Source organism: Pseudomonas sp. JV449 (genome assembly GCF_032424295.1).
GTDB classification, from domain to species: Bacteria; Pseudomonadota; Gammaproteobacteria; order Pseudomonadales; family Pseudomonadaceae; genus Aquipseudomonas; species Aquipseudomonas marginalis.
Map to the genome: position 1 here is coordinate 56697 of NZ_VYKD01000021.1, position 111419 is coordinate 168115.

The following is a 111419-nucleotide window of genomic DNA, read 5'->3' on the forward strand; positions in this document are numbered from 1 at the left end:
CCCAGCACGATCACTGCGCCCAAGGCGGCACTGAGTGGGATCAGCCAGCGGTAGTCATTACCGAGAAACTGGCGAAGGATATTCGGCGCGATCAACCCGACAAAGCCGATGGGCCCGACCGCGCAGACACTCGCCCCCACCAGCAACAGGCTGGCGACGAACACCTGCAAACGCAGGCTGGCAATGCCCACGCCCAACGAGCGCGCGGCGTCTTCGCCGAGGTTGATCAGGTTCAAGCGCGGCGCACACCACAGCGCCCACAGGCCGCCGATCAAGGTGCACGGCCAGAGCAATTGCACCTGGGCCGCACCGACGTTGGCCAGGGAACCGGCCAGCCAATTGAGCACGCTTTGCGCCTGGGCCTCGACCAGGATCACCGTGAGCCGGGTCAAGGCAGCACACAACGCGGCGACGGCCACCCCGGCCAACACCAGGCGACCTTGGGCCGTGGCCGGCGACCAGGCGCCACCGAGGCTGAACACTGTGATCCAGGCCAGTGCGCCGCCCAGGCAGGTCATCAGCAAGGCAGCGCCGGCAAACGGCGGTGCGACCAACCCGGTGGAAAACAACGCGAGCCCCAACGCCGCGCCTGCCGTCACGCCGAACAGCGACGGCGATGCCAGACGGTTGCGGGTGATGCCCTGCATCAGCGCCCCGGCCAGGCCCAGGCAGGCGCCCACCAATGCCGCGCACACCGCACGCGGCACGCGCAACTGGGCGACGATATAGGCCATATTGCCGCCCACGCTGCCCTGATGCACCAGCCCATTCCAGGCGTCGGCCGCCGTGAGAGTGAACGGCGACCAGCTGTACAACGACAGCCAGAACAACACGGCACCCAGCACCACGATGCCGGCTGCGGCCAAACCACGGCCCATGCTTATTGGCTCAGTACGGCTTTGCCGCCCTTGAGGATCGCCAGGGCGTCCTCGGCGATCTGCTCCGAGGCCAACACACCACGGTTGCGCGCCCAGCTGTCACCGTCCACTTCGGCCACCTGCTGGTTGCGCACCGCGCCCAACACTTGCCACAGCGGCTGCTTGCTCCAGCTGTCGACGATGCTCGGGCGGCGGTAATGGCCGACCAGCAGCCAACCCGGATCGAGGGCGAGCAGTTGTTCCAGGCTAACGAATTCGGTCGGCGCGGCGTTGGCGCGCACCGACGGCACTTTCAGGCCGATGGCTTGCAGCACGCTGCCGGCGTAGGAGTCCGGGCCGTGCACGGAGAAGCTGTCTTCACGGGCGACACCGAACAACACGCTGGCACCGGCGGGGATCTGCTGGGCGATTTTCTTCAGGTTTTCGCGGTTTTGTGCGATGCGGGCTTCCATCTGCGGGCTTTTGCCCAAGGCCTTGCCGATCAGCTCAGCGGACTTGAGGCTGCCCTCATAATCCTCACCGCGCGACGGCAGCAACAGGGTTGGCGCAATACTCGCCAAGTCGCTGTACAGCGCCTGGTGGCGGTTGAGGTCGGCCACGATCAGGTCCGGCTTGAGCCGCGCGATTTCCTCGATGCTCGGTTGCGAGCGCAGGCCCACGGACTTCCACTGGCCGATGGCCTGACGCACACGCGGCAGCACGCGATTGGCGTCGCCATCATCGGCGGCGCCGACGGGGGTGACGTCCACGGCGGCGAGGCTGTCGAGAAAAGAGAACTCCAACACCACCACACGCTTGGGCGCATCGGGCAGATGCACCGCGTGCTGGCCGTCATTGAGGTCGATGGGGGCAGCGCTCAGCAGGCTGGAAGAGAACGCCAGCAGGCAGGCGGCAAGGGTGGGGATGGAGCGCAGCAATCGCATGGAGGTACCTCGGCGTTAAAACACCCCAACTGGACGGGCTGGGGAAAACGGCGGGTACTATTCCATATCGGGGCGACGTGATCAAAAAACATTCTCATTTGTGGGAGGGGGCAAGCCCTAATGCCAGTCAGTTAAGGCTTTTTGTAGGAGCGAGCTTGCTCGCGAAAAACTCACAGGCGCCGCGTTCATTCAGGAAGCACGCGTTATCGTTGACGTTTTTCGCGAGCAAGCTCGCTCCTACAGGAGGCGATGTACGCTTAACTGACTGGCATTAGGGCAAGCCCCCTCCCACATTTTTAATCCGCGTCTAAAAGTCGACCGTGGCAGACAGCAGATAGGTACGCGGGGTCGACAGGGTCAGCCCCGGCTCGCTGTCATCCGACGCGCCGGCCGAACTCCAGTAGCGCTTGTCGGCGACATTCTCCACATTCGCCCGCAGGGTGATGTGCTTGTCATCGACCTTGAAGGCGTAGCGGGCGCCGACGTCGATACGGTTCCAGGCGTCGATTTCCTTGACGTTGGACTGGTCCAGGTATTGGGAACTGGAGTGGATGCCCCGGCTGGTCAGGGTCAGGCCTTCGAGGGTCGGTACGTCCCACTCGGCACCGAGGTTGACGTTGTACTTGGGCGTGGCCGGCGCGCGGTTGCCGTCCCAGGCGCCATTGGTGGTGTCCTTCAATTTGCTGTCGATGTACATCACGCCGCCGAGCAGGCGCACGCCCTTGAGGGGTTCGCCGAACACGCTCAGCTCCGCACCGGTGTTCTGGCGTTTGCCATTGGGACCGAACAGCCGCGACGTGGCGTTGGTCTCGTAGGCCGGTTGCTTGATGCGGAACACCGCGGCGGTCACGGCGAAGGCGCCAGCGTCGTACTTGGCGCCCACTTCCACCTGGCGGCTGATAAACGGCGGGAAGATCTGGTCTTCGTTGCGCGACGTGGACGGTGCGATCTTGCCCTGGCTCAACCCTTCCATGTAGTTGGCGTACAGCGACAGTTTGTCGGTGGCTTTGAACAGCAGGCCACCCGAAGGCGAGATCTTTTCTTCGTCGTAGTTGGTCTTGCCTTTGATGCCGTCGCTCCAATCGTCCACGATCACGCGCTGCCAGCGCGCACCGAGGGTGAGCAACAGGCGGTCATCGAAGAAACCCAGGGTGTCGGACAAGGCCACGCCACTGAACGTGTTCTCGGTATAAACCTTCGCATCCTGGCGCGTGGCCACCGACGGCGTCGGGGTTTGCACGGGGTTGTAGAGATTGCTCGATGCGTTGGCATAACGCGCACCGCCGTTGGTGAAGTCCATATAGAAGTAGCTGGCGGCCAGGTTGACCTCATGGCTCACCGGCCCGGTGTGGAACCAGTTACGCACGCCGGCCGTGGCGGTACGGACGTTTTCATCGCGGGTGAAGTCCCGAGGCTGCACGGTGAAATCACCGGCCGCATTGGTCACCGAAACAGCATGGCGCAGGAACTCATGGTTACTTTTACGCGCGCCCACACCGCCGTAGAGCATCACCGAATCGCTGAGGTCATATTCGGCATTCAGCGTACCGAAGGTGTCCTTGGTGCGGGCCTTGCTCCAGGACTGCGCATAGTTGCGGCGCACATCGTTGGCGCTGGGCACCGGCGCGGCAGCCGCGACTTGCACACGCTCCTGCGGCGCATCGGTGTCGCGCTCGGTGCGGCCGATATCGCTGGAAAGGCGCAGACGCTCGCCACGAAAATCCAGGCCCAGCACGGCCATCTCACGGTCGACGCTCTGGTGGTCCCATTCGGTATCGCCGGACTGCTTCACGCCGTTGAAGCGCAGGCCGAATTTGTTGTCTTCGCCGAAACGCCGGCCCACGTCCACCGCACCACCGGCCTGGCTGTCGGAGGCCCAGGTGCCGGTGAACGAGGTGATGTCCTTGTCGGTGGCGCGCTTGGGCACCACGTTGATCCCGCCGCCCACGCTGCCGCGCGGCGAGATGCCGTTGATCAACTGGGTGGGGCCTTTGAAGATGTCGACGCGGTCGGCCATTTCCATGTCGATGGTGTAGGTCGGCAGCACGCCGTACAGGCCGTTGTACGACACATCACTGTTGAACAGGCTGAAACCGCGAATAGTGAACTGCTCATAACGCCCACCGGCCGGGTTGGTGGCGCGTACCGACGGGTCGCTGGCGATGAGGTCGCCGAGGGTGCGCGCCTGTTGGTTTTTCACCGCGTCCTGGGTGTAGGTGGTCATGCTGAACGGGGTTTCCATAAAGTCCCGGGTGCCCAGCAGGCCTTGCGAGCCACGCCGCGCCACTTGGCCACCGGCGTAGGTGTCGCCGTCGTACAGGCCGGTGGTACCGAGAATCGACGTGGGCGCCAGCTCCAGGCTGCCGCCCTCCGGCACCGGCACCAGCATGTAGGCCTGCTCCCCCATGGGCTGCAATTGCAGGCCGGAGCCTTGCAGCAAGCGGGCAAAACCCTCTTCCACGCCGTATTCGCCGGATAAACCGCTGCTGCTGCGCCCGCTGACCAGCGCCGGGTCCACCGACAGGTTGACCCCCGACAGCCCGGCAAAACGGGTCAACGCCGCACTCAGGCTGCCGGCCGGCACCTGGTAGCTGCGGCGCGCGGCGCTGTCTTCGGCATAGCTGACGGGGACGAACAAGGGGCTGGCGCTGAGGCTCAGCATCAGGCTCAGTTTGAGCAACGGGCGCAAGCGCAAGGGTTGGACTGCGGGCATTGGAAGAAGCTCTCGATTTTGTTCACTTGCCTGGAATGACAGGCGAGGTGAAAAAAGGGGACAGGCTTCGACCAACTTTTTTCAAAATGGCAGGGCAATGGCGGCGCCATGCCCTGCTTTGGCTACCATACCGCGATATGGGAATCCGCACGCGGTTCGGTACCGCCGCACAGCACGCCGCTGACCGGGTCGCGCAGGATGATCTGCCCACGGCCGTAGTCGGTGAGGTCGCTGGCGATCTGCACCTGGTGACCACGCCGGGCCAGGGCATTGGCCAGGTCGCGGGAGGCGCCCTGCTCGATGCCGACCTTCATGTCGCCCAGCCATTGCCAGCGCGGCGCATCCAGTGCGGCCTGGGGGTTGAGGCCGAAGTCCACCAGGTTCATCACCATCTGTACGTGACCCTGGGGCTGCATGTAGCCGCCCATCACGCCGAACGGGCCAAGGGCCTGGCCGTCCTTGGTGAGGAAACCGGGGATGATGGTGTGGAAGGTCTTCTTGCCTGCTGCCAGGCAGTTGGCGTGGGCCGGGTCGAGGCTGAATTCCTGCCCACGGTTCTGCAACGCAATGCCGCTGTCGGGCAGTACCACGCCGGAGCCGAAGCCGTGGTAGTTGCTCTGGATGAACGAGACCATATTGCCTTCGGCGTCCGCCGTGGCCAGGTACACCGTGCCGCTGGCGTGCGGGTCACCGGGCTTGGGCGCCTGTGCCTGCTCGCCGATCTGGCTGCGACGGCGGGCGCTGTAGTCCTCGCTGAGCAGGTCGGCCACTGCCACGCGCATGTGCAGCGGGTCGGTGATGTAGTGCAGGCCGTCGCTGTAGGCGAGCTTCATGGCCTCGAGCTGGCGGTGCCAGGTCTGTTGGCTGTCGCGGTGATCGAAGGTGAAGCCTTCGAGGATGTTCAGCGCCATCAGCGCCACCAGGCCCTGGCCGCTCGGCGGGATTTCCCAGACGTCGACACCGCGATAATTGATGTGGATCGGGTCCACCCACTGTGCGCGGTAGTCCTTGAGATCACTGGCGCGCAGGTAACCCCCGGTGGCCCGTGAGTGGGCGTCCAGGCGTGCGGCCAGGGCACCGCGATACAGGCTTTCGCAACGGCTGGCGGCCAGTTCTTCCAGGGTCCGCGCCTGGGCCGGGTTGCGGAAAATCTCGCCCGCTTGGGGTGCGCGCCCATCGATGAGGAACGTGTCGAACCAGGCTTGCAGCACTTCATCGCGGTGCGGGCTGAATTCGTTCAAGGAGATCTGCCATTGGTGGGCAACCACCGGTGACAGCGGGAAACCCTCGCGGGCCAGGCGGATGGCCGGTTGCAGCAGCTCGTCAAACGCCAGCTTGCCGAAGCGTTGCGACAGCTCCGCCCAGGCCGATGGGCAGCCGGGCACGGTCACCGGGGTCCAGCCGTACAGCGGCATCCGATCGTGCCCGGCAGCCTTGACCGCCTCGACACTCAAGGCGCCCGGCGCGTGGCCATTGCCGTTCAGGCCATGCAACTGGCCCTTGCACCACACCAGGGCAAACGCATCGCCGCCCAGGCCGCAGCCGGTGGGCTCCACCACCGTGAGCGCGGCCGCCGTGGCGATGGCCGCGTCGATGGCGTTGCCGCCCTTTTGCATGATCTCGATACCGGCCTGGGCGGCCAGGGGTTGGGACGCAGCGACCATGCCACGACGGGCAAATACGCTCTGGCGCTGCGACGGATAGGGGTACTCGTGGGCAGAAAATTTCAACATGGCAAAGGCTCTTCAAAAAAAGTCATAACACACGGCTGAGAAACGCCCGGGTACGGGGATGGCTGGGGTGGCTGAAGATCTGTTCCGGCGGCCCTTGTTCGATGAGTTCGCCCTGATCGAGTACCACCACGCGGTCTGCCACTTCCCGGGCAAAGCCCATTTCATGGGTGACCACCACCATGGTCATGCCCTCCTCGGCCAGCTCTTTCATCACCTGCAGCACTTCGCCGACGGTTTCCGGGTCGAGGGCGCTGGTGGGTTCGTCGAACAGCATGGCCTGGGGTTTCATCGCCAGGGCGCGGGCGATGGCGACCCGTTGCTGCTGGCCGCCGGAGAGCATCGACGGGTAATGGCTGGCCTTGTCCGCCAGGCCGACCCGCGCCAGCAGGCCACGGGCCTGTTCCAGCGCTTCGGCACGTGGTGTGCCGAGGACCTGGATCGGCGCTTCAATGATGTTTTCCAGCGCCGTCATATGGGGGAACAGGTTGAAGCGCTGGAACACCATGCCAATGTCGCGGCGCTGGCGGGCGATGTTGCGCTCCGAATCGCGCACCAGGCTGCCGTCGCTGCGCTCGCGATAGCCCATGGCGCGGCCGTTGACGCGGATGCGCCCGCCCTGGATGTCTTCCAGCAGGTTGATGCAGCGGATAAAGGTGGTCTTGCCCGAGCCCGAGGCGCCGATCAGCACCACCACTTCGCCGCGCCGTACTTGCAGCGAGATACCCTTGAGGATCTGCAACTCGCCGAACGACTTCTGAATATCCAGTGCCTCAATGATCAGCTCTTCACTTTGGTGCGCCATGGTTATCGTCCCCTCAGCAGTTTCAGGGTGCTGCGCCCGAACATGCGGCTGGCTGCCGGTGGTGGCGCGGAAGGCCGGTCGGACTGGCTGAAACGGGCTTCGAGCCAGCGCTGGAAAAAGCCCCAGAGGGTGGTCAGCGTCAGGAAATACAGGGCGACCACCAGGTACAGCTCAAACACGCGGAAGGTCGCCGAGGTGATCATCTGGGTGCTGAGCAGCAGCTCCTGCACACCGATCACGCTGACCAGGGTGGTGTTCTTGAGCATCACGTTGAACTCATTGCCCAGCGGCGGCACGATCACCCGGAACGCCTGGGGCAGCACGATGCGCCGCATCAACTTGGCGAAGCCCATGCCCAGGGAGCGCCCGGCTTCATATTGGCCCTTGTCCACCGCGCCGATGCCGGCACGGATGATCTCGGCCATATAGGCACCTTCGTTGAGGCCCAGGGCAATGATCGCCGCCTGGATATTGCCGGGGACGATCAGGCCGAACAGTTCAATATCTTCGAAGCGGAAAATCCCGCCCGCCGCCAGTGCCGTGTACAGAAACACGATCTGTACCAGCAGCGGCGTGCCGCGCATCAGCCACACGTAAAAACGCACCGGCAGATGCAACAGCGGGTTCTTCGACAAGCGCAACAACGCCGCCGCCAGCCCCAGCGCGCAGCCCAACAGCATCGCCAGCACACTGATCAGGCACGTCAGCCACAGCCCCGTGAGGTAGACCCCGCTGGGCTGCAGCAGGTACTGCCAGAACACATCCCAATTGAAATTCATCGCAGGTACGCCTCAGTCGAGTGTGTCGCTGCTGACATGCCATTTGTCCAGCAACTGCACATAGCTGCCATCGCTGCGCATATCGCTGATCACCTGTTGCACGGCGGCGGTCAGTTGCGGGTCGTCCTTGCGTATGCCCAGGCCGGTGAGGATGCGGCTGAACGCCGGCACGCCTTCCTGGAACAGGTCCGGGGCCATTGCTGCGTAGTAACCGGCGGTTTCCACGGTGGTGCCGTAGGCGTCGACCTGGCTGATACGCAGGGCCTGGAAGGCATCGGTGTCGGTGTTGTAGACCACCAGTTTCATCGGGGGCTTGCCGGCCTTGGCGAGGCTTTCATTGTGGGCATCGAGCAGGGTCTTGATGGTGGAGCCGTTGAGCACCGCGACCTTGTGCGCGGACAGGTCATCCAGCGCCTTGATGCCCTTGGGGTTGCCCTTGGGCACCACCACCGACTGGCTGGAATACATGTAGTTGACGATGTCGATCACCTGGCGCCGCTCGGGTTTGTCGAACAACTGGTCGACGATCATGTCGCACTGCTGGGCGAGCAACGCCGGCACCAGCCCAGAGAACGGAATCACCCGCCATTGCACTTGCTTGTCGCCCAGGCGCCTGGCGATTTCCAGGCCCAGGTCGACGGTGAGCCCGCGCGGTTTCTGGGCTTCGTCGAAGGACACCAGGGGCGGGGAATCCATCCCCGAGCAATAGACAAGTTTGTCGACTTTTTGCAGACGATCCGGCACTTGAGGCGCAGCAAAGGCCCCCTGTGCGCAGAGACCGAAGGAGACAGCCACCAGCAAGGCGCGGCATTTATGCATGACCAGACACTCCAGTTCGTTGAATAACGGGGCAGGACTAAAGTCAAAACACAGCGGGTGTTTCTTATTGTTCGGTTTGCAGGAACTGGATCAGTGCCGGCACGGTGCCTTCGATGTGTTCGCGCACCACGGCTTCGGCGCGGGCGGCATCGCCGGCGCGGATCGCATCAAGGATCACTGCGTGTTCCTGGCGGGCGCTGAGGGGTTTTTCGCCGTGCTGCAGCCACAAGCGCATAGGTGCCTCGACCAGCGAGTACAGCGCCGAAATCTGCTTCATCAGGCGCGGGCGGCCGCTGAGGCTGCACAGGTATTCATGGAACGCGCGGTGCCGACTGACCCACGCGGCGCCTTCGTCACGGTAGTCGTCCATCTCATCGAGCATGCGCTCCAGGGCCGCCAGTTGACGCTCGCCGATCCGCCCGACGGCAACGCGTACCGCCAGGCCTTCAAGGGCGCTGCGCATCTCAAACACTTCGTGCAGTTCATCAATATCCAAACCGCTGACGACTGCGCCACGGTTGGGCCGCAGGGTCACCAGGCCCTGGGCGTCCAGGCGGCGAAAGGCCTCGCGCACCGGCATGCGGCTCATGCCGATCTCGCTGGCGATGTCTTCGGCGATCAGCCGGTCACCCTTGCGGTAGCGGCCGCCGCAAATGGCATCGAGCAGAAAGTTGTAGGCCTCCTCCTCGGCGGTGAGGGGCTGGCGGTCAACGTAAGCGGGAGCGAATTGCATCGGCAGCACCTTTTGAATTTTTGTATCCAATTATCCACGAATACAAAAAAGCAGGATGCGTGCCAACGGCTTGGGACAGGAGCCAAGTGATTGATTCAGATCGGATAGAAGGGAAAAAGCTGGGGCTGGCGTTGAAAAGTCGCGTGGGATTTTGCTACCCAATGGCGCAGAAGACGCCCCATTGGTGGGCGGAAGTAACAAGCGGACCGTGGGCGAGATGCTTTTTGCTTGAGGCGAATCCAGCCCACCGCTGGCGTTATGGCTCGACCGAATAGATGACGGTTTGCGCGCTGTTTTCGCCGACCGCCCGGCGGGTGAAATAGGTGTCGCCTTCGTCGGTGAGGATCTCGTAGTCGGCCTTGCGGGCCGGACTGGCGTGCTTGATGATTTTCAGCACGCGCTGGAACTTCACGCTTTGCGTGCCGTTCTGGTTGGGTCCGGTGAGCACATTGACGCTTTGAAACCAGCCGGCGTGCCGCTGGTTGCTCACCAGCGCGTGGCTCATCGCCTCGAAACGTTCCAACCGCGTGAAGCCCCATAGGGTCTGTTCTTCGACGGTGGCGCCCGGCGTAGCGGCGCCGGTAAACACAAACAGATTGATCGCCGGGCTGTCTTCGCAAAAGAAGTCGTAAGGGACCAGGCCGTCGACCATTTTCCTGCCGGGCACAAAGCCCTTTTTATGCACCTGAAACATCGCCACCTCCACTCAATCAAGGGTGACAAGTCTAATCAGGCGCGACGTACAGGGCGGTCAAGCCAGTGTAATGTCGTGTAAAGATCGCGCGCTGTGCAGGGTGATCTCCACTGCCAGCCCACCGCCTGGCTCGTTGCGCGCGAGGATGTGGCCGCCGTGCATCTGGACGGCCCTCGCAGCAATGGCCAGCCCCAGGCCAAACCCCACGCTGGCATCGCCCACCCCACGCTCGAACGGCTGGAAAATGCTGTGCAGCCGGTCATTGTCGACGCCCGGCCCTTGGTCGGTGATCTGTACCGTGAGGCGGTTCGCATCGTGGTTGACCTGCGCCGACACGCACACGGTGGTGTCCGGCCGGGTGTAGCGCACGGCATTGCGAATCACGTTCTCGAAGCAGCGGTACAACAACTCACCGCTGACGCAGGCGATAAACGGCGGGCACACCTGCAGGTGCACGCGACAGCCTTTGATGCCGGCCTCAAACTGCGCATCTTCAACGATCATCGCCAGCAATTCGACAATATCCACGGGCTCGCGCTCGATACTTTCCGGACGGCCTTGCAGGCGCGCCAGGGTCAGCAACGCCTCGATCAGGGTGTCCATGCGCTCGGATTCGCGCTCGATGCGTTCGAGCATTTCCAGGCGGGCGGCGTCCTGGCGCAACAGGCCGATGGCCGCCTGCATGCGCGTCAGCGGGGAGCGCAGTTCATGGGAGATGTCGTGCAGCAGCTGTTGCTGGGCCTCCACCAGCACCTTCAACTGGTTGGCCATGCGGTCGCAGTCTTCCGCCAGGTCGACGATCTCGTCGCGACGCTTGCCCATGGCCGGCTTGACCCGGGTTTCGAAGCGTCCCTGGGCCGCGTCGCTCATGGCGCGCTTCAGGTACGCCAGGGGCCAGGCCAGGTAATAGGCCATGTAGCCGCTGAACAGCGCACTCATCAACGTGCCGATGATCAGCGGAATCTGGTGCCAGGGCCGGCCCGGCGGGTTACCGGGCGCGTGGGTCGACCTGATCGACAGCGTCAGGCCTTCCTTGCTGACGACCGCTCGCTCATAGACCGGCTGCGTCACGGGCCCACCTACCAGCAATTGACCGGCACTGTTGTAGACGCCGATGGCCTCATCCGCCGGGCGCTCCCACACCGCCAGGAGCTGGCCGCCCGCCTCGACACCGAACGTTTGCAGCAGCTTGTCTTCGGCCGCCAGCATGGCTTCCACATGCGGGTCATTCGGCTGGAAACGGCCCAGTTCAAGCACGCCGACGCCCACCAGGAAGGTCAAGGTGGTCGCCAACCAGAAGGCCAGGAACAGTTTCCAGAACAGCAGGCTGGGCTTGGTCATTCGGCAATCAACAAATAGCCGAGGCCGCGTACGCTCTGGATCCAGGCCTTGGCGTCCGGGCGCGGCCCGAGTTTTTGCCGGATGCTGCTGATATGCACGTCGATGCGCCGGTCGTAGCGGGTCAGCGGGCAACCGAGGGCATTGAGTGACAGATCCTTTTTACTCACTACCTGGCCGGCACTGCGGGCCAGCTCTTCCAGCAGGCTGAACTCGGTGCTGGTCACGCCCAGCTCGAGGCCGTTCCACAGGGCCTGGCGCCTGCCGGGCCACAACACCAGCGCGCCGGTCGTGATCACTTCGGTGGTCGGCTGGCCCACCGGCTGCACCCTGCGCATGATGGCGCGCAGGCGCGCGACCAGTTCGCCGGGGGAGCTGGGCTTGGGCACGTAATCATCGGCGCCGAGTTCCAGGCCGGTGATGCGGTCGATGTTGTCGCCACGGGCGGTGAGCAGCACTACGGGTACCTGGCTGACGACGCGGATGCGCCGGAGTACCTCGATGCCCGAGCGCTGGGGCAGCATGACGTCCAGCACCACAATGCTGTAGCGCCCCGACAGCGCCTCCTCCTCGCCCTCCTCCCCCGTGTGCACGGCCGTGGCCTCAAAGCCTTCGCGCGCGAGGTATTGGCTCAGCATGTCAGTCAGTTCCTGGTCGTCGTCGACCAACAGTACGCGGATCATCTCGGGCTCGTCAGTGGGGGGTTGCGCATTATCGACCCGGCATTGGCATCCCAGACCAAACTTTACCTAACTTGACATTCGGTTAACCGCACCAAACGCCCCTCGCTCTTATGCTGGATGTTCACCAGTCCGGCCGCGCGGCGAGTTGTCCATGCGTGCCGGCGCTGCTTGTCGATGTGTTCTGGAAAAGATCTTGATGAATTTTTCGCGCCTGCTCTGCTCGGTTGCGCTGCTGCTCAATACCTCACTGGCACTCGCCCAAGGCTTCAAAATCTCGGATATTCGAATCAACGGCCTGCAACGGGTCTCTGCGGGCAGCGTGTTCGGGGCATTACCCCTGAACGTCGGCGACGAAGCGGATGACCGGCGCCTGGTGGACTCGACCCGCGCGCTGTTCAAGACCGGTTACTTCCAGGACATCCAACTGAGCCGCGAAGGCGATGTGTTGATCATCAATGTAGTCGAGCGTCCTTCGGTTGCCAGTATCGAATTCGAGGGCAACAAGGCGATTGCCACCGATGACCTGATGAAAGGCATGAAGCAATCGGGCCTTGCCGAGGGCGAGATTTTCCAGCGCGCCACCCTGGAAGGGATACGCAACGAGTTGCAGCGCCAGTACGTTGCCCAGGGCCGGTACTCGGCGTCGGTCGACGCGCAGGTGGTGGCTCAGCCGCGTAACCGCGTGGGCTTGAAAATCAAGATCGACGAAGGTGAAGTGGCGTCGATCCAGCACATCAACGTGGTGGGCAACACGGTGTTCGCCGACGACGCCCTGATCGACCAGTTCACCCTCAAGACCAGCAACTGGCTGTCGTTTTTCAAGAACGACGACAAATACGCACGGGAGAAGCTGTCGGGCGACCTTGAACGCTTGCGCTCCTATTACCTGGACCGTGGCTATATCAACATGGATATCACCTCGACCCAGGTCTCGATGACCCCGGACAAAAAGCACGTCTACATCACCGTGAACATCCACGAAGGCCAGAAATACACGGTACGCGAGGTGAAGCTCAGTGGTGAGCTGAAAGTCCCGCAGGACCAGGTCCAGTCCTTGCTGCTGGTGCAGAAGGGCCAGGTGTTCTCACGCAAACTGATGACCACCACCTCGGAGCTGATTACCCGTCGCCTGGGCAACGAAGGCTACACGTTCGCCAACGTCAACGGCGTGCCGCAGGCCCACGATGAAGACCACACGGTTGACGTCACGTTCTCCGTCGACCCAGGTAAGCGGGCCTACGTCAACCGTATCAACTTCCGTGGCAATACCAAGACCGACGACAAGGTGCTGCGGCGGGAAATGCGCCAGATGGAAGGTGGCTGGGCGTCGACGTACCTGATCGACCAGTCCAAGGTGCGCCTGGAGCGCCTGGGGTTCTTCAAAGAGGTGAACGTCGAGACGCCTGCGGTGGCCGGCCTCGACGACCAACTGGATGTGAACTACGCCGTGGAAGAACAAGCGTCCGGTTCGATTACCGCCAGCGTCGGCTTTGCCCAGAGTTCGGGCCTGATCCTCGGCGGCTCGATCACCCAGAACAACTTCCTCGGCACCGGCAACTACGCCAGCCTGGGGCTGACCCGCTCGTCCTACCAGAGCAAGTACAACATCGGTTTCACCGATCCCTACTTCACCACCGACGGGGTGAGCCTGGGTTACAACGCGTTCTACAGCAAGACCGACTACAACAAGTACTACGATGACGGGGTGTCCTATTACGCCATCAATAGTTTTGGCCTGGGCGCCACCCTCGGTTACCCGATCAATGAAACCTCGCGTTTGAGCTTTGGCCTGACGGCGCAACACGACAGTATCGAACCGGGCACCTACAGCGCCGACGAGATCTACGACTTTATCGAGCGCGAAGGCAAGGAATTCACCAACTTCAAGGCCAACCTCGGCTGGTCGGAATCGACCTTGAACAAAGGCGTGCTGGCGACTCGCGGGCATTCGCAAAACCTCAACCTGATGGTGACGGTGCCCGGCAGCGACCTGAGTTTCTACAAAATCGACTACACGGGGCAGACGTTCCTGCCTGTCAGCAACAACACATCACTGCGCTTTCACACCAAGCTCGGCTACGGCAGCGGCTACGGCTCCACGGACGGGCTGCCCTTCTATGAAACCTACACCGCCGGCGGCGAAGGCACGGTGCGCGGCTTTGAAAGCGGCACCCTCGGCCCGCGCAACACCCCGGCAACCGGTGCCTACGCCAGTGCCGGGCAGGCGTACTACTCGGACCGGGACACCGAATCGCTGGGCGGCAATATCCTGATAACAGGCGGCGCGGAGTACTTATTCCCGGTGCCGTTCATCAAAGACAACAAATCCGTGCGAACCTCGTTGTTCTGGGACGTGGGCACGGTGTATTCGGACAAGTGCTACCTCAGTACCACCCAAGGCTGCGGCAGCGTGGACCTGGGCCAGATGGCCAGTTCGGTGGGGGTTGGGGTGACGTGGTACAGCCCGCTGGGGCCGCTGAGTGTGAATTTGGCATACCCGATTCGCACGCCGGAGAACGCGGACAAGCAGGTGTTTCAGTTCTCCATGGGGCAGACGTTTTAAAGGTTGCGGCGTGTTGATGCGTTTCCCCCTTCTGGGAAAGGCCCTACACAAATACCGGACGTCTGGCGAAGCCGCGTTTATGTATTGTTTTTTATAAGGGAACTCTGCTGTCAAGCCTTGGTCGGCTGATGTGTGGATTTTCCTTTCACTACGCGGATAGATCGGATGAAACAGATGCCCTTCGTCGAGGCCAAGCCTGTTGCCGACAAAAAGCTGGCTTTGTTTGCACCCGTGTCAGCGCCATGGCGTTCAAGCGCAAGCCCGCTGCACCTGCACGATTTTGCTGCCTGTCGGAATGTCGAATCAGGCGCGGTTTTTATTATCGCTTCCGGCCTGTCAGCCAAATCATTCCCCCTCGAAAAGTTTGCGCACGTGCCCATGATCACCATGAATGGCGCCATTTCGATGTTTATGAACACCGATATCAAGCCGAGTTTTTACGCTTGCACGGACAGAAGCTTTTCCAAACAGCAGCCGGATTTATTCAATTACGCCATGGCTGTCAGCCAAAGGGTCGCGCTATGGGAAGACCACGCGCAATCCTCCCATGCTCGTCCAACCGGGCAGCTCTACCCGCTGTCCAAGGCTCCAAAACCGTCGTGGATCGATGTGGCGCTCGGAAGATCAAAAGAGCTGGTTACTGATCACTCCTTGATCGCCTTTCGGAAACGGTCCATCGGGTTCAGCAAGGACATGAGCCAGGGCTTTTTTGATGCCCGAACCGTGGCCTACCTGGCCATCCAGCTGGCATTCCACGTCGGGTTCTCCAAGGTTTTCCTGGTGGGCGTCGACCTGGACGAAAAGTCGGGGAGGTTTTACGAAACGAAAAACTCCACAAACTCCCCCTGCGGGCTCGACCAACACTATTACACCCGCATACTGCCGTCGTTCGAGTTGATGTCCAAAAAGGTCATGGGGGATGACTTCATGGTTTACAACTTATCCGATATTTCGAAGATCCCGGCGAGTGTGATTCCGCGTATCAGCGTCGCTCAAGTGGAAGCGATGCTCCACCAGTAGACACACAGTCGGCCTGGAGGCCTTCGCCAACTCCCTGCACTACACACATTGGGTGTCGGCAGTTGAGGGCCCTTCTCAAAAAATCCGAATATCAGCCCGGATACTTCAGTCTTTTTTAGCAGGAGATTGAAGGAGTTATCTGGATTGGGTTCCACGGCCAGCGAGAAGAATGGCGGGGGCCTTCTGTTGCATAGTGAGCACTATGCCCTGGGCCATTTGGGGCTTACGCTGAAGCGTATGCGCTGATCGTACTTCAGATCTGCCTATGCTCAATGAACCTGTGTGGGTTTAAAAAGAATTTTCAGAATCAGCAGACGCAACTCATCCAGGACCTTGATGGCCTGAAGCTTTCAGTGCATTGGCTGGATCCAAGCGTGGGGCGGTGACGATCTTGAGGAGGAAGTTGGGATGATCCCCCGCAAAAGTCCCTATGCGTAAAAAAGCCGAACTGGCTGGAGTTCGGCTAAGTCACTGAAAAATATGGTCGGGACGGAGTGATTCGAACACTCGACCCCTAGCACCCCATGCTAGTGCGCTACCGGACTGCGCTACGCCCCGACTAGGCGTGTTACTGGGTTCGCTTCGCAACGAAGCGATCAGGAATATACCGCAAGCTTTTGAAATGTGGAAGTATTTTAAAAGCCTGAATCATTTTTTCAAAACCACCAGCACATCTTCCAGTTCGGAGATCATCTGGCGGATCAGTTGCTTGTACTGGGTGGTGTCGTCTTTGGCTTCATCACCGGACATACGCTGGCGCGCGCCGCTGATGGTGAACCCCTGGTCATACAGCAACGCACGGATCTGTCGGATCATCAGCACATCCTGGCGCTGATAATACCGACGGTTCCCAGTGCGTTTGACGGGGTTGAGTTGAGGAAACTCCTGCTCCCAATAGCGCAGCACGTGCGGTTTTACCGCACAGAGCTCGCTGACTTCACCAATGGTGAAGTAGCGTTTGCCTGGGATGACGGGTAGCTCGTCGTTATGACTTGGTTCCAGCATAAGCCTCAACTCGGGCCTTCAACTTCTGCCCTGGACGAAAGGTGACCACACGGCGAGCCGTGATCGGGATTTCTTCTCCCGTTTTTGGATTGCGGCCAGGCCGCTGGCGTTTGTCCCGCAGATCAAAATTGCCGAAACCGGACAATTTGACCTGTTCGTTGTCTTCCAGAGCGTGTCTGATCTCTTCAAAAAACAGCTCGACCAATTCCTTGGCCTCGCGCTTGTTCAGACCCAACTCTTCGTACAGACGTTCCGCCATCTCAGCTTTCGTCAAAGCCCCCATACGTCACTTCCTTAACGTGGCGTTTAACCTTTGTTCGAGCGAGGTGAGGATATTTTGTGTCGTGGTATTCACCTCATCGTCATTAAGAGTGCGCGATGGATGCTGCCAGGTCAAGCCAACTGCAAGGCTTTTTCTATGCGGATCAATGCCTTTACCCTGATAGACGTCAAATAGCCTGAGGTCTGTCAGCCATTCCCCTGCATTTTCACGGATTACATCCAGAACCGCAGTGGCGGCGACTTCACGGTCGGCGATCAGGGCCAGGTCGCGACGCACTTCAGGGAAGCGCGACAACTCGCTGAATTTAGGCATCTTGCCCGAGGCCACTTCGGCCAGGACCAGCTCGAAGACGAAGACCGGGCGGTCGAGCCCAAGGGTTTTCGACAGTTCCGGGTGGATGGCCCCGATGAAGCCCACCAGACGACCTTCGCGCTCGATACGCGCAGTCTGACCAGGGTGCAACGCCGGGTGGTTGCCTGGCACAAATGTGAAGTCGTCCAGTGCACCGGCAAAGCCCAGTACCGCTTCCACGTCCGCTTTAACGTCGAAGAAGTCCACGGCATCCCGGCCTTGCGCCCAGCCTTCCGGCAAGCGACTGCCGCAAACAACGCCGGCCAGCATTGGCTCTTGCTTCAGGCCGTCGAGTTGCCCGACAAACCGCAGGCCGCTTTCGAACATGCGCACGCGGTCTTGCTGACGGTTCAGGTTATGGGAAAGGGCTTTCACCAGGCCCGGCCACAGGGATGAACGCATGGCGGCCATGTCGTTGGAGATCGGATTGGCCAGCAGCAGCGGCTCGACGCCCGGGTTGAACAGTTCGAACTGCTTCGGGTCGATGAAGCTGTAGGTCACCGCTTCCTGATAGCCACGGGCAACCAGCAGACGGCGCAGCTCAGGCAGGTGCGCACGCGCTTCTGCCTTGGGTTGCGGTGCCAGGCGCGCTTGCGGGTAACGAACCGGCAGGCGGTTGTAACCGTACAGGCGAGCCAATTCTTCGATCAGATCGACTTCCAGGCTGATATCGAAGCGATGGCTTGGCACGTCAACATGCCACTGCGCTTCCCCACCCGCAGAAATGTTCAACCCGAGGGCCGACAACAATTGCTCGATTTCAGCCGGAGCGATGACCAGGCCAAGCATTTGCTCGACACTTTTGGCGCGCAGGGTGATCGGCGCAACGGACGGCAGATACTGTTCACTGACAGTCTCAGTGATCGGGCCGGCTTCGCCACCGGTGATTTCCAGCAGCAGGCCAGTGGCGCGCTCCATGGCTTCACGGGCGAGCTTCCAGTCCACCCCGCGCTCATAGCGATGTGAGGCATCGGTGTGCAGGCCGTAGGAGCGGGCCTTGCCAGCGATGGCAATCTGGTCGAAGAACGCGCTTTCAAGGAATACATCGCGCGTGGTCGCGGACACACCGCTGTGCTCGCCCCCCATCACACCGGCAATCGCCAGGGCGCGGGAATGGTCAGCGATCACCAGGGTGTCGGCGCGCAGGCTGACTTCCTGGCCGTCGAGCAATACAAGCTTCTCGCCTTCTTCGGCCATGCGCACACGGATGCCGCCATTGATTTCGGCGAGATCGAAAGCGTGCAGCGGCTGGCCCAGCTCAAGCATCACGTAGTTGGTGATGTCAACGGCAGCGTCGATGCTACGCACGTCGGCGCGGCGCAGACGCTCAACCATCCACAACGGGGTTGGCTTGGACAGGTCAACGTTGCGGATCACGCGCCCCAGGTAACGTGGGCAGGCGTTTGGTGCCAGTACTTCGATCGGACGCACTTCATCGTGGACCGCAGCCACTGCGGCAACCACTGGACGAGTGACTGGCGCGTTGTACAACGCGCCCACTTCACGTGCCAGGCCGGCCAGGGACAGGCAGTCGCCACGGTTCGGGGTCAGGTCGACCTCGATACTGGCGTCTTCCAGCTCCAGGTAGACACGAATGTCCTGGCCCACAGGTGCATCGGCCGGCAGCTCCATCAGGCCATCATTGCCCTCGCCTACTTGCAGCTCCGCCTGGGAGCACAGCATGCCGTTGGACTCGACGCCACGCAGCTTGGCTTTCTTGATCTTGAAGTCGCCCGGCAGTTCGGCACCGATCATGGCGAACGGGATCTTCAGGCCCGGGCGCACGTTAGGCGCTCCGCACACGACCTGGAACGTTTGTGCGCCATTGCTGACCTGGCACACACGCAATTTGTCAGCATCGGGGTGTTGCTCGGTGCTCAGCACCTCGCCCACCACCACACCACTGAAAACACCGGCGGCCGGCGTAACGCTATCGACCTCAAGACCGGCCATCGACAGACGCGCAACCAGCGCATCGCGATCTACCTGCGGGCTTACCCAGCCGCGCAGCCATTGTTCACTGAATTTCATCCTGCTCTCCTAAAGATTCGTTACGACTAGCGAAATTGCGCGAGGAACCGCAAGTCGTTGTCGAAGAACAGACGCAAGTCGTTCACGCCGTAACGCAGCATGGCCAGACGCTCAACGCCCATGCCGAAGGCAAAGCCCGAGAACTCTTCCGGATCGATCCCGGACATGCGCAGCACATTGGGGTGAACCATGCCGCAGCCCATCACTTCCAGCCAGCCAGTCTGCTTGCAGACGCGGCAGCCTTTACCGCTGCACATCACGCATTCCATGTCGACTTCTGCGGATGGCTCGGTGAACGGGAAGAATGATGGACGGAAACGCACCGCCAGCTCTTTCTCGAAGAACACTCGCAGGAACTCTTCGATGGTGCCCTTGAGGTCGGCGAAGTTGATGTCGCGATCAACCAGCAGGCCTTCGACCTGGTGGAACATCGGCGAGTGGGTGATATCGGAGTCGCTGCGGTACACACGGCCTGGGCAGACAATGCGGATCGGCGGCTTGTTCGCTTCCATGGTGCGGACCTGTACCGGGGAGGTATGGGTGCGCAACAGCATGTTTGCATTGAAATAGAAGGTGTCGTGCATCGACCGGGCCGGGTGATGGCCTGGGATGTTGAGCGCCTCGAAGTTGTGATAGTCGTCTTCGACCTCAGGGCCTTCGGCAATGCCGTAGCCGATATGGGTGAAGAACTGCTCGATACGTTCCAGAGTCCGGGTGATCGGATGCAGACCGCCCGAGGCCTGGCCACGACCAGGCAGGGTTACATCAATGGACTCGGCGGCGAGTTTGGCTGCGAGATCGGCCTCCTCCATGGTCGCCTTGCGCGCATTGAGCACCTCTGTGACACGCTCCTTGGCAACGTTGATCAGCGCGCCGAATTGCGGGCGCTCTTCAGCCGGCAAATTTCCCAGGGTCTTCATCACCTGAGTCAATTCACCTTTTTTGCCAAGGTAGTGAACCCGGATTTGCTCCAGGGCATTGATATCTTCAGCGCTTTGCACAGCCTCAAGAGCTTGAGCGACGAGCGCGTCCAGGTTTTCCATGTACAGACTCCAGATACAAAATAGGGGAAGAGCTTGAAGGCTCTTCCCCTATTTATGACGTTTACCACCTTGGGCTACAGGCGCAGCCCAGGGTGACTGTCGGGGGTACTTAAGCCAAGGTGGCTTTAGCTTTCTCGACAATCGCAGCAAACACCGCTTTTTCGTTCACGGCCAGTTCAGCCAGAACCTTACGGTCGATTTCGATGGACGCTTTTTTCAGGCCAGCGATGAAACGGCTGTAAGACAGACCGTTAACACGTGCACCAGCGTTGATACGAGCGATCCACAGAGCGCGGAACTGACGTTTTTTCTGACGACGGTCGCGGTAGGCGTATTGGCCTGCCTTGATTACCGCTTGCTTGGCAACACGGAATACGCGTGAACGCGCGCCGTAGTAGCCTTTAGCGAGTTTCAGAATTTTTTTGTGACGTTTACGGGCAATGACGCCACGCTTTACACGAGCCATGAGTTACTTCCTCTATTCTTGATCCAAAATTAACGAAGGCGCAGCATGCGCTCGACTTTTGCCACGTCAGACGGATGCAGCAAGCTGCTACCGCGCAGTTGACGCTTACGCTTGGTCGACATTTTGGTCAGGATGTGGCTCTTGAAAGCGTGCTTGTGCTTGATACCGTTAGCAGTTTTCAGAAACCGCTTAGCAGCACCACTTTTAGTCTTCATCTTTGGCATGTTCGGATACTCCGCATTCAGTTGATAAACATAATCAGAAGGCCTGCCGTGCCCTGTTGATTACTTCTTCTTTTTCGGGGCGATGACCATGATCAGCTGGCGTCCTTCCATCTTAGGATGCTGTTCGACCGAACCGTACTCGAGCAGGTCAGCTTCAACCCGCTTGAGGAGTTCCATCCCCAGCTCCTGGTGGGCCATCTCACGGCCGCGGAATCGCAAGGATACCTTGGCCCTGTCCCCATCACTCAGGAAACGTACCAGGTTGCGCAGTTTTACCTGGTAATCCCCTTCCTCCGTCCCTGGACGAAACTTGATTTCTTTTACTTGAATCTGCTTCTGGTTCTTCTTCGCCGCGGCAACCTGCTTCTTCTTTTCGAAGATCGACTTGCCGTAGTCCATCACCCGGCAAACGGGTGGGATTGCATCGGCGGAGATTTCCACCAGGTCCAACTTGGACTCTTCTGCAATACGAAGCGCTTCATCAATCGAGACGATGCCAATCTGCTCGCCGTCAGCGCCAATTAACCGAACCTCGCGTGCCGAGATATTCTCGTTGATCGGGGCTTTCGGTGCAGCTCGTTTATCTTGTCTCATTTCACGCTTAATAATAATTACTCCGAATCTGGGCGACCACGCCGGGAAACCGCTTGCGCGAGGAACTCAGCGAACTGGGCGACGGGCATCGAGCCCAGGTCAGCACCTTCACGAGTACGCACAGCGACAGTCTGCATCTCGACTTCCCGATCTCCGATAACCAAAAGATAGGGAACCTTGAGCAAAGTATGCTCGCGGATTTTAAAGCCGATCTTTTCATTTCTCAAGTCGGACTTGGCACGAAATCCGCTTTCGTTGAGAGTTTTTTCAACTTCAGCAGCAAAATCCGCCTGTTTATCAGTGATATTCATGATCACTGCCTGAGTCGGAGCCAGCCACGCAGGGAACGCACCCTCGTAGTGCTCGATCAGGATACCGACGAACCGTTCGAACGAGCCGAGGATCGCCCGGTGCAGCATAACCGGGTGTTTACGACTGTTATCTTCGGAGACGTATTCGGCTCCCAAACGGATCGGCAGGTTAAAATCGAGCTGCAAGGTACCACATTGCCAGACACGGCCAAGGCAATCTTTCAACGAGAACTCGATCTTCGGCCCGTAGAAGGCCCCCTCACCCGGCTGCAGATCGTACGCAAGGCCCGCACTGTCTAGCGCTGCGGCCAGGGCCGCTTCGGCGCGATCCCACAGTTCGTCGGAACCGACGCGTTTTTCCGGACGAGTGGACAGCTTCATCTCGACTTCGGTAAAGCCGAAATCACGATAAACGTCCATGGTCAGCTTGATGAACGCGGCGGATTCGGCCTGCATCTGCTCTTCGGTACAGAAGATGTGGGCGTCGTCCTGGGTGAAGCCGCGTACCCGCATGATGCCGTGCAACGCACCCGATGGCTCGTTACGGTGGCAGGCACCGAACTCGGCCAGGCGCATCGGCAACTCGCGATAGCTCTTCAGGCCTTGATTGAACACCTGCACGTGGCATGGGCAGTTCATCGGCTTGATGGCGTAGTCGCGGTTTTCCGACTGGGTGGTGAACATATTGTCGGCGTAGTTGGCCCAGTGCCCGGATTTCTCCCACAGGCTGCGATCAACGACCTGTGGGGTCTTGATCTCCAGGTAACCGTTGTCGCGCTGAACCTTGCGCATGTACTGCTCGAGCACTTGGTACAGGGTCCAGCCGTTCGGGTGCCAGAACACCATGCCCGGCGCTTCTTCCTGGAGGTGGAACAGGTTCAGGCGCTTGCCGATCTTGCGGTGGTCGCGTTTTTCGGCCTCCTCAATGCGCTGGATATAGGCGGCCAGCTGCTTCTTGTCAGCCCAGGCAGTGCCGTAGATGCGTTGCAGTTGCTCGTTCTTCGCGTCGCCGCGCCAGTAGGCACCGGACAGCTTGGTCAGCTTGAAGGACTTGAGGAAGCGCGTGTTCGGCACGTGGGGACCACGGCACATATCGACGTATTCTTCGTGGTAGTACAGGCCCATGGCCTGCTCGTCCGGCATGTCTTCCACCAGGCGCAGCTTGTAGTCTTCGCCACGCGCAGTGAACACGTCGATCACTTCGGCGCGCGGAGTGACTTTCTTGATGACGTCGTAATCTTTTTCGATCAGGGCGTGCATGCGCTGTTCGATAGCGGCCAGATCGTCCGGGGTGAAAGGACGCTCGTAGGCGATATCGTAATAAAAGCCTTCGTCGATGACCGGGCCGATCACCATCTTCGCAGTCGGATACAGCTGCTTGACCGCATGGCCAATCAAGTGCGCGCAGGAGTGGCGAATGATCTCCAGCCCCTCTTGATCCTTGGGCGTGATGATTTGCAGGCTGGCATCGGAGGTGATCAGGTCGCTGGCGTCAACCAGCTTGCCATCGACCTTGCCGGCCACGGTGGCCTTGGCCAGGCCAGCACCAATGGATGCGGCGACCTCGGCTACGGAAACCGAATGATCGAATGAACGTTGACTGCCGTCGGGAAGAGTAATAGTTGGCATGGCGCCTCCTCTCCTAGTGGTGACCCCTACCAAAGGTCACGTGGGTTGGGATGAGCCAGTACAAGATCCAACACCAGGCCGTTCAGTGATGAACGCCTGCCTTACAGCGGCAGGAGCCTTTCGGCCAACCGATAATCGAACCACAGTGACTGGAGTGAGCTGAAAAGAAACATGGCAAGGCGGCAAATGGCGCGCCCGGAATTAGCCAGGCCGAAGATGCTAGCACAGATGAACGGTCATCGCGCCGGCAGTATCCGCTGCAAAGACAAATTCCAGCCTTTATAGCTGCAAAAGTGAACTTGAGCTGTACGCCACACCTCAAACCCACTGAGAATCGCCGTTCGTCCTCGAATCAAAGGAGCATCCCATGATGCGTTTTACCTCGACCCTCGCTTTCGCCGCTACCCTGAGCCTCCTTTCCCTCGGCGCGCAGGCTGCCGCTCCATCCAATTGGCCAGCCGGTGCCCGTGACAGTTTCGTCAGCGACTGCAGCGCGGCCGCCAGCCAGAACGTAGACGTCAAGACTGCCAAAGCCCACTGCGAATGTGGCGCCGACAAGATCAACGCCGAATTGAGCACTGCGGAAATCAAAGAGCTCATGACTAACCAGAACGCCAGCCCGGAGCTTAAAAACAAGGCAGTCGCGGCTATTTCGTCCTGCAAAGTCGTGAAGAAAAAGTAAGATCGGGCCTTGATCAGACGGCCGTTTTGGCAGGAAAACAGCCTGAAAACTGCCATTTGGCACAAATTACGCAGCTTTTACGGCTTTTTTTACCAGCTGATATTTCGCGCCGAAGCCCCGTAGATCGGGGCTTTCAGCCGACACAAGTAGCAAACGCAACGCTATTGATTAGCAAACAATGCCTTGGGGGGGCTCCCAAGCCGAACATTTCGACTATGATAGCCCAGTGTGCCCAGTTGGCCTGAGCAGCACAGCACTACTGAAAATATATGTTTCTTGGAGATACACCATGTCTAATCGCCAAACCGGCACCGTTAAATGGTTCAACGATGAAAAAGGCTTCGGCTTCATCACTCCTCAAGGTGGCGGTGACGACCTGTTCGTACACTTCAAAGCTATCGAAAGCGACGGTTTCAAAAGCCTGAAAGAAGGCCAAACCGTTTCCTTCGTGGCTGAGAAAGGCCAAAAGGGTATGCAAGCTGCACAGGTTCGCGGCGAGTAATTCTCCGCTGAGCTAAAAAAACCCCGTCCATGTGACGGGGTTTTTTATGGGCGTTGCAAAAGCCTGGAAACGATCAGCCGCAATTAACGCGTGTGATCACCAGGTTGTCATCGGTGTTCAGGTTCAGCCGGTCGGAGCGGTATTCCAGCGTGATCATATCGTTGGGCTTGAGGATCCGCGCGTTCTGTGCGCCAGCACGGGTACGGGCCTGCTCCAGCAACTGCGGCGAGGCTTTCTGGCCAATGCTGAATTCGGCGGCCTTCGACTCACAGCGGCTATGACCGGCATCGGTCACGGCGGCGTCTTTGGCTGGCTCAGAGGCACCCGGGGTGCTGCAACCCGCCAACGCGAGTGCTGCCAACAAAGTACCGAATGATGCGAGCTTCCAAGGCATGAAGCCTCCTATTGAAAAATGAACAGAGATCGTGCGACAGCGGTCTGGCTGATAGGTTTCAAAACGTAAACCGCCGATAGGTAAGTCTGCCCGACTATCAGCAGGCATTCGCCCGATCAATCGTGACCAAATATGAGCGCAATCAGTAGACGTCGATGTAATCAAACGGCGGCTTCGGCCAGTTCTGCTTCAGCGCATTGAAAATCTGTGTAACCCAGACCTCGTCGCTGGCCGCGACATTGCCGACATAACCGGAACCCTTTGCCCAGGTCTCCAGGCGGAACAGCAGGCCATCGATGTCAGTGCCTCCCACCACCCCAGAAGATATGTAGGCAATTCCGGCCCTGGTTACACGCAACTGGGTATGCTCGTCATCACTGGCACTGGCGATCAGTTGACGCACGGCGGTCAGTGTCAGGTTCTCGGGGTTATTCAAATCGATCTGCACGCGGGGTCCCCCGGCAATTAAACAGGAGGACAGTGTCGCACAGCACCTGCTTCATGCCTAAGCAGCAGTGCCAAACCCCGCGCAAAATGATTAACTGCGCCGGTTAGAGCCGCGTTCCAGCGCATTGCCCAGCATTTCAATCCGTGAGACTTCCATGACCACCGTAACGCTCCAAGCCGACATCAAAGCCAAATGGCCCCAAGGACAAAGTTCCTACAGCCCAGGAAGCCCGGAGGAACTGGCAATCATCGGTATCGACCTGCTGGTCAAGGAACTCGGCACCCAGGCGGCACAGGCGTTCATCGGCCAGGTATTCGAAAAATACCCGGCCGATCACATGGGGGCACCAGACCCCGAGCGCGAATAAGAACCGGCTGGCGAACGTCGACCGGGTTACTTCAAGCGTGCCAGGCGCTCGGTGAGCAGATCGAAGAAGCCTTGGGCGTCGCCGTTCTCAACCCAGAACACATTTTTTGTCTGCTTCAGGCCGTCGTACCAATCAACGATGGTCTGGCCGAAGGTCGGGCCTTCGCGGCTGTCCACCACCATATTGGCCTGACGCCCTGTGAACAAGGACGGCTTGAGCAGATAGGCGATGACAGTGGCATCATGTACCGGGCCGCCCGGGATGCCGTAGTGTTCCATATCGCCCTTGACGTATTCATTGAGAATATCGCCGACGACCTTGCTCGCGTTGTTGTTGATGTCGGCGATCTTCTTCAGGCGCGCCTCGCTGGTCAGCACCTTGTGGGTCACGTCCAGCGGCAGGTAGGTCAGCTTGACGCCACTCTTGAGCACAATCTCGGCTGCAATCGGATCGGCGAACAGGTTGAACTCGGCAACCGGGGTGATATTGCCGCCGTTGAAGTGCGCGCCCCCCATCACCACCACTTCCTTGATGCCTTGGGTGATTTCCGGGTCCTGGGTCAAGGCCAGCGCCAGGTTGGTCTGCGGACCGAGCATGGCAATGGTGATGCTGTGAGGCTTGGCCGCACGCAGGGTCTTGATCAGGTAATCAACGGCGTTGCCTTCGGCCAGGCCCTTTTTAGGCTCATGGACGGTGACGCCGGAAATACCTTCTTTGCCATGGATGTTCTCGGCATAGATCGGTGTGCGCAACAGCGGCTTGGGTGCGCCGGCGTACACCGGGATTTCTTCACGCCCGGCCCACTCGCGGGCCAGGCGCGCGTTACGCGAGGTCTTGTCCAGGCGCACGTTGCCGGCGACGGTGGTCAGTGCACGAATGTTCAATTCCTCCGGGGAAGCCATGGCGAAGAGCAAGGCCACCACGTCGTCGGCACCTGGGTCGGTGTCGATGATCAAGTCGATTTTTTCCGCCGCTTGGGCGCTGGCAGCAGTGAGTGCGGACAAAAGCAGGACACTCCGAAACAGGTTTTTCAGGGTTGGCAGACCACGTTGCATAAAACACTCCTTGTCGTTGGGAAACTCTAGAAGGTTACGCCGGAGACCAGCGCGATATTGCAGTAAGGCTGGCACTCGCCGGTACGCACGACAGCGCGCGCGCTACGGCTCAGTTGCTTGAATTGTTCATGGCTGAGCAGACGTCGCTCGCCGAGGGCGGCCTGTTCAGCCAAAGCGTTCAGCTCCGTCAGCGCGGGTGGCTGCTTGAGCAGGATTTCTTCCGCCAGCACGTGGCTTTCCACCTGCATTTCACTGAGCACGATACGCAAGGTGCTGATGAAGTCGGGAATGCCCTGGGTCAGCGCCAGGTCGATTAACTCGACCCCGGGCGGCACTGGCAGGCCGGCGTCGCCGATCACCAGGATGTCACCATGGCCCAGGGATGCGATCAACCGCGACAAGGCGATATTGAGCAGAGGCGTCTTTTTCATAAAAGCACAAAACCTTGAACGTCATGCAGCGTAGGAATGGAGGGTTGCGCACCAGCACGGGTGACTGACAAGGCTGCCGCGACCTGGCCGAAACGGATGGCCTCGGCTTCACTTTTGCCACTGGCCAGTGCTGCGGCAAAACCACCGACAAAGGTATCGCCGGCAGCGGTGGTATCCACCGCCTTGACCTTGGGCGCCACCAGGTGCTCAAAGCCCTGGCCATCGGCAAACAACGCACCTTGGGCACCCAGGGTAATAATGACTTTGCCAGCTCCCGCCTGGATCAACCGTGTCGCCGCGACCTTGGCACTGTCGAGGGAGTCGACTGTCACGCCGCTCAGTGCGCTGGCTTCGCTTTCGTTGGGAATCAGGTAGTCGACCGAGGCGTACCAGTCGGCGGGCAACGGGCCGCTGGCCGGCGCCGGGTTGAGGATCACGGTCTTGCCCAGTTCACGACCGCGCTTGAGGGTGTAGCCCACGGTATCCATCGGCACTTCCAGCTGGCAGATAATCACATCGGCAGCCTGCAGCACCGCATCGGACGCCTGCAGTGAGGCGGGTGTCAGCTCGCCGTTGCTGCCGGCAACGATCACAATCGCGTTCTGGCTGCTGTCGTCCACCACAATCAAGGCCACGCCACTGGAACCGTCCACGGTGCTCACCGCCTGGCAATCGATACCTTCCACCAGCAAGGCGCCACGCAGTTCAGTGCCATAGGCATCGCTACCGACACAGCCGATCATTGCCACATCCGCACCCAGTCGCGCCGAGGCCACTGCCTGGTTGGCGCCCTTGCCGCCAGGCACCGTGGAAAACGTCTGGCCGACCAGGGTCTCACCGGCACGGGGCAGCCGACTCGCGCGGGTGACCAGGTCCATGTTCAAGCTGCCTATTACCACTACTTTTGCTGGCATACATCAGTACTCATCAATTCGGTTCAGCGGTATTGGGCGAACACACCGGCGACGGGCGCCGTCGATTCACGCAACACGATGCTCGGCGTCACGATGCGTTGATCGATCGGCAGTTGGGGGGTTGCAATTCGTCGCAGTAAAAGCTCGGCCGCGGTCTCGCCCAGTTGCAGGATCGACTGCCCGACCGTGGTCAGCGCCGGGTACACGTAGCGGCCCATTTGAATGTCATCGAAACCGATCACCGACAGTTCACCGGGCACGCGGATATTGCGCTCCGCCGCCGCGCGCAACACGCCGAAGCCGATCATGTCGTTGCTGGCAAAAATCGCGCTGGGCGGGTTCTGCGCCAGCAATTGCACGGCAGCAGCATAACCGCCGGTGCTGGTGAAGTCGCTTTCCTGGATGCGATCGGCCACCACCGCCACACCGGCTTCATGGAGCGCACGCTGGTAACCCGCCAGGCGCATTTGCGCGACGCGGGTGTGGGCCGGGCCGCCGATGCAGGCGATGTCCCGATGCCCCAGCTCAAGCAAGTGCCGGGTCGCCAGGTAGGCGCCCTCCTCGTGGTCGATGCGTACCAGGTCGACATCGATGCCATCCAGAGCCCGGTCGACAATCACCATGGGCGTGCGCACGGCGCTCAAGCCTGCGGCGAGGCCGCTGTCATCACCGCCTACCGAAGTCACGATCAAGCCATCGACGCGCTTCTCCAGCAACACCCGTAAATAGCTGCGTTGTTTTTCCGCGTTGTCGTCGGAGTTGCAGAGAATCACGCAGTAGCCGTTACGCTCACAATAATCCTCGATGCCCCGGGCCAGCTCGGCAAAATACGGGTTGAGGCTGTTGGGCACCAGCAATCCGATGGTGGCCGTGGTCTTGGCCTTGAGCGAACGCGCGACGGCACTGGGCACGTAGTCGAGCTGTTTGATCGCCGCTTCAACCTTGATCCGTACCGGCTCGCTCACCGGGCGCGTCTTGTTCACCACATGGGACACGGTGGTGTAGGAAATACCTGCAATCGCGGCCACATCCTTGATCGTTGCCATGGTTCAGCCTCGCCGACTGGCACGACGGCTGCGATAAGTATCCAGGACCACGGCGATCACGATCACGGCACCGGTGATGATGCGCTTGGTGGGCTCCGTGGCACCGATCTGCGCCAGGCCGGCGGCCAATACCGAAATAATCAACACACCGAAGAAGGTACTGATCACCGAACCACGCCCGCCCATCAGGCTGGTGCCGCCGATCACCACTGCGGCGATCACTTGCAGCTCGAGGCCGGCACCGGCATTCGGGTCTGCCGCTTCCAGGCGCGAAATCTGGAACAGCGCCGCCACACCGGCCAGCAGGCCCATAAGACTGAACACCAGAATCTTGTACGGCTTGGGATTGATCCCGGCCAGGCGTACGGCTTCTTCGTTGGTGCCGATACCGATCAGGTAACGACCGAATACGGTGCGGGTCAATACCAGCTGGGCGGCAATGATCACCAGCAAAGCGATGATAAACGACGGCGAAATGCCGAAGGCGACCGGGTTGGACAGCCAGGCAAACGAATCGCCGATATAGGCCGTACGCGAGCCGGTCATCTGGTACGCGACGCCACGGGCCATTTCCAACACGCCGAGGGACACGATAAACGATGGAATGCGCCAGGCCACCGTGATCGAGCCGGTAATAGTGCCGGCCAACGCGGCGCAGCCCATGCCGAGCAAGGCAGCCGGCAAGACACTCCAGCCCCACCCGAGAATCGCCACGCTGACCGCCGATGCCGCCAACGCCAATACCGAGCCCACCGACAGGTCGATACCGCCGATGATCAGGATGAAGGTCATGCCCACCGCCAGCACCATCAGGTCAGGAATCTGGTTGGCCAGGGTGCTGAACGTGTCATAGGACAGGAAGTGATCACTGAGCACCGAAAACAGCGCGATCATCGCCAGCAATGCACCAGCCAGCCCCAGGTAGGTGCCCAGGCCGTAGAAGTTGCCGCCGGTTTTACCGGGGGAAGTTGTTAGTTTCATGGGGTATCCCTAAGCACTGCGTCGTTGAGCAGCGCATCACGTTTCTGATAGCCGGCAAAGGCGGCGGCGAGCAATTCGTCCTGGGTCCAGCTGTCGCGCTCGAAGGTCTCGATCAAGCGCCCGGCGGACAGCACGCCGATGCGGTCGCAGATCAGCATGAGTTCACGCAGGTCGCTGGACACCACCACCAGCGCCTTGCCCTGGCGAGTCAATTCACCCAGCAAGGCATAAATATCGAACTTGGCACCGACATCAATGCCACGGGTGGGCTCGTCGAACAACATCACCGAGCAGTCGCGCTCCAGCCAGCGGCCGATCACCACTTTCTGCTGGTTGCCACCGGACAGTTCGGACACCAATTGCGCCGGGCTGGAACTGCGGATCCGCATGGCATCGATCTGGCGCTTGGCCAAGGCAGTTTCATCGCGGCTATTGACCAGGCCGCCAGCGGAAATTTCCGGCATGTTGCCCAGTGCGATATTCGCACTGATCGACTGGGTCAGCAGCAGCCCTTCGCCCTTGCGGTCCTCGGTGATCAGGGCAATGCCATGACCCACGGCATCCACCGGCGAGCGAATATTCACCACCTGGGCCGGCGAACCCAAAGCCACAGTGCCGCTGTCGGCCAGGTCGGCACCGAAGATAAGCCGCAGTAACTCTGTACGACCGGCGCCGATCAGGCCGGAGATGCCATATATCTCACCGGCACGCACTTCAAAGGATACGTCGCGGACTTTGTCCGAGCGGGTCAGGCCCTTCACGGTCAGGGCTGGGCCGCCGATGTTGCGCGGCCCCAGGTCGATGTGTTCTCCCAGCTCCCGGCCCACCATCAAGGTGACCAGTTGTTCGCTGTTGTAATTGGCCATCGGCTCGACGCAGACCAGCTTGCCGTCGCGCAATACCGCAATGCGCTGGGCGACACGGGCCAGTTCTTCGAGCCGGTGCGAAATATAAATGATCGCCACGCCCCGGGCCTGCAGGCGGGTGATTTGCTCAAACAGCATCTCGACTTCGCGGGCCGTGAGCATCGCGGTGGGCTCGTCGAGGATCAGCACATGGCAGTCGCCGATCAGGTTGCGGGCGATCTCGACCATCTGTTGATGGCCGATGCCGAGGCTGCCGACCAGGGTGTCCGGGTCGATGGCGTCCAGGCCGACCTGGGCCATGGCCTCGATCGCGGCTTTGCGCAATTGCTTGCGGCTGATCCAGCCACAGTGGCTGGGCAGGTTATCCAGAAACAGGTTTTCGGCCACGGTCAGCGTCGGCAGCAGATTGAGTTCCTGCATGACCATGCGCACGCCCAACGCTTCAGCCTGGGTACGGCTGGCCGGACGGTAATCCTGCCCCTGGAATTGCATGTGCCCGGTGGTCGGGGTGACCAGCCCGCCGACGATCTTCGACAAGGTACTCTTGCCCGCGCCGTTTTCACCGGTCAGCGCCAGTACTTCACCACGGTTAAGCGTGAGGGTAATGTCGGCCAGAACCGGTTGGGCATAGGTCTTACCGATACCGCTGACCGAGAGGACAGCGTTCGGAGCGGAAGATGACATAGGAAAATCTCCAGGCGTCCGCCCAGGACGGGCGGACGCTGTTGGGTGCTGCCAGGATTACTTCTTGAGGACGAGTTCGACCGGGGTTTCGATCATGCCATCCTTGGCATCGACTTTCTCACCCTTGACCAGCTTGAGGGCGTTCTGGATACCGAACACCGCTTGCTGCGCAGCCGCCTGGTCGGCGGTCGCCAGAACACGACCGTCCTGCAGCATCGGCTTGATGGCGTCGATGTTGTCGTAACCCACCACCAGCACCTTACCGGCCTTGCCTGCAGCACGTACGGCGGAGACTGCGCCCAGGGCCATGTTGTCGTTACCGGCCAGCAGCGCCTTGAGGTCCGGGTGTTCGCTCAGCATGGCCGAGGCCACTTTCTGGCCCTGGTCAATTTCCCAGTTGCCGGATTGGGTGGAAACGATCTTCATACCGGCAGCGTCCATCGCATCCTTGAAGCCCGCGGTGCGCTGCTGGGCGTTGGTGGTGGTCGGTACGCCTTCGATAATGCCGACCTTGTCGCCGGCAGCCAGTTGCTTGGCCAGGTAGTCGCCCACCAGTTTGGCGCCTTTGCGGTTGTCGGGGCCGACGAAGGGAATATCGAGGTTTTTGCTTTTCAGCACGTCCGGGTCCAGGCGGTTATCGATGTTGACGATCTTGATCCCGGCTTTAGAGGCATCCTCCAGCACTTTTACCAGTGCCTTGGAATCAGCAGGCGCGATAACGATGGCATTGACCTTGGCCAGGATCATCTGCTTGACGATACCGATTTGCGCGCTGGTATCGGTTTCGTCCTTGATGCCGTTGGTGATCATGTCGAAATCGGCGGCGTGATCTTTCTGATACGCCTTGGCACCGTCCTGCATGGTCACGAAAAATTCGTTGGCGAGGGATTTCATCACCAGGCCGACCTTGGGTTTGGCGGCAGCGTCATCAGCGAATGCAGGGGAGAAAGGTAAGGCGGCGGATGCGGCAGCAAGCACAGCGACAGCAAGAAGACGTCCAGCGAATGGCAGCTTCATGGGTTCACTCCGATCTTATGATTATTGTGAGCAACGCGTGCACCGAAGTGTGCTTCGGCGGCCCTCCCACCCGGGTGGCTGATACGAGCTGACAGGAGACTCTAATCAAGGGTCTCATGAAACATCTCGCAAACGTTTGCGTTAGCCAAACTATGAGAACCTTGTCGAGATTTGTCAACGGTAGAACATGGCCTTTCATGCAAGACCTCCAGCCCCGGCTCTCCCGTCCTGCGAAGGCCGCTCTTAAACATCTGCCACGTTCGGTCGTTCTCTGAAACGACAGGTTTTGGCGCGGCACTCAGGATTCTTTCGTCATAACTTTCGGACAACCGAACGCCACACCTCAGGTTGTTCGGAAAGCCGGACATCCAGCAAGCAAAACCTCATCGCTCAATCAATAAAAATTTATATATATCAACAAGTTAATTTATATGCTCGAACATATTCGGCATGGTACAGATCCTGCTCCTACACAGCGCCTGGAGGCATTCAGCAATGCCCAGGTGTTCTAGATGAACCTGCTACAGCACTCATCAAAAACCAGAGAGAAAAATAATGAAATCTGCATTGAAGAACTTTGTTCCGGGGGCGTTGGCCCTTCTGCTGCTATTCCCCGTTGCCGCCCAGGCAAAGGAGGTTGAATCCAAGACCAAACTGTCCAACGTGGTGATCCTCGCCACCGGCGGCACCATTGCCGGCGCCGGCGCCAGCGCCGCCAACAGTGCGACGTACCAGGCTGCCAAAGTCGGTATCGAGCAATTGATCGCCGGTGTTCCTGAGCTTAGCCAGATCGCCAATGTGCGTGGCGAGCAAGTGATGCAAATTGCGTCCGAAAGCATCAACAACGAGAACCTGCTGCAACTGGGTCGCCGCGTCGCCGAACTGGCCGACAGCAAGGACGTGGACGGCATCGTGATCACCCACGGTACCGACACCCTGGAAGAGACCGCCTACTTCCTGAACCTGGTGGAAAAAACCGACAAGCCTATCGTGGTGGTCGGCTCCATGCGCCCAGGCACCGCCATGTCGGCCGACGGCATGCTCAACCTGTACAACGCCGTCGCCGTGGCCGGCAGCAAGGACGCACGCGGCAAAGGCGTACTGGTGACCATGAACGACGAGATCCAATCGGGTCGCGACGTCAGCAAGATGATCAATATCAAGACCGAAGCCTTCAAGAGCCCATGGGGCCCGCTGGGCATGGTCGTTGAAGGCAAGTCCTACTGGTTCCGCCTGCCGGCCAAGCGTCACACCATGGACTCGGAGTTCGACATCAAGAACATCAAGAGCCTGCCCGATGTTGAAATCGCCTACGGCTACGGCAACGTGAGCGACACCGCCTACAAGGCACTGGCCCAGGCTGGCGCCAAAGCCATCATCCACGCCGGCACCGGCAATGGTTCGGTGTCATCCAAAGTGGTTCCTGCGCTGGTGGAATTGCGCAAACAAGGTGTGCAGATCATCCGTTCTTCCCACGTAAATGCCGGGGGCATGGTGCTGCGTAATGCCGAACAGCCGGACGACAAATACGACTGGGTCGCCGCCCTCGACCTGAACCCGCAGAAAGCGCGGATTCTGGCAATGGTCGCCCTGACCAAGACCCAGGACAGCAAAGAACTGCAACGGATGTTCTGGGAATATTGATTCCTGCTGACATCTCTGTAGGGGCGGGTTTACCCGCCTCTACCTCCTGCGTAAATCCCGCAACCAACACCTCCCCGCCTTACATCAACTCGCCTAAATCGCCGTCAGACGAACTTATTGAATTTTAAGCAGTTGCGAAATTGCCTACAGTTAAATACTGTATGCACGTACAGCTTATTAAGGAACACTCCGTGGCAAAGTCCTCTTCCGCAGCCCTAACCCCACCTGATGCCTACGAACGCCTGGCCATTCGTGTGCAAAAGATCATCAACTCCACCAACGCCCAAAAAGCCAAGGCAGCCTTGATCTTCCGCTTGCCGGACGAGCCAGAAGACGAGTGGCAGCGCTTGCTGGAGGAAATCGCGGAGAACGACAACGTCACCCTCGCCTATCGGGATGACGGCGGCGTGCAGATTTTCTGGGTTGTGCCGAAGGAAGATTGATTCAATGAGTGCCCGTTTTATTGCAGTGTGCTGCCTGCTTTTTGCTGTCACTGCCCATGCCCAGGCGCCCCGAACCTTCAGCGAAGCCAAAAAGGTCGCCTGGAAGCTGTACGCGCCACAATCCACCGAGTTCTATTGCGGCTGCAAATACACCGGCAACCGCGTTGACCTGAAAGCCTGCGGCTACATCCCACGTAAAAACGCCAACCGTGCCGCGCGCATCGAGTGGGAGCACATTGTTCCGGCCTGGCAGATCGGACATCAGCGCCAGTGCTGGCAGGACGGTGGACGCAAGAACTGCACCCGCCATGACGACGTATTCAAGCGTGCCGAAGCGGATCTGCACAACCTGGTGCCGAGCATCGGCGAGGTCAATGGAGATCGAAGTAACTTCAGTTTTGGCTGGCTGCCGGTGCAAAGCGGGCAGTACGGTTCGTGCCTGACCCAGGTGGATTTCAAGGCCAAGAAGGTCATGCCGCGCCCGTCCATTCGCGGGATGATCGCACGCACGTATTTCTACATGAGCAAGCAGTACGGCTTGCGCCTGTCGAAACAGGATCGCCAGTTGTACGAAGCCTGGAACAAGACCTATCCGGTACAAGCCTGGGAGCGCCAGCGGAACCAAACGGTGGCGTGCGTGATGGGGCGCGGCAATGAGTTTGTCGGCCCGGTTAACCTGAAAGCCTGCGGTTGAACAGGGGCGGCAATGCCGCCCAATCAGCGGTTACTGCGCGGCCTTGTGCTCGATGATCTCGGACACCGTGTCAGTTTTCTTGGCCCGCGCCATCTTCTCGTTGAGCAGCGTCTGCTTGGCCTCGGCCTCGGCCCTGGTTGCAAATGGCCCCAGCAGCACTTCGTCCTTGCCGTCGACCTTCACGATGTAAAAACTGAACCCGTGTTCGAGCAACCAGGCGGTCAGGTCGGTGATTGCCTGCAGCTTGTGGTCCGGCGGGCCTACTCGCAGGTCCCATTCCTGGGCAGCAATCGCGCCGGTTTGTGGCTGGCTTTCGGTTACGGCAGGCTTGGCCTTGGGGGCATCGACGCTTTTGCCTTCACCGCAACCGGCCAATGCCAACACCGCAATTGCCATCGCTACTTTACGCACTGCCCTGCTCCTTCAACGGATAAAGAGGCGACTTTATCATTCACTGTCTATTCTGGCCGTCATAAACGTTGGCTTAAACAATGCGAATGATGTATCCCAGACCTGTATGATGCCGCCATGGGAATTAATGTCGCCTCTATGCGTCCTAAAAGAGGCAGTCACAGGGACGCGCTTAGCAGTAAGCTACACACATACGACACCTGCCCTGCCTGAACATGTGTCCTTAAAAGTAATCAAGGAGAAGTCCATGCTTATACTCACCCGCAAAGTCGGTGAAAGCATAAACATCGGTGATGACATTACGATCACCATCCTGGGCGTCAGCGGCCAGCAAGTACGAATCGGCATCAACGCACCCAAGGATGTTGCCGTGCATCGCGAGGAGATTTACCAGCGCATCCAGGCCGGTCTGTCCGCTCCGGACAAAAACCAGACGCCTTGAAGCGCCCTCAGTAGCCAGCCCTTTCGTTCACTGTAACGGCTGGCGAAAACCTCTTTGGTCTGCTTTTGTCTCTGTTGCGCGAAGCGCTTTTTGCCGCATGCCCATCCATGCATCAAGATGAAACTATCTTCACGCCTGGAACTTATTACACCCTTTGCAACCGAATCCTCTGACTGATGTCCCGCCATCCGTGTGCACTTAGGAGCACGTCGATGCTGCCAGGCAATGCCCAGCCATTTTTCTCCAGATCCTGGATGATCGCCCTGCTGACGGGGCTGGTCTTTGTCGGCTTGGAATATGGCCTGAAGCTTGAAATAGAGGGCGCCGAAGCGCCCCGTTCGCGGCTGGACCTGGTACTCCTGCTGTGTGGCTACCTGTTCATGTTCTGCCTCAAGCCCATCCAGATGGCCGTGCAGCGCAAGTTGTGCCAACGCATCGTGCGCAAAACCGTACGCTGACGCCCACCCCCGATTCGCTTTCAGATCGCTGGTATTTACAGCCTCGCAGCAGGACCTATCCTTGGGTGTGTTTGCACAGTCAGTAGAAGGTGCCGGTACAGATGGACACGCTCACTAAAACCCAAATCGAATCTGAATTGGCAGCCCGCCTGCCCAGCTACACGGTCACCTGTACGCTGCACGCCGACGGCACCCTCTCGGCCGTGCTCAGCGGTCCGGAGACCGACCACTTCGCAATCACCGGAATCGTGCGCGCGCATTATCGCGGTGCCGAAGCGATTGCCCGGCTCGCCAACGAGATTCTCAGGGAGATGGTGCTGTCACGCCAAGGCATGCGCAGTGATCGAATGCAGGCGTCGCCTGATCCAGCCACCCGCGAAACAGGCCGAGTCCGGTAGCCGGCTCGGCCTTGCTGCGTCAGCCCGTCGCGCGCGCCAAGTACAGCAAGCCATCAGCGCTGCGTTGCACCTGCAGCTGTTCATACCCATCGATCGAAGGATGCTCCGTCGCCATGGGCTTGAGGTGCGTCGAGGTCACGACCATCACATCCGCGCCAGCCGCCTCCCCTGCACGGATCCCCACCGTCGCATCCTCAAACACCAGGCAATCCTGCGTCGACACCCCCAGGCGCTGCGCACCGAGCACATAACAGGCAGGGTTCGGCTTGCCGATAGCCACGTCTTCAGCCGTGACCAGCACCGCTGGCGGTGTAATACCTGCCGCTTGCAGTCGACGCAACGCCAGTTCCCTGGGTGCAGAGGTGACCAGCGCCCACTGATCGCCGGGCAAGCGGTTCAGAAACTCGACGGCACCGGCAATCGCAACGACACCTTGCACATCATTGATTTCAGCCTCGGTAATCCACTGCGCTTCAACCTCCGGGTCGACGCCGGGCAAGGCCTGGCGCGTGATGGTGTCGATCGCCCGGGCGCCATGGATCGTGGCCAGGAACGTCGCCACCTCCAGCCCATGGCGTTCAGCCCAGATGCTCCATACCCGCTCGGCGGCGGCAATCGAATTGAGCAGAGTCCCATCCATATCGAACAGAAAGGCGCGGTAAGGGCGGGTAAATACGGCTGAACCTCGGATGGACACTGCGGGGTTTCCTCGTGAGCTGAAACGAATAATCGACGCAATGCAATCTACGGATCACCTGGCGGCTTGTAAACGCCAACGACGCCGGCAATAACACGGCGGCGTCGAGCGCCATGCGGGCGACACCGCCAGCTCAATCGAGGGCGCCATTGAGGACTTCGTAGATGATGCCCGTCGCGATGGCCACCAGTATCAAGTCGGTGCCCGCCTGCTGCCACTCGTACCCATCGTAATGGGGCAAGCGGCCCAACAAACGCCCGTCCAGTTTCTTGGCAATGCCCGGCGGCAGCGGCTTGCCGCGGGCCAGGTTCTTCTGGATGCCAGGCGGCAAGGCGGGCCCCGGGCTCCAGTAGTCGCGATAACCGCCCAACACATTCAGCACGCTGCCACGGTCTACACTGGGGCCGCGACTGCCTGCTGCACCCTTGCCCTTGGGCTTGTCATGCCCCTGTCCGCCGTGACCATTGCCTTTATCGTTGCCTTGCCCCTTGCCATTGCCTGGATCAGCCAGGGCCATACCGCCAGCGGCAAACAACACAAGCGAAAGCGCAACAGACACGAATTTCGGGCACTTGATCATGGCGATTATCCAACACAGGAATGTAGCTGAACTGTAGTCGAGGTTATCGCACCCGTGGGACGTCAACTCACCTGACCGCCCACTTCCAGCACATCCACCGGGGTATTCCACGCCGTCGACACCGCGGTGCGCAGCCCATCGACCAGGCCCGCTCCCAGCTGGTTCGGCACGTGGATAAAACCACTGCGTACACCGGTGCCCGCGAGTTCGTGCTGCAAGCGGTAGAACACCTGGTTGCACACGAATGTGCCCGCCGTCTGCGATACCGACACCGCAATCCCTGCCTCGCGCACCGCCCTGGCCATGGCCTTGATCGGCAGCGTCGAAAAGTACGCCGCCGGGCCGCCGACCATCACCGCCGTGTCGATGGGCTGCTCCCCCAGATTATCGGGGATGCGTGCATCGTTGACGTTGATCGCCACCCGCTCGATGGATATTTCGCTGCGCCCGGGGGCCAACCCAGTGGCGATGACCATCGCCGGACGCAGTTCACTGATCAGTTGGAGCAGGCATTCACCCGCCGTGGCAAACGCACAGGGCAATCGGCGCGCAACAATGCGCACATCATCGTCGAGTTGCACGCCATCCAACTGGCGCACCGCTTCCCAGGAAGGATTCACCAGGTCTTGATCAAAGGGCTCGAACCCCGTCAGCAATACAGTTCGCATCGTCGCCTCACATCAACACATAAAGCAGGACAATATTGACCACCAGCATCATCAACGCGGTCGGCAGTTGCGCCTTGATCACCGCGTTCTTGTCCGGCAACTCCAGCAACGCCGCCGGCACGATATTGAAGTTGGCCGCCATCGGCGTCATCAGCGTACCGCAGTAGCCGGAGAACATACCGATGGCGGCCATCACCGCCGGGTTACCGCCGTAGATACCCACCAGCACCGGCACGCCGACGCCCCCGGTCATCACCGGGAACGCCGCGAAGCCATTGCCCATGATCACCGTAAACAGCGCCATGCCCAACACGTACACCATGACCGCCACCAACTTGAAATCCAGGTTGATGTAGGTGGTGGTGACATGGGCGACAGCCGTGCCGACACCGGCTTCATTGAACAGCAGGCCAAGCATCGCCAGCATCTGCGGCAGCACCATGGCCCAGCCCAGGGCCTCGGTGAGTCGCCGGGATTCGCGCAAGGCTTGCACCGGGGTATCACGGGTCAGCCAGCACGCCAGGCCGAGGGCGATCAGGCAGCCGATGCCGAGGGACACGAAGGTGGTGTTTTTCGGATCCAGCAGCGGTACCCCGCCAATCTGGGTGTGCTTGAGCAAGACCGAACCGATCACGGTGGTCAGGGGGATCGCCAGCGCCGGGATAAACAGCTTGTGCCCGAGGCGGCCGGCACTGGCGCGCGAAGCCTTGTCATGCAACTCAGCATGGGTGCCACGGCCGACGCCGCCCAGGCCGGCGATCAGCGCCATCACCACCACTCCCGCACCGACCACCACCGAGGGCAGGCGCTCCCCCACCAGGAACGGGATGGCGAACAGCAGCCAGAACAGTGCGCTGGACCAGCGCTTGGGATGGGTTCGATCCAACAGGATCATGCCGGCGGTGATCAGCAGCAGGACCCCGGCGAGCCAGTACAGGTATTGGATAGAGATGATCATAGCGCGGCCTCCACAGGGGTCGCGGCGGTCGTCATCTCGCGGGTCAGTCTTCGGTCAAACCGATGAAGTCGGAGCGCGTGAATGATAAAGGCGCAAATCGCCGTAGGAATACCCCACACCGCAATGTGCAGCGGCTCCACATCAATCCCCGAACCGAGCAGGAAGGTATGCATCAACGCAATCGCACCAAAGGCGACGAAGATGTCCTCACCAAAAAACAGGCCGACGTTATCGGTGGCGGCGCACATGGCCAACACCTTGTGACGCAGTTTGTCCGGCAGTTTGCCGTAGCGCTTTTCCGCCGCGCCTTCGGCCATCGGGGCCAGTAGCGGGCGCACCATCTGCGGGTGCCCGCCGAGGCTGGTCAAGCCCATGGCTGCAGTGGATTCGCGTACAAACAGATAGATGATCAGCAGGCGTCCGACCGTGGCGCGCTCAAACCGCGCAATCCAGTTCTGCGCGTGCAGGCGCAAGCCGTGGCGCTCCAGCAAACCGATGACGGCGAGGGGCAACAACAGGATCAATTGCAGGGCGCGAGTCTGTAGGAAACCATCCCCCATAGTGGCGAGGATTTTCTCCAGCGGGAAGTGGGCAGCGAGCCCGGTGGCGATAGCTGCGGCGGTGACCACCAACAGCGGATTGAAACGCAAAACAAAGCCAACCACGATCACAAGTACGCCGATCAACGGCCATAAGTTCACAACAGTTTGCATGGCGGAGAGGTCCTTAAGTGCGCGCTGCGGCGCCATTACAGCAGGATGTGAACAAAGGGTTCACAGCAGGAAGTGGCGTGCAGTCGGCTCGGTTTTTTATTGTTGGCCCGTCAGGGCGAGCGTCAGTGGCGGCAACTGTGCTGCCTGGGAGCGGGAGGTGTCCAACAAGAAAAATTGTTGCTGCAAACCAATAAATTTTGTGGGTAATTGAGTAGTCCACAAGTAACAAGACGTGGACAAACCATGAAGGATTCGCTCATCTTAACGCCGCCCGTTTATCGTGCGCGGCGCATCAGGCAGTTGGTCGGCCTTCTTCATCAAACCGTTCACTGAAAAAGGGCAGCACCGGTGAGCTCAGCCACTCCAGATTCCGCCGCGCAAAACCGCCTCAGCCTACAAACCAGTCTGATCGCCCTGGTGGTCGCCGTGACCTTCTTCATGGAGAACCTCGACGCCACGGTTATCGCCACCGCGCTGCCAACCATGGCATCGGCCTTTGGCGTGACACCGGTCGACATGAACATCGGCATCACTGCCTATATCCTCGCCGTGGCGATCTTCATACCGCTGTCCAGCTGGGTCGCCGACCGCTTTGGTGCGCGCCGTGTATTCGCTGGCGCAATCATCCTGTTCACCCTCGCTTCGCTGCTCTGCGGGCTCAGCCAAAGTATCGAGATGTTCGTGTTCGCCCGCGTCCTGCAGGGCATCGGCGGCGCATTGATGGTGCCCGTGGGGCGCCTGGCCGTGCTGCGTAATACGGATAAGAAAGACTTGGTGAAAATGATCGCGATCATTACCTGGCCCGGCCTGGTCGCGCCGATTCTGGGGCCGCTGGTCGGCGGCTTGATCGTGACGCATGCATCGTGGCCATGGATCTTCTACGTGAATCTGCCGCTGGGTGCGCTGGCATTGGCCGCCGCACTATGGCTTGTACCGGAAGACCGTGAAGCCAGCGTGCGCCAGTTCGATGCCAAGGGTTTTGTACTGCTGGCAGGCGCCTGTGTGGCCCTGCTGGGCGGGCTGGAATGGCTGGGTAACCAGACCGGTGAACGCCTTATTCCAGGCGCCGTGCTGGTCGCGGCAGGCATCGCGCTGGCAGTGTGGGCCGTGCACCATTGCCGCCATGCCAGCGACCCGTTATTGCCGCTCGAGACCCTGTCCATCGATACATTTCGTGTGAGCATCTATGGCGGCTCGCTGTTTCGCCTGGCCATCAGCGCCCTGCCGTTCCTGCTGCCGCTGCTGTTTCAAGTCGCCTTTGGCTTGTCCCCGGTGGACGCAGGCTTGCTGGTGCTGGCGGTATTCGCTGGCAATCTGGCGATGAAGCCGTTCACCACGGCCATCATGCGCCGCTATGGGTTTCGCCGGGTCTTGCTGGTGAACGGGATAATCGGCGTGGTGTCGATAGCCGCTTGCGCGCTTTTCACGGTGCAAACCCCATTTGTGCTGATCGCGGCCGTGTTATTTGTGGGAGGGTTGTCCCGCTCGATGCAGTTCACCTGCTACAACTCGATCGGCTTCGCGGATGTGCCCAAACCGCGCATGAGTGAGGCCTCGGCACTGTTCAGCATGTCATTCCAGCTGGCCATGGGGATGGGCGTAACGGTGGCGGCGCTGCTGCTACGAGCATCCATGACCCTGCAGGGGCATGAGATGCAGGCACAGGCCGGGGATTTTCGCGTGGCGTTCGTCGGCGTGGCGCTGCTGGGAGCGTGGGCGCTGGTGGATGTGTATCGCTTGACGGTGGGAGCGGGAGAAAGTGTGTTGAATCGACAGTGAAGGCTGCGACTCAACACACTGTTGCCAGTATCAGGCGGTGGTACTAACCATCGAACCCGACGTGCTGTTGCCCTCATCGGTGACTGCCTGCAACAGTGCGGAAGTCACTGTCTGCAACGCCGCCGCAGTGCCGGCGATCTGCATCTGCGCCGCCGCTACTGCCGCCGCTTTGGCTTCTGCACTCTGGTTGCTGGACTGAGCTTTCTGCAAGGCTTGCTGCTGCGCTTGAAGCTGCTTTTGCAACTGCTCGATCTGCTTCTTCAACTCTTTGACGGTATCGGACTCCTTCGAGAGCGAGGAGGCTTGGCCACCGCCACCGCCACTTACACCTGCCGCACCATTGGAATCAGCGTGCATGTTGACGGTCGTGCCGCCTGCGCTGCTTGTGCTTTCCTTGGTCGCGGCAGCCGTCGAGCTGACAGTGCTTGGAGTGCTTGCTACGGAGGCGGTAGTGCTGATGTTGATAAGCATGCCAAGTGTCCGAGAGTAAGAGATTTGCGATCTCTATCGGCCTGGGTGTCGATTACTTTAGGCGGGGGGTGGGAAGATTTTCGGGTAGTAATAAATCGCATGAACAAAAAAGGGCCCACCTTTCGGTGAGCCCTTCTAGACCGCCCAGCAGAGCGGATTTTGTTTGGTAGGCGCGATTGGACTCGAACCAACGACCCCCACCATGTCAAGGTGGTGCTCTAACCAACTGAGCTACGTGCCTGCTGTGAGGCGGCATTCTACGGAATTCCGGAGGGGTGTCAACATCTTTTTTGCAGCTAACCCTATGAATATGCGAATTATTTATTTGCAGCCGGCGCACCGCACTTTTTGGGGTGGCTGGCAGGCAATTTTCAACTCAGGTAGGATCAGGGCACTCGTAAAAAATATAAAACAGAGGTTCCAGGATGGTGAACACCCCCTACCCCCAGTCGTATTACGCCGCTTCCGCAAATGCAGTTCCGCCACGCCCAATGTTGCAAGGCGACGTCGAAACCGATGTGTGCGTGATCGGTGCCGGCTATACTGGCCTGTCCAGCGCGCTGTTCCTGCTGGAGAACGGTTTTCGCGTGACGGTACTGGAAGCCGCCAAGGTGGGTTTTGGCGCGTCAGGCCGCAATGGCGGGCAGATCGTCAACAGCTACAGCCGTGACATTGATGTGATCGAGCGCAGCGTCGGCCCACAACAGGCGCAGTTGCTGGGGCAGATGGCGTTCGAGGGCGGCAGAATCATTCGCGAGCGGGTCGCCAAGTACCAGATCCAGTGCGACCTGAAGGACGGCGGCGTGTTCGCGGCACTCAACAGCAAGCACATGGGCCACCTGGAGTCGCAGAAACGCTTGTGGGAGCGCTACGGCCATACACAGCTGGAGTTGCTGGACGAGCGCCGCATTCGTGAGGTCGTGGCCTGTGACAACTATGTCGGCGGACTGCTGGACATGAGTGGCGGCCATATCCACCCACTCAACCTGGCACTCGGTGAAGCCGCCGCCGTGGAGTCCCTGGGCGGGACGATATACGAACAATCGGCGGCGGTGCGCATCGAGCGTGGCGCCAACCCGGTGGTCCATACGGCAGAAGGTAAAGTCAGGGCCAAGTTCATCATCGTCGCGGGCAATGCCTACCTGGGCAACCTGGTGCCAGAGCTGGCGGCCAAGTCGATGCCCTGTGGCACCCAGGTGATCACGACGGCGCCACTCGGGGATGAGCTGGCCAGGACACTCCTGCCGCAGGATTACTGCGTAGAGGACTGCAACTACCTGCTCGACTACTATCGCCTCACCAGTGACAAGCGCCTGATCTTCGGCGGCGGCGTGGTGTATGGCGCGCGCGACCCGGCGAACATCGAAGCAATCATCCGCCCGAAGATGCTCAAGGCCTTCCCGCAACTCAAGGATGTGAAGATCGACTACGCCTGGACCGGCAACTTCCTGCTGACCCTGTCGCGCTTGCCGCAGGTTGGTCGCCTGGGCGACAACATCTACTACTCACAAGGCTGCAGCGGCCATGGCGTGACGTACACCCACCTGGCGGGCAAGGTGCTGGCGGAAGCGCTGAGAGGCCAGGCAGAGCGCTTCGATGCGTTTGCCGACCTGCCGCACTACCCATTCCCGGGCGGGCAACTGTTGCGCACACCGTTTGCGGCACTGGGAGCTTGGTACTACGGGCTGCGGGATAAGCTGGGCTTCTGACAAATCAATGGGAGCCGGTTCGCCGGTTCCCGCAAAAAATTGCCAAATTGCAGACACAAAAAACCCCGGTCTTTCGACCAGGGTCTTTGCTATCTGATCAAAGTAGCCAGTGGCTTTCTTTGTGCTTCAAGGCGTTCAGCGGGCCTTGAGGCAGATATGGCGCAGCGGACGGGACTCGAACCCGCGACCCCCGGCGTGACAGGCCGGTATTCTAACCGACTGAACTACCGCTGCGTATCGCTTGACCGGTTGAGCAAACCGCCTCAACCGTCTTTGAACATCTGATTGATCAGCTTGGCTGTTCAACCTCAAGCCCGATAAATCGAACCTGGAAAATATGGCGCAGCGGACGGGACTCGAACCCGCGACCCCCGGCGTGACAGGCCGGTATTCTAACCGACTGAACTACCGCTGCGCGTCGGTGCAACCTTTAACGTTGCGTCCTGCCCGAAGGCAAAACTCTCAAGAAGTGGTGGGTGATGACGGGATCGAACCGCCGACCCTCTGCTTGTAAGGCAGATGCTCTCCCAGCTGAGCTAATCACCCTTTGCTTCGTTGAGGCCGCGAAATTTACGCAGATAGCGGACCTAAGTCAATAGCCTGCTTGAAGTTTTTCTGAAAAAGACAAAATGGCTTCAAGACGGCTACCCGCCCTACCCGCTGTAAATCATCTTCTTGCTCATGCCACCGTCCACCACAAACTCTTGCCCGGTGACAAACCCGGCCTGGCGCGACAGCAACCACGCCACCATCGCCGCCACGTCCTCCACCGTACCCACCCGGCCGGCCGGGTGCTGGGCATGATCGGCATCGGTCAAAGGCTCGGCACGCCGCGCAGCTGGATCACGGGCATCAATCCAGCCAGGACTGACCGCATTCACCCGCACTTCCGGCCCGAGGCTGATCGCCAAGGCGTGAGTAAGGGCCAACAGGCCACCCTTGCTCGCCGCATAAGCCTCGGTATCCGGCTCCGACTGACGAGCCCGGGTCGACGCCAGGTTGACGATGGCGCCGCCGTGGGCACGCAGGTAAGGCGCACAGTGCTTGGCCAGCAACATCGGCCCACTGAGGTTAACGGCCAGCACGCGATTCCAGTAAGCCAGGTCAAGGCTTTCCAGGGTGATGTTGTGCGGGTCGGCCACCGCAGCGTTACAGACCAACGCGTCCAGGCGACCGAATTGCCCCAGGACTTCGGCGACCCCCTGGGCCACCTGTTTCTCGTCAGCCACGTCCATGGTGATAAACCAGGCGTTTTCGCCCAGCACCTTGGACACCTTGGAACCGCGCTCGCGGTCGAGGTCGGTCAAGACCACCTGCCAGCCTTCGCTGATCAGCCACGCCGCAATCCCGAGACCAATACCCCGCGCCGCGCCCGTCACCAGGGCGACGCGCCCATTACTGGCCGCCGCGGCCTCCAGGGACCACTCGATCACAAGGCAGCCAGCCCGCGAGCCAGGTCAGCCTGCAGATCCGTGACATCTTCCAGGCCGACCGCGATGCGGATCAGGCTGTCCCGGATACCGGCCGCCTCACGCTCCTGCGGCGCCAGGCGTCCGTGGGACGTGGTGCTCGGATGGGTAATGGTGGTCTTGCTGTCGCCCAGGTTGGCCGTGATGGAGATCAGGCGCGTCGCATCGATAAAGCGCCAGGCGCCCTCTTTGCCGCCCTTCACTTCGAAACTTACCACGGCGCCGAAACCACGTTGCTGGCGCTGGGCCAACGCGTGCTGCGGGTGGCTCTTGAGGCCGGCGTAATGCACTTTTTCGATACCGTCCTGCTGCTCCAGCCACTCGGCCAGGGCCTGGGCGTTGGCGCAATGGGCTTTCATGCGCAGGCTGAGGGTTTCCAGGCCCTTGAGGAAGATCCAGGCGTTGAACGGGCTCAGGGTCGGGCCGGCGGTGCGCAGGAAGCCCACCACCTCCTTCATCTGCTCGCTGCGACCGGCAACCACGCCGCCCATGCAACGGCCCTGACCATCGATAAACTTGGTGGCCGAGTGCACCACAATGTCTGCGCCCAGCTTCAGCGGCTGCTGCAAGGCAGGCGTGCAGAAACAGTTGTCGACCACCAGCATTGCGCCTTTGGCGTGAGCCACTTCGGACAACGCGGCGATATCCACCAACTCGGCCAACGGATTGGACGGCGACTCGACGAACAGCAGCTTGGTGTTGGACTTGATTGCCGCACCCCACCCGGACAGATCCGCCAGGGGCACGTAGCCCACTTCGATGCCGAAGCGCTTGAAATACTTCTCGAACAGGCTGATGGTCGAACCGAACACGCTGCGCGACACCAGCACGTGGTCGCCGGCACTGCACAGGCTCATCACCACCGCCAGGATCGCCGCCATGCCGGTGGCCGTTGCCACCGCCTGCTCTGCGCCTTCCAGGGCCGCAATACGCTCTTCGAACGCGCGCACAGTCGGGTTGGTGTAGCGGGAATAAACGTTACCCGGCACTTCGCCAGCAAAGCGCGCCGCGGCGTCGGCCGCTGTGCGGAACACGTAGCTGGAGGTGAAGAACATCGGGTCACCGTGCTCACCTTCCGGGGTACGGTGCTGGCCGGCGCGCACAGCCAGGGTATCGAAAGCTACGCCATCGAGGTCGCTGTCCAAGCGACCGGCATCCCATTCCTGACTCATGCTGCGACTCCTTACTCAATTCTTTATTTAAGATACAAAACCGGCCCCTCAGGGCCGGTGTCTACTCAGTTGTTGTACAGATCGATGATCGCGCTGACCGCCTGGGTCTTGATCTTCGACGAGTCGTTACGCGCCTGCTCGATCTTGTTCAGGTAGGCCTCGTCGACGTCACCGGTCACGTACTTGCCGTCGAACACGGCGCAGTCGAACTGCTCGATCTTGATCTTGCCACCGCCGACCGCTTCGATCAGGTCCGGCAGGTCCTGGTAGATCAGCCAATCGGCGCCGATCAGGTCGGCCACGTCCTGGGTCGTGCGGTTGTGGGCGATCAGTTCGTGGGCGCTCGGCATGTCGATACCGTACACGTTCGGGTAACGCACGGCAGGCGCTGCGGAACAGAAGTACACGTTCTTCGCACCGGCCTCACGGGCCATCTGGATGATTTGCTTGCAGGTGGTGCCGCGTACGATGGAGTCGTCCACCAGCATCACGTTCTTGCCGCGAAATTCCAGTTCGATGGCGTTGAGCTTCTGGCGCACCGACTTCTTGCGGGCCGCCTGGCCCGGCATGATGAAGGTGCGACCGATGTAACGGTTCTTCACGAAGCCTTCGCGGAACTTGACGCCCAGGTGGTTGGCCAATTCCAGCGCAGCAGTACGGCTGGTGTCCGGGATCGGGATCACCACGTCGATGTCGTGCTCGGGACGCTCGCGCAGGATCTTGTCGGCCAGCTTCTCGCCCATGCGCAGGCGCGCCTTGTACACCGACACACCATCGATGATCGAATCCGGACGCGCCAGGTAGACGTGTTCGAAGATGCACGGGGTGAGTTTCGGCGCGACAGCGCACTGACGGGTGTGCAGTTTGCCGTCTTCGGTGATGTACACCGCTTCGCCCGGCGCGAGGTCGCGGATCAGGGTGAAGCCCAGCACGTCCAGGGACACGCTTTCGGACGCGATCATGTACTCGACGCCTTCGTCGGTGTGACGCTGGCCGAACACGATCGGGCGAATACCGTGGGGGTCACGGAAGCCGACGATGCCGTAGCCGGTGATCATCGCAACGACGGCATAACCGCCGACGCAACGGTTATGCACGTCGATCACGGCGGCGAACACATCTTCTTCGGTCGGCTGCAGCTTGCCGCGCTGGGCCAGCTCGTGGGCGAACACGTTGAGCAGCACTTCCGAGTCTGAGCTGGTGTTGACGTGGCGCAGGTCAGATTCGTAAATCTCCTTGGCCAGTTGCTCAACGTTGGTCAGGTTACCGTTATGCGCCAGGGTAATGCCGTAAGGCGAGTTGACGTAGAACGGCTGAGCTTCGGCCGACGTCGAGCTACCGGCGGTCGGGTAACGCACATGGCCAATGCCCATGTGCCCGACGAGGCGCTGCATGTGACGCTGATGGAACACGTCACGTACCAGGCCATTGTCCTTGCGCAGGAATAACCGGCCGTCGTGGCTGGTCACAATACCGGCAGCGTCCTGGCCGCGGTGCTGGAGGACGGTTAGCGCGTCATACAGCGCCTGATTGACGTTCGACTTACCGACGATACCGACGATGCCACACATGCGACGCAACCCCTACTTAATGAATCTTGACTGAACACAACTTACTGCGGCGTTTTGGCCGGCAAGAGGTGTTCCTTGAACGGAAGATCAGCGGGTACGCTGATTCCGCTGGCCAGCCACTGACTGCTCCACCCCAATATGAGGTTCTTGGACCAATCTGCAACCAATAGAAATTTTGGCACGAGTACCGACTCCTGCCACCACGAATCCTGCTGTACCGGCCCCAGGCTCAACAGCCCGACCGCCACGACCACCAGCAACGCACCACGCGCGGCACCGAAGGCCATGCCGAGAAATCGATCGGTCCCGGAGAGGCCGGTGACACGTATCAACTCGCCAATAAGATAATTGACCATTGCCCCCACCAGCAGCGTGGCGATGAACATGATGGCGCAGCCCGCGATGACGCGAGCCGAAGGTGTCTCGATGTATCCGGCCAGGTAGACCGACAACGAACCGCCGAACATCCAGGCTACGACTCCTGCGATGATCCAGGTCAGCAACGACAGTGCTTCTTTTACGAAGCCGCGGCTTAGACTGATCAAAGCGGAGATGGCGACGATTGCAACGATCGCCCAGTCAACCCAGGTAAATGGCACGTTTGAGCCTACGGACGGATAAGGCGGCGCATTTTAGCAGAGCGTCGGGCTGTCGGTAAGCTGTGATTGCGGCTGCTTTGCAAATCAATAGATTGTGGCGGGCCGATCACATTTCAACCTCACCACATTTGATTGGACTTCAGGTTTAAACCGATGCAGGCTCAGCCGCGCTCAGGCTGGAAGCGGGTCACGAAGCCTTTCAGGTTCTGCTGACGGTCCAGCAAATCCCGCAGCCGGTCGGCCTCGGCGCGCTCGATCAGCGGCCCGATAAACACCCGGTTCTTGCCGTCGGCGCTACGGATGTAGGCGTTGTAGCCCTGGGCACGCAGCTTCTTCTGCAAGGCGTCGGCGCCTTCACGATTGCCCAGGCTGGCCACCTGGATCGACCAACTGATCGGCAAGCCGTTCGGGTCGATACGGCTCTGCCCCACATCCGGCTTGCCCGGCGCAGCAGGCTGTGGCGCTACAGGTTTGGGCGCAGGCGCAGGTGTCGCCGGCTTGGCGGCGACCGTCGGAGCAGGTGTCGGCTTGACCACCGGCACGCTTGGCTGCACCGGCATCGACGGCGCCTGCTGCGCGGCCACCTCATCATCGGTCGGCACCGGTTCTTCTTCCGGCAACGCCTGCGGTTCAGGCACCACCACCGGCTCCACCTGCACTTGGGGCACTGCCGGTGCCTGGGGCGCAGCCGGAGCCTCGACGACCACCTGGCGCTGCTCGTCCTGGCGGGAAAACAGCATCGGCAGGAAAATCACCGCCAATGCCACCAGCACCAGGGCTCCAACCATTCGCTGCTTGTATGCGCTATCCAGTAATGCCATCTGCAGCTTCCTCCGTGGAGCGCCGGGCCAACCACTCAAGCGCCTCGGCAACACAATAAAATGATCCGAACAACAGAATTTCGTCCTCGGCCGTCGCCACCGCGCACTGAGCCTCCAGGGCGGCAGTCACGCTTGCATACGACGCCACGGGCGCACCAAGGTTCTGTAACGCGATCTCAAGCTCATGGGCCGGACGGCTGCGGGGCGTATCCAGCGGCGCTACCGCCCAAGCCTGGACGCTGTCCAGCAACGGCGCAACTACGCCCTCCAGGTCCTTATCGGCGAGCAAACCGAATACAGCCAGGCGACGCCCCACCGGCGGCGTGCGTGCCAGGCGCTTGGCCAGGTATTGCGCTGCATGGGGGTTATGCCCCACATCCAGCAACAGGTTCAGGCGCTTGCCGTGCCAGTCGAACACCCGGCGATCCAGGCGCCCGACCACGCGGGTCGCCAGCAACGTCGCAGCAATCTGCTCAGCCTGCCAAGGCAGGTCCAGCAACAGATAGGCTTGCAGCGCGAGTGCGGCGTTCTCCATCGGCAGGTTCAGCAAGGGCAGATCACGCAGCTCCACAGCCTGCCCACGAGCATCCCGGCCGCGCCACTGCCAGTGCCGGTCACCGATTTCAAGATTGAATTCGCGGCCACGCAGGAAGAATGGGCAGCCCAGCTCACGCACCTTGTCCAGCAAGGGCTGCGGCGGATCCAGGTCACCGCACAGCGCAGGCTTGCCCGGGCGGAAAATCCCGGCCTTCTCATAGGCCACGGACTCGCGGGTATCCCCCAGGTAGTCGGCATGGTCCACGCCAATACTGGTGACCAGCGCCAGGTCGGCATCCACCACGTTGACGGTGTCCAGGCGCCCCCCCAGGCCCACTTCCAACACGACCACATCCAGCTGCGCACGCTCGAACAGCCAGAACGCCGCCAGGGTGCCCATTTCGAAGTAAGTCAGGGAAATCTCACCGCGCCCGGCATCGAGTGCGGCGAAGGCTTCGCAGAGTTGCTCATCGCTGGCTTCGACGCCATTGAGTTGCACCCGCTCGTTGTAACGCAGCAAGTGCGGCGAGCTGTACACGCCGACTTTCAGCCCCTGGGCCTGCAGCAGCGCGGCAACAAAGGCACAGGTAGAACCCTTGCCGTTGGTGCCGGTCACCGTGATCACACGCGGCGCCGGCCGGCCCAACCCAAGGCGGGCCGCTACCTGTTGCGAGCGCTCCAGGCCCATGTCGATGGCGGACGGATGCAACTGCTCGAGGTAGGCGAGCCATTCGCCCAGGGTACGTTGGGTCATAGGTTCGCAGGCACCGGCGGCACAACGATCGGCTCGACTTTAGGCACGACGTAAACAGGTGTCGGCAGGCCCATCATCTGCGCCAGCAGGCTACCCAGGCGTGGACGCAGCTCACCGCGCGGAATGATCAGGTCGATTGCGCCGTGCTCCAGCAGGAACTCGCTGCGCTGGAAGCCTTCCGGCAGTTTTTCGCGCACGGTCTGCTCGATCACGCGCGGGCCGGCAAAGCCGATCAGGGCTTTTGGCTCACCGACAATCACGTCGCCCAGCATCGCCAGGCTGGCGGAAACACCGCCGTAGACCGGGTCGGTCAGCACGGAGATGAACGGAATGCCTTCTTCGCGCAGATGCGCCAGCACCGCAGAGGTCTTGGCCATTTGCATCAGGGAGATCAACGCTTCCTGCATCCGCGCACCACCGGAGGCGGCGAAGCAGATCATCGGGCAACGGTTTTCCAGGGCGTAGTTGGCCGCGCGCACGAAGCGCTCGCCGACGATGGCCCCCATGGAGCCGCCCATGAAGGAGAACTCGAACGCCGACACCACCACCGGCATGCCCAGCAGCTTGCCGCTGACGGAAATCAGCGCGTCCTTCTCACCGGTCTGCTTTTGCGCAGCGGTCAGGCGGTCCTTGTACTTCTTGCCGTCGCGGAACTTCAGACGGTCGACCGGCTCCAGGTCGGCGCCCAGCTCGTTACGGCCGTCGGCGTCGAGGAAGATATCGATGCGGGCGCGGGCGCCGATACGCATGTGGTGGTTGCACTTGGGGCAAACATCCAGGGTCTTTTCCAGCTCGGGGCGGTACAGCACCGCGTCGCAGGATGGGCACTTGTGCCACAGACCTTCAGGAACCGAGCTTTTCTTCACCTCGGAACGCATGATCGAAGGGATCAGTTTGTCTACTAACCAGTTGCTCATGCTTTCTTTCTCCAGTACCGGTGGCTTGAACACAGCCCCGCGTATGCCCTTGAGCTAAATTCATATGTGGCGATGACGCAGGCTGGACGGGGTCAGACGTTCGACCTGCCATTTCCAGCCTGCATCCTCAGCCTTCCAGACAGCCTGCCTGCGCAGGTTGCCACTTCATTTCCGGGCCGCCCTCAGGCGGCGCCGGGCTGTTTTACACAGTGGTAGTTATGGACGGCGGCAGACTGCCAGCCGTCACATCCCGCCACAGCTGTTGCGCACCGCGTGCATGAATGCGCGAATCCTGTCGTGATCCTTGATGCCCTTGCCTTGCTCTACCCCACCGCTGACATCCACGGCATACGGCCGGACCTGTTGAATCGCCGCACCGACATTCGCTGGGTTGAGCCCCCCGGCCAGGATGATCGGCTTGCTCAATCCTTCGGGGATCAGCGACCAATCGAACGCTTCACCGGTACCACCGGGTACGCCTTCGACATACGTGTCCAGCAGAACGCCACGCGCGCCGGAATAGGCCGCGCAGGCCCTCGCTATATCGTCACCCGCCTTGACCCGCAACGCCTTGATATACGGGCGTTGGTAGCTTTCACATTCATCCGGGGTTTCGTCGCCGTGAAATTGCAGCATATCCAGCTGCACGGCATCCAGGGTTTCGTTGAGTTCGCAGCGGCTGGCGTTGACGAACAAGCCCACGGTGGTCACGAACGGCGGCAGCGCCGCAATGATCGCCCGCGCCTGCAACACATTCACCGCCCGCGGGCTCCTGGCATAAAACACCAGGCCAATGGCATCCGCCCCCGCCTCGACTGCCGCCAGCGCGTCTTCTATGCGGGTAATCCCGCAAATCTTGCTGCGAACGACAGGCATGTCGTAGAAACCTCAGGGGTTGGACCGATAAAGTCCCGGATGGTAACAAAAGCTATTCCGGGCGTCAGCCGCCAAGTTCACTGAACCCTGTGAGGAAGTGTGGCCCGATGAAGCGCTGCGGCAGTTCGAACTCGTCGCGGTACTCCACATCCACCAGGTACAGGCCAAACGGATGCGCCGTGACGCCGCCCGTGCGGCGAATGCGGCTTTCCAGCACTTCCCTGGCCCATTCCACCGGGCGCTCGCCGGTGCCGATGGTCATCAATACGCCCGCAATGTTACGCACCATATGGTGCAGGAAGGCGCCGGCGCGGATGTCCAGCACGATCATCTTGCCGTGGCGAGTCACCCGCAGGTGGTGGACTTCCTTGATCGGCGACTTGGCCTGGCACTGGCCGGCACGAAACGCACTGAAATCATGCACCCCTACCAGATGCTGCGCAGCCTCGGCCATGCGTTCGGCATCCAGCGGACGGTGGTTCCAGGTGATTTCTTCGTTGAGGTGCGCGGGACGGATCTGGTCGTTGTAGATCACATAGCGATAACGCCGGGCAATCGCCTTGAAGCGCGCATGAAAGTGCGCAGGCATGACCTTGGCCCAACTTACGCTGACGTCATGGGGCAAATTGATATTGGCGCCCATCACCCAGGCCTTCATCGTGCGTTCGGCCTGGGTATCGAAGTGCACCACCTGGCCGCAGGCATGCACACCGGCATCGGTACGCCCGGCACACATCAACGACACCGGGGAGTCAGCCACTTTCGACAGCGCCTTCTCCAGGGTTTCCTGCACCGTCAGCACGCCTGACGCCTGGCGCTGCCAGCCGCGATAGCGCGAGCCTTTGTATTCCACGCCGAGGGCGATGCGGTAAAAGCCAGCGGCCGCCATTTCGGCGGCCGGGTTATCTATATTTGCCAAGAACTGAGAGCCTGATGAGTTACGCGAAGGCGGCCATTATAAATGCGCCAGCTGCGTGGCGTGCGCTTTTGTTGGGGATTGACCTTCCCACACCGCACCTGCATCAACCTTCAGATTTTGCCGAGCATTTCCTTGGCCTCGCCGCGCTGCGCCTCATCACCTTCGGTGAGCACTTCAGAGAGAATGTCCCGCGCGCCGTCGGCATCCCCCATGTCGATATAGGCCTGGGCGAGGTCTAGCTTGGTGGCGACTTCATTCGTACCGGACAGGAAATCGAACTCCGGCTCATCATCGCCCAGCGCCGCGTCCTCAGCGGTAAAGGAAGGTTCGATGGGCGGACTTTCCAGGCTCTGGGACAGGCGATCCAGCTCGGCGTTGACATCGTCCAGCTCCGAAGCGAAGGCATCCGGCTTGGCGGCTGCTTCTGGCTCATCCGCCAGGGACAAGTCGAAATCCTCCGGCAAATCGAAGTCATCCAGCGCCGATGGGGTCAGCGTCGGCGGCTCCACGGCAGACACATCCTTCATCTGGTCCTCAAGACCGGAAAGGAAGTCGTCGTCGGATTGCTCGGACGCCGGGTCATTGAGTTGCAGGTCCAGGTCGAAGTCCGACAGGTCTTCCTCGCCGGCCTTGGGCGCCGATTGCTGCTCCAGGAGCGCTGCAAACGTCTGCTCGTCGTCCAGGCTGGCTGGCGAAGCCGCCTCCAGCTCATCCAGGCTCAGGTCGAAATCGGTGTCGAGTGCATCGGGCTCGGCGGCCGGGGCAGCCGGTTTGTCTTCCAGCAGGTCCTTGACGTACTGAGCGTCAAGGGCCGCGGCGGCAACCGCGGCACTGACGCCCGCCGCCAATACCGCCATCGCAGGAAAGCGCGACTTGAGCTGCTCGACCTGGGCATGGTTTTCACCATTGGCCACCAGTTGACGCTCCTGGGTCACGAAACCGTCCTTGTCGCTTTGCAGGCCGTAGACTTCCATCAGCTTCAACCGCAGGTCGCTGCGCTTGGGCTCGTGCTTGATCGCTTGCTCCAGCACATCGGCGGCCTGGTTCAGATGACCACGGTCGATATGGGACTGGGCTTGCGCCAGGGCATCGTTGGCGTTTTGCGGGGCCACGGCAGCGGCCAGCGGCGCGAGCACGGAGGCAACCGTCGGAACCGCTACCGCCGGCGCAACCACTGGAGCAGGTGCCGGAGCGGCTGCCAGCTTGACGTTCGGCGGCGGCACTTCGAGGCCTTCGAAACTGTCCGACGGCAGGTCCTGTTCGATGCTTGAGGTAAATTCCGGCTCTTCAGCCAGCGCCCGCGCCATGCGCAAGTGCTTTTCCTCTTCACGGCGGGCGTTGCGATGGCGCGCCCACAACAGCAGGAGCAGCAACACCACCAGGCCAGCCGCACCGCCGATCACACCGAGGACAACCGGATTGGTCAGCAGATCATTGAACTTGCCTTCCGTGGTGTCAGGTGCCGTGGCCGGCGTAGCTGCCTCAGGTGCCGGCGCCGCCGGGGTTGGCGTTGGCGCGGCGGCCTGTGCAGCGGGTGCGGCCGGCGTGGCGGCCGGGTCGCTTGCCAGCTGTGCGGGCATCGCTGCCGTCGCCGCTACGGCCGGGGCACCTTTGTCTGCCTGCAAACGGGCCAGTTGATCGTTTTTCAGTTGAATCAACTTTTGCAGTTTATCCAACTGGCTTTGCAGATCTGCCGCACGGCTCTTGAGTTCTTCGTTATCGCGGCGGGTGGTGTCCAGTTGCTCCTGGGTCATCGCCAGCTTGTCACTCAAGACCTGGCTGTCACCGGCCTTGCCCTTGCCGCCCTTCCTGGCTGCTTCAGCCGAGACCAGGCTCAGGTTGTCCTGGGTATTGGTGGTCGACGGCGCATTGCCGGCCTGGGCACGCTTGGTGGCGTCCAGTTGCTGCTTACCGGCCGCCTGATTGGTCGCCCCGCGCCGACCCTGGCGCCAGGCGGCATTTTGTACCCTCACTTCGGCGATTGCCTGAGGCTGCGGCAACGCCGTGCTTTGTACAGTGTCCGGCAGGCGCAGCACCTGGCCGGTTTTCAGGCGGTTGATATTGCCGTCGACAAAGGCGTCGGGGTTGAGTGCCTGAATGGCCAGCATGGTCTGCTGCACCGAGCCGCCATTGCGGTGCTTCTGCGCAATTTCCCACAGGGTGTCGCGGGACGTGGTGGTGTGCTGGGCCGGCTTGCTCACAACGGGCGCAGTGCGGGCGGGCGTTCCCACGCGCGGTGCAGGTGCTGCGGGGGTCGAAGCCGACTGGTCGAACTTGGCAGGGTCGAGCAACACGCTGTAGTCGCGCATCAAGCGGCCATTGGGCCATTGCACCTGCAGCAGGAAACGTACGTAGGAATCCGGCAGCGGCTTGCTGGAGGTGACGCGCACCACGCTGCGACCGCTGGGATTGATGACCGGGGTAAACGTCAGGTCATCGAGAAACGCCTGGCGATCGACGCCCGCGTCCACGAACGCCTGGGATGAGGCCAGGCTCGGGGTGATCTCGGACGCCGTGAGGCCACCGACATCGAGCAATTCGATTTCCACCGACAACGGCTGGTTCAACTTCGACTTGAGGGTCATTTCCCCCAACTGGAGCGCCTGCGCCATACCGGAGGACAGCGCCGAGGCGGCCGCTATTGCTAACACCAGTTTGCGAACTTGAACCATAGCCTCATCCTTTGTTTGAACACTCCCCGGCCTGCGAGAAGGTTGGTAACCGCTTGCCATAAGGCATGGCGAGCCGATAGGTCACCGACGCGCAATTGTTCCTGCTTGGGGCCAAGCATAGCGCCTGGTTAGAATCAATCTACAAATTGCCGCCAAGTATCTTTTACGCAAGGCGTTTTATCAACAACTGCGCCAGTTGCACGGCGTTAAGGGCGGCGCCCTTGCGTACGTTATCTGACGTCAGCCACAGATTTAGTTCAGCCGCGTCATCCACTCCCGCGCGCACCCGGCCTACATAGACCACATCCTGGCCCACTGCGTCGCCCACGGCTGTAGGGTAATCCCCCTCTTCTACCAGCTCGATACCCGGCGCGGCCTCCAATGCGCGGTTGACGGCGGCAAGATCGACCGCCGCGCCCAATTGCAATGACACAGTCAGGCTATCGCCAAAAAACACCGGGGCTTGAACGCAAGTTGCGGAAATCTTTAGCAAAGGTAATTCCAGGACTGCGCGCAGTTCGTGAACCAGGCGCTTTTCCAGGGTGGTATGCCCTTGGGCGTCTGGCGTGCCGACTTGTGCCAACAGGTTGAAGGCCATTTGCCGGTCAAAGAACTTAGGTTCCAGAGGGCGCACATTCAGGAGCTCGGCGGTCTGACGTGCCAATTCGCTGACGGCTTCGCGGCCCTGGGCAGACACTGCCAGGCTGGCAGTGACGGCGACACGCTGGATGTCCAGCAAGCCGCGCAACGGCGCCAGCACCACCGCCAGGTTGGTGGCCGACGGGCTCGGGCTGCCGAGCTGGAACGGTTTTTCCAGACCGTCGAGGACGTGGGCATTGGCTTCCGGCACCACCTGGGGCGCCTGCTCGGCGGGCAAGGCTCCCGACAAGTCGATCACCGAGCAACCCGCCGCCGTGGCTCGCGGCGCGAAGCTCAGGGTGACTTCCGGGCCTGCGGCGAAGAAGGCCAGTTGCACCTTGCTGAAATCGAATTCGTCGACCTCCTTGACCCGTACGTTCTTGCCGCGAAACGGTACCGAGGCGCCAGCAGAGTTACTGCTCGCCAGCAGGTACAGGGTGCCCACCGGGAATTCCAGCTCTTCGAGAATCTGCACCAGGGTTTCACCAACGGTGCCGGTGGCACCGATCACGGCAATTTCAAAGGTCTGGGTCATGGGGGCTGCCTCGGGCATTGCGGGGGGAGCGGCACTTTACCGGGTGGCCGGGAGCGAGGCAATTAACCTGGGTCTGGTGAAGTGGCTGATGGCCCTATCGGGGCATAGGTATCTACACAACTTCCAGTGAATACGGAACCTATGGCAATTAGGCTTCTGTGGTGAGCGGGCTTGCCCCGCGCTGGGTTGCGAAGCAGCCCCAATAAGGTCAACGCAGAGTGCCAGAATCAATCGAGGTGAAGGTTTTGGGGTTGCTTCGCAACCCAGCGCGGGGCAAGCCCGCTCACCACAGAGTTATGTGTCAGCCTTTAAGAGTTGTGTAGATACCCATGGCTATCGGGGGCAAGCCCCCTCCCACATTCAACCGAGTTCCAACCTTGAAATGCTGTTCACTGTGGGGAGGGGCTTGCCCCGTTAGCGCCCGAAAGAACAATAAAAAACCCGCGCCTGTCACCAGAACGCGGGTTTCTATTATTGCTTCAAGCGATCAACGCTCCAGCAAGATCCGCAACATGCGACGCAACGGCTCGGCCGCGCCCCACAGCAGTTGGTCGCCGACGGTGAATGCGCCCAGGTACTGGGTGCCCATGTTCAGCTTGCGCAGACGGCCCACTGGTACATTCAGGGTGCCGGTGACCTTGGTCGGGCTCAGTTCCTGCATGCTGATGTCGCGGTTGTTCGGCACCAGCTTGACCCAGGGGTTGTGCTGGCTGATCAGCCCTTCGATATCGGCGATCGGCACGTCTTTGTTCAGCTTGATGGTCAGCGCCTGGCTGTGGCAGCGCATGGCGCCGATGCGCACGCAGATGCCATCCACCGGGATCGGGCTCTTGAACCGGCCGAGGATCTTGTTGGTCTCGGCCTGGGCCTTCCACTCTTCGCGGCTCTGGCCGTTCGGCAGCTCTTTGTCGATCCACGGGATCAGGCTGCCGGCCAATGGCACACCGAAGTTCTCGGTCGGGTAGGCATCGCTGCGCATGGCTTCGGCCACACGGCGGTCGATGTCGAGGATCGCGCTGGCCGGGTCGGCCAGTTGATCGGCGACGGCGGCGTGGGTCGCGCCCATCTGCTTGATCAACTCACGCATGTTCTGCGCGCCGGCGCCGGACGCCGCCTGGTAGGTCATGGCGCTCATCCACTCGACCAGGCCGGCTTCGAACAGGCCGCCCAGGCCCATCAGCATCAGACTGACGGTGCAGTTGCCGCCCACATAATTCTTGGTGCCGGCATCCAGTTGCTGGTCGATGACCTTGCGGTTGACCGGGTCGAGGATGATCACGGCGTCGTCCTGCATGCGCAGGCTCGAGGCGGCGTCGATCCAGTAACCCTGCCAGCCGGCTTCACGCAGCTTGGGGAAGACTTCGCTGGTGTAGTCGCCACCCTGGCAGGTGAGGATCACGTCGAGGGTCTTCAGCTCTTCAATGCTGTAGGCGTCCTTGAGCGGGGCAATATCCTTGCCCACGGACGGCCCTTGGCCACCTACGTTCGAAGTGGTGAAAAACACCGGCTCAATAAGATCGAAATCCTGCTCTTCCAGCATCCGCTGCATGAGCACGGAACCGACCATACCGCGCCAACCGATCAGACCTACACGTTTCATCGCAACTACACCTTGTTAAAAAGTGGGCCGCCTTGCAGCAACAACTGCAAGCGGGCCCGAGAGATTACAGATTCCGCAGCGCGGCGACTACTGCGTCGCCCATTTCCTGCGTACCCACCTTGGTGCAACCCTGCGACCAGATGTCGCCGGTGCGCAAGCCCTGGTCCAGCACCAGGCTCACGGCCTTCTCGATCGCATCCGCAGCGTCGCTCAGGTTGAAGCTGTAACGCAGCATCATCGAGACCGACAGGATGGTCGCCAGCGGGTTGGCAATGCCCTGGCCCGCGATGTCCGGCGCCGAGCCGTGGCAAGGCTCGTACATGCCCTTGTTATTGGTGTCCAGGGACGCCGACGGCAGCATGCCGATGGAACCGGTGAGCATCGACGCCTGGTCGGACAGGATGTCGCCGAACAGGTTGTCGGTGACGATCACGTCGAACTGCTTCGGCGCACGGACCAATTGCATGGCGGCGTTGTCGACGTACATGTGGCTCAGTTCGACGTCCGGGTAATCCTTGGCCACTTCTTCGACGATTTCGCGCCACAGTTGGCTGGAGGCCAGGACGTTGGCCTTGTCCACCGAGCAGACCTTCTTGCCGCGTACACGGGCCATGTCGAAACCGACGCGGGCGATACGGCGGATTTCACTCTCGCTGTACGGCAGGGTGTCGTAGGCCTGGCGCTCGCCATTCTCCAGCTCGCGCACGCCCCGTGGCGAGCCAAAGTAGATACCGCCGGTCAGTTCACGCACGATCAGGATGTCCAGGCCCGCCACCACTTCCGGCTTCAGGCTCGACGCATCGGCCAGTTGCGGGTAGAGGATCGCCGGGCGCAGGTTGCCGAACAGGCCAAGTTGCGCGCGGATTTTCAGCAGGCCGCGCTCAGGGCGGATATCACGCTCGATCTTGTCCCACTTCGGGCCACCCACGGCGCCCAGCAGCACGGCATCGGCGGCGCGGGCACGGTCCAGGGTTTCGTCGGCCAGGGGCACGCCGTGCTTGTCGATGGCAGCGCCGCCGATCACGTCGTGGCTCAATTCGAAGCCCAGGCTGTACTTGCTGTTGGCAAGCTCCAGGACCTTGACCGCTTCGGCCATGATTTCCGGACCAATACCGTCGCCAGGGAGAATCAGAATCTGCTTGCTCATGGGTTCCTCATTTCATCGAGCGACCTGCCCGTGGGCAGGTCGGGAAAATTAATCAGCGTTCGGCCCAGACCACCAGCACGTCGGTGCTGAAGGTGCCGTCGGCCTGAATCTCGTAGTAATCGCGCACTTCCTGGCCCATCGCCTGCTGCAGCTCCAGGATCGCGGCGCGCAGCACCTGCGGTGTGCGCATGCGTTCGACCCACGAGGTGTATTCCAGGCGCAGGCGCTGGCGGCTGCTGTTGCGTACGTGCAAACCGGCTTCGCTGAGCTGGCGCATCCATTCGGCGGCGGAGTAGTCACGCACGTGGCTGGTGTCGCGCAACACTTCGACGGTTTGCAGGTAAGTGTCCAGCAACGGGCTGCCCGGTGACAAGACATCGACAAACGCCGCCACGCCGCCCGGCTTGAGCACGCGGCGCACTTCGCGCAGGGCCACGCCGAGGTCGCTCCAATGGTGCGCCGAATAACGGCTGAACACGAAGTCGAATTCGCCATCGGCAAACGGCAGGCGCTCGGCGGCGCCGTTTACGGTGCTGATATTGGTGAGACCGCGATCTTGCGCAGCGGCGGCCACCACATCGAGCATCTGCTGGGACAGATCGTAGGCCACCACTTCCTTGACCAATGGCGCCACATGGAAACTCACATGACCGGCACCGCAGCCCAGGTCCAGCAGTCGTGCACCGCCCTGCCCGGCCAGTTCGGCCTGGAGCAGCGCGAATTCGGTGCCTTGGGCGTGCACGGCACTGCTCAGGTAGGCAGACGCCTGTTCGCCGAATTGTTTTTGCACGACTTGGGTGTGGGCGGTGCTGGTCATGGTGGCATCCTTCAAGGGTTGTGTTGCTGGTACCGGCCTACATCAATTTATGCGTCACGAAACAACCAGGGCTGGCTCACCCGGTGCCTGGCTTCGAACGCGGCAATCGCATCGCCGTCCTGCAAGGTCAGGCCGATATCGTCCAGGCCGTTGATCAGGCAGTGCTTGCGGAAGGCGTCCACCTCAAAGTGGTACACCTTGCCGTCCGGACGGGTCACGGTTTGCGCAGCCAGGTCGATGGTCAGCTGGTAGCCCACATCGGCTTCCACTTGCTTGAACAGTTCGTCGACTTCTTCGTCGGTCAAGATGATCGGCAACAGGCCGTTCTTGAAGCTGTTGTTGAAGAAGATGTCGGCATAGCTCGGCGCGATGATGCTGCGAAAGCCATATTCTTCCAGGGCCCACGGCGCGTGCTCGCGACTGGAGCCGCAACCGAAGTTTTCCCGGGCCAGCAACACGCTGGCGCCCTGGTAGCGCTCGGCGTTGAGCACGAAGTCCTTGTTCAGCGGGCGCTTGGAGTTGTCCTGGTAGGCGTAGCCCACGTCCAGGTAGCGCCATTCGTCGAACAGGTTGGGGCCGAAACCGGTGCGTTTGATGGACTTCAAGAACTGCTTGGGGATGATCTGGTCGGTGTCGACGTTGGCACGGTCCAACGGCGCGACCAAACCGGTGTGTTGGGTAAAAGCTCTCATCGGGTTTTCCTCAGATCAATTCGCGAACGTCGATGAAACGACCGTTGACGGCAGCGGCGGCGGCCATGGCGGGGCTGACCAGGTGGGTACGGCCACCGGCGCCCTGACGCCCTTCGAAGTTACGGTTGGAGGTCGACGCGCAATGCTCGCCCGACTCCAGGCGGTCCGGGTTCATCGCCAGGCACATCGAGCAGCCCGGCTCACGCCACTCGAAACCGGCTTCGAGGAAGATCTTGTCCAGGCCTTCGGCTTCAGCCTGGGCTTTAACCAGGCCCGAGCCTGGCACCACGATGGCCTGCTTGATGGTCGAAGCGACTTTGCGGCCCTTGGCGATAACCGCCGCAGCGCGCAGGTCTTCGATCCGCGAGTTGGTGCAGGAGCCGATAAACACGCGATCCAACTGTATGTCGGTGATCGCCTGGTTGGCCTTCAAGCCCATGTACTTCAAGGCGCGCTCGATGGAACCGCGCTTGACCAGGTCGGCTTCCTGCGCCGGGTCCGGCACGTTCTGGTCGACGGCCAGGACCATTTCCGGCGAAGTGCCCCAGCTGACCTGCGGCTTGATCTGGGCAGCATCGAGTTCAACCACGGTGTCGAACACCGCATCGGCGTCTGACACCAGGTCTTTCCAGGCTTCAACCGCGGCGTCCCAATCGGCGCCTTGCGGAGCAAATGGGCGCCCCTTCACGTATTCAACGGTTTTCTCGTCCGCCGCCACCATGCCCACGCGAGCACCGGCTTCGATGGACATGTTGCAAATGGTCATGCGGCCTTCGATGGACAGGTCGCGAATGGCGCTGCCGGCAAACTCGATGGCATGGCCGTTACCGCCGGCGGTGCCGATCTTGCCGATCACGGCGAGCACGATGTCCTTGGCGGTCACGCCGAACGGCAAGGTGCCTTCGACACGCACCAGCATGTTCTTCATTTTCTTGGCGACCAGGCACTGGGTGGCGAACACATGCTCAACCTCCGAGGTGCCGATGCCGTGGGCCAGGGCGCCAAACGCACCGTGGGTGGAGGTGTGGGAGTCGCCGCAGACCACGGTCATGCCCGGCAAGGTGGCGCCCTGCTCCGGGCCGATCACGTGGACGATCCCTTGACGCACGTCATTCATCTTGAATTCGGTGATGCCATATTCGTCGCAGTAGTCGTCGAGAGTCTGGACCTGCAAACGCGACACGGTGTCGACAATGGCATCGATCCCGCCCTTGCGCTCCGGGGTGGTCGGTACGTTGTGGTCCGGGGTGGCGATGATCGAGTCGACGCGCCAGGGCTTGCGCCCGGCCAGCCGCAGGCCTTCGAACGCTTGGGGCGAGGTCACTTCATGGATGATGTGACGGTCGATATAGATCAGCGACGAGCCATCGTCGCGCCGTTTCACTTCATGGGAATCCCAAAGCTTGTCGTAAAGCGTTTTGCCGGCCATCAGTCGGTCCTCATCAGCGGTGTTTCTATGCGCCGGGCTTTTCAATAACCCTTTGGCTTGTGAGGCTGATGGTATGGCGCTACATTAAATAACTCAAATTCATATTTTTTATGCTTTGAATTACCAACTGGAATACACCCATGGACCTGGCCAACCTCAATGCCTTTATTGCCATCGCCGAGACCGGCAGCTTCTCAGGTGCCGGTGAACGCCTGCACCTGACCCAACCGGCCATCAGCAAGCGCATCGCCGGCCTGGAACAGCAATTGAAGGTGCGACTGTTCGATCGCCTGGGCCGTGAAGTCGGCCTGACCGAAGCCGGCCGGGCCTTGCTGCCGCGCGCTTATCAGATTCTCAACGTGCTGGACGACACCCGCCGCGCCCTCACCAATCTCACCGGAGAAGTCAGCGGCCGCCTGACCTTAGCCACCAGCCACCATATCGGCCTGCATCGTTTGCCTCCGATCCTGCGTACCTTCACCCGGGAATACCCGAATGTGGCGCTGGATATTCAGTTTCTCGATTCGGAAGTGGCCTACGAAGAAATCCTCCACGGCCGCGCCGAAGTGGCAGTGATCACCCTGGCGCCCGCCCCCCATCACCTGGTACGCGCCACCCCGGTGTGGGACGACCCGCTGGATTTCGTGGTGGCGCCGGAGCACAGCCTCACCGGCAACCGCGACGTCAGCCTGGCCGATATTGCCGGCCACCCGGCGGTTTTCCCTGGCGGTAATACCTTTACCCACCATATTGTCAGCCGACTGTTCGAGGCCCAGGGCCTTACGCCGAACATCGCGATGAGTACTAACTACCTGGAAACCATCAAGATGATGGTCTCCATCGGCCTGGCCTGGAGCGTCTTGCCGCGCACCATGCTCGATGATCAGGTGGCGAGTATCGCTTTGCCGGGCATACAACTCAGTCGCCAGCTAGGCTATATCGTGCACACCGAAAGGACGCTGTCGAACGCTGCGCGGGCGTTCATGAGCCTGTTGGATGCACAGGTGGATCTGCCAGTGATACCGGTATGACGCCGTGCGGCCCCAGGTTGTGAATAAAACCGCGCTGTTTGCCCATCGAGCCAAGGCCCTTTGATAATGCGCAACCCTGTCGACCCTCTGCCTCCCCTGCCCCGTATCTACGCTCTGGACCCCCAGCAGGCGGAACAAAGCTGGGACAGCGCCCCGCAACTGCTGGCAGCCCTGAATGCTGCCCGGCTGGGCGCGTGGTGCTGGGAAATCGACACGGGCCGTATCAGCTGGTCACGGGGCACCCAGGCGCTGTTCGGCTTCGACCCGCGCCAACCACTGCCCAAGGACCTGGACTACCTCGACCTGCTGGCGCCCTCGGATCGCTCCCGGGTGGTGCGAGCCTTTCATGCGGTACTGGCCGGCGAGCCGTTCGAGCAGGCCATGCACCATCACATCCAATGGCCGGACGGCACCCATCACTGGCTGGAGATCAACGGCAGCCTGGCACCGGACAAGGCCGGCCGGCGCCGTATGATCGGCGTGATCCGCGAAACCACTCGCCAGCGCGAGCGGGAGCACGCCCTCAGCCATTCCGAAAAACGCTTCGCCACGCTGTTTCACCTGTGCCCGAACATGGTGCTGTTGACCCGCCAGTCCGACGGCCTGATCAGCGAAGCCAACCAGTATTTCGAGATGCTCTTCGGCTGGCCGGTGGCCGATGCCATCGGCCGCAGCACCCTGGACCTGGGCCTGTGGAGGCACCCCGAACAACGTGCGCAGCTGGTCCTGGCCACCCAGCGCAAGGGTGAACCCATCACCATGGAAGTGCAGTTCTGCGCCAGCAACGGCCAGATCCACGATGGCACCCTCAGTGCACAAAAGGTCGAACTGGAGGGCGAGGCTTATTTGCTCAGCACCTTTCTCGACACCACCGAGCGCAAAAACGCCGAAAATGCCCTCAAGGACAGCCAGGAGCGCCTGGACCTGGCCCTGGACTCGGCGCAACTGGGCACCTGGGACTGGCATATCCCCACCGGCATGCTCTACGGCTCGGCCCGCGCCGCTCAACTGCACGGCCTGCCACCCGAGCCCTTCCATGAATCCTTCGAGGCGTTTTTCGAGGGCATGCCCAGGCAAGAGCGCGAGAACATGCGCAACGCTTATCGCACCCTGCGCGAAGGCCCGGCCGGCAATTACCAACTCACTTACCGCGTGCCAGTGGAAGACGGCAGCTCGCGCTACCTGGAAAGCCGCGCCCGCCTCTACCGCGACGAGCAAGGGGCGCCGCTGCGCATGGCCGGCACCCTGCTGGACATCACCGACCAGGTGGAACGCGAACAACGCCTGACCGCCTCCGAAGAAAAGTTCGCCAGCCTGTTCCAGGCCAGCCCCGATCCCATCTGCGTCACCTGCCTGGACAGTGGCGGGTTCATCGAGATCAACCCCGCCTTCACCCAGACGTTTGGCTGGACGGCGGCCGAGGTGATCGACAAGAGCGCCGAGCAGATCGGCCTGTGGGACGAGTCAAGCAAGCGCCTGCAGCGTATCGAACAGGTGATTCGCGACCAGGCGTTGAGCAATGTGGCCATCGTGGTGCACCACAAGAACGGCCAAACCCTGACCTGCATGATTTCCAGCCGGCTGATCAAGGTGGGCGACCAGCCGTGCATCGTCACCACCTTGCGCGACATCACCCAGCAACAACGCTCGGAGGCCGCGCTGAAGGCCAGCGAGGAAAAATTCGCCAAGGCCTTCCATTCCAGCCCCGACGCCATCTCCATCACCGAGCGCGACACCGGCCGTTATGTGGAGGTCAACGATGGCTTCTGCCGCCTCACCGGCTACCGTGCCGAAGAAGCCATCGGCCTGACGCTGTACCAGATCGGCATCTGGGCCGATGAAAACCAGCGTTCCGCCTTGTTGGCCGAATTGCAGATCAAAGGGCGCATCCCTCACCTGGAAATGCTCTGGCACAACAAGCGCGGCGACGTATTGGCGGTAGAAGTCTCGGTCGAGCCGATCACCCTCAATGAAACCCCGTGCCTGCTGCTGACCGCGCGGGACGTGAGCCTGCTGAAAAACGCCCAGGCTCAGATCCGTCACCTGGCCTATCACGACCCGCTGACCAACCTGCCCAACCGCGCGCTGCTGATGGATCGCCTGAGCCAACAGATCGCCTTGCTCAAGCGCCATAACCTGCGCGGTGCCCTGCTGTTTCTCGACCTCGACCATTTCAAGCACATCAACGATTCCCTCGGCCACCCGGTGGGCGACACCGTGCTGAAAATCGTCACCGCGCGCCTGGAAGCCAGCGTGCGCATGGAGGACACGGTGGCGCGCCTGGGCGGCGATGAGTTCGTGGTACTGCTCAGCGGCCTGGATGGTACGCGCACTCAAGTCAGCACCCAGGTGCAGGAACTGGCCGATACCCTGCGCGAATTGCTTTCGGAGCCGATGTTCCTCGATGGCCATCGCCTGCAGGTCACGCCAAGCATCGGCGTGGCGTTGATTCCCGACCATGGCACGACCCCGGCGGACCTGCTCAAGCGCGCCGACATCGCCCTGTACCGGGCCAAGGATTCGGGGCGCAACACCACGCAGATGTTCCACAACAGCATGCAAAAGGCCGCCAGCGAGCGCCTGCGCATGGAAACCGACCTGCGCCTGGCCCTGTCGCGCGGCGAGTTCAGCGTGCATTACCAGCCCCAGGTGGATGCGCGCGGCAACAAGATCGTCGGCGCCGAGGCCCTGGTGCGTTGGCAGCATCCGCAGTTGGGCGCGCAGTCGCCGTCCGAATTCATCAAGGTCCTGGAAGACAGCGGCCTGATCCTCGAAGTGGGTACCTGGATCCTCGATGAGGCCTGCGCCGCCTTTGCACAGCTGATTGCCGAAGGCTTGGTGGACCCGTTGAATTTCAGCCTGTGCGTGAACATCAGCCCCCGGCAGTTTCGCCAGAACGACTTTGTCGAACGGGTGGAGCGCAGCCTCAAGCGGCATCAACTGCCCTGCAACCTGCTGAAACTGGAAATCACCGAAGGCATCGTGATTCAGAACCTGGACGACACCGTGGCGAAGATGCGCCGCCTGAAAAAGCTCGGTGTCAGTTTTGCCATGGATGACTTCGGTACCGGCTACTCATCGCTGACGTACCTCAAGCGCCTGCCGGTGGATGCACTGAAGATCGACCAGTCCTTCGTACGCGACGCGACCCATGACCCCAACGACGCCGAAATCATCCGCGCCATCGTGGCCATGGCCCGCAGCCTGAACCTGACAGTGATTGCCGAAGGCGTGGAAACCCCGGAACAACTGGCATTCCTGCAAAAGCTGGGCTGCCATTTGTTCCAGGGGTATTTGCACAGTCGGCCACTGCCGATCGAAGGATTTCGGCGGTTGTTGGGCTAGCCCTTACACCAGCTTCAACGCAGTGAGCGTTTTGCGCCGCCAGGGCGACTCGTTCAAGGCGTACTTTTGCCCATACAGGTCCAGCATCCCTTTGACGACCACCACGGAATGCCAACCGTCTGCAATCGTACCGATTGCACCGTTGACCAACTCCTCGACAGTGCCGTTACGGATGTAACCGAACAGGCCCAGGCGCTGGAGAGCCTCACCGGGGTATTCGCCATCGTTGAGGGTTTCCAGGGCCGCCGTAAAGCTTCTCCCCGCACGGAAATCGTTGTTCTCCAACTGCGCCCGCTTGGCGCTGCAGGCATAGAGGAAGTTGGCGTAATCCAGCAATACCGGGTTGCTGCCATAGAAGTTCGACGCGGCGGTAGCCTGCCTCAGTTCCTCATGGCTCAAGCGCAACCGGAAGCCATCACGCATGGTCACTTCGCATCCGGCTGGCGTTCTGTAGATGGCCGTGTAGATGCCTTCGGGGAAACGGGTGATAGCCGCCTTGATCGCCGACACCGTCACGCAATTGCCCTCCACACCTTGATAAAAACCGCTCCAGATATCGGCGTGCCGGATACTTTCCGATACCTGAGCCAGGCCCCTGTCACGCTGCGGTGGCGTCTCACGATCATCAAACAGCACATAACCGTAACCTTCGCCGTGCGTGTGATTGGCGCCGCCCACCACGAGCGCCGCTCCGAAGTCATGGGTCTGGCGGACCCAGGCCAAATCCCTGCCGACCATGTCGCGAGCGGCAACCCATCGCGACAACCCATACACGCCCATTCCCTCCAGGCAACGCTTGCTTGTCTCGCCCTCAAGGGTCTTCGCCAGGGCGGCGTCGAACGTCGCGTAGCCGCCCAGTTGCTGCTTGCGCTTTACAAAGGCCGCCAACATGAAGTTGGCGTGCTTCAGCGCATCAGGGTCCTGCCCTGTGAACCTTGACGCCCGGGTGACCTGCTCAAGCTCTGCCTGGGACACATGCACCCTGTATTGATCCTTCATGGTGACGGCATAACCTTCACCCGCTTGGGTTACCTGCTGGAAAACATCGGAGGGACGCGGGCCGAGGGTCATCATCATCAGTTTGATAACCGCCACGTGAGTACTGCAGTCCCTATTTTCGCCGAATCGACGCTCGGCGGCTGCGAATGCATTCACGGGCCCATCAAGGCTCATCCCGGCCCCGGAGCGGACAATACTTGAACCATGCTCAGGCAGCCGTTTTGCCATGACCGTGCGATGCCCCTCAATCAAAGTGTTCATCGGACTGCTCACTCAAGGCTGGACGAAAACGTACAGCCAGGGCACTGGCCGCACCTCTTGCACGCGCACATCACACCAATGCGATGGCATCCCCACGGGTCGGCGCGGAACCCTGGCGCCCATACATCTCTTCGCGGCCATTGATCACCGCCACGGAATGGAAGGCTCGATTGCACATGCCCAGCTGCCCCCTGGCGAGATCTCGCACACTCACCCTCTTCATGTGCTTCCTGAGGCCCAGACGCAGGAAACCCTCGCCTGGCCCAAACTCATCCTCCCCATTGTTCAAGCTTCTCACTCCGGCGAGATAACTGCGGCTCGCCCAGCCGTCGTTGTTTTCCATCTGTGCACGCTTGGCACTGACGGCGAACAGGAATTGCGCGTCCTTGAGCATGCCTTTATCGCGGCCGATAAAACGCGAAGCCGCGGCGCCAATTTTTAACTCTTGATCCGTCAAGTTAAGTACAAAATCATCGCGCATCGTCACCCGGTAACCATCACTTGTCTTGCTCACCTCTTTATAGATATCCGTTGGACTTTGGCCGAACTTGTACATGGCTGCCTTGATGGCCGATACCGTGACACAGTTACCATCCGGGCCTTGACGAAACCCACTCCAGATATTGTCAGGTTTTGCGCCATTACGTTTATCCGACAGGTTCGGTATAGGCACATACTGTTTGGGTTGCGGCTCCGGCGGCACGACGGGCTCGACGGTCGGATTTACCTGAGGGCGCGGCGTACTATCGGGAACCAACTTATCCGTTTTACTCGTTAGAAGATTAAATAACTGCGTAAAAAACGAAGTGAACAACGTAATAACGCTGGCAGCCGGATCTGGATCGGCTCCTATCGCCGCCTGACCGCGTGGCCTGCCTGCGGTAACAGATGCAGCGCCTGTGCCAAACTCGATAGATTTAAATCGATAGGAAGGTGCAGGTTCGTTGACGGCCGCCGGCAAGTTTCTGTTATACGCCAGACGAACATTCACTACGCGCGCAATATTATGAATCGAACAATACGACATGGTGTTCACTCCACTTTCTGAGTATTTCTCCAAGCGCTGTGCCGCCCGGAGAAACACCGTTTTATTTATCCAAGAAGTTTCGACGCAATGGCAGGAATCAGTTTCCTAACCGACGACGGTTGATAAAGGCCCACCCCTTGAAGTCAGTCTCATTTTCAGCAGGGCCAGGACTGGTGACGTCCGCTTCGGGCTTTGGCTGATCGGGAATATCCTTCTGCCTGTTATCGGTCGAGGTCAGGGTGTTTGTGTCAGGTCGCGGTGTAGTTCCGGGCAGGGGCGTCGATTCAAGCCGGTGCAGCGCGCCAGGATGGATGCCTGAAGACTTGGCTTTGGAGGGTGGTGTCACCTTGGCGTCAGGAGCCTTGGTGTCCGGCACCTTGGCGTCCGGCACCTTGGCGTCCGGCACCTTGGTGTCCGGCACCTTGGCGTCCGGCACCTTGGCGTCCGGCACCTTGGTGTCCGGCACCTTGGTGTCCGGCACCTTGGTGTCCGGCACCTTGGTGTCCGGCACCTTGGCGTCTGGCACCTTGGTGTCCGGCACCTTGGTACCGGGCAACTTGGTGTCCGGCAGCTTCGTATCCGTCGCCCTGTTGTCCGGCATCTTGGTGTCGTGCCGTGGAGTCACGTCGAGCCTGTGCACCGGGTGAGCATTAAGCCGTACCTCAGGCCTGATGGGCGGCACCTTGGCATCGGGTTGTGGAGTCACCCCGGGGGTGGGCACCGAAGGAGGATTGACCCGTCCTCCGTCGCGCTCCACATGGGTATCAGGACAGTGACAATTGCCGATATTGAGTTCCACCTTGACCTGCGCATTCGAGTCGTTGCTCACGTTGACACGGGGCACAGGGACCGACTGAAGCGTCCCTTTGTCGACTTTCACTGTCAGCTGATTCGTCGTATCCGATGTAGCCCTGGGCGTTGTGCCTGGTTCCCCCTTCACTTTCAATTGGGTCGCCAAGTCCGGGGTGGTCCCCGGCAACTTGGCTGGTTCCGCCTTTGCTTTCAGCAGGGTCGTCATATCCGGCGTGTGCTTGGGTGTTTTATCGGAATGTGTGGTCAGGGCAGGCGTCATGTTTCTCACCGACACCATCTCACGCATGGTTTTGAAGACTTGCTCAAGCATGTCGAACAATTTTGAAAATGCTCCGGCGTTGATCATCATTTCACCGTGAGGCGCTCGGGCGACGTCAGGCCGAAGCGCAGGCGAAATCCATACTGGATCCGCCTTGGAAGAACTCAGCGGTTCATTGGTTTTAAGAGGTGTCGATGGCAGCAAGTGGTGACGCGGGGTCTCAACCTTTACAGAGGGTGAACCATTAATCGAGATGGACATAAATACGCTCCTTAGTGGGCGCCCCTCCCCGGCGGTTAACACCAGGAGTGGCGATAGGATTTATAGATACTGGAAAACAACAGCGCTGCCTTACAGTCCCTACTTCGTGGAGCGTGAGACTATCGAGTTCCAGAAATCGCGCCTCACATAAGGAAACCAACGCAAACTTTCAGACTTTACCCCATGGTCATTCCAAGAAAACCTTGATTCATCGCACACCGGCGCCGCACTAACAGACATACCCACTCATAAAGTGCTGGACATGCAATTAAGAGACATAACTGAACACACCACTAATAGTTGAACTGTGATAATTCACACGCACAGAACCTCCACCCGCAATCATCAAAGCGTCGCAGGAACAGTCACCAAAACATGCAGAATGATTCAGTCATTATCCAAAGACTTTTAAACGCAGAAGGCTCCTTGTCTTTCGACAAGGAGCCTTCTGTGAAACATATCAGGCGTTCGACACAGCGCTTTAAGAGGTCAGGCTGCGACCGGAGTATCCATCCCCAACAACCGGCTGACCTGCTCCAGTTCGGTCTCGCGGCGCAACGCGGTAAACAGCGCGACAGCTTCGGGGTAGTTGCGCGTCAGCATTGCCAGCCACTGCTTCAACCGGCCAGGGGCCTGGCGCTCGGTCAACTGTGCGACCGACTGGGTCCAGAAGTCCTGGAGCATGGGTTGCATTTGCGCCCAGGTCATTTCCACGACGTCTTCGCCTGCACGCGCGGCGGCGATTTGCCGGGCCAGGTCCGGGCGCGCCACCAGGCCGCGACCGAGCATAATGTCTTCGACACCACTGATCTCCCGACAGCGCCGCCAGTCTTCGACGCTCCAGATATCGCCGTTGGCGAACACCGGCACCTTGACCACCTCCTGCACACGCGGAATCCACTCCCAGTGGGCGGGCGGTTTGTAGCCATCGGTCTTGGTACGCGCATGCACCACGATATGCGCCGCACCGCCTTCGGCCAGGGCCGTGGCACACACCAGCGCGCCATCCGGGCTGTCGAAGCCCAGGCGCATCTTGGCGGTCACCGGGATATGGGCAGGCACGGCACGGCGCACGTGTTCGACGATCCGGTTGAGCAGCTCCGGCTCTTTGAGCAGCACCGCACCGCCGCGGGATTTATTGACGGTCTTGGCCGGGCAGCCGAAGTTCAGATCGATCACCTCGGAACCCAGCTCGCAGGCCAGGGCGGCGTTTTCCGCCAGGCATACCGGGTCGGAACCGAGCAATTGCACGCGCAACGGCACACCGGCTGCGGTGTGGGCGCCGTGCAGCAGTTCCGGGGCGAGCTTGTGGAAATACGCGGGGGTGAGCAAGCGGTCGTTGACGCGGATGAACTCGGTCACGCACCAGTCGATACCGCCCACGCGGGTCAACACGTCCCTCAGGATGTTGTCGACCAACCCCTCCATGGGCGCCAAAGCAATTTGCATGGAAAACACTCAACAAAAATCGTGGCGCAGTTTACTGGGTTTCCCGCGGCAACCGTTAACCCCCTGTCAGGGCGGGACCATAACCGTCGAGAAATTCGGCCGGCATGCGCTTGGGCCTGCCGCTGGACAATTCGATGCAGACAAAGGTGGTGTGAGCCCGCAGCAAGGTGGCACCGTCACGCGGGCGTACCAGCTGGAAACGACGGGTCATCTTCAGGCGCCGGTCCCAATCGACGATCCAGGTGGCCAACTGCAACTCGTCGCCTTCGTAGCCTGCCGCGAGGTAATCGATTTCATGGCGCACCACGGCCATGGCACGGTCCAGGCGGCGGTACTCGGTGAGGTCCAGCCCCAGACGCTGCGAATGGCGCCAGGCGCAGCGCTCGAGCCAGGACACGTACACCGCGTTATTGGCGTGCCCCAGGCCGTCGATGTCTTCAGGGGCGACCTGCAGATCGATGATAAACGGCGTTGCCAAATCCCAGCCCATGCCTTGCTCCAGTCGATTGATGTCGGCGGGAGCAGTGTATCAGGCGGTTTGCCGGTCCTGTAGACGACGGCCGGCCAACAGCGCCAGTACGCCCTCGATCACCCGGGGATCGGCCAGCACTTTCTGGTGCCCGCCCTGCTCCAGGCGCAGCAGGCGGCTGTCGAACCAGGCTTCGTGGATGGCTTGAGATGCCTTGACCGGAACAAAGGTATCGTCCTCGGCGTGCACGACCAGGCCAGGGATGTTCATTTGGTAGTGCGCCACATCCAAGTGCTTGAGCGGCATTCCGAACGCCAGCTCCACCTCCTGGATAAACGCCGAGCGTGCCCGCGCCGGCAGACCGACCATCGTGGTAAAGCCGCGCAGCACATCCAGGAAGCGCGACGGGGCGGCGATGCTCACCAACGCCTCGGTACGCAGCCCCAACTGCACTGCCAGCATCGCACTGGCGCCGCCCATGGAATGCCCGATCACGGCGTGCAGCGGCGGCAGTTCGGCAGCCGCCTCCAGCATGGCTCGGGCGAACAGCAGCACGTGAGCTTCCCGTCCCGGCGAACGACCATGGGCCGGACCGTCCAGGGCAATCACGGCGTAACCGTTGCCTACCAACGCGGTGATCAAGCTGGCGAACTGGGTTGGCCGGCCTTCCCAGCCGTGCATCAACAACACCGCAGGGCCTTGGCCCCAGCGCAGGGCCGACAGGCCGAAACGCAAGGTGATGCGCTCCGATTGCGCCAGCAGCGGCAGCTCCCAGTCACGTGGCGGCAGGTCGCGCGGCGTCATGAAGGCACGCCGCATCTTGTTGGCCACGGTTTGCGGTGCCAGGTGTCCAACGGTGCCGTTGAAGCGACGAATCCAGGTTAACGCGCCCATCCTCGCACCCTCTTCTAACGCACAGCCGACTTGGCCGCGCGTAACACTCGGTCCGACAACTCGCCCGGCCCCAGGGCACGCGCCAAGGCCAGCCCGCCGATCATCAACGCCATATCAGCCAAGGCTTTGTCAGTGTCTTCGGGACTCGCGGCAAGCTGGGCCGCCATCAGTTCCACATGCTCGCTCAGCGCCTCGCGGAAGGCGTCCGGCAGCCGCGCCATCTCGCCCACTGTGGCCGGTATCGGGCATGCCTGGACTGTTGAATCGCGGTGCTTGCGTGACAGATAAAACGCCGCCACCAGGCCCCTGCGCTCTTCTCCCGTCAGCTGTGCGTCCATATCGTCGATAGATGCACGCCGCCGCGCCAACAACTGGGTGAACGCCTCCAGCATCAAGGCGTCCTTGCTTTCAAAGTGTGCGTAGAAGCCACCGACGGTCAGCCCCGCCGCGCCCATGACTTCGCCCACACTAGGCTCGGCCGGACCACGCTGGGTCAATGCAGCGCTGGCGGCTTGCAGAATACGTTCGCGGGTTTGCGCTTTTTTATCGCTCATCGTTGCCTCCGACTTTCATGGGTTGAATATTATTACCATAATAATATTTGGCAAGCGACAAGCATGACCACTGGTCAGCAAAGCAAAGGGAATGGGGGGAGAGAATTGGCCAAACGCCAGACAAACAAAAGGGCCATTCAATAATTGAATGACCCTTAAAAATCCCGCAGAGCGGGTAATCGTGGCGTCCCCTAGGGGACTCGAACCCCTGTTACCGCCGTGAAAGGGCGGTGTCCTAGGCCACTAGACGAAGGGGACACAAACCTTCTATACACCTGATCAGCGCTGAGAACTGATCTGATTCAAGGACGGTGTGGCCAGACCTTGAACCTGTAAATTGGTGGAGCTAAACGGGATCGAACCGTTGACCTCTTGCATGCCATGCAAGCGCTCTCCCAGCTGAGCTATAGCCCCGGATTTTTCGCCTCGCGGCGCAGCAGACCTTTCGAACTGCTTGTTGAAACTGGCGTCCCCTAGGGGACTCGAACCCCTGTTACCGCCGTGAAAGGGCGGTGTCCTAGGCCACTAGACGAAGGGGACAAAACCTTCTGTACAACTGACCAGCGCTGAGAGCTGATCGATTCAAGGACGGTGTGGCCAGACCTTGAACCTGTAGATTGGTGGAGCTAAACGGGATCGAACCGTTGACCTCTTGCATGCCATGCAAGCGCTCTCCCAGCTGAGCTATAGCCCCTCATCGGTGAGGACGGGGCGAATCTTAATGGCGGTTTGGAAAGGTGTCAAATTTATTTTCAACATTTTCCAAAATTTTTTGCCGGGATAACAATCACTTACCGACGAAACCCCGGAAAACCTGGGTTTCGTCGCTGCAATGGACTGCTTAAGCGATAGCGCCCAACAGCTTTTCCCACTCTTTGTTTTCTTTCTTCGATACACCACCAAGCAAATCAAGGGCTTGGCGCAGGCGGAAACGGGTCAGGTCCGGGCCGAGAATTTCCATCGCATCCAGCACCGACACCGAACTGGCCTGCCCGGTGATCGCGGCAAACATCAGCGGCATGGCATCGCGCAATTTCAACTCAAGGGATTCCACCACCGCCTGGATCGTCGCAGTGATCGCATCCTTCTCCCACTGGCGCAGGCTTTCCAGCTTCCACAGGATCAGTTGCATCAACTGGCGCACCTGATCGCCCGAGAGCTTCTTGGATTCGAACAGCCTGGTATCCGGGTTCACACCACCGGCAAAGAAGAAGCTGGCCAACGGGGCAACCTGGCTGAACGTCTCCACCCTGCCCTGCACCAGTGGCGCGATCTTCATCATGTATTCAGGGTTCAGCGCCCATTGCTGCACGCGGCTGGCGAATTCTTCCACCGGCAGATCACGCAGCCACTGGCCATTGAGCCACGAGAGTTTCTCGATATCGAAGATCGGCCCGCCCAGCGACACGCGGGACAGGTCAAAGTTATCGACCATTTCCTGCAGCGAGAACTTCTCACGCTCGTCCGGCATCGACCAGCCCATGCGGCCCAGGTAGTTGAGCATCGCTTCAGGCATGAAGCCCATGCGCTCGTAGAACGTCACCGAGGTCGGGTTCTTGCGCTTGGACAGCTTGCTCTTGTCCGGGTTACGCAGCAGCGGCATGTAGCACAGCTGCGGTTGTTCCCAGCCGAAGTATTCGTAGAGAAGGATCAACTTCGGCGCCGATGGCAGCCATTCTTCACCCCGCAATACGTGGGTGATGCCCATCAGGTGGTCGTCGACCACGTTGGCCAGGAAGTACGTCGGCAGGCCGTCGGTCTTCATCAACACCTGCATGTCCATGCGGTCCCACGGGATTTCGACATCACCGCGCAGCATGTCCGGCACCACGCACACGCCTTCGCTCGGCACCTTCATGCGGATAACGTGAGGTTCACCGGCGGCCAGGCGGGCAGCCACCTCCTCTTTCGACAGCAGCAATGCGCGGCCATCGTAGCGCGGGGTTTCGCCACGGGCCTGTTGCTCCGCGCGCATCTGGTCGAGTTCTTCAGCGGTGCAGAAGCATGGGAACGCATGGCCCATGTCGACCAGTTGCTGGGTGTACTGCTTGTAGATGTCGCTGCGCTCGCTCTGGCGATACGGACCGTGCGGGCCGCCTACGTCCGGGCCTTCGGCCCAGGTAATGCCCAACCAGCGCAGGGCATCGAAAATCTGCTGTTCCGACTCACGGGTGGAGCGCAGTTGGTCGGTGTCCTCGATCCGCAGGATGAATTCACCGCCGTGCTGCTTGGCAAAGCAGTAGTTGAACAAGGCGATGTAGGCAGTGCCGACGTGGGGATCCCCAGTAGGCGATGGCGCGATGCGCGTGCGGACGGTGGTCATGGCAGGTCTCGAATGGGCGATATAACTGAAATTGAAACAAGGGGCGAATGGTAACAGCCTGGGTGATTTCTGGAAAACCGAGGCACAACCATCGGGGGCAAGCCCCCGATGAGCATGGGTATCTACACAACTTCCAGTGAATACGGAATCTATGGCAATTAGGCTTCTGTGGTGAGCGGGCTTGTCGAATCGTCGCACCGCCCGCGCTGGGCTGCGAAGCAGCCCCAAAACCAGCCTCTACAGAGTGCCTGATACACCGCATTCTTCTTTACTGGGGCTGCTTCGCAGCCCAGCGCGGGGCAAGCCCGCTCACCACAGAGTTATGTGTCAGCCTTTAAGAGTTGTGTAGATACCTATGCCCGCGCTGGGTTGCGAAGCAGCCCCAAAACCTTCACCTCGATTGATTCTGGCACTCTGCGGTGACCTTATTGGGGCCGCTTCGCAGCCCAGCGCGGGGCAAGCCCGCTCACCACAGAGTTATGTGTCAGCCTTTAAGAGTTGTGTAGATGCCTATGCCCCGATGAGGCCAGTCTAGTCACCGCAGATCAGACAGCCAGCAACCGCTCACGCAACTTGCCAATCTCATCCCGAGTCTGCGCCGCAGCTTCAAACTCCAGGTCCCGCGCCAACTGGTACATTTTCTCTTCCAACTGGCGAATCCGCTTGGTGATCTCACTCGGCGAGCGCAGTTCGTTTTCGTACTTGGCGCTTTCCTCGGCGGCCTTGGCCATGCCCTTGCGCTTCTTGCTGCGCGAGCCCGGCACGGTGGCGCCTTCCATGATGTCGGCAACGTCCTTGAACACGCCTTTGGGCGTAATGCCGTTTTCCAGGTTGAAGGCAATCTGCTTGTCGCGACGGCGTTGCGTCTCGCCAATCGCCCGCTCCATGGAACCGGTGATGCGATCCGCGTAGAGAATCGCCCGGCCATTGAGGTTACGCGCCGCACGACCGATGGTTTGGATCAGCGAGCGTTCAGAGCGCAGGAAGCCCTCCTTGTCTGCATCGAGGATTGCCACCAGCGACACTTCCGGCATGTCCAGGCCTTCGCGCAGCAGGTTGATGCCCACCAGCACATCAAAGGTGCCCAGGCGCAGGTCGCGGATGATTTCCACGCGCTCCACGGTGTCGATGTCCGAGTGCAGGTAACGCACGCGCACGCCGTGGTCGGCGAGGTAGTCGGTCAAGTCTTCGGACATGCGCTTGGTCAGCGTGGTGACCAGCACCCGCTCTTCCAGGGCCACACGTTTATGGATCTCCGACAACAGGTCATCCACCTGGGTCAGCGCCGGGCGGATTTCGATTTCCGGGTCGACCAGGCCGGTGGGACGCACCAGTTGCTCGATCACACGGCCGGCATGCTCGGCCTCATAGTTGCCCGGCGTGGCCGACACAAAGATGGTCTGCGGGCTGATGGCTTCCCACTCGTCGAAGCGCATCGGCCGGTTATCCAGTGCCGACGGCAGGCGGAAGCCGTACTCCACCAGGGTTTCCTTACGCGAGCGGTCGCCCTTATACATCGCGCCCACTTGCGGCACGCTGACGTGGGACTCGTCGATCACCAGCAGTGCGTCGTCTGGCAGGTAGTCGTAGAGGGTCGGCGGCGGCGCGCCGGACTCACGGCCCGAGAGGTAGCGCGAGTAGTTTTCGATGCCGTTGCAGTAGCCCAGCTCGAGGATCATCTCCAGGTCAAAGCGCGTGCGTTGCTCCAAACGCTGGGCTTCCACCAGCTTGTTGTTGGCGCGCAGGTACTCCAGGCGCTCGGCCAGCTCGACCTTGATACCCTCGATGGCGCCCATCAGGGTTTCGCGCGGGGTCACGTAGTGGCTTTTCGGATAGAAGGTGAAGCGCGGCAGCTTGCGGATCACTTCGCCGGTCAACGGATCGAAGGCCGACAGGCTCTCGACTTCATCGTCAAACAGCTCGATGCGGATCGCCTCCAGGTCGGATTCGGCCGGGTAGATGTCGATCACATCGCCACGCACGCGGAAGGTGGCGCGGGCAAAATCCATGTCGTTGCGGGTGTACTGCAGGCTGGTCAGGCGGCGCAGCAGCTCGCGCTGGTCGAGTTTATCGCCGCGGTCGACGTGCAGCACCATCTTCAAATAGGTTTCCGGGCTGCCCAGGCCATAGATGCACGACACCGTGGTGACGATGATCGCGTCCTTGCGCTCCAGCAACGCCTTGGTCGCCGACAGCCGCATCTGCTCGATGTGGTCGTTGATCGACGCATCCTTCTCGATAAAGGTATCGGAGGACGGCACATACGCTTCGGGCTGGTAGTAGTCGTAGTAGGAAACGAAGTATTCCACCGCGTTGTTCGGGAAGAACGCCTTGAACTCGCCGTACAACTGCGCGGCCAGGGTCTTGTTCGGGGCCAGCACCAGCGTGGGGCGGTTGATCTGCGCAATCACGTTGGCGATGCTGAAGGTCTTGCCCGAACCGGTCACCCCGAGCAGCGTCTGGTGCGCCAGGCCGGCCTCGATGCCTTCGACCATCTGGCGAATGGCCTCGGGCTGGTCGCCGGCAGGTTCAAAGCGGGTGACTAGTTGGAAATCCGACATAACGTACCTCTTGAAGTCACCCCAGACTGTAAACCCGTCGGGGACGAAAAAGACCACAACCCGCGAAGTTTCAGAGCGGGTCGTAGGAAAAAACCATGATAGCTGTAGAAGTGGTGGCGAATGTGACGGGTTTCAAGGCAATCGTCCTGGCTGCCGCGGTTGATCAATGTTGCAATAAGACTAACGGTCGGCAAATAAACCGAAAAACTTGGCCGAAAAGCCGTTTCGGTTGTCGCCCTCAGCGGTGATGGCCTCTATACTAGCTCCCCGTTTGTGCACCGCTCTAGTGCATTCGGCTGGAGCGCGACACGTCCCTCCCTTCCCCCATAGAGCTGCCGCAAAATGAGCCTGTTCTCCGCTGTCGAAATGGCACCACGCGATCCAATCCTGGGCCTCAACGAAGCATTCAACGCCGATACACGAACCACCAAGGTCAACCTTGGCGTGGGCGTTTACTGCAACGAGGAGGGGAAGATTCCACTCTTGCGTGCCGTTGCCGAAGCGGAAGCCATTCGCGTGGCGCAACACGCCGCCCGTGGCTACTTGCCGATCGACGGCATCGCCGCCTACGACAAGGCCGTGCAGACCCTGCTGTTCGGCGCTGAATCGCCACTGCTGAACGCTGGCCGCGTCACCACCGTACAAGCGGTAGGCGGCACCGGCGCCCTGAAGCTGGGTGCAGACTTCCTCAAGCAGTTGCTGCCAGGCGCCGTCGTTGCGATCAGCGACCCGAGCTGGGAAAACCACCGCGCCCTGTTCGAAACCGCCGGTTTCCCGGTGCAGAACTACCGCTACTACGACGCCGCCACCCACGACGTGAACCGTGCCGGCCTGCTCGAAGACCTCAACGCCCTGCCGCCCCAGTCCATCGTGGTGCTGCACGCCTGCTGCCATAACCCGACCGGCGTCGACCTGAGCCCGGCCGACTGGCAGAACGTGCTGGACGTGGTCAAGGCCAGGAACCTGGTGCCGTTCCTCGACATGGCCTATCAGGGCTTTGGCGACGGTATCCACGAAGACGCCGCCGCCGTGCGCCTGTTCGCCGAATCGGGCCTGACCTTCTTTGTCTCCAGCTCGTTCTCCAAGTCGTTCTCCCTGTACGGCGAGCGTGTGGGCGCGTTGTCCATCGTCGGTGACTCCAAGGAAGAAAGCGCGCGCATCCTGTCCCAGGTCAAGCGCGTGATCCGCACCAACTACTCCAACCCGCCAACCCATGGCGCAGCGATTGTTGCCGCGGTGCTGAACAGCCCTGAGCTGCGCGCCCAGTGGGAAGCCGAACTGGCCGAGATGCGCCTGCGCATCCGTGGCATGCGTGAGCAGATGGTTGCCGAGCTGGCCAAGGCTGCTCCGGGCCACGACTTCAGCTTCGTCGGTCGCCAACGCGGGATGTTCTCCTACTCGGGCCTCACCGTTGAGCAAGTCACCCGCCTGCGCAGCGAGTTTGGTATCTACGCGCTGGATACCGGGCGTATCTGTGTGGCAGCGTTGAACCAGTCGAACATTGCTGCGGTAACAAAGGCGATTGTTCAGGTTCTATAAGCCTGACGGCGTTATACGAAGGGAAGCCGTGGCTTCCCTTTTTTAATGCCTGTCGGAAAATACCCTGCTCCCCTAGACTGAGCACCGATTGCCCTTTTGTTGTGAGAGCCCTATGAAAAACGACGACCTGAACCTGCACGCCGACCCCGACGACCAGGAGCACTTCACCCCGCGCGCGCCGCAAGCCAAGCGCCAGAAAAGCCTGGTGCTGCAAGTGGCGTTGGGTGTGTTCCTGGGTGGCCTGGCGTTGTGGCTGGTGCAGTTGGGCGCGACCGCGATCATGGCCAAATTGGCCATGGGCACCTTCCAGTTCGGTGGCTGAATCTCGCCTCACCCTCGTAAATCCCGCCTTCTTCAACACCGCGTAAATCCAATCCGTAGCAGCTGCCGAGCGCAAGCGAGGCTGCGTCGGGCGCGCTGCCGACTCAGGACCGAGCCGCGGCCGACGCAGCCTCGCCAAGGCTCGACAGCTGCTACGAACGCCAATCACACCAAGGCCTCACCCCCGTAGCAGCTGCCGAGCGCAAGCGAGGCTGCGTCGGGCGCGCTGCCGATTCAGGACCGAGTCGCGACCGACGCAGCCTCGCCAAGGCTCGACAGCTGCTACGAACGCCAATCACATCAAGGCCTCTGCCTCGCTTGCGCTCGACAGCTGCTACGGGTTTGCGTGGTGGTGGACAAGAAGGTATCTACGCGAGGTGCGGTAGCGACAGGATTTGCGCGGTGGCGATCTACGCCAGCGTCAAGCCTTGTTCCTCCAGCAACTTCACAAAACTGTTCAAACTCTGCGACACCGTCCCACGGCGCCAGATCAGCCAGGTATGCAGGGTGCGAAAACTGTCCGTCAGCGGCCACACGCTCACCGTGGTAAACCCCGGCATGCTTTCGAGCATGCTGCGTGGCATCAGCGCCAGGCCGGCCCCGGCGCTGACGCAGGCGAGCATGCCGTGGTAGGACTCCATCTCGAAGATCCTCCCCGGCACCGCGCCGTCCTGTGCGAACCAGCGCTCGAAATGGTGCCGGTAGGAACAGTTGGAGCGAAAGGTGTAGATGCTCTCCCCGTTCACATCCTGCCCTCGCGTGATCGGACCGTGGTGCAACGGCGCAATCACCACCATCTCCTCCTCGAACACCGCCACGCCTTCCAGGGTGGCATGCAATACCGGCCCATCGACGAACGCCGCCGCCAGCCGTCCCGACAACACGCCCTCGATCATCGTGCCTGAAGGCCCGGTGCTCAGGTCCAATTCGACCTTGGTGTGCTTCTGGTTGTAGGCCGCGAGCAGCGCCGGGATGCGCACCGCCGCCGTGCTTTCCAGGGATCCCAGGACAAACGCGCCCTGGGGCTCCTCCCCCGCCACCGTCGCGCGGGCTTCCTGCACCAGGTCGAGAATACGCCGCGCATAGCCGAGGAAATTCCATCCGGCGGGCGACAGGCGCAGGCGACTCTTCTCGCGGATAAACAACTCCACGCCCAAATCCTGCTCCAGTTGCTTGATGCGCGTGGTCAGGTTCGACGGCACCCGATGAATCAACTGCGCGGCGGCGCTGATGCTGCCTTGCTCGGCAACGGCCTTGAAGATTTCCAGCTGCACCAGATCCAAGTCATTCTCCAATCGTGAACGTATTGCTCAATATTATTCAGTTTCCAGAAAACATGCATCCCCGTAGGCTGAACCCATTCCACTCATTCAGCCGGACGGTGCCATGAACGCTATTTCTCACCAGACCCACGCCCTGTCGATCAACCCCGCCACCGGCGAAACAGTCGGCAGCTACCCCTACGAAACCGCGTCGCAACTGGACGCCGCCCTCGACCGTGCCACCGCCGCCTTCCGCACCTGGCGCCGCCAGCCGGTCAGCCAGCGTGCCGAATTGCTGCTGGCCCTGGCCGGCGCCCTGCGCGATCAAGCCGAAGAAATGGCGCAGATGATCACCCTGGAAATGGGCAAGCCCATCACCCAGGCCCGCGCCGAAATCGAAAAATGCGCCCAGCTCAGCGAGTGGTATGCCGCCCACGGCCCGGCCATGCTAGCCCCGGAACCCACCCTGGTGGACAACGGCAGCGCCCACATCGAATACCGCCCGCTGGGCCCGATCCTCGCCGTGATGCCGTGGAACTTCCCGGTATGGCAAGTGCTGCGTGGCGCCGTGCCGACCCTGCTCGCCGGCAATACCTACGTGCTCAAACACGCGCCGAACGTGATGGGCAGCGCGTACATGATGAAAGCGGCGTTGCAGAAGGCCGGATTCGCTGAAGGCCTGTTCGAAGTGATCAACGTGACCCAGGACGGCGTATCCACCGCCATCGCCGACCCGCGCATCGCCGCCGTCACCCTCACCGGCAGCGTACGCGCCGGCATGGCCATCGGCTCCCAGGCCGGCGCTGCGCTGAAGAAGTGCGTGCTGGAACTGGGCGGCTCCGACCCGTTCATCGTGCTCAACGACGCCGACCTCGACGCCGCCGTGCAGGCCGCCGTCATCGGCCGCTTCCAGAACAGCGGCCAGGTCTGCGCCGCCGCCAAGCGCCTGATCATCGAAGCCGGCGTGGTGGACGCCTTCACCGCCAAGTTCGTCGAAGCCAGCCGCGCGCTGGTGATGGGCGACCCGACCTCGGCCAGCACCTACGTCGGCCCGATGGCGCGCTTCGACCTGCGCGACGAGTTGCACGGCCAGGTCCAGGCCACCCTGGAAGAAGGCGCCACCCTGCTGCTGGGCGGCCACAAAGTTGCCGGTGTCGCCAACTACTATGAGCCGACCGTACTGGCCGACGTCACCGACCAGATGACCTCGTTCAAGCAGGAACTGTTTGGCCCCGTGGCGTCGATCATCACCGCCCGCGATGCCGACCACGCCGTGGCCCTGGCCAATGACAGCGAGTTCGGCCTCACCGCCAGCCTCTTCACCACCGACCCGGCCAAGGCCCGCGACATCGCCAACCAGCTGGAAACCGGCGGGATCTTCATCAATGCGTTCAGCGTGTCCGACCCTCGGGTGGCGTTTGGCGGCGTGAAGAAGAGCGGGTTCGGGCGCGAGTTGTCGCATTTTGGCCTACGCGAATTCTGCAATGCGCAGACCGTATGGCTGGATCGCAAGTAGCAGCAGTGAACAAATGGCGTTAGCATTCTGTCCACTCGGCTTAACAGCATGTTTTTAGGGTCAGGATCGCACTGTGGAAAAGCTAAATCGCCTTCAAAGCGGAATCGAAGGGCTGGACGCTCTGCTCAAGGGAGGGCTGGTGTCTGGGGCGTCCTACATCATTCAGGGCCGCCCCGGCTCAGGTAAAACCATCCTTGCCAACCAGCTGGGGTTTCATCACGCGCGCAATGGCGGCCGAGTCCTGGTTGCCACGCTGTTGGCGGAATCCCACGACCGCCTTTTCCAGTTCCTCTCTACCCTGAGCTTTTTTGACGCCTCCCGTGTCGGCGCCGAAATCCAGTTTGTCAGCGCCTTCGACACCCTGGAAAACGAAGGCCTCGACGAAGTGGTCAAGCTGCTCAGGCGTGAGATCAGCAGGCAGAGGGCCACCGTCATGGTGGTGGACGGCTTGTTGAACGCGCGTTCCAAGGCCGACTCGCCGATCGACACGAAAAAATTCATTTCCGAACTGCAAGGGCATGCCGCCTTCGCCGGTTGCACGGTGTTGTTCCTCACCAGCTCACGCCTGGATGACGGCAGTCCCGAGCACACCATGGTCGATGGCGTGATCGAAATGGGTGAGGAACTGTTCGGCACCCGTTCCGTGCGCCGTATCCAGTTGCGCAAGACCCGCGGCAGCGGCGCGCTCACCGGCCTGCACGAGTGTGAAATCAACGACGACGGCCTGGTGGTGTACCCACGCCTGGAAAGCCTCTATGGCCGCCCGTCCGCACCCGACAGCGCCGACCTGACGCGCATCGCCAGCGGTATCGGCTCGTTGGACGGCATCCTCGGCGGCGGGCTGCACAGTTCCAGCGTGACCCTGGTCATGGGGCCGTCGGGCATAGGCAAGACCACCCTGGGCCTCAAGTTCCTCTCGGAATCGACGGTAGACGCTCCGGGCCTGCACTTCGGCTTCTACGAAAGCCCTCAGCGCCTGCGGCTCAAAGGCCAATCCCTGGGCATCGATATCCAGGAGATGGAAGACAGTGGCGCACTGACCATCGCCTGGCAGCCCACTACCGAAGGTCTGCTGGACGGGCTGGGTGCGCGATTGCTGCGCCTGGTCGAGGAAAAGGGCATCAAGCGGCTGTTCATCGACAGCTTGAGCGGCATGACCCGCGTCTCCAACAACCCGGCACGTATCACCGATTTCTACAGCGCACTGATGAACGAACTGCGTGCCAGGGGCGTCACGGTGTTTGCCACGTGGGAGATGCATGACCTGTTCGGCTCGGAGGTCACTTCCCCCGCGTCTGAACTGTCGAGCATTGCCGACAACCTCATGCTTATGCGTTTCTTCGAGATTCAGTCTGAACTTAGAAGGACGCTTTCCATTCTTAAGGTCAGAGACAGCTTTTATGACCCCTCATTATTAGAGGTGGTGATCCGTGACCAAGCCGTTGACTTAAGAAAGGTTTCAACAAATGCCCCCTCAGTTGCATCCAATTCAGCGCTGCCTGGTTCAGCTTTTTAAGTCTTTGGGTAGGTTGAATTGACATGGCCACCATCCTGGTCGTCGATGACGAGTACTTGATCGCCGATATCCTTGCCTACGCACTGGAAGATGAGGGGTTCATGGTCGTCACAGCTGGCAATGGGAAAAAGGCGCTGGAGGTGCTGGAGCGAGAACGGCCGTCGCTGATCATCACCGATTTCATGATGCCGGTGATGGACGGTGAGGAGTTCGCCGAAGCGGTCCGTGCACTGCCTGCCGTCAAGCACCTGCCGATTATCCTGATCAGCGGCGCGCAGGCCCATATCGGCATGCAGCGCTCGGACCTGTTCGATGCGGTGCTGGATAAGCCGTTCGACATCAACAAGCTCATTACCAAGGTGAAGGAGCTGCTTGGGTGACCTCAACTGCGGATATGCCGGCGCACACACTGCACCAGCCCATCCAATGCCTGCGACTTCACCGGCGCGAGCACGCACACCGTATGTTCCTGCTGGCCTTCCTTCACGGTCAGGGTGTAGTGCACCTGGCCCGGATTTCCGGGCTCTGGCGTGGTGCTCTGCGGCAACTGAAAGAAGTTTGAAGCCTCGATCAGCTGCCGCAACTCTTGTTGGTCCGGCTCGGGCAACGTGTTCAACTCCACAGTACGAGGCTTGGTCAAACCCGGAAAAAACGCCGGCCCGCCGTTTTCCTTGATCGAAATTTGCATGGCTGTTCCTCACGTCAGACGTTAATGCCAACCGCTTTCCAGCCCTCCTTGACCGCCTTGTGCTCATCCTTGTTCGCGCCGTAGAGACGGCCGGCGATATCGTAGGTTATACGCGCAAAACGTAAAAACCCCGAGTTCGGCCGCAACCGCGCATCGCGCAGCGCGTCATACCAGATACGTCCTGCACGCTCCCAGGCAAACCCGCCAATCCGGGTCGCCACCTGATAGAACGCATGGTTGGGAATGCCGGAATTGATATGCACCCCGCCATTGTCCTCGTAGGTCTGGACAAAATCATCCATATGCCCTGGCTGAGGGTCCTTGCCCAGCAGCTTGTCATCGAACGCGGTGCCGGGGGCCTTCATCGAACGCAGGGCGACGCCTTTGATCTTCTTGGTGAACAACCCTTTGCCGATCAGCCAATCGGCGTCTTCGGCGGTTTGCTTCAACGCATACTGCTTGATCAGTGAGCCGAACACGTCCGAGAGTGACTCGTTCAAGGCACCGGACTGATTGAAATACATCAGCTTGGCCTCGTCCTCGGTGACGCCGTGGGCCAATTCATGGCCAATCACATCGAGGGCCACTGTGAAGCGGTTGAACAACTGCCCATCGCCATCGCCAAACACCATCTGGGTCGAGTTCCAGAACGCATTGTTATAGTTCTGGCCAAAGTGCACGGTGGCATCCAGGGCCATGCCGGCGTCGTCAATGGAGTTGCGGTCGAACACCTCTTCGAAAAAATCGAACGTGGCACCCAAGCCGTCATAGGCTTCGTCCACGGCGGCGTCGCCACTGGCGGGCTGGCCTTCACCGCGGACCAGCTTGCCCGGCAGGCTGTCGGTGCCTTCGGCGGTGTAGATCGAGCGCCGTTTGCCGGCGCCCATGACCAGGGCCATGTGGGCCGGCCCCTTGGCGGGCACTGCGACCATGCGCAGCGAACGGAACGTGCTGTCCTTGGCGCGGGTGCGCAGCGCGATGTCGCGCTGGGCCTTATCACCGTGACGCGCGATCTGGTCGAGCATATACGGCGGGATCAGGCAGAAAATCGGGTTGCGGTGGTGGCGATCACACATTAGCTGGCTCCCTGTTGGCATATGGTGTAGCTCCGGTAACCGTTTGAGGATAGCCCCCCAGGGTTAACCCGTGTCATCAATTGTCATCAATCTATGTTGCAGTCGTGTTTATCCAAGGAGGACTTACCCATGCCAGCCCGCAAAGCCAAAATCGATCTTGCGCACCGCCCACGACTCGCCGATCTGCGCCCGTTGATCGCGACCAATCCCACCCTGATGGAAGCCCGGGCGGCGACGCCCCGTGTCACCGCGGCTAAGGATCTACAGGACCGACAGGGCTACGCCGAGGACTTTCTCAGCAGCTTCGCAGTGCCCTGGCCCACCGCCGATGAGGCATTGGCGGACGACGTCCAACCGCTGCGCCTGGACTACACGCATTTCTCGGTGACGATGTCCCGTTCCCGACGACTGGCGCTCTACGTGGGCGTCAATATCGACGGCGGGCAGCATGTGGAGATTATCCGCAGCAACGACACCTGGGCCTACGATGGGCGCCTGCCGATCAGCGCCCAGGTGGGCGAAGAGCTCTATGCCAGCAATGGCCTGGATCGCGGTCACCTGGTACGGCGCCAGGATCCTAACTGGGGCGACGCGGCAAACACCGCCAACCTCGACACCTTCCACTTCACCAACTGCTCGCCGCAGATGAGCGGGTTCAACCAGAAGACCTGGCTGGAACTGGAAGACTACATCCTCAATAACACGCAGCGCTGGAAAGCCCGGGCAACGGTGTTCAGCGGCCCGGTGTTCGCCGACGACGACCGCCTTTACCGTGGCATCAGAATCCCCAAGGCGTTCTGGAAAGTGGTGGCCTACCTCAGCGATGACGGCAAGCCCTCCGCCAGCGCCTACATGATCGACCAAAGCCGCGAGCTGGGTCAGCTCGACCTGATGTTCGGCCAGGTCAGGACCTACCAGCGCAGCGTGATCCAGATCGAACAATTGACCGGCATCCGCTTCGCCAACCTGGCGGACTACGACGGCTTCAGCAACGAAGAGCGCGCTACGGGCACGCGAATTGAAGCGCTGATCCGCGGCCCCGAGGATATTCGTCTCTGACCGGGCGCCCTTCGGGCTGTATCGCCTCGCCCTAATCAACTACCATACCGCGCCGGTTCCCGAACGGGACTAATAGGGAATCCGAAGCGCGGTACACCGCGTCAATCGGAACTGCCCCCGCAACTGTAGGTGCCGAGCCTGCTCCCCACTGCCACTGGACCGCGTCCGGGAAGGCCGGAGCGTGGCGACGACGCATCAGTCAGGAGACCTGCCGGCCCAGCACAATCACTCACCGGCGGGGTGTCCGGGAAGGACATCCTTGCCTGCCCGTTCGCCGGCGTTCGAGGGCGTATTTCCGAACCGTACCTAGCCTGTTTCCACGTACGGTCCACACGGAGATCGCCTCATGCTGCCACGCGTTACCGCCCTGATCAGCGGCCTGGGTTTCTGCGCCCTGGCCCACGCCGCGCCCACGCACTACCCGCTGACCCTGGAAAACTGCGGCAGCACCCTCACCTTCCCGCAGGCGCCCGCGCGCAGCGTGACCATCGGCCAGGCCGCCACCGAAATGCTCTATGCCCTCGGCGTGGCTGACCGCGTGGTGGGCACCTCGCTGTGGTTCAACAGCGTGTTGCCGCAGTTCAAGGCGCAGAACGACAGCATCGAGCGCCTGGCCAACAACGAGCCCAGCTTCGAAGCGGTGATCGCCAAGCGCCCGCAACTGGTGGCCGCCGAGCTGGAATGGGTGGTGGGTCCACAAGGCGTGGTCGGCACCCGCGAGCAGTTTCACGACCTGAAGATCCCCACCTACCTGCTGCCCTCCGACTGCGAAGGCAAGGACAACCTGGTGGGCGCCGACGGCACGCGGCTGGAGCCGTTCCGTATCGAGACCATCTACAAGAGCATCCGCCAGCTGGCGCAGATTTTCGATGTGCAGGATCGCGGCCAACAGTTGAACGATGAGCTCCAGGCGCGCCTGGCCCAATCCGTGGCCACCGTGCAGAGCAAAGGCCTCAAGCAGGCCAGCGCGCTGGTGTGGTTCTCCAGCGCCGAACTGGCCAGCGACCCCTACGTGGCCGGCCACAAGGGCATTCCGGAGTTCATGCTCGAAACCCTCGGCCTGCACAACGTGGTGCAATCCGATGAAGAATGGCCCGCCGTCGGCTGGGAAACCCTCGCCAAGGCCAACCCGACCTTCCTGGTGATCGCCCGCATGGACCGTCGCCGCTACCCCGCCGACGACCATGAAAAGAAACTCGCCTTCCTGCGCAGCGACCCGGTCACGCGCAACATGGACGCGGTGAAAAACAACCGCATCATCATCCTCGACGCCCTGGCGCTGCAGGCCAGCATCCGCATGTTCGACGGCCTTGAACACCTGGCCACGGCCATCGACGGCTACGACCTGCCGCAATGATCCGGACCTTACTCGCCCTGGCGCTATTGCTGATCGCCGTGCTCGCCGGCGTGGCCATCGGCGAAACCGCCATCTCGCCCCAGGTGGTGCTGCAGGTGCTCGCGAACAAACTGTGGGCGGCCGGTTACGTGCTGGACCCCATCGATGAAGGCGTGGTGTGGAACTACCGCCTCACCCGTGCCCTGGTGGCCGCCGCCTGCGGTGCCGGGCTGGCCACCTGCGGGGTGATTTTGCAGTCGTTGCTGCGCAACCCGCTGGCCGATCCGTACCTGCTGGGCATCAGCGCCGGCGCTTCGACCGGCGCGGTGCTGGTGGCGTTGATGGGCGTGGGCGGCGGGCTGATTTCATTGTCGGCCGGCGCCTTTGTCGGCGCGATGGCGGCGTTTGCCCTGGTGATTTTGCTGGCGCGGGCCAGCGGTTCGTCCAGCGGCACCGGGCAGATCATCCTCGCGGGCATCGCCGGGACGCAGTTGTTCAATGCGCTCACGGCGTTCCTGATCACCAAATCAGCCAGCTCCGAACAGGCGCGCGGCATCCTGTTCTGGCTGCTGGGTAACCTCAGCGGCGTGCGCTGGCCGTCGGTGTGGCTGGCAGTGCCGGTGGCGATCACGGGCCTGGTGGTGTGCCTGTGGCATCGTCGCGCGTTGGATGCGTTCACCTTCGGCACGGATTCGGCCGCGTCCCTGGGCATCCCGGTGCGCCGCGTGCAGGTTGTGCTGGTGGGTTGCGCGGCGCTGGTGACGGCGGTGATGGTGTCGATTGTCGGCTCCATCGGCTTTGTCGGCCTGGTGATCCCCCACGCGGTGCGCCTGCTCCTCGGCACCGGGCATTCGCGCCTGCTGCCCGCCAGTGCGCTGGGCGGCGCGTTATTTTTGATTGCGGCCGATGTGTTGTCGCGCACCTTGATCAAAGGCCAGGTGATCCCGGTCGGCGTGGTGACGGCGCTGGTGGGCGCGCCGGTGTTTGCGCTGATCCTGATTGGCCGGAGGAATGCGCGATGAGCGTACTGAGTTGCACCGGCCTGGGCTTCAAGGTGCGTGAGGCGGAGTTGCTGCGCGATATCCACCTGGAGGTTCAGTTGGGTGAAACCCTGGGGATTGTCGGGCCCAACGGCTCCGGCAAATCCACCCTGCTCAAACTGCTCGCTGGCTTGCGTACGCCGGCCAGCGGCGACGTGCGCCTGGGCGGCCAACGCATGGGCGAGCTGTCCCGCCGCGCCATCGCCCAGCAGCTGGCGGTGGTGGAGCAACAGGCCGACACCGACGACGCCATCCGCGTATTCGACGCCGTAGCACTGGGCCGTACACCGTGGCTGTCGGCGCTGAGCCCGTGGTCCGGCGACGACGACGCCATCGTGCGCCAGGCCCTGCATGATGTGGACGCCACCCACCTGAGCCACCGCGCCTGGCGCAGCCTCTCCGGCGGCGAGCGCCAGCGCGTGCACATCGCCCGCGCCCTGGCGCAACGGCCGCAGATACTGTTGCTGGACGAGCCGACCAATCACCTGGATATCCAGCATCAACTGGCGATTTTGAAAGGCGTGCAAGGTTTGCCGGTGACCACCCTCATCGCCCTGCATGACCTGAACCAGGCGCTGACCTGCGATCGCCTGGCCGTGCTGGACCGTGGGCGCCTGGTCGCGCTGGGCAAGCCGCTGGAGGTGCTGACGCCACAACGACTACAGGAGACATTCGGGGTACAGGCGCATTACCTGACGGACCCGTTTGATGGGGCGCAGATACTGCGGTTGCGGTCTAACTGAACAGGACATCCCCACATTGGATCTACAGAGGCCTGCGCATATGGGCCGTCTGCCGGCTTAAGCCGGTACCCGATCTATCCGCCCTGAATAACACCCTTGCCTGGCGTTATGCACATGAATGTAGCTGACCTCGGGATTGGCCAACATCCGTTCAATCAAGGGCTCAATCGCCTGCCCTTCCACGACATCTGCATCCACCATCATGCCCTCCTCGGAAAATGCCCGCAGGGACAGCAGCCGGATTCGCATCACCTCAGGCACCTGGTTAACCGCGTCATAAGCCTGCGTCGCCCCCTCGCGGATGAAAATTGCGTGCGACGCACGGTACGGCGAATGCGCCGGCTGGCTGACGTGATTGAGCAACAGCACGCTCTGCCCAACCTGCGCGTCTTTCATCTCTATGCGGTCGGGAAAACCGGGGTGACGGTCGACTCGGTAACGCTTGATCCCACGCGCGGCAAGCTCATCGTCGGGCAAACCAAACACACTGAGAAATGGATCGGGAGCAAGGCCCGTAGTGCGGAAGTTCATGGTGGGCGCCTCTTAGGGTGAGCCCCATGAGACGAGCACCTGGACAGCGGTGGCTATCCGATTCTTGCGGTGATATTCACGGGCGGCTGGCTCGCTCGTAGCAAAGGTAGTCGTTCGAATCTGTGCCCACACAGACAAACCCGGCGCGCTCATACATCAGCCGGGCAGGGTTATCGGAACGTACGCTCAATCGCAACTTCAAGAAGTCATTCTGCCCAGCCGCCGCCGCGTAAGCGTCCAGCAACGTCCGACCGATCCCCTGGCGTCGGTGAACGTCACTGACGTTGATCGTACAAAGCTCGGCAACCCCCTCCTCTGCAGTCCACAGCGAATAACCGGCAAACTGCCCGCCCAGCATCGCGATCGTCAAGCGTTCGAAGTTATCGACCCAGCGTGTAAGGTGGCGCTCCAACTGGAGCCGCCAGGCTGCTTCGTGGTCGGGCTCCCAGCGGCGGATGTAGTCCTGCTCTCCCCGATAGATCGACGGCAGATCAGTCACCGTCGCCGGCCTCAACGTCAGCGCGTTCACTCACGCAACTCACACACAGCGCTGCCCTTCATACCGGAGGCATGCACGCTCACATGGCGCACGGAAAAACCGGGCTTGTCGACGAGCTTCCTCTCTTCCCAGGCCCCACCGCTGGCGACCTGATAACCAATGGCGCCGTCCGCTTGCCAGGTCAGGCGCAACGTATACACACCGCGTTGGTCGGGGGCCCGATGGAAGAAGGTGTCGATGACCGGCTTGGCTTTGTTGAAGGTGCGCAGTTGGAACAAGCGCTGGTCACTGTCGGCTGGCGTGTAGCTGGAAAGAAACAGGGTGTCGTCCTCGGCAGCGTCCTCGGCCGCCGCAAGAATCACCGACGGCACCCACTTTTCGCCGCGGTCCTGGTTGTCGGTGGTGACCTTGCAGGTCAACTGGCCTGTTCCGGTGACGTTCTGGCGCAGAACGGTTTCATACATCCCATAGGGCACATCGAACGTCAGTGTTTTTTCGGTGACCTGGCCACAGCCTGCCAGCAGATACAGCGCCGATAGACCGATGGCTCCTTGGAGAATCTTCACGTGCTTTCCTTTGCTTGGGGGGAATGTTTGGAAAAAAGAGGGTACCCGGCCTGCTGATAAAAGATAAGGCGATTGTAGTGAATCGGTGCTTTCTGTGGGAAGCGGGCTTATTCTGCACTGGCTGGTTTTGGGGCTGCTTCGCAGCCCAACGCGAGCAAGCTCGCTCACCACAGAGGAATGGGTGAGCCTTAGAGAGGCGCCTATACAATTATGCCTGTTCGCCATCAATGCACTGAGTGATCCACTGTCGGCTATAGGCCAACACCCCATCCGCCATCGCCACCGGAAAATGAATAAACCCATGGGCCGACTCCGGCAGCAGGTGTGCTTCAGCGTGGGGCCACCGCTCGGCAATCAGCAGCGTATCGTCCTTGAGTGGGTCCAACTCCCCCACAAACATCAACGCCGTGGGCAGCCCTTCAAAGTCGCCATACAACGGCGACAACGGCGGCTGTCGGCGCTCATCATCACTCAGCCCCGGCGTGAGCATGCGCAACGCTTCCACCATCCCCGGCCCGTCCAGCAGCAACGTTTCAGGCCCGGCCGCGCGTACGCTCGGTGTACCGCTCAGGTCATAAACGCCGTAATACAGCACCGCGCCGCTTATGCGCTTAAGCAGTTCCGGCCATTGCTTGAGGGCCAGCAATGTCGCCGCCGCCAGATGCCCACCGGCCGACTCACCGACGACGATCACCGGCAGCCCGGCAAATTCATCATCCGTGAGCAGCCAACGTGCGGCGTTCAGGCAGTCTTCCATCAAGCCTTCAACCGGCGTATCCACCGCCAACCGATAATCCACCGACACCACCGCCACGTCGCACGCCTGCAGCATGCCCAGGTTGAGGTCGTCATCCATCTGCGCATTGCCGATCACCCAGCCGCCGCCGTGGATATCCAGCACTACGCCCTTGGGCTTGCCGCTTGGCCGCAGGATGCGCACCGGGACGTTGTCGACAACCCTGCTTTCAGCCGGTGTGGCGCGCTTGAGCGTTTGACTGACGCGCAACAGCGCCTGGATCAAACGCGGCGTAACGCGATTGCGGATCTTGAAGCGCGGCAGCCAGGCGAGCTTCTGATTGAAGCGGCGCATCTGGGCCAGTTCCGCCTCGTTGGCGGGCCACGGTTGGTGAGCCATCAGCGGTTATTACGCAGGATCGAGAAATTCAGCGCCGCCGCCACACACAGCCACGCCAGGTACGGGAACAGGATCAGGCCGGTGATCAGGTCCAGGCGCACGGCCAGTACCACCATCGCCGCCACGGTGATCCACAGCAACACGATGATCACCATCCCGGCCAGCAGGCGATGCGCGCCGAAAAATACCGGCGTCCACAGGGTATTCAGGGCAATTTGCGCAGCCCACAGCGCCAGCACCATTTGACTGCCGGGGATCAGGCTCAAGCGATAGCCGGCCCAGGCCAGCAGCAGGTAGATGATCGTCCAGGCCACCGGAAACAGCCAATTGGGTGGGGTGAAGCTGGGTTTGACGAGGGATTCATACCAGGCGCCGGGTTTGAAAATGACGCCGGTACTGGCGGCGGCGGCGCAGGCAAGCAGGAAGATAAAGAAGGTCATCGTCTGTCCTTGGCGGGAGTGATTTGAAGCTTGGACGTGCGACACCTACCTAAAAGTTCAGCGCCAATTCATTCCGGTATCTCCACCCCGACAATCCTCAGCCAAGGCCACCGCGCCTGATAACTGCGCGCCTTCTGCTCAAACAACGCCTGCTCCGGATGCAGTGGATTAATCCGCAAAATCCCCAGTTCCACATCCTCCAACCCATACGGCGCATACACCTGGCCCGTGGCAATCTCCAAGCCGATGCACGTACCGGCCACCAGATAACGGTCGACCCCGTCGCGCGCCGACTGCAACTGCGGGTAGGGCCGACCAAAGCGCTTGCCGTACCAAAGGTGCACCCGCGCCTGGTTCTTGACCTCGACATTCACGCCCAGGTCTTTGAACAGTTCCTCCGCCGCACGAATTACCGCATCCTCCGCCTCGTAGGACAGGTCGGTATCGAAGTAAAAAACGTCGTAATCCTTCACGCCCTGATCAGCCGGCAGATTCGCCTGATGATTCCACACCGCCTGGAACAGGCAACCCGCCGTGAGCATGCACTGGTCCACCCCGAGGTCGGGCAGGCGCGCAGTGATTTCGGCGTTGACGGGGTTGGCCATGGCCAGTTCGAGCAGGGTTTCGACGGTCAATGTCATGGAGGCTCCTTCATCATCGGTACGGTCCTGGGGAGCAACGGTACAACATTGAGCGCTGGCGCCGCTTCTTCACGTCATCAAAATTCGCTAAGGTGCCGCGATGCCCTGCCCTCACCGAGACCGCCCGCCTTGGCTGACTCCCCAGCAAATCGACGCGAAAGCCCCTGGTCAGTGTTCCTGATTTTCCTGCGTCTGGGCCTTACCTCCTTTGGCGGCCCGATTGCGCACCTGGGTTATTTCCGGGACGCGTTCGTGACCCGGCGACGCTGGCTGAGCGAGCGCAGTTACGCGGACTTGGTCGCGCTCTGCCAATTCCTGCCCGGCCCCGCCAGCAGCCAGGTCGGCATCGCCCTCGGCCTGTCGCGCGCGGGGTACGGCGGCGCATTGGCGGCGTGGCTCGGGTTTACCCTGCCGTCCGCCGTTGTGCTGATCCTGTTGGCCTTGGGCATCACCCGGCACAGCACCGCCATCCCGCCCGGCGCGTTGCATGGCCTTAAAGTGGTGGCCGTCGCCGTGGTCGCCCAGGCCGTGTGGGGCATGGCGCGCAACCTGTGCACCGACGCCCCGCGCGTGGCCGTGATGCTGCTCGCCGCCTGCGTGGCCCTGCTGCAAACATCGGCGTGGGGCCAGGTCGGCGTGATCCTCATCGCGGGCATGGCCGGCCTGCTGCTGTTCAAGCCCGCACCGCCCACCGCGCACGACGCCCTGCCCGTGACCATCAGCCGTCGCGCCGGGGCGCTATGGCTGTCGCTGTTTGTGCTGTTGCTGGCCAGCCTGCCGATCCTCGCCCAGTTGATGCCCAACCCAACCCTGGCCGTGACCGACGCCTTCTACCGCACCGGCGCGCTGGTATTCGGCGGCGGCCACGTGGTGCTGCCCTTGCTGCAAGCCGAAGTCGTGCCCCGCCACTGGGTGAGCAACGACGTGTTCCTCGCCGGCTACGGCGCCGTCCAAGCCATGCCCGGCCCGCTGTTCACCTTCGCCGCCTTCCTCGGCGCCTCGATGACCCAAGCGCCGAACGGCTGGCTCGGTGGCCTGCTCTGCCTGCTGGCGATCTTCGCACCGTCGTTTTTACTGGTGCTGGGCGCACTGCCCTTCTGGGAAAGCCTGCGCCGCAGCCCGCGCACCCAAGCCGCGCTGGCGGGCGTGAACGCGGCGGTGGTCGGCCTGTTGCTGGCGGCGCTGTACCAACCGGTGTGGACCAGCGCCATCTTCACCGCCCAGGACGTCGCCCTGGCGCTGATTGGCCTGGTGGCGCTGATGGTGTGGAAACTGCCACCGTGGCTGGTGGTTGTAGGAAGCGGCGCGGCGGGATGGTTATTAAGTCTTACGGTGTGAGCCGCGCAGCCACCGTGCCTTGCTCCGGCTGATGATCAGCCTTTCAACTCACCCGCCCGATGACCCGCCGCATCGTCGTAAGCCACATACAACGACTCGGCGATTTGGCTTTTGATGGCCTTGGTGGACTCCAGCCCCAACACAAAACCTTCCGCCTTACCGCCGGCACGGTTGAGTTCTTCGGGGGTGGACGCGCCGGTGATGGCGTCAAGCAGCTTGATGGCGTGAGGGCCTACACCCTTGGGAAGGCTGATTTGGTCGATGGACATGGGCGATACCTTGAAAGAGAGAGATCGGTAGCGCGTGAAACCACTGCCGGGGTGGCATGGTAGACCGTTATACGCCGCAAGGGGCTGTTTTCCGGGTGAGCCTGATGCCCCCCTTCAAACTCAAGATGCCTTAATCATGTCATTTAGCTATCATGCATCACCCCGGCCTCGCGTCATCGCGCGGGGCCCGCACACTTAATCCAACAAAGACCAGGGACAGGCAATGCCGCCATTCAAGACACTGCTCGCCGCCAGCCTGCTGCTGCTCGCGTTCATGCCGGGGGCCTCAAAGGCCAGGAAGCCCAAGATATGCGGAGCATCATCCGAGTGGTGCGCTTGACTCACGCCAACGACACACCGAGCCAAGCCTTCACAACTGAATACGACCGCGGCCTGGCGCTGAGGGCCAAGAAGCATGCGGCAGCAACAACGAACTGACCAAGGCAAATTCCCTCACCGGAAACTCATCAGGGTCAGCTCACATCTTAAACATCGTTCAAACGTAGTGTGAACCGGATGTTCCATCCAAATCCAAAACAACACACCCAACGGCTTTAAAAACCACTTTTACTGATTGACTATGAACACGATATAGACCATCGCCCGCACACCGAAAGCAAACTCCAACATTATCTCCAAAATAATTATCGCCCACACTTTCACATCAGGATGTAATGACACATGTCAAGCCAGACAAAGAACATAAATATTAAAGAAATATTCAGACTGATATCAAAACAAATCAAAGTCGAATATGAAGAACTTGCCTCCCAGATCCCCCACTACGGAGAGCGCGGCGAGGGTCGCGAAGAAGTTGTAAAAAACTTACTAAAAAAATATCTTCCAGAAAGATTCGGGGTCAGCACAGGCTTTGTAATGGACATTAATGGGGCCATCTCCCAACAGTCTGACATAATAATATTTGACCGTTTTGTAGCGCCAAAATTTAAAATTGCAGGTGACAAATATGTATACCCATGCGAATCCGTTGTTGCTGTTGGAGAAGTCAAAAGCTTCATGGACAAAATCGAATTAAAAGATGCACTGACCAAGCTAACAAAAATACGACAACTCGACAGATCCGCAAACAACAAAAATAAAACCCGCCTTGGATACCACTTCAAAAACAATCACTCACTGATCTCACCAAAAAACAACAACTGCGACTCAATATGGACCTTCATATTCTGCTCAGACAGCCCAAAGCTAGATACAGTTACAACCAACCTAGCCAATGAACTAAAGTCATTAGAAAAGCATCTCTGGCCCAACATGGCATGCATTTTAAACAAGGGAATCATATCCTACTACTCACACTCTGGTTTAACAACAGACCCCAGAGAAGCTGTCGGCCTGTACTACAGCACTGAAGACGAATCAGAATACTCACTACTTAAATGGTTCATGCTCTTATGCAATGACATTTGCGACAACCAAATAACTACAATCGATTCAATAAACTACCTTAAATCACCAAACACAAAAAACATAAAACACCAACTATAAGACTAGTAAACACTACCGCTCTTTTAATACCTGAAAAAACAGGGTGGATTTAATTGAATACGAGCGCTAGAAGCATGCGACAGCAGCCGCGAACTGACCAAGGCAAACGCTCCCCCTTGTGGCGAGGGAGCTTGCTCCCGTGGGGCTGCGCAGCAGCCCCCAACCATTCGCAGCACAGATGAACCACAGAGCCTGGCCACCCTGTTCCACTGCCTGTGCTTTCTCAAAATCCGTCGGATTATCCAGACAAGGTGCACATTCGCCCCTAAGCGGGTGTTCCAATTACGGCATGGAAATCCTGTACTCCGCGAGCTTGGCCTTGTTCTCCTGCTCCAGGTACTTCTTGTCGACGATCTGCGAGAACTTCATGAAGTCGGCCTTGGCGTCTTCCCTATTGCCCAAATGGTCGTACGCGATCCCGCGCGCATAATAGGCCCAGGCATAGTCCGGCTGGCGCTGAAGGCCGGTACTGAATGCTTCGGCGGCCTCCCGGTACTGACCCAGGTCTGTCAGTGCGAGACCCAGATGATAGTAGGTCGGCATATTGAAGCCGGCCCCCTTTCCTGCTTCTCCCATTCCGTTGTCAAGGTTGAACTGCACGAGCTCAAGGGCTTTTTTCGGGTTACCAGCGGCGCGATACATGGCGCTCAAGTCCAGGTAGGCGCGCGGCTCAGGCTTGACCACCAGTTGCATGGATTTCTCCTTGGCGGCCAAGGCTTCGGGAAAGCGCTTGAGGTTGAGGTAGGCGTCGGCCTGCACCGCATAAATCAAACTATGCAGCGAGGCAGGCAGCGTAGCTTTCTGCAGGCATAGATCACCTTCCTGCAGCACCAAGGGGTAGTTTTCGGCTTTGGACGCCTTTAACTGATTAGCGCAGTGGGCAAGGTTGGCTTTTTGCGGGTTCTGCATCCCTGCACAACCGGTGAGGAGGGCGGAGCAGGCAATCAGTGCGAGCCAGCGAGTATTCATGATCAGCATCCTTGTCAGTCGAGCAGATGAGCGTTGAGGTCAGGGCGATAGACCTGCAGGAGCGGCGCGGTCACGGTGCCTTGCAGCGAGCAGAACACGGTGGTATGTCCCACGAGCGACGGTGACGTGTCGCCCGCGTCGACCATCAGCACGCGGTCTACGAAACCAAACGGCGTGGCGACACCAGGACCGGTCAGCCCTTCGGTGCGCCATTGGCCGATCGGGTCACCGACACGGCGGATTTCGGCGCGGGTAATGGCTTTGCCCTGACTGACAAAACGTGCGTTATCAACGATCAGCGGCTTGAGCTTTGCGGCCACCTCTTGCGGCGAGCCATCGGTTACAAACCCCCAGAACAGAAAATTGCCGACGTCCTTGATGGTTTGGGCCTGGTTGTAATAGCCGACCATACGCACGCCGTTAACGATCAGGGGCGTTTCGAAGTGTTGGTAAGTGCCACCTTCCTGCAGCGGACTCATGATGGTCGGTGCCTTGACCGAACCGTAGTCACTCAGGCGCAAGGTCCCTGCTGGCAAGCGCGCATCGCGCAGGCTCTCGAAGAAATGCGCATCGCAACGAGAGAACTCGGTCAGCAGTTGTTCGGGCGTGGTGACGGTACGGGCTTGGGCAGTGCAGGCGACGGCGAGCAATGCAACGCCGGAAAAAAGAGAGCGGAACATTAAAATCATCCGTGAAGTGGGAACAAAAGCTGTCGGCGGGTGAGTGGGAAACTTTAGCAATACGGGCGTGCGTTGAAAATATCCGTGTGCCGCTGGTCCCGCCCCCCCTGACTACTGCCACCCGCTTGCGCACACTGCTAACCTGCGGCCTTTATGCCTGCAAAAGGAAGGTTTACATCGCCATGGAGATTCAGGAAATCAAGCACCACCTGGCCCGCCCTGCCGTGAAGTTTGTGGCTGGCGGCTCCAGTTGCTCTTCAGCGCCGGTAAGCTTCGTGCCAAAGGCGGGTGCGAATTCCGGATTTTGTACAAATTGGGGCGACAAGCTCCAAGGCAGCCTTGCCTTCAACTATGCACCGGCAAGGCCAACCCAAACAGTACAAAAAAACCACCGCAGACTTTATTGAATCGGCGCCCGGTGCGGGCCAGCCAGGGCCGGATGCGGTTGGCTGCGCTGGCCACCAGGTACTCAACGACGAATTCCACCACGGCGTAGGTCAGCGCGATGGCAGCCGTCTGCGCGATGATGCTTCTATGCGGGTCCAGAAACGGTGGGATAAACGCGGTGAACAGCAGCAGTGCCTTGGGGTTTGAAATCGCCGAGACCAGCCCTTGGCGGAACAGCGACCAGCGCCGCAAGCTGATTGTGCCGCTGGCCTCAAGGCTGACGGGGGGCGCGCGCCACAGGCCGAAACCGAGCCAGATCAGGTAGAGCCCGCCGGCCACCTTCAAGGCGGTGAACCCACTGGCCGATGCCTGAATCAGTGCCCCCAGGCCCAGCGCGCACAGCGTCAGCACCAGGGCAAAACCGAGCACGCCGCCGCTGATGGTGAACAGCGTCCGGCGACTGCCGTGCAGGGCCCCATGGGTCAGCACCAGTAATGCATTGGGCCCTGGTACCACGGCGATGCCGAAGCACGTCATCAGGTAGAGCAACCAGGTATCAAAGGGCATGATCCACTCCAGCAGGTGGGTATTGAGGCCAGTATCTTGCGAGTGAAGAAAAGTCCTGAAAAGCGCATTATTCACGTTGCAGCCATTCGATTAACGAATAAAGGAAACCGCCATGCCCTCCAGCGATTTGCAGATCGATTGGCTCAAGTGCTTCGTGGCGGTGGTAGATGCCGGTTCGCTGTCGGCTGCGGCCCATGAGGTCAATCGCTCGCAGTCCGCCGTCAGCATGCAGATGAAGAAGCTCGAAGCCGCCCTTGGACGCCCGCTGTTGAGCCGTGGCCCAAGGCATCTGCAACTCACCGATGACGGCCAGACGCTGCTCGGCTATGCCCGTCGCATGCTCGCACTGCACGCGGAAACCCAGGCGGCCTTTAACGGGGAAGCGATCACCGGGCGAATCCGCCTGGGCGTCGCGGAGGACTATGCGGCGAAATACCTCACGCCGCTGCTGAAGCGTTTTTCACCGCGCTACGCCGGTGTGGAAATAGAACTGACCTGCGAGCAGTCAACCACGCTGATCCCGCGTGTGCGCAGCGGCGATCTTGATCTTGCGCTGGTGTCCAGGGACTCGCCCCACAGCGGCACCTTTCTGTTCAAGGAACCCATGGTCTGGGTGGGCTCGCCCCAGTTCGAACTGTGGCGGCGCGACCCGCTGCCTATCGCCGTCTACGAAAGTGAAAGCCTGGCGCGGCGTTATGCGGTGCATTCACTGGCCCAGCAAGGGCGACAATTCAAGGTGGTCTACAACAGTTCCAGCCTCGCCGGCCAGGTGGCCGCGGTGGAAGGTGGGCTGGCGATTGCCGCGATCACGCAGTGCACCGTGCAGCCATCACTGCAGGTGTTGAGCAGCGAGCATGGCTTGGGAAGCATTGCGCCCATGGAGGTTTCGATTCTGCGTAGCCGAGCTTCTCGGGGGGCCAAGGCGGTTAATAGCCTGCATGCGTTTATCATCAATGCGCTAAGAGTTCAGGTGTAGCTGGTTTAATACACACGCTGAACACCCACCTGGAGCCCTTTATGCCAACCACCTCACGCGACAACGCCCGGCTTGAACGTCGCCTCATCGCCGCCCTCACCGACGCCTGCGAAACCGCCAAAGCCGAAATCCCCGGCTTCGACTGGCTGACCCACACCGTCGACTACAGCGTCTTCCCCCAAAGCCTGCGGGTGATCTGGGTGTTCGACAGCCGCGCCAACAAGGAGCACGCCCTCTCGACAGGGGCAGACACACGCATGCGTGAGCTGACCGCCGCCGCTCTCAACGACGCCGACGTGCACGGCGCGCCCATGGAGCGCTGCGTACACTTCGACTCCGACGAAGAATGCCGCCTGCGCCATGACGGCGATTGGCGCGTACGCCTGGCCAAGGTGCATACGGCCAAGGTGTAAGTGCGCATCGTCACTCGTTGGGTTCATGGATAAAACTGTGGTATCGATGCACGTAGTCCAACACACCCAGGCCCCACCATGACCCTCTCCGCCCAGTTCACCCCCTGGACCGCCCTGCTCGGCGGCGCCCTGATCGGCTTGTCCGCAGGCCTGTTCATCCTGCTCAACGGCCGCATCGCCGGGATCAGCGGCCTGCTCGGCAGCCTGCTCTCCAGGCGCGGCGAAGGACGTGGGGAGAAACTGCTGTTTGTGCTCGGGCTGCTGGTCTCGCCCTGGATCTGGTCGTTGTTTGCCAAGCTGCCTGAGTCATCGTTCCAGGCCGGTGGCTACGCGCTGGTGCTGGCCGGGTTATTGGTCGGCATCGGCACGCGCTATGGCGCCGGTTGTACCAGTGGGCATGGCATCTGCGGGCTTTCGCGGTGGTCGCTGCGCTCGCTGGTAGCGGTCGGTTGTTTCATGGGCAGCGGGTTTGCCGGTGTCTACTTCATCCGCCACGGGCTGGGAGCCTGAGCATGCGCAAATTCATGGCATTGATGGCCGGTCTGATCTTCGGCCTGGGACTGCACCTCAGCGGCATGACCAACCCGGAGAAAGTGCTCGCGTTCCTCGATCTCGCCGGCGATTGGGACCCTTCATTGGCCCTGGTCATGCTCGGCGCCCTGGTGGTGAGCAGCGTGCCCTTTTACGTCGTAAGGCATCGTCAGGTTTCGCTGCTGGGCGCACCGATCCAGATGCCGACGCAACGCACCCTCGACCGCCGCCTCGTGCTGGGCAGCCTGGTGTTCGGCATGGGGTGGGCGATTGCGGGGTTGTGCCCCGGACCGGCAGTGGCATTGCTGTTGACGGGGCAATGGCAGGTGCTGGTGTTCACGCTGGCGATGGTGACGGGCATGCTGGTTTTTGCGGGGATTGAATCGCGCAGGCGGGGTTGAACCGCCTGCACGGCTTCATTTTTACCCCACACAGTAGGTCAGGCCTGCGTACTGAACCGCTGCACTCCACGCCGCTCAAACATCGCCGCTTCCGTCTGTTGCGTCGCCAGTTCGCCTTTGGAGGCCAGTTGATTAATAAAAATCCGATCCCTGGACCCTTTGAAGTCAGACGGGTCGAAGTCTCTTAAGAGCGGCGCCAGATCAATGGTCTTGGCGAAGTTTTCGTTAGTCAGGCTGTAAAACCCCAGGCCAGACCAGACAGAATCGGCGTCCACCGTGTCGATGGCGGCATTGCGGTAGGCAATGGCTGCGGTTTTCAGGCCCAGGGATCGGTTGAGCAAATCCGTCAGCCGCTGGGTATCCGAGCTGCTGAGCTGGCCGGCCGAATCCAGCACTTTCAGGCGGCCATCGGCTTCGACGGTGAAGCCGTATTTTTTGCCGGCCAAGTCGGGAGCGGTGGTCGACAGCGCTGACTCGAATGCCTTGAAGGATGCCTTCAGCGTATTGAGCGCGCCGGTGGAAATTTCGACGAGCCGAGGGTAGTCTGGCGACTGGGTCCGACCGACCCAGACGTCGACCACCTCCGGCGGTTCCACCGTGGTGCTTGCTGATCCACTGGGATGGTAGACGGCCGCCGGGGCGGCGTTTGCCAACACTTCCTTCGCGGCATCTGTCAGAGGCTGGGCCACGAGCTTCTGGTCGGAAGGTGTAAGGCTGGTGTTGGCCGGCGGGAGATAGGCAGCGCTGACGGAAAGAGCCATTTAATCGGTCCATGATTGGCGGGTTCATACAGGTTATCGACGGAAATCGGCCGAGCTTTAGACGACCAACCTGCAGGATCGTACAAGCCAGGCGCTCCGCGGTCTCGATAGTCTGGCCGTCTTACCTACCAGAGGATGGATCATGGCTACGTCACAGCACTCGGCACAACCGGTAAACCTCGCGCAAAAGGCATCGCTCATCGACGCGCAGTGGAGCCCCAGGGTCGTCGCCGAAATGAACGACTACCAGTTCAAGGTGGTGCGCATCGAAGGGGAGTTCATCTGGCACTCGCACCCGGAAACCGACGAAGCGTTCCTGGTGCTCGAAGGGACGCTGCGTATCGATCTACCGGAAGGCCCGGTGTATGTGGCGGCGGGCGAGCTGTATGTGGTCCCGCGTGGCGTTGAACATCGGACCGCCGCCGAAGGTGAGGCGAAGCTGATGATGATTGAGCCTCGGGGCATTTTGAATACCGGCCATGAAGGCGGTGAACGTACGGCCATGAATGATCTGTGGATCTGAAAAGTGGCGCGGGTGAACCCATAGCCTTACAGCGTGAGGCTTTTGTAGTGAGCGGGCTTGCCCCGCGCTGGGCTATTAAAGGCGCTGGGATTCTCCTGTCAGAACTCCGTGTCTGGTTTGGGGCCGCTTCGCAGCCCGGCGCGGGCGGTGCGACGATTCGACAAGCCCGCTCACCACAGAGATCGGTGGCAGCCGTCAAAGGTGTGTAGATACTCTCCGTCATTGAACCGAGCCTTTAGCGGGTAATTTCTGGATAATGTCCAGCTCCCGCTCCCGATACGGACATCCCCTCGATGAAGTTGCCCACCGCCGCCCTCCTCCTCGCCTCTGCGCTGCTGCCTTCCATCGCCCACGCCGACGACGCCGCGCTGACCGACACGCTCAAGGCCTTCACCCGCTGCGACGCGACGTTCTTCAGCCGCCTGAACAGCCACCGCGACGCCTGGCAGCCCTACGCACCGCTCAAGCAGGACAAAGACTTCGCGTGGATCGCGGTAGTCAACCGCGCGGACCGCAAGGCCAACGCGGTGCCGGTCAGCACGCCGCCCATCGCCGGCTTGAAGCTGTTGTCGTACGCCGACGAGGCCACCGACCTCGGCAACCTGGGGCTCTACTATTACTGGGGCTTTGTTGTGCAAGGCACTATCGACGAGGTTGCCCAACGCCTTGCCCCGCTGCTCGACCAACCTGCTCGCCTGCAAAAGGGCGACGGCGCCTACATCCGCAGCGAGCTCAAGGTCGGCGACCGCTGGCAGGCCATCAAGCCACGGCCCGGCGTCGCGCCGGGCACACGCGAAGTCGAGCGCGTGCTGCTGGTAGAACCGGAGGGCAGCGACGGCACGCAATCGCGCATCAGTTGTTCGTTGCAGGGCGGTGTCGATGCGGCGCTGCTGGCCTGGTCGCGTCCGGACATCCAACCGGTTGACTACCCGCGCACCATCGTAGAACCAAGCATCAACGACGTCGCCGTCCCCGCCAGCGTGCTCCAGCGCCTCGACTCGGCCCTGCTGCAGCCGAAGTTCAAGACGTTGAGCTACACGTACCTGTCGAAAAAAAGCGATGGCAGCAACGACAGCCCCACCTCGGTGACCTTCACGGCGGTGGGTGGCTTGCTGAACAAGAACGAGATCTACAGCGACACCTTCCATGTCGAGCGCCTGGTGCAGGCGGACCTGATCCAGTTGAAGTCGAAGATGAACGGCGTGGGCGACGGCCAGGTGCTGCTGACCCGCGAAGCCGAGCTGAGTATTCCGAGCAGTTGGACGCCTGGCCAGACGCTGAGCGCCAACCTGCACATGGCGAACGTGCCCGGCAAACCGACCGATACCCCGCTCGAGACCTCCGTGAGCTGCAAGGTCGGCCAGCGCTTCCCGGCCCGACAGGTGTTTGCCTCGTTGACCGGCGACGCCATCAAGCTGGAGTGCGAGCAAGGCGACTACAAGACCTCGCGCGCGTTTATCGAAGACCTGGGCATTGCCCTGACGCTGGAGACGACGTCGAGCAAAATGCGCTCGGCGTATGAATACACGGCGTTCGAGGTGGTGCGTTGATCGAAGGGGCGTTTGCCAAGCAAACATCCCGCTGATTCAGGGCACTCTACGTTGTCGCAGCAGTCTGTTCCTACACACCCCATGCCCCGCGGAGTTCCCATGATCATTGTCCATCACCTCAACAACTCACGTTCGCAGCGCATTCTGTGGCTGCTGGAAGAGCTTGGCCTGCCGTACGAGATCAAGCGCTACCAGCGCGACCCGAAAACCAACCTTGCGCCGCCGGAGCTCAAGGCGATCAATGCGCTGGGCAAATCCCCGGTGATCGAAGACGGCGCCAACGTGGTGATCGAGTCCGGCGCCATCGTCGATTACCTGATCCGCCGCCATGGCGACGGTCGCCTGCAGCCGGACCCGGCCACGGCCGCCTACGACCAGTACGTGCAATGGCTGCACTTCGCCGAAGGCTCGGCCATGCTGCCGCTGATGCTTAACCTGTACGTCGGGCGCCTGGGCGATGCCGGTGCACCGCTGCATCCGCGTATCGAATCGGAAGTGGCCAATTACCTCGGTTACCTCAACGAGGCGCTGGCATATACGCCGTATCTGCTGGGGGATGACGTGAGCGGCGCGGACATCCAGATGAGCTTTATCGGCGAAATCGCCAAGGCCCAGGGCAAGCTGGCGGCGTACCCGCACCTGGCGGCGTGGGTACAGCGGTTCCAGGCTCGCCCGGCTTACCGCCAGGCGCTGGAACAGGGTGGGGAGTATGCGTTTGCCAAGTGAGTAGCTTGCCCTCGACCGCGTGACAGAGGCTAAGGCGCCGCCATCTGCCACAGCGAAGCGCCCACGCCGGTGATGCTCTCCCCCGCAATCAACCCCGCCGCTGCGGTAATCGAAAACCGCTCGGTGAGGCTCGGCCAGCGGCAGCTCACCAGCCAGGTGAGCACCGCACCCAGGGCCATCATCAGCGACACCGAAGCTGGCAGCACAAACGCCAGCCCCAACGCGGCGGCACTGGGCAAGTAGCGGGCGCGATGGGCGGGCAACAGGCTGTCGAGCACGCCCAGCAACACCCCGGCCAGCCCTGCGATACCGATCGCCCAGCGAATGCTCGCCGACAATGAATCCAGCCCATGGGTAAGGGTTTGCGCCACGGCTTTCCAGGTTGCGACCGCCGGCGCCGGCCACTCCTCGGTGAGCAGCATCGATTGCGGATCAGGAATCAGCGCCAGGTACGCAAACACCCCGACGATGCTGCCAATGAAAATCCCCAGGATCTGGGCGATGACTTGCTTGTGCGGCGTGGCACCAATGGCCTTGCCGACCTTGAAGTCGTTCATCAGGTCGGTGCACTGCCCCGCCGAGCCGCCGGCGGTGTTGGCGCTCATCAGGTTGATCGGCACCTGCCCCGGCGCGACGATGCCGAAGCTCAGCTGGGACAACTGCCCGATGGCGCCAATCGGCGGAATACCGGTGGCGCCCACCACGCGGGCGGCGACGGCCGCCAGGCAGATCGCCAGGGGAATGGTCAGCAACGCCATCCACAGGTTGATGCCGAACAACAGCGCCTGCAGGCTCACCACCAATACGATCGACAGCACAAAACCAGCGGCCGGCCCGGGTTTGGGTACGCTCCAGGCTTGCCCGCCGGCGGACTTGGTCGAGGTGTATAACGCCCACAGACGAATCGTCAGCGACGCCAAGGTTGAGCACACCATCAGGCTCACTCCCGGCCACAGCAACCACTCCACCAACGCCGCAAATTGCGGGCCGCTGCTGCCGGCCGGCAAGGTCACCAGGCCTTGCGCCAGCAACCACGGGCCCAGGCCGCCCCAGGCGAGCAAGGCGCCGAGCAGCAGGGTCAGGCCGACGCGAATGCCGATAATGCCGCCAAACCCCAGCAGCAACAGCGAGGGGTCGGCGGTGAAGGTCAGGCGCTCCAGCTGGGCGGATGGCGACCAACGCGGGAAGGCCCACACAAAGGTGTCCACCCACTTCACCAGCCCGGACAGCAACGCCGCGCTGAGCAGCACCTTCAAACGCGTCGCCGCTTCGCGCCCATGGTTGTAGATATGCAGCAGGGTTTCCAGGGTGGCCATGCCTTCGGGAAATTTCAGCGCCTTGTCATTGAGCAACGAAGGCCGCAGGTACCAGGCGATCCAGATGCCCAGGAAACTCACCGAGAACACCCAGGCGATCATCGGCAGCGCGTCCAACTGGTTGCCGGTCAGCAGGGTATAGGCCGGGATCGGCGCCACCAGCCCACCGGAAATGATCGAAGCAGCGGCCGAGGCGACGGTCTGGTTGATATTGCTTTCATGCAGCGTCCACGGCAGCTGCTCCGACGACCGCTTCGCCAGGCCCTGCCAGATCGCATACCCCACCAGCAGGGCAATGATCGACATGTTGAACGACCAACCGATCTTCAACCCGGCGTACACGTTCGAAGGGGTCAGCAGGATACCGAGCAACGTGCCGGTGATGACCGCGCGCAGGCTCAGTTCGCGTTCGACGGGGGGATGAAGGGGGACCGTTGATGAGGTGGCATGCATGCGGATTCCTTTCGGCTGGGGAACAGGGCGACATAACAAGTGAGCCCCTCAAGGCCTGAAGGTTCCTGTGCGGCAAGCGGGCGCCTTTTTGTGATGAGCGGGCTTCAACCACTACACCATCAATTACTCAATCAGAGCCATGCAGCATCCCATAACGAATAATCCCCTACCTGCGCCACCAACCCGGCCCGCAAGGGGTTGGCAATGATGTAGCGAGCCATCTTGCGAACATCATCCTCCGCACGGACAGCCCTATCGTGATAACCGGGTTGCCAGACACGCTCCTTGCTTTGACGACGCCGGTTGATGGTCCGCGTGCTACGCGACTTCATACGCCGCACCACGTCGGGCAACGTCTTCTGCTTCAGCTCAAACAACCAGTGAATGTGGTCAGGCATGATGACCCAGGCCAGAGAGTCGACCAATCCCAGCTCATGAACCTGCCGGAATTCGGCCACCAACAGACGACCCAGATAAAGGTCGGTGAATAGGCGCTGACGGTGATGCACGACAACGGTAATGAGGTAACTGCGTCCGTATTCAGAGTAACGACCGTGACGCAGGCGATGGGATTGGGGTGTGGGGCGCATTCCGATGCTCCTGGGGACCGTCCTGAAGAGCATTAACACTAGCGCGCCGTAGCTGGCGAGCCAGTGTCATCGGGTGACTGAATGTATCCAGCCCGGAGTGACCTGGCTTTTTTGTGGTGAGCGGGCTTGCCCCGCGCCGGGCGGCGAAGCGGCCCCAAAAGCTGTTATCAGGATTTACCTGGAAAAACGCGGTGTTCTTGATGGGGCCGCTTCGCGGCCCAGCGCGGGGCAAGCCCGCTCACCACAAAGAGCTCGTTCACCACTACGCGGGCGCCCCATCACAAAAGATCATCCCATTGCAGAAAACCCGTCATCGGGGTGACTGAATGTATCCAGCCTGGAGTGACCTGGCTTTTTTGTGGTGAGCGGGCTTGCCCCGCGCCGGGCGGCGAAGCGGCCCCAAAAGCTGTTATCAGGATTTACCTGGAAAAACGCGGTGTTCTTGATGGGGCCGCTTCGCGGCCCAGCGCGGGGCAAGCCCGCTCACCACAAAGAGCTCGTTCACCACTACGCGGGCGCCCCATCACAAAAGATCATCCCATTGCAGAAAACCCGTCATCGGGGTGACTGAATGTATCCAGCCTGGAGTGACCTGGCTTTTTTGTGGTGAGCGGGCTTGCCCCGCGCTGGGCTGCGAAGCGGCCCCAAAAGCTGTTATCAGGATTCACCTGGAAAAACGCGGTGTTCTTGATGGGGGCGCCCCATCACAAAAGATCATCCCATTGCAGAAAACCCGTCATCGGGTGACTGAATGTATCCAGCCTGGAGTGACCTGGCTTTTTTGTGGTGAGCGGGCTTGCCCCGCGCTGGGCTGCGAAGCGGCCCCAAAATCTATCATCCGGGTTCACCTGGAAAAACGCGGTGTTCTTGATGAGGGCCGCTTCGCGGCCCAGCGCGGGGCAAGCCCGCTCACCACAGAAGCCCGCTCACCACAAGAAGTCCGCTCACTACTAAGCGTGCGTAAAACCCGTTCCCCCGGCCACCTCGCCATCGGCTTGCGCCTTGTCCAACAGTTGCTGCACCCACGGCGCGTTCCGGGCATTGACCACGCCATAGCGGTCCGGCGGGAAAAACGC

The 111419-nt window shown here is 60.9% G+C and carries 109 protein-coding genes, 9 tRNA genes and 1 riboswitch (1 of these 119 only partly in view); of the genes, 33 read left to right on the forward strand and 85 right to left on the reverse strand.

Annotation, left to right across the window (positions count from 1 at the left end; all coding sequences use genetic code 11):
* The 11 genes from fecC to F6S08_RS20785 form a co-directional block, all read right to left on the reverse strand.
* On the reverse strand, window positions 1-878 hold the 5' portion of the coding sequence (gene fecC, locus F6S08_RS20735) for an iron-dicitrate ABC transporter permease FecC (RefSeq protein WP_223015333.1). Its footprint begins 112 nt before the window's first position; 878 of the gene's 990 nt are visible here — the first part of the coding sequence; it begins with the start codon at window positions 876-878; its stop codon lies beyond the left edge, outside the window.
* A 2-nt stretch (window positions 879-880) separates the two neighbouring features.
* Window positions 881-1801 (reverse strand): Fe(3+) dicitrate ABC transporter substrate-binding protein, encoded by a 921-nt coding sequence (locus tag F6S08_RS20740; RefSeq protein ID WP_223015332.1) that lies wholly within the window; start codon window positions 1799-1801, stop codon window positions 881-883.
* 307 nt (window positions 1802-2108) lie between these two features.
* On the reverse strand, window positions 2109-4514 hold the full coding sequence (locus tag F6S08_RS20745; RefSeq protein WP_065927278.1) for a TonB-dependent receptor: 2406 nt from the start codon (window positions 4512-4514) through the stop codon (window positions 2109-2111).
* Window positions 4515-4636: 122 nt separating this feature from the next.
* Window positions 4637-6247 carry a gamma-glutamyltransferase family protein gene (locus F6S08_RS20750; RefSeq protein ID WP_315872279.1) on the reverse strand — a complete coding sequence of 537 codons (1611 nt, stop codon included), beginning with the start codon at window positions 6245-6247 and terminating at the stop codon, window positions 4637-4639.
* A gap of 22 nt (window positions 6248-6269) precedes the next feature.
* On the reverse strand, window positions 6270-7049 hold the full coding sequence (locus F6S08_RS20755; protein WP_053129053.1) for an amino acid ABC transporter ATP-binding protein: 780 nt from the start codon (window positions 7047-7049) through the stop codon (window positions 6270-6272).
* Window positions 7050-7051: 2 nt separating this feature from the next.
* Window positions 7052-7828, reverse strand: a complete 777-nt coding sequence (locus F6S08_RS20760) for an amino acid ABC transporter permease (protein WP_027607402.1) — start codon at window positions 7826-7828, stop codon at window positions 7052-7054.
* A 12-nt stretch (window positions 7829-7840) separates the two neighbouring features.
* Window positions 7841-8647, reverse strand: a complete 807-nt coding sequence (locus F6S08_RS20765; protein WP_027607401.1) for an ABC transporter substrate-binding protein — start codon at window positions 8645-8647, stop codon at window positions 7841-7843.
* Window positions 8648-8711: 64 nt separating this feature from the next.
* A complete protein-coding gene (locus tag F6S08_RS20770) occupies window positions 8712-9380 on the reverse strand; it encodes a GntR family transcriptional regulator (RefSeq protein ID WP_065927276.1) in 669 nt (222 codons plus the stop codon).
* Window positions 9381-9636: 256 nt separating this feature from the next.
* The gene (locus F6S08_RS20775; protein ID WP_065927275.1) at window positions 9637-10074 is read right to left on the reverse strand and encodes a hypothetical protein; all 438 of its coding nucleotides are present in this window, start codon (window positions 10072-10074) and stop codon (window positions 9637-9639) included.
* A 57-nt stretch (window positions 10075-10131) separates the two neighbouring features.
* A complete protein-coding gene (locus F6S08_RS20780) occupies window positions 10132-11415 on the reverse strand; it encodes an ATP-binding protein (RefSeq protein WP_074847301.1) in 1284 nt (427 codons plus the stop codon).
* The gene (locus F6S08_RS20785) at window positions 11412-12095 is read right to left on the reverse strand and encodes a response regulator transcription factor (protein ID WP_065927273.1); all 684 of its coding nucleotides are present in this window, start codon (window positions 12093-12095) and stop codon (window positions 11412-11414) included. Before F6S08_RS20785 ends, F6S08_RS20780 begins: the two co-directional genes overlap by 4 nt.
* 196 nt (window positions 12096-12291) lie before the next feature.
* Here F6S08_RS20785 and bamA point away from each other — a divergent pair, with 196 nt between their 5' ends.
* Both bamA and F6S08_RS20795 read left to right on the forward strand, forming a co-directional pair.
* Window positions 12292-14658, forward strand: coding sequence for an outer membrane protein assembly factor BamA (bamA, locus tag F6S08_RS20790; protein ID WP_065927272.1), 2367 nt, complete (start codon window positions 12292-12294; stop codon window positions 14656-14658).
* Between the two features lie 165 nt (window positions 14659-14823).
* Window positions 14824-15678, forward strand: coding sequence for a lipopolysaccharide biosynthesis protein (locus tag F6S08_RS20795; RefSeq protein ID WP_137212872.1), 855 nt, complete (start codon window positions 14824-14826; stop codon window positions 15676-15678).
* 481 nt (window positions 15679-16159) lie between these two features.
* On the opposite strand, the gene F6S08_RS20800 is transcribed toward F6S08_RS20795, so the two are convergent.
* The 9 genes from F6S08_RS20800 to thrS all read right to left on the reverse strand — a co-directional run bounded on the left by F6S08_RS20800 (window position 16160) and on the right by thrS (window position 23615).
* Window positions 16160-16236, reverse strand: a tRNA-Pro gene (locus F6S08_RS20800).
* Window positions 16237-16326: 90 nt separating this feature from the next.
* Entirely contained in the window at window positions 16327-16683 is a 357-nt protein-coding gene (locus F6S08_RS20805; RefSeq protein ID WP_003174972.1) for a MerR family transcriptional regulator, read from the reverse strand.
* Complete coding sequence (ihfA, locus tag F6S08_RS20810; protein ID WP_002553164.1) at window positions 16664-16966, reverse strand: integration host factor subunit alpha; 303 nt, start codon at window positions 16964-16966, stop codon at window positions 16664-16666. Before ihfA ends, F6S08_RS20805 begins: the two co-directional genes overlap by 20 nt.
* Window positions 16967-16969: 3 nt before the next feature.
* Window positions 16970-19348, reverse strand: a complete 2379-nt coding sequence (pheT, locus tag F6S08_RS20815) for a phenylalanine--tRNA ligase subunit beta (protein WP_137212873.1) — start codon at window positions 19346-19348, stop codon at window positions 16970-16972.
* A 26-nt stretch (window positions 19349-19374) separates the two neighbouring features.
* Window positions 19375-20391, reverse strand: coding sequence for a phenylalanine--tRNA ligase subunit alpha (pheS, locus tag F6S08_RS20820; RefSeq protein WP_065927263.1), 1017 nt, complete (start codon window positions 20389-20391; stop codon window positions 19375-19377).
* A 109-nt stretch (window positions 20392-20500) separates the two neighbouring features.
* The gene (gene rplT / locus F6S08_RS20825; RefSeq protein ID WP_003174975.1) at window positions 20501-20857 is read right to left on the reverse strand and encodes a 50S ribosomal protein L20; all 357 of its coding nucleotides are present in this window, start codon (window positions 20855-20857) and stop codon (window positions 20501-20503) included.
* Window positions 20858-20886: 29 nt separating this feature from the next.
* A complete protein-coding gene (gene rpmI, locus F6S08_RS20830) occupies window positions 20887-21081 on the reverse strand; it encodes a 50S ribosomal protein L35 (RefSeq protein WP_002553160.1) in 195 nt (64 codons plus the stop codon).
* Between the two features lie 60 nt (window positions 21082-21141).
* Window positions 21142-21693: a translation initiation factor IF-3 gene (gene infC, locus F6S08_RS20835; RefSeq protein ID WP_015884933.1), complete on the reverse strand. Its 552-nt coding sequence runs from the start codon at window positions 21691-21693 to the stop codon at window positions 21142-21144.
* Window positions 21693-23615, reverse strand: a complete 1923-nt coding sequence (gene thrS, locus F6S08_RS20840) for a threonine--tRNA ligase (RefSeq protein ID WP_048719014.1) — start codon at window positions 23613-23615, stop codon at window positions 21693-21695. The genes infC and thrS overlap by 1 nt, the downstream gene beginning before the upstream one ends.
* 367 nt (window positions 23616-23982) lie before the next feature.
* On the opposite strand from thrS, the gene F6S08_RS20845 reads away from it, so the two are divergent.
* Together F6S08_RS20845 and F6S08_RS20850 are read left to right on the forward strand one after the other, a co-directional pair.
* On the forward strand, window positions 23983-24297 hold the full coding sequence (locus tag F6S08_RS20845; protein ID WP_027604109.1) for a hypothetical protein: 315 nt from the start codon (window positions 23983-23985) through the stop codon (window positions 24295-24297).
* Window positions 24298-24586: 289 nt separating this feature from the next.
* Window positions 24587-24799 (forward strand): cold-shock protein, encoded by a 213-nt coding sequence (locus F6S08_RS20850; RefSeq protein WP_003234260.1) that lies wholly within the window; start codon window positions 24587-24589, stop codon window positions 24797-24799.
* 73 nt (window positions 24800-24872) lie between these two features.
* Here F6S08_RS20850 and F6S08_RS20855 read toward each other — a convergent pair whose 3' ends face one another.
* Window positions 24873-25193 carry an I78 family peptidase inhibitor gene (locus tag F6S08_RS20855; RefSeq protein ID WP_027604108.1) on the reverse strand — a complete coding sequence of 107 codons (321 nt, stop codon included), beginning with the start codon at window positions 25191-25193 and terminating at the stop codon, window positions 24873-24875.
* A gap of 142 nt (window positions 25194-25335) precedes the next feature.
* Window positions 25336-25641, reverse strand: a complete 306-nt coding sequence (locus F6S08_RS20860; protein ID WP_074847312.1) for a hypothetical protein — start codon at window positions 25639-25641, stop codon at window positions 25336-25338.
* A 154-nt stretch (window positions 25642-25795) separates the two neighbouring features.
* On the opposite strand from F6S08_RS20860, the gene F6S08_RS20865 reads away from it, so the two are divergent.
* Window positions 25796-26008: a hypothetical protein gene (locus F6S08_RS20865; protein WP_027604106.1), complete on the forward strand. Its 213-nt coding sequence runs from the start codon at window positions 25796-25798 to the stop codon at window positions 26006-26008.
* 26 nt (window positions 26009-26034) lie between these two features.
* Here the strand turns inward: F6S08_RS20865 and F6S08_RS20870 are convergent, their stop codons facing one another.
* The 7 genes from F6S08_RS20870 to F6S08_RS20900 are packed head-to-tail and all read right to left on the reverse strand — an operon-like array spanning window position 26035 to window position 33002.
* A complete protein-coding gene (locus F6S08_RS20870) occupies window positions 26035-27063 on the reverse strand; it encodes a nucleoside hydrolase (protein WP_315872280.1) in 1029 nt (342 codons plus the stop codon).
* A 26-nt stretch (window positions 27064-27089) separates the two neighbouring features.
* Entirely contained in the window at window positions 27090-27494 is a 405-nt protein-coding gene (gene rbsD, locus F6S08_RS20875; RefSeq protein ID WP_065927260.1) for a D-ribose pyranase, read from the reverse strand.
* Window positions 27491-28408 carry a ribokinase gene (gene rbsK / locus F6S08_RS20880; RefSeq protein ID WP_065927259.1) on the reverse strand — a complete coding sequence of 306 codons (918 nt, stop codon included), beginning with the start codon at window positions 28406-28408 and terminating at the stop codon, window positions 27491-27493. The genes rbsD and rbsK overlap by 4 nt, the downstream gene beginning before the upstream one ends.
* 23 nt (window positions 28409-28431) lie before the next feature.
* Window positions 28432-29454 (reverse strand): LacI family DNA-binding transcriptional regulator, encoded by a 1023-nt coding sequence (locus F6S08_RS20885; protein ID WP_065927258.1) that lies wholly within the window; start codon window positions 29452-29454, stop codon window positions 28432-28434.
* Window positions 29455-29457: 3 nt separating this feature from the next.
* Window positions 29458-30435, reverse strand: coding sequence for an ABC transporter permease (locus tag F6S08_RS20890; protein ID WP_315872281.1), 978 nt, complete (start codon window positions 30433-30435; stop codon window positions 29458-29460).
* On the reverse strand, window positions 30432-31985 hold the full coding sequence (locus F6S08_RS20895; RefSeq protein WP_137212876.1) for a sugar ABC transporter ATP-binding protein: 1554 nt from the start codon (window positions 31983-31985) through the stop codon (window positions 30432-30434). The genes F6S08_RS20890 and F6S08_RS20895 overlap by 4 nt, the downstream gene beginning before the upstream one ends.
* 57 nt (window positions 31986-32042) lie before the next feature.
* The gene (locus F6S08_RS20900) at window positions 32043-33002 is read right to left on the reverse strand and encodes a sugar ABC transporter substrate-binding protein (protein ID WP_027604099.1); all 960 of its coding nucleotides are present in this window, start codon (window positions 33000-33002) and stop codon (window positions 32043-32045) included.
* A 555-nt stretch (window positions 33003-33557) separates the two neighbouring features.
* Between F6S08_RS20900 and F6S08_RS20905 the strand changes: the two genes are divergently transcribed.
* The 3 genes from F6S08_RS20905 to F6S08_RS20915 all read left to right on the forward strand — a co-directional run bounded on the left by F6S08_RS20905 (window position 33558) and on the right by F6S08_RS20915 (window position 35783).
* Window positions 33558-34646, forward strand: coding sequence for an asparaginase (locus F6S08_RS20905; RefSeq protein WP_010209102.1), 1089 nt, complete (start codon window positions 33558-33560; stop codon window positions 34644-34646).
* A 191-nt stretch (window positions 34647-34837) separates the two neighbouring features.
* Window positions 34838-35089, forward strand: coding sequence for a DUF1654 domain-containing protein (locus tag F6S08_RS20910; protein ID WP_174562738.1), 252 nt, complete (start codon window positions 34838-34840; stop codon window positions 35087-35089).
* Window positions 35090-35093: 4 nt separating this feature from the next.
* Window positions 35094-35783 carry an endonuclease gene (locus F6S08_RS20915; protein ID WP_027604097.1) on the forward strand — a complete coding sequence of 230 codons (690 nt, stop codon included), beginning with the start codon at window positions 35094-35096 and terminating at the stop codon, window positions 35781-35783.
* Window positions 35784-35813: 30 nt separating this feature from the next.
* Here the strand turns inward: F6S08_RS20915 and F6S08_RS20920 are convergent, their stop codons facing one another.
* Window positions 35814-36179: a penicillin-binding protein activator LpoB gene (locus F6S08_RS20920; protein ID WP_065927254.1), complete on the reverse strand. Its 366-nt coding sequence runs from the start codon at window positions 36177-36179 to the stop codon at window positions 35814-35816.
* A 262-nt stretch (window positions 36180-36441) separates the two neighbouring features.
* Between F6S08_RS20920 and csrA the strand changes: the two genes are divergently transcribed.
* From csrA to F6S08_RS20935, 3 genes are all read left to right on the forward strand, one after another.
* On the forward strand, window positions 36442-36636 hold the full coding sequence (gene csrA, locus F6S08_RS20925) for a carbon storage regulator CsrA (protein WP_027604095.1): 195 nt from the start codon (window positions 36442-36444) through the stop codon (window positions 36634-36636).
* Between the two features lie 212 nt (window positions 36637-36848).
* On the forward strand, window positions 36849-37094 hold the full coding sequence (locus F6S08_RS20930; RefSeq protein WP_027604094.1) for a hypothetical protein: 246 nt from the start codon (window positions 36849-36851) through the stop codon (window positions 37092-37094).
* Window positions 37095-37195: 101 nt separating this feature from the next.
* Window positions 37196-37492, forward strand: a complete 297-nt coding sequence (locus tag F6S08_RS20935) for a hypothetical protein (protein WP_027604093.1) — start codon at window positions 37196-37198, stop codon at window positions 37490-37492.
* Window positions 37493-37511: 19 nt separating this feature from the next.
* Here the strand turns inward: F6S08_RS20935 and F6S08_RS20940 are convergent, their stop codons facing one another.
* From F6S08_RS20940 to F6S08_RS20960, 5 genes are all read right to left on the reverse strand, one after another.
* Complete coding sequence (locus F6S08_RS20940) at window positions 37512-38189, reverse strand: HAD-IA family hydrolase (protein ID WP_065948013.1); 678 nt, start codon at window positions 38187-38189, stop codon at window positions 37512-37514.
* Between the two features lie 133 nt (window positions 38190-38322).
* Window positions 38323-38769, reverse strand: a complete 447-nt coding sequence (locus tag F6S08_RS20945) for an anti-virulence regulator CigR family protein (protein ID WP_065927252.1) — start codon at window positions 38767-38769, stop codon at window positions 38323-38325.
* Between the two features lie 62 nt (window positions 38770-38831).
* The gene (gene pcp / locus F6S08_RS20950; RefSeq protein WP_315872282.1) at window positions 38832-39437 is read right to left on the reverse strand and encodes a pyroglutamyl-peptidase I; all 606 of its coding nucleotides are present in this window, start codon (window positions 39435-39437) and stop codon (window positions 38832-38834) included.
* Window positions 39438-39444: 7 nt separating this feature from the next.
* Window positions 39445-40395, reverse strand: a complete 951-nt coding sequence (locus tag F6S08_RS20955) for a DUF979 domain-containing protein (RefSeq protein WP_065948012.1) — start codon at window positions 40393-40395, stop codon at window positions 39445-39447.
* Window positions 40392-41108, reverse strand: coding sequence for a DUF969 domain-containing protein (locus F6S08_RS20960; protein ID WP_065927249.1), 717 nt, complete (start codon window positions 41106-41108; stop codon window positions 40392-40394). The genes F6S08_RS20955 and F6S08_RS20960 overlap by 4 nt, the downstream gene beginning before the upstream one ends.
* A 348-nt stretch (window positions 41109-41456) precedes the next feature.
* On the opposite strand from F6S08_RS20960, the gene F6S08_RS20965 reads away from it, so the two are divergent.
* Complete coding sequence (locus F6S08_RS20965) at window positions 41457-42887, forward strand: DHA2 family efflux MFS transporter permease subunit (protein ID WP_315872283.1); 1431 nt, start codon at window positions 41457-41459, stop codon at window positions 42885-42887.
* Window positions 42888-42917: 30 nt separating this feature from the next.
* Here F6S08_RS20965 and F6S08_RS20970 read toward each other — a convergent pair whose 3' ends face one another.
* Both F6S08_RS20970 and F6S08_RS20975 read right to left on the reverse strand, forming a co-directional pair.
* The gene (locus tag F6S08_RS20970) at window positions 42918-43358 is read right to left on the reverse strand and encodes a hypothetical protein (protein WP_065948011.1); all 441 of its coding nucleotides are present in this window, start codon (window positions 43356-43358) and stop codon (window positions 42918-42920) included.
* Between the two features lie 164 nt (window positions 43359-43522).
* A tRNA-Val gene (locus F6S08_RS20975) sits at window positions 43523-43599 on the reverse strand.
* A gap of 184 nt (window positions 43600-43783) precedes the next feature.
* On the opposite strand from F6S08_RS20975, the gene F6S08_RS20980 reads away from it, so the two are divergent.
* Window positions 43784-45067: an FAD-binding oxidoreductase gene (locus tag F6S08_RS20980; RefSeq protein ID WP_315872284.1), complete on the forward strand. Its 1284-nt coding sequence runs from the start codon at window positions 43784-43786 to the stop codon at window positions 45065-45067.
* Window positions 45068-45224: 157 nt separating this feature from the next.
* Here F6S08_RS20980 and F6S08_RS20985 read toward each other — a convergent pair.
* The 19 genes from F6S08_RS20985 to leuC all read right to left on the reverse strand — a co-directional run bounded on the left by F6S08_RS20985 (window position 45225) and on the right by leuC (window position 64233).
* Window positions 45225-45301, reverse strand: a tRNA-Asp gene (locus F6S08_RS20985).
* Between the two features lie 104 nt (window positions 45302-45405).
* Window positions 45406-45482 (reverse strand) — tRNA-Asp (locus F6S08_RS20990).
* 55 nt (window positions 45483-45537) lie between these two features.
* Window positions 45538-45613, reverse strand: a tRNA-Val gene (locus F6S08_RS20995).
* A gap of 107 nt (window positions 45614-45720) precedes the next feature.
* Window positions 45721-46485 carry an SDR family oxidoreductase gene (locus F6S08_RS21000; RefSeq protein WP_315872307.1) on the reverse strand — a complete coding sequence of 255 codons (765 nt, stop codon included), beginning with the start codon at window positions 46483-46485 and terminating at the stop codon, window positions 45721-45723.
* An 11-nt stretch (window positions 46486-46496) separates the two neighbouring features.
* Window positions 46497-47708 (reverse strand): O-succinylhomoserine sulfhydrylase, encoded by a 1212-nt coding sequence (locus F6S08_RS21005; RefSeq protein ID WP_315872285.1) that lies wholly within the window; start codon window positions 47706-47708, stop codon window positions 46497-46499.
* A gap of 65 nt (window positions 47709-47773) precedes the next feature.
* Entirely contained in the window at window positions 47774-49279 is a 1506-nt protein-coding gene (gene purF, locus F6S08_RS21010; protein ID WP_027604079.1) for an amidophosphoribosyltransferase, read from the reverse strand.
* A gap of 41 nt (window positions 49280-49320) precedes the next feature.
* Window positions 49321-49878, reverse strand: a complete 558-nt coding sequence (locus F6S08_RS21015) for a CvpA family protein (RefSeq protein ID WP_003192538.1) — start codon at window positions 49876-49878, stop codon at window positions 49321-49323.
* A 161-nt stretch (window positions 49879-50039) separates the two neighbouring features.
* Window positions 50040-50699: an SPOR domain-containing protein gene (locus F6S08_RS21020; RefSeq protein ID WP_065927245.1), complete on the reverse strand. Its 660-nt coding sequence runs from the start codon at window positions 50697-50699 to the stop codon at window positions 50040-50042.
* Window positions 50683-51990 (reverse strand): bifunctional tetrahydrofolate synthase/dihydrofolate synthase, encoded by a 1308-nt coding sequence (folC, locus tag F6S08_RS21025; protein ID WP_315872286.1) that lies wholly within the window; start codon window positions 51988-51990, stop codon window positions 50683-50685. The genes F6S08_RS21020 and folC overlap by 17 nt, the downstream gene beginning before the upstream one ends.
* Window positions 51987-52907 carry an acetyl-CoA carboxylase, carboxyltransferase subunit beta gene (accD, locus tag F6S08_RS21030; protein WP_315872287.1) on the reverse strand — a complete coding sequence of 307 codons (921 nt, stop codon included), beginning with the start codon at window positions 52905-52907 and terminating at the stop codon, window positions 51987-51989. The genes folC and accD overlap by 4 nt, the downstream gene beginning before the upstream one ends.
* 243 nt (window positions 52908-53150) lie before the next feature.
* Entirely contained in the window at window positions 53151-53783 is a 633-nt protein-coding gene (locus F6S08_RS21035; protein ID WP_065927243.1) for a phosphoribosylanthranilate isomerase, read from the reverse strand.
* A gap of 64 nt (window positions 53784-53847) precedes the next feature.
* On the reverse strand, window positions 53848-54672 hold the full coding sequence (truA, locus tag F6S08_RS21040) for a tRNA pseudouridine(38-40) synthase TruA (protein ID WP_027604074.1): 825 nt from the start codon (window positions 54670-54672) through the stop codon (window positions 53848-53850).
* 140 nt (window positions 54673-54812) lie between these two features.
* Window positions 54813-57374: a FimV/HubP family polar landmark protein gene (locus tag F6S08_RS21045; protein ID WP_315872288.1), complete on the reverse strand. Its 2562-nt coding sequence runs from the start codon at window positions 57372-57374 to the stop codon at window positions 54813-54815.
* Window positions 57375-57537: 163 nt separating this feature from the next.
* On the reverse strand, window positions 57538-58548 hold the full coding sequence (locus F6S08_RS21050; RefSeq protein WP_065925094.1) for an aspartate-semialdehyde dehydrogenase: 1011 nt from the start codon (window positions 58546-58548) through the stop codon (window positions 57538-57540).
* A gap of 487 nt (window positions 58549-59035) precedes the next feature.
* On the reverse strand, window positions 59036-60148 hold the full coding sequence (asd, locus tag F6S08_RS21055) for an aspartate-semialdehyde dehydrogenase (RefSeq protein ID WP_027604071.1): 1113 nt from the start codon (window positions 60146-60148) through the stop codon (window positions 59036-59038).
* Between the two features lie 64 nt (window positions 60149-60212).
* Complete coding sequence (gene leuB / locus F6S08_RS21060) at window positions 60213-61295, reverse strand: 3-isopropylmalate dehydrogenase (protein ID WP_017530190.1); 1083 nt, start codon at window positions 61293-61295, stop codon at window positions 60213-60215.
* A gap of 52 nt (window positions 61296-61347) precedes the next feature.
* Complete coding sequence (locus tag F6S08_RS21065; protein WP_074847322.1) at window positions 61348-62112, reverse strand: class I SAM-dependent methyltransferase; 765 nt, start codon at window positions 62110-62112, stop codon at window positions 61348-61350.
* Between the two features lie 47 nt (window positions 62113-62159).
* On the reverse strand, window positions 62160-62804 hold the full coding sequence (gene leuD / locus F6S08_RS21070; protein WP_065925092.1) for a 3-isopropylmalate dehydratase small subunit: 645 nt from the start codon (window positions 62802-62804) through the stop codon (window positions 62160-62162).
* A 10-nt stretch (window positions 62805-62814) separates the two neighbouring features.
* Complete coding sequence (gene leuC, locus F6S08_RS21075; RefSeq protein ID WP_027604068.1) at window positions 62815-64233, reverse strand: 3-isopropylmalate dehydratase large subunit; 1419 nt, start codon at window positions 64231-64233, stop codon at window positions 62815-62817.
* Between the two features lie 140 nt (window positions 64234-64373).
* Here leuC and F6S08_RS21080 point away from each other — a divergent pair, with 140 nt between their 5' ends.
* Together F6S08_RS21080 and F6S08_RS21085 are read left to right on the forward strand one after the other, a co-directional pair.
* A complete protein-coding gene (locus F6S08_RS21080; protein WP_065925091.1) occupies window positions 64374-65264 on the forward strand; it encodes a LysR family transcriptional regulator in 891 nt (296 codons plus the stop codon).
* A gap of 66 nt (window positions 65265-65330) precedes the next feature.
* Window positions 65331-68609 (forward strand): EAL domain-containing protein, encoded by a 3279-nt coding sequence (locus F6S08_RS21085; protein WP_065947092.1) that lies wholly within the window; start codon window positions 65331-65333, stop codon window positions 68607-68609.
* Window positions 68610-68612: 3 nt separating this feature from the next.
* Here the strand turns inward: F6S08_RS21085 and F6S08_RS21090 are convergent, their stop codons facing one another.
* The 13 genes from F6S08_RS21090 to uvrB form a co-directional block, all read right to left on the reverse strand.
* Window positions 68613-69869, reverse strand: coding sequence for a hypothetical protein (locus tag F6S08_RS21090; protein WP_065925089.1), 1257 nt, complete (start codon window positions 69867-69869; stop codon window positions 68613-68615).
* A gap of 70 nt (window positions 69870-69939) precedes the next feature.
* Window positions 69940-70896, reverse strand: coding sequence for a hypothetical protein (locus F6S08_RS21095; RefSeq protein WP_315872289.1), 957 nt, complete (start codon window positions 70894-70896; stop codon window positions 69940-69942).
* Window positions 70897-70993: 97 nt separating this feature from the next.
* Complete coding sequence (locus F6S08_RS21100) at window positions 70994-72229, reverse strand: hypothetical protein (RefSeq protein ID WP_315872290.1); 1236 nt, start codon at window positions 72227-72229, stop codon at window positions 70994-70996.
* 489 nt (window positions 72230-72718) lie between these two features.
* Window positions 72719-73678: a tRNA dihydrouridine synthase gene (locus tag F6S08_RS21105; protein ID WP_137212883.1), complete on the reverse strand. Its 960-nt coding sequence runs from the start codon at window positions 73676-73678 to the stop codon at window positions 72719-72721.
* Between the two features lie 55 nt (window positions 73679-73733).
* Complete coding sequence (locus F6S08_RS21110; RefSeq protein ID WP_065925086.1) at window positions 73734-74168, reverse strand: acyl-CoA thioesterase; 435 nt, start codon at window positions 74166-74168, stop codon at window positions 73734-73736.
* 39 nt (window positions 74169-74207) lie between these two features.
* Entirely contained in the window at window positions 74208-75041 is an 834-nt protein-coding gene (locus tag F6S08_RS21115) for an alpha/beta hydrolase (protein WP_065925085.1), read from the reverse strand.
* A gap of 14 nt (window positions 75042-75055) precedes the next feature.
* Window positions 75056-75595 carry a TetR/AcrR family transcriptional regulator gene (locus F6S08_RS21120; RefSeq protein WP_027604060.1) on the reverse strand — a complete coding sequence of 180 codons (540 nt, stop codon included), beginning with the start codon at window positions 75593-75595 and terminating at the stop codon, window positions 75056-75058.
* 182 nt (window positions 75596-75777) lie between these two features.
* Window positions 75778-75853 (reverse strand) — tRNA-Glu (locus F6S08_RS21125).
* A gap of 80 nt (window positions 75854-75933) precedes the next feature.
* Window positions 75934-76009 (reverse strand) — tRNA-Ala (locus F6S08_RS21130).
* Window positions 76010-76059: 50 nt separating this feature from the next.
* Window positions 76060-76135, reverse strand: a tRNA-Glu gene (locus F6S08_RS21135).
* Between the two features lie 78 nt (window positions 76136-76213).
* Window positions 76214-76289 (reverse strand) — tRNA-Ala (locus tag F6S08_RS21140).
* 147 nt (window positions 76290-76436) lie between these two features.
* The gene (gene gltX, locus F6S08_RS21145) at window positions 76437-77918 is read right to left on the reverse strand and encodes a glutamate--tRNA ligase (protein ID WP_065925084.1); all 1482 of its coding nucleotides are present in this window, start codon (window positions 77916-77918) and stop codon (window positions 76437-76439) included.
* A 545-nt stretch (window positions 77919-78463) separates the two neighbouring features.
* Window positions 78464-80479 (reverse strand): excinuclease ABC subunit UvrB, encoded by a 2016-nt coding sequence (gene uvrB / locus F6S08_RS21150; protein WP_065925083.1) that lies wholly within the window; start codon window positions 80477-80479, stop codon window positions 78464-78466.
* 342 nt (window positions 80480-80821) lie between these two features.
* On the opposite strand from uvrB, the gene F6S08_RS21155 reads away from it, so the two are divergent.
* Both F6S08_RS21155 and F6S08_RS21160 read left to right on the forward strand, forming a co-directional pair.
* Complete coding sequence (locus F6S08_RS21155) at window positions 80822-82018, forward strand: amino acid aminotransferase (protein WP_065925082.1); 1197 nt, start codon at window positions 80822-80824, stop codon at window positions 82016-82018.
* A 112-nt stretch (window positions 82019-82130) separates the two neighbouring features.
* Window positions 82131-82340 (forward strand): hypothetical protein, encoded by a 210-nt coding sequence (locus tag F6S08_RS21160; protein WP_074847327.1) that lies wholly within the window; start codon window positions 82131-82133, stop codon window positions 82338-82340.
* Between the two features lie 409 nt (window positions 82341-82749).
* On the opposite strand, the gene ptrR is transcribed toward F6S08_RS21160, so the two are convergent.
* Complete coding sequence (gene ptrR, locus F6S08_RS21165; RefSeq protein WP_315872291.1) at window positions 82750-83622, reverse strand: putrescine utilization regulator PtrR; 873 nt, start codon at window positions 83620-83622, stop codon at window positions 82750-82752.
* Window positions 83623-83725: 103 nt separating this feature from the next.
* Here ptrR and F6S08_RS21170 point away from each other — a divergent pair, with 103 nt between their 5' ends.
* The 3 genes from F6S08_RS21170 (at window position 83726) to F6S08_RS21180 (ending at window position 87013) form a co-directional block, all read left to right on the forward strand.
* Window positions 83726-85117, forward strand: a complete 1392-nt coding sequence (locus tag F6S08_RS21170; RefSeq protein ID WP_065925080.1) for an aldehyde dehydrogenase family protein — start codon at window positions 83726-83728, stop codon at window positions 85115-85117.
* Between the two features lie 73 nt (window positions 85118-85190).
* Window positions 85191-86633, forward strand: coding sequence for an ATPase domain-containing protein (locus tag F6S08_RS21175; protein ID WP_065925079.1), 1443 nt, complete (start codon window positions 85191-85193; stop codon window positions 86631-86633).
* 23 nt (window positions 86634-86656) lie between these two features.
* A complete protein-coding gene (locus tag F6S08_RS21180) occupies window positions 86657-87013 on the forward strand; it encodes a response regulator (protein WP_027604054.1) in 357 nt (118 codons plus the stop codon).
* A gap of 2 nt (window positions 87014-87015) precedes the next feature.
* Here the strand turns inward: F6S08_RS21180 and F6S08_RS21185 are convergent, their stop codons facing one another.
* Entirely contained in the window at window positions 87016-87321 is a 306-nt protein-coding gene (locus F6S08_RS21185) for a protealysin inhibitor emfourin (RefSeq protein WP_027604053.1), read from the reverse strand.
* A gap of 14 nt (window positions 87322-87335) precedes the next feature.
* Window positions 87336-88397 carry a M4 family metallopeptidase gene (locus tag F6S08_RS21190; protein WP_065925078.1) on the reverse strand — a complete coding sequence of 354 codons (1062 nt, stop codon included), beginning with the start codon at window positions 88395-88397 and terminating at the stop codon, window positions 87336-87338.
* Between the two features lie 129 nt (window positions 88398-88526).
* Between F6S08_RS21190 and F6S08_RS21195 the strand changes: the two genes are divergently transcribed.
* From F6S08_RS21195 to F6S08_RS21210, 4 genes are all read left to right on the forward strand, one after another.
* Entirely contained in the window at window positions 88527-89456 is a 930-nt protein-coding gene (locus tag F6S08_RS21195; RefSeq protein ID WP_065925077.1) for a DNA/RNA non-specific endonuclease, read from the forward strand.
* Window positions 89457-89492: 36 nt separating this feature from the next.
* Window positions 89493-89687: riboswitch (cobalamin riboswitch) on the forward strand.
* A gap of 115 nt (window positions 89688-89802) precedes the next feature.
* Window positions 89803-90813, forward strand: coding sequence for an ABC transporter substrate-binding protein (locus F6S08_RS21200; protein ID WP_065925076.1), 1011 nt, complete (start codon window positions 89803-89805; stop codon window positions 90811-90813).
* Window positions 90810-91814, forward strand: a complete 1005-nt coding sequence (locus F6S08_RS21205) for an iron ABC transporter permease (RefSeq protein ID WP_315872292.1) — start codon at window positions 90810-90812, stop codon at window positions 91812-91814. The genes F6S08_RS21200 and F6S08_RS21205 overlap by 4 nt, the downstream gene beginning before the upstream one ends.
* Window positions 91811-92575, forward strand: a complete 765-nt coding sequence (locus F6S08_RS21210; protein WP_315872293.1) for an ABC transporter ATP-binding protein — start codon at window positions 91811-91813, stop codon at window positions 92573-92575. The genes F6S08_RS21205 and F6S08_RS21210 overlap by 4 nt, the downstream gene beginning before the upstream one ends.
* A 57-nt stretch (window positions 92576-92632) precedes the next feature.
* Here F6S08_RS21210 and F6S08_RS21215 read toward each other — a convergent pair whose 3' ends face one another.
* The 6 genes from F6S08_RS21215 to F6S08_RS21240 all read right to left on the reverse strand — a co-directional run bounded on the left by F6S08_RS21215 (window position 92633) and on the right by F6S08_RS21240 (window position 96387).
* Entirely contained in the window at window positions 92633-93106 is a 474-nt protein-coding gene (locus F6S08_RS21215; protein ID WP_315872294.1) for a DUF1203 domain-containing protein, read from the reverse strand.
* Window positions 93107-93182: 76 nt separating this feature from the next.
* Window positions 93183-93635: a GNAT family N-acetyltransferase gene (locus F6S08_RS21220; RefSeq protein ID WP_315872295.1), complete on the reverse strand. Its 453-nt coding sequence runs from the start codon at window positions 93633-93635 to the stop codon at window positions 93183-93185.
* A complete protein-coding gene (locus F6S08_RS21225; protein WP_074847333.1) occupies window positions 93632-94171 on the reverse strand; it encodes a hypothetical protein in 540 nt (179 codons plus the stop codon). Before F6S08_RS21225 ends, F6S08_RS21220 begins: the two co-directional genes overlap by 4 nt.
* A 208-nt stretch (window positions 94172-94379) precedes the next feature.
* On the reverse strand, window positions 94380-95306 hold the full coding sequence (locus F6S08_RS21230) for an alpha/beta hydrolase fold domain-containing protein (RefSeq protein WP_315872296.1): 927 nt from the start codon (window positions 95304-95306) through the stop codon (window positions 94380-94382).
* Window positions 95306-95746 carry a tryptophan-rich sensory protein TspO gene (gene tspO / locus F6S08_RS21235; RefSeq protein ID WP_065925072.1) on the reverse strand — a complete coding sequence of 147 codons (441 nt, stop codon included), beginning with the start codon at window positions 95744-95746 and terminating at the stop codon, window positions 95306-95308. The genes F6S08_RS21230 and tspO overlap by 1 nt, the downstream gene beginning before the upstream one ends.
* A 68-nt stretch (window positions 95747-95814) precedes the next feature.
* The gene (locus F6S08_RS21240; protein ID WP_315872297.1) at window positions 95815-96387 is read right to left on the reverse strand and encodes a nucleotidyltransferase family protein; all 573 of its coding nucleotides are present in this window, start codon (window positions 96385-96387) and stop codon (window positions 95815-95817) included.
* A gap of 129 nt (window positions 96388-96516) precedes the next feature.
* Here F6S08_RS21240 and chrA point away from each other — a divergent pair, with 129 nt between their 5' ends.
* Window positions 96517-97725 (forward strand): chromate efflux transporter, encoded by a 1209-nt coding sequence (gene chrA, locus F6S08_RS21245; RefSeq protein ID WP_315872298.1) that lies wholly within the window; start codon window positions 96517-96519, stop codon window positions 97723-97725.
* 35 nt (window positions 97726-97760) lie between these two features.
* Here the strand turns inward: chrA and F6S08_RS21250 are convergent, their stop codons facing one another.
* A complete protein-coding gene (locus F6S08_RS21250; RefSeq protein ID WP_074847337.1) occupies window positions 97761-97994 on the reverse strand; it encodes a hypothetical protein in 234 nt (77 codons plus the stop codon).
* A 681-nt stretch (window positions 97995-98675) separates the two neighbouring features.
* Between F6S08_RS21250 and F6S08_RS21255 the strand changes: the two genes are divergently transcribed.
* Entirely contained in the window at window positions 98676-99500 is an 825-nt protein-coding gene (locus tag F6S08_RS21255; protein ID WP_315872299.1) for a DUF6602 domain-containing protein, read from the forward strand.
* 282 nt (window positions 99501-99782) lie between these two features.
* On the opposite strand, the gene F6S08_RS21260 is transcribed toward F6S08_RS21255, so the two are convergent.
* From F6S08_RS21260 to F6S08_RS21270, 3 genes are all read right to left on the reverse strand, one after another.
* Complete coding sequence (locus F6S08_RS21260) at window positions 99783-100469, reverse strand: tetratricopeptide repeat protein (RefSeq protein ID WP_174562739.1); 687 nt, start codon at window positions 100467-100469, stop codon at window positions 99783-99785.
* Window positions 100470-100483: 14 nt separating this feature from the next.
* Window positions 100484-101149, reverse strand: coding sequence for a hypothetical protein (locus F6S08_RS21265; protein ID WP_083221118.1), 666 nt, complete (start codon window positions 101147-101149; stop codon window positions 100484-100486).
* Window positions 101150-101494: 345 nt separating this feature from the next.
* Entirely contained in the window at window positions 101495-102103 is a 609-nt protein-coding gene (locus F6S08_RS21270) for a LysE family translocator (RefSeq protein ID WP_065925066.1), read from the reverse strand.
* 112 nt (window positions 102104-102215) lie between these two features.
* On the opposite strand from F6S08_RS21270, the gene F6S08_RS21275 reads away from it, so the two are divergent.
* The 4 genes from F6S08_RS21275 (at window position 102216) to F6S08_RS21290 (ending at window position 104424) form a co-directional block, all read left to right on the forward strand.
* On the forward strand, window positions 102216-103079 hold the full coding sequence (locus F6S08_RS21275) for a LysR family transcriptional regulator (RefSeq protein ID WP_065925065.1): 864 nt from the start codon (window positions 102216-102218) through the stop codon (window positions 103077-103079).
* Between the two features lie 41 nt (window positions 103080-103120).
* Window positions 103121-103492: a hypothetical protein gene (locus tag F6S08_RS21280; protein WP_315872300.1), complete on the forward strand. Its 372-nt coding sequence runs from the start codon at window positions 103121-103123 to the stop codon at window positions 103490-103492.
* Between the two features lie 78 nt (window positions 103493-103570).
* On the forward strand, window positions 103571-104002 hold the full coding sequence (locus F6S08_RS21285) for a YeeE/YedE family protein (RefSeq protein WP_065925063.1): 432 nt from the start codon (window positions 103571-103573) through the stop codon (window positions 104000-104002).
* Between the two features lie 2 nt (window positions 104003-104004).
* Window positions 104005-104424, forward strand: a complete 420-nt coding sequence (locus F6S08_RS21290; RefSeq protein ID WP_065925062.1) for a DUF6691 family protein — start codon at window positions 104005-104007, stop codon at window positions 104422-104424.
* Window positions 104425-104462: 38 nt separating this feature from the next.
* Here the strand turns inward: F6S08_RS21290 and F6S08_RS21295 are convergent, their stop codons facing one another.
* Window positions 104463-105185 (reverse strand): hypothetical protein, encoded by a 723-nt coding sequence (locus F6S08_RS21295; RefSeq protein ID WP_315872301.1) that lies wholly within the window; start codon window positions 105183-105185, stop codon window positions 104463-104465.
* A gap of 142 nt (window positions 105186-105327) precedes the next feature.
* Between F6S08_RS21295 and F6S08_RS21300 the strand changes: the two genes are divergently transcribed.
* The 3 genes from F6S08_RS21300 to F6S08_RS21310 all read left to right on the forward strand — a co-directional run bounded on the left by F6S08_RS21300 (window position 105328) and on the right by F6S08_RS21310 (window position 107984).
* A complete protein-coding gene (locus F6S08_RS21300; protein ID WP_065925060.1) occupies window positions 105328-105708 on the forward strand; it encodes a cupin domain-containing protein in 381 nt (126 codons plus the stop codon).
* A 293-nt stretch (window positions 105709-106001) separates the two neighbouring features.
* Complete coding sequence (locus F6S08_RS21305) at window positions 106002-107258, forward strand: hypothetical protein (protein WP_315872302.1); 1257 nt, start codon at window positions 106002-106004, stop codon at window positions 107256-107258.
* Between the two features lie 99 nt (window positions 107259-107357).
* The gene (locus F6S08_RS21310; RefSeq protein WP_315872303.1) at window positions 107358-107984 is read left to right on the forward strand and encodes a glutathione S-transferase; all 627 of its coding nucleotides are present in this window, start codon (window positions 107358-107360) and stop codon (window positions 107982-107984) included.
* A gap of 29 nt (window positions 107985-108013) precedes the next feature.
* On the opposite strand, the gene F6S08_RS21315 is transcribed toward F6S08_RS21310, so the two are convergent.
* The gene (locus F6S08_RS21315; protein ID WP_315872304.1) at window positions 108014-109753 is read right to left on the reverse strand and encodes an OPT family oligopeptide transporter; all 1740 of its coding nucleotides are present in this window, start codon (window positions 109751-109753) and stop codon (window positions 108014-108016) included.
* A 131-nt stretch (window positions 109754-109884) separates the two neighbouring features.
* Window positions 109885-110343, reverse strand: coding sequence for an REP-associated tyrosine transposase (locus tag F6S08_RS21320; protein WP_315872305.1), 459 nt, complete (start codon window positions 110341-110343; stop codon window positions 109885-109887).
* Between the last annotated feature and the right edge of the window lie 1076 nt (window positions 110344-111419).

Coding starts and splice junctions, on each gene's coding strand:
- F6S08_RS20740 (WP_223015332.1), bottom strand. CDS start 1,801: ATGCGATTGCTGCGCTCCATCCCCACCCTTGCCGCCTGCCTGCTGGCG.
- F6S08_RS20745 (WP_065927278.1), bottom strand. CDS start 4,514: ATGCCCGCAGTCCAACCCTTGCGCTTGCGCCCGTTGCTCAAACTGAGC.
- F6S08_RS20750 (WP_315872279.1), bottom strand. CDS start 6,247: ATGTTGAAATTTTCTGCCCACGAGTACCCCTATCCGTCGCAGCGCCAG.
- F6S08_RS20755 (WP_053129053.1), bottom strand. CDS start 7,049: ATGGCGCACCAAAGTGAAGAGCTGATCATTGAGGCACTGGATATTCAG.
- F6S08_RS20760 (WP_027607402.1), bottom strand. CDS start 7,828: ATGAATTTCAATTGGGATGTGTTCTGGCAGTACCTGCTGCAGCCCAGC.
- F6S08_RS20765 (WP_027607401.1), bottom strand. CDS start 8,647: ATGCATAAATGCCGCGCCTTGCTGGTGGCTGTCTCCTTCGGTCTCTGC.
- F6S08_RS20770 (WP_065927276.1), bottom strand. CDS start 9,380: ATGCAATTCGCTCCCGCTTACGTTGACCGCCAGCCCCTCACCGCCGAG.
- F6S08_RS20775 (WP_065927275.1), bottom strand. CDS start 10,074: ATGTTTCAGGTGCATAAAAAGGGCTTTGTGCCCGGCAGGAAAATGGTC.
- F6S08_RS20780 (WP_074847301.1), bottom strand. CDS start 11,415: ATGACCAAGCCCAGCCTGCTGTTCTGGAAACTGTTCCTGGCCTTCTGG.
- F6S08_RS20785 (WP_065927273.1), bottom strand. CDS start 12,095: ATGATCCGCGTACTGTTGGTCGACGACGACCAGGAACTGACTGACATG.
- bamA (WP_065927272.1), top strand. CDS start 12,292: ATGAATTTTTCGCGCCTGCTCTGCTCGGTTGCGCTGCTGCTCAATACC.
- F6S08_RS20795 (WP_137212872.1), top strand. CDS start 14,824: ATGAAACAGATGCCCTTCGTCGAGGCCAAGCCTGTTGCCGACAAAAAG.
- F6S08_RS20805 (WP_003174972.1), bottom strand. CDS start 16,683: ATGCTGGAACCAAGTCATAACGACGAGCTACCCGTCATCCCAGGCAAA.
- ihfA (WP_002553164.1), bottom strand. CDS start 16,966: ATGGGGGCTTTGACGAAAGCTGAGATGGCGGAACGTCTGTACGAAGAG.
- pheT (WP_137212873.1), bottom strand. CDS start 19,348: ATGAAATTCAGTGAACAATGGCTGCGCGGCTGGGTAAGCCCGCAGGTA.
- pheS (WP_065927263.1), bottom strand. CDS start 20,391: ATGGAAAACCTGGACGCGCTCGTCGCTCAAGCTCTTGAGGCTGTGCAA.
- rplT (WP_003174975.1), bottom strand. CDS start 20,857: ATGGCTCGTGTAAAGCGTGGCGTCATTGCCCGTAAACGTCACAAAAAA.
- rpmI (WP_002553160.1), bottom strand. CDS start 21,081: ATGCCAAAGATGAAGACTAAAAGTGGTGCTGCTAAGCGGTTTCTGAAA.
- thrS (WP_048719014.1), bottom strand. CDS start 23,615: ATGCCAACTATTACTCTTCCCGACGGCAGTCAACGTTCATTCGATCAT.
- F6S08_RS20845 (WP_027604109.1), top strand. CDS start 23,983: ATGATGCGTTTTACCTCGACCCTCGCTTTCGCCGCTACCCTGAGCCTC.
- F6S08_RS20850 (WP_003234260.1), top strand. CDS start 24,587: ATGTCTAATCGCCAAACCGGCACCGTTAAATGGTTCAACGATGAAAAA.
- F6S08_RS20855 (WP_027604108.1), bottom strand. CDS start 25,193: ATGCCTTGGAAGCTCGCATCATTCGGTACTTTGTTGGCAGCACTCGCG.
- F6S08_RS20865 (WP_027604106.1), top strand. CDS start 25,796: ATGACCACCGTAACGCTCCAAGCCGACATCAAAGCCAAATGGCCCCAA.
- F6S08_RS20870 (WP_315872280.1), bottom strand. CDS start 27,063: ATGCAACGTGGTCTGCCAACCCTGAAAAACCTGTTTCGGAGTGTCCTG.
- rbsD (WP_065927260.1), bottom strand. CDS start 27,494: ATGAAAAAGACGCCTCTGCTCAATATCGCCTTGTCGCGGTTGATCGCA.
- rbsK (WP_065927259.1), bottom strand. CDS start 28,408: ATGCCAGCAAAAGTAGTGGTAATAGGCAGCTTGAACATGGACCTGGTC.
- F6S08_RS20885 (WP_065927258.1), bottom strand. CDS start 29,454: ATGGCAACGATCAAGGATGTGGCCGCGATTGCAGGTATTTCCTACACC.
- F6S08_RS20890 (WP_315872281.1), bottom strand. CDS start 30,435: ATGAAACTAACAACTTCCCCCGGTAAAACCGGCGGCAACTTCTACGGC.
- F6S08_RS20895 (WP_137212876.1), bottom strand. CDS start 31,985: ATGTCATCTTCCGCTCCGAACGCTGTCCTCTCGGTCAGCGGTATCGGT.
- F6S08_RS20900 (WP_027604099.1), bottom strand. CDS start 33,002: ATGAAGCTGCCATTCGCTGGACGTCTTCTTGCTGTCGCTGTGCTTGCT.
- F6S08_RS20905 (WP_010209102.1), top strand. CDS start 33,558: ATGAAATCTGCATTGAAGAACTTTGTTCCGGGGGCGTTGGCCCTTCTG.
- F6S08_RS20915 (WP_027604097.1), top strand. CDS start 35,094: ATGAGTGCCCGTTTTATTGCAGTGTGCTGCCTGCTTTTTGCTGTCACT.
- F6S08_RS20920 (WP_065927254.1), bottom strand. CDS start 36,179: ATGGCAATTGCGGTGTTGGCATTGGCCGGTTGCGGTGAAGGCAAAAGC.
- csrA (WP_027604095.1), top strand. CDS start 36,442: ATGCTTATACTCACCCGCAAAGTCGGTGAAAGCATAAACATCGGTGAT.
- F6S08_RS20930 (WP_027604094.1), top strand. CDS start 36,849: ATGCTGCCAGGCAATGCCCAGCCATTTTTCTCCAGATCCTGGATGATC.
- F6S08_RS20935 (WP_027604093.1), top strand. CDS start 37,196: ATGGACACGCTCACTAAAACCCAAATCGAATCTGAATTGGCAGCCCGC.
- F6S08_RS20945 (WP_065927252.1), bottom strand. CDS start 38,769: ATGATCAAGTGCCCGAAATTCGTGTCTGTTGCGCTTTCGCTTGTGTTG.
- pcp (WP_315872282.1), bottom strand. CDS start 39,437: ATGCGAACTGTATTGCTGACGGGGTTCGAGCCCTTTGATCAAGACCTG.
- F6S08_RS20955 (WP_065948012.1), bottom strand. CDS start 40,395: ATGATCATCTCTATCCAATACCTGTACTGGCTCGCCGGGGTCCTGCTG.
- F6S08_RS20960 (WP_065927249.1), bottom strand. CDS start 41,108: ATGCAAACTGTTGTGAACTTATGGCCGTTGATCGGCGTACTTGTGATC.
- F6S08_RS20970 (WP_065948011.1), bottom strand. CDS start 43,358: ATGCTTATCAACATCAGCACTACCGCCTCCGTAGCAAGCACTCCAAGC.
- F6S08_RS20980 (WP_315872284.1), top strand. CDS start 43,784: ATGGTGAACACCCCCTACCCCCAGTCGTATTACGCCGCTTCCGCAAAT.
- F6S08_RS21005 (WP_315872285.1), bottom strand. CDS start 47,708: ATGAGTCAGGAATGGGATGCCGGTCGCTTGGACAGCGACCTCGATGGC.
- purF (WP_027604079.1), bottom strand. CDS start 49,279: ATGTGTGGCATCGTCGGTATCGTCGGTAAGTCGAACGTCAATCAGGCG.
- F6S08_RS21020 (WP_065927245.1), bottom strand. CDS start 50,699: ATGGCATTACTGGATAGCGCATACAAGCAGCGAATGGTTGGAGCCCTG.
- folC (WP_315872286.1), bottom strand. CDS start 51,990: ATGACCCAACGTACCCTGGGCGAATGGCTCGCCTACCTCGAGCAGTTG.
- accD (WP_315872287.1), bottom strand. CDS start 52,907: ATGAGCAACTGGTTAGTAGACAAACTGATCCCTTCGATCATGCGTTCC.
- F6S08_RS21035 (WP_065927243.1), bottom strand. CDS start 53,783: ATGCCTGTCGTTCGCAGCAAGATTTGCGGGATTACCCGCATAGAAGAC.
- truA (WP_027604074.1), bottom strand. CDS start 54,672: ATGGCGGCCGCTGGCTTTTACCGCATCGCCCTCGGCGTGGAATACAAA.
- F6S08_RS21045 (WP_315872288.1), bottom strand. CDS start 57,374: ATGGTTCAAGTTCGCAAACTGGTGTTAGCAATAGCGGCCGCCTCGGCG.
- F6S08_RS21050 (WP_065925094.1), bottom strand. CDS start 58,548: ATGACCCAGACCTTTGAAATTGCCGTGATCGGTGCCACCGGCACCGTT.
- asd (WP_027604071.1), bottom strand. CDS start 60,148: ATGAAACGTGTAGGTCTGATCGGTTGGCGCGGTATGGTCGGTTCCGTG.
- leuB (WP_017530190.1), bottom strand. CDS start 61,295: ATGAGCAAGCAGATTCTGATTCTCCCTGGCGACGGTATTGGTCCGGAA.
- F6S08_RS21065 (WP_074847322.1), bottom strand. CDS start 62,112: ATGACCAGCACCGCCCACACCCAAGTCGTGCAAAAACAATTCGGCGAA.
- leuD (WP_065925092.1), bottom strand. CDS start 62,804: ATGAGAGCTTTTACCCAACACACCGGTTTGGTCGCGCCGTTGGACCGT.
- leuC (WP_027604068.1), bottom strand. CDS start 64,233: ATGGCCGGCAAAACGCTTTACGACAAGCTTTGGGATTCCCATGAAGTG.
- F6S08_RS21080 (WP_065925091.1), top strand. CDS start 64,374: ATGGACCTGGCCAACCTCAATGCCTTTATTGCCATCGCCGAGACCGGC.
- F6S08_RS21085 (WP_065947092.1), top strand. CDS start 65,331: ATGCGCAACCCTGTCGACCCTCTGCCTCCCCTGCCCCGTATCTACGCT.
- F6S08_RS21090 (WP_065925089.1), bottom strand. CDS start 69,869: ATGAACACTTTGATTGAGGGGCATCGCACGGTCATGGCAAAACGGCTG.
- F6S08_RS21095 (WP_315872289.1), bottom strand. CDS start 70,896: ATGTCGTATTGTTCGATTCATAATATTGCGCGCGTAGTGAATGTTCGT.
- F6S08_RS21100 (WP_315872290.1), bottom strand. CDS start 72,229: ATGTCCATCTCGATTAATGGTTCACCCTCTGTAAAGGTTGAGACCCCG.
- F6S08_RS21105 (WP_137212883.1), bottom strand. CDS start 73,678: ATGCAAATTGCTTTGGCGCCCATGGAGGGGTTGGTCGACAACATCCTG.
- F6S08_RS21110 (WP_065925086.1), bottom strand. CDS start 74,168: ATGGGCTGGGATTTGGCAACGCCGTTTATCATCGATCTGCAGGTCGCC.
- F6S08_RS21115 (WP_065925085.1), bottom strand. CDS start 75,041: ATGGGCGCGTTAACCTGGATTCGTCGCTTCAACGGCACCGTTGGACAC.
- F6S08_RS21120 (WP_027604060.1), bottom strand. CDS start 75,595: ATGAGCGATAAAAAAGCGCAAACCCGCGAACGTATTCTGCAAGCCGCC.
- gltX (WP_065925084.1), bottom strand. CDS start 77,918: ATGACCACCGTCCGCACGCGCATCGCGCCATCGCCTACTGGGGATCCC.
- uvrB (WP_065925083.1), bottom strand. CDS start 80,479: ATGTCGGATTTCCAACTAGTCACCCGCTTTGAACCTGCCGGCGACCAG.
- F6S08_RS21155 (WP_065925082.1), top strand. CDS start 80,822: ATGAGCCTGTTCTCCGCTGTCGAAATGGCACCACGCGATCCAATCCTG.
- F6S08_RS21160 (WP_074847327.1), top strand. CDS start 82,131: ATGAAAAACGACGACCTGAACCTGCACGCCGACCCCGACGACCAGGAG.
- F6S08_RS21170 (WP_065925080.1), top strand. CDS start 83,726: ATGAACGCTATTTCTCACCAGACCCACGCCCTGTCGATCAACCCCGCC.
- F6S08_RS21180 (WP_027604054.1), top strand. CDS start 86,657: ATGGCCACCATCCTGGTCGTCGATGACGAGTACTTGATCGCCGATATC.
- F6S08_RS21185 (WP_027604053.1), bottom strand. CDS start 87,321: ATGCAAATTTCGATCAAGGAAAACGGCGGGCCGGCGTTTTTTCCGGGT.
- F6S08_RS21190 (WP_065925078.1), bottom strand. CDS start 88,397: ATGTGTGATCGCCACCACCGCAACCCGATTTTCTGCCTGATCCCGCCG.
- F6S08_RS21195 (WP_065925077.1), top strand. CDS start 88,527: ATGCCAGCCCGCAAAGCCAAAATCGATCTTGCGCACCGCCCACGACTC.
- F6S08_RS21200 (WP_065925076.1), top strand. CDS start 89,803: ATGCTGCCACGCGTTACCGCCCTGATCAGCGGCCTGGGTTTCTGCGCC.
- F6S08_RS21205 (WP_315872292.1), top strand. CDS start 90,810: ATGATCCGGACCTTACTCGCCCTGGCGCTATTGCTGATCGCCGTGCTC.
- F6S08_RS21210 (WP_315872293.1), top strand. CDS start 91,811: ATGAGCGTACTGAGTTGCACCGGCCTGGGCTTCAAGGTGCGTGAGGCG.
- F6S08_RS21215 (WP_315872294.1), bottom strand. CDS start 93,106: ATGAACTTCCGCACTACGGGCCTTGCTCCCGATCCATTTCTCAGTGTG.
- F6S08_RS21230 (WP_315872296.1), bottom strand. CDS start 95,306: ATGGCTCACCAACCGTGGCCCGCCAACGAGGCGGAACTGGCCCAGATG.
- tspO (WP_065925072.1), bottom strand. CDS start 95,746: ATGACCTTCTTTATCTTCCTGCTTGCCTGCGCCGCCGCCGCCAGTACC.
- F6S08_RS21240 (WP_315872297.1), bottom strand. CDS start 96,387: ATGACATTGACCGTCGAAACCCTGCTCGAACTGGCCATGGCCAACCCC.
- F6S08_RS21250 (WP_074847337.1), bottom strand. CDS start 97,994: ATGTCCATCGACCAAATCAGCCTTCCCAAGGGTGTAGGCCCTCACGCC.
- F6S08_RS21255 (WP_315872299.1), top strand. CDS start 98,676: ATGTCAAGCCAGACAAAGAACATAAATATTAAAGAAATATTCAGACTG.
- F6S08_RS21260 (WP_174562739.1), bottom strand. CDS start 100,469: ATGAATACTCGCTGGCTCGCACTGATTGCCTGCTCCGCCCTCCTCACC.
- F6S08_RS21265 (WP_083221118.1), bottom strand. CDS start 101,149: ATGTTCCGCTCTCTTTTTTCCGGCGTTGCATTGCTCGCCGTCGCCTGC.
- F6S08_RS21270 (WP_065925066.1), bottom strand. CDS start 102,103: ATGCCCTTTGATACCTGGTTGCTCTACCTGATGACGTGCTTCGGCATC.
- F6S08_RS21275 (WP_065925065.1), top strand. CDS start 102,216: ATGCCCTCCAGCGATTTGCAGATCGATTGGCTCAAGTGCTTCGTGGCG.
- F6S08_RS21280 (WP_315872300.1), top strand. CDS start 103,121: ATGCCAACCACCTCACGCGACAACGCCCGGCTTGAACGTCGCCTCATC.
- F6S08_RS21285 (WP_065925063.1), top strand. CDS start 103,571: ATGACCCTCTCCGCCCAGTTCACCCCCTGGACCGCCCTGCTCGGCGGC.
- F6S08_RS21290 (WP_065925062.1), top strand. CDS start 104,005: ATGCGCAAATTCATGGCATTGATGGCCGGTCTGATCTTCGGCCTGGGA.
- F6S08_RS21295 (WP_315872301.1), bottom strand. CDS start 105,185: ATGGCTCTTTCCGTCAGCGCTGCCTATCTCCCGCCGGCCAACACCAGC.
- F6S08_RS21300 (WP_065925060.1), top strand. CDS start 105,328: ATGGCTACGTCACAGCACTCGGCACAACCGGTAAACCTCGCGCAAAAG.
- F6S08_RS21305 (WP_315872302.1), top strand. CDS start 106,002: ATGAAGTTGCCCACCGCCGCCCTCCTCCTCGCCTCTGCGCTGCTGCCT.
- F6S08_RS21310 (WP_315872303.1), top strand. CDS start 107,358: ATGATCATTGTCCATCACCTCAACAACTCACGTTCGCAGCGCATTCTG.
- F6S08_RS21315 (WP_315872304.1), bottom strand. CDS start 109,753: ATGCATGCCACCTCATCAACGGTCCCCCTTCATCCCCCCGTCGAACGC.
- F6S08_RS21320 (WP_315872305.1), bottom strand. CDS start 110,343: ATGCGCCCCACACCCCAATCCCATCGCCTGCGTCACGGTCGTTACTCT.